Below are 92843 nucleotides of genomic sequence, written 5' to 3' on the forward strand. Positions count from 1 at the left end.
TTACCTGAACTCAAGGAGCAATTTTGAACCATTCGCACATCGCCCGTCTGATCGCGCCCATCTCCGTCTTCTCCCCGCGTTTGCTGTGTGCGGGCCTGGTCTTGCTGACGGCCGTCAGCTTGTCTGCTTGCGGCGGCAAGGAAAAAAAGCCTGGCCAGGCCCTGGCCAGTGTGAACGGTGAGGAAATTACCGTGTTGCAGTTAAATGAAGAATTGCAGCGCGCCAATGTTCAAGCTGCCCAGCAGGAAGTGGCCAGCAAGCAGTTGCTGGAATCGCTGATCGACCGTCAGTTGCTGCTGAATGAAGCCGTCAAGGAAAAAGTGGACCGCGATCCGAAAGTGGTGCAGGCCGTCGAGCGCGCGAAGGCGCTGATCATTGCGCAGGCGTACATGCAAAAACGTATCGGCACCATCACGCGGCCGACGAAAGCGGAGGTGGAAGACTATTACAACAAGAATCCGCAATTCTTCAGCCAGCGCAAGCAGTTCGACATGCGCGAACTGGTGATCGCCAGCGCCGACATGAATGACCAGCTGAAGGCTGCGATGGACGCCGCCAAGTCGCTGGACGATGTGGCCGCCTGGCTCGACAACAACAAGGTCAAGTATGCGCGTACGCAATTGTCGCGTACCAGCGCCGACCTGGCGCCGGAACTGAGCGCGAAATTGCTGGCGATGCCCAAGGGGCAGCTGTTCATCATTCGCGAAGGCGACCGCACCTTGCTGATTTCGCTGGCGGACATTCGTGACAACCCGGCCAGCCTGGCCCAGGCGGCGCCGCAGATCGAGCAGTTCCTGTTCAATAAGAAAACCAAGGATAGTGCTGATGCCGAGCTGAAGCGGCTGCGTGCCACCGCCAAGATCGACTACCTGAACAAGGACGCCGGCGGCAAAGCTGCCGCCAGCGCGCCGGCAGCGGCAGCAGCAGCAGTGGCCAGCGTAGCGGCGCCGGTGAATACGCCGGCACCTGCCGCGGCTGCGCCGGCAGCGTCCGGCTCTTCGGAAGCCAATGATCGTGGTGTTGCGGGCTTGAAGTAAGCCGCAGCTTTTACTGAGTACTCTTTTGAAAATGAACCAATCATGAAACGACTGTCAATGTGGTGCATGGCTCTCCTGCTGACACTGAGCGCCGGCTTTGCCGGTGCTGCCGATGTGCTGCTGGGCGCTGGCGACGTGCTGAAAATTTCCGTGTATGGCAGTCCCGACCTGGCGCTGGAAACGCGCGTCAGCGAAGCGGGAGAGATCACTTTCCCGCTGGTGGGCAATGTGGCACTGGGTGGCTTGTCTGTCTCCGCGGCAGAAAAGAAACTGGGCGGCTTGCTGGAGGGCGGCGGCTTTCTGCGCAAGGCGCAGGTCAACATCATCGTGACCTCGCTGCAGAGCCAGCAGGTGTCGGTGCTGGGCCAGGTGAACCGGCCCGGGCGCTACCCGCTGGAAGGCAAGCGTAGCGTGATGGATATCCTGGCCATGGCAGGCGGCATCGCCGGCGACGGCAGCGAGACTGTCAGCCTGATCCGCAAGCGCAACGGCCAGTCCACCAAGGAAGAGATCGACATCGTTGCCATGGTGCGCGATGCAAACCTGAACCGCGATTTCGATTTGGCTGGCAACGACGTGATTTATGTCGAGCGCGCGCCGCGTTTCTATATTTATGGCGAAGTGCAGCGTCCTGGCGCCTTCCGCCTCGAGCGTTCGATGACGGTATTGCAGGCCCTGTCCGTGGGCGGCGGCCTGACGGCGCGCGGCACGGAGCGCGCCATGCGCATCAAGCGCCGCGACGCCGATGGCAAGATCCAGGTAATTACCGCGAAGCATGATGATTTGCTGCAAGTGGATGACGTTGTATATGTTCAGGAAAGCTTGTTTTAAGCAGCGCCTGTTTGCCAGCGTTGCCGTCAGCTTGTAAGGCTATTTAATAAAATGAGAGTTTAAAGATGAATTTTTCACAATTTCTGCTTGTCCTGAGAGCGCGCCAGCGGATCGTCTTTATTACGCTCTTGCTGACGGTGGCCACCACGTTGATCGTCAGCCTGATCTTGCCGAAGACGTATAAAGCCACCAGTTCGCTGGTGTTGAACTACAAGGGTGTCGATCCGCTGACCGGGCTGACCATGCCGGGTCAGCTGTTGCCTGGCTATATGGCGACGCAGATCGACATCATCAGCAGCAAGAATGTGGCGCTGCGCGTGGTCGACCAGCTGCACCTGGCCGACAGCCCGGCCGTGATGGCGCAGTTTCGCGAAGCGGCCGACGGCCGTGGCACGATCCGCGACTGGCTGGCCGACCTGCTGCTGAAGAAGCTGGAAATCGTGCCATCGCGCGAGAGCAGCGTCGTCGACATCAGCTTCAAGGGCGCCGACCCGCAATTCGTGGCGGCCGTCGCGAATGCCTTTGCCGATGAGTACCAAAAGATCAATGTACAATTGAAAGTCGAGCCCATGAAGAAGGCTGCGGCCTACTTCAGCGAGCAGACCAAGTTGCTGCGCGATAACGTCGAGACGGCGCAGAGCCGCCTGTCGAAGTACCAGCAGGACAATGGCATCGTCAGCCTCGACAACCGCCTGGACGTGGAGTCCAACCGCCTCAACGACCTGTCGGCGCAATTGGTGGCGGCGCAGGGGCAGTTGATGGAAGCGTCATCGCGCCAGCGCATGGCGCAGAGCATCAACGGCGCGGAGTCGCCGGACGTGGCGTCCAATCCCCTGATTCAAAACCTGAAAATCGGCCTGGGCGCGGCGGAATCGAAATTTGCCGAAGTCTCGCAGCGCCTGAGCCCGAATCACCCGCAATACCAGAGTGCGAAAGCGGAAGTGGACAAGCTGCGCGCTGACCTGCGCGACCAGCTGCAAGTGGCGTCGCGCAGCGTGGGCGGCAATGCGCAGATCTTTGCCCAGCGCGAAGCGTCGATCAAGTCGGCCCTGGCGGCCCAGAAAGCCAAAGTGCTGGAACTGAACCGGACCCGCGACGAGATGAATGTGCTCAACAAGGACGTGGAAAGCGCGCAGCGCGCCTTCGATGTCGCCTCGCAACGCTTCTCGCAGACGAAGATCGAAGGGCAGTCGGACCAGTCTGATATTGCCGTGCTGAATCCGGCCGTGCCGCCGATCGAGCCGGCTGGCCCGAAAGTCCTGCTCAACACGGTCCTGTCCGTCTTCCTGGGCATGCTGCTGGGTCTTGGCCTTGCCATGCTGGCGGAAATGCTGGATCGCCGCGTGCGCTCCGAAAGCGATTTGTCCGATTCGGTGCAGATTCCCGTCCTGGGCTCGATCGCCTGGAATGCGACGAAACGTCCGCGGTCACGTTCGCGCCTGTTGCGTGCCATTCTTCCCCGCCGCCTGCGGTTGAACTAATCTTTATTATGGATCTGACGATGAATCATCCCGCACTCCCCATCCCGCCGGCCGGCTTGCCGAAGCGTGGCGATTCGAGCATCGGTGGCCTGCTGCTTGAGTCAGGCAAGATCACGGCAGAAAATGCCGAGCGCGTGCTGCGCATGCAAAAGGAGCTCGGTATCCGCTTTGGCGAGGCGGCCCTGCGCCTGGGGCTGATTACCGAAGCCGATATCCAGCAGGTGCTGGCGCAACAGTTCGAGTATCCCTACCTGCAGCCGGGCGAGTCCGGTTTTTCGCCGCGCCTGGTGGCCGCCTTCGATCCGTTCAGCCCGCAAGTGGAAACGCTGCGCGCCGTGCGTAGCCAATTGATGCTGCGCTGGTTCGCGCGCGGTCGCAAGTCCCTGGCCGTCGTTGCGGTCGATTCCGGCGATGGCGCCAGCCTGTTCGCGGCCAATCTGGCCGTGGTGTTTTCGCAGCTTGGCGAACAGACCTTGCTGGTCGACGCCAATTTGCGCCAGCCGCACCAGCAGGATATTTTCGACTTGAAAAGCCGCCAGGGCCTGTCCGATGTGCTGGCAGGCCGTGCCGACCTGTCCGCGACGACCAAGATCGACTCGTTTGTCGACCTGTCCGTGTTGTCGTCCGGCACCTTGCCGCCGAATCCGCAAGAGTTGCTCAGCCGCAGCTCGTTTGGCAACCTGAATGCGCAGCTCGAATCGCGCTACGACGTGGTGCTGTACGACACGGCGGCGTTCGCCACGGCGGCCGATGCGCTGGCCATCGCCGGCCGGGTGGGCGGCGTCCTGCTGGTGGTGCGCAAGAACAAGACCCATCTGGACGATATCATGACCATGTGTGACCAGGTCACCCACGCGGGTGCCGAAGTAGTGGGTTCCGTGCTTGTCGACTTTTGATGGACAGCACCATGAATTCGGCGACGCTGCAAAAAATCCCCGCTTTGCAAAAAGTGGAGGAATGGTGGCCGATCGCGCTGGGCATGGCGATCCTGTTCCTGCCGACATTCTATGACCTGATGCATGGTATCTGGGCAACGGAAGAGCAGGCGCACGGCCCGATCATCCTGGCGTTGTCGTTGTGGCTGCTGTATCGCCAGTGGCCGCGCATGACGCAGGACCCTGTCCGCGTGAAGAGCGCCTCGGGCTGGGTCTTCGTCGCCATCGGCCTGCTGTTGTACATCCTGGGCCGCTCACAGCAGGTGCTGGCGTTCGAGATTTCCTCCTTCATCGTCCTGCTGGCGGCCATCGTGCTGCTCAATTTTGGCTGGCGCGGCTTTGCCAAGGTGTGGTTTCCGTTTTTCTTCATGCTGTTCATGGTGCCATTGCCAGGCCAGGTAGTGAGCTTGCTGACGATGCCGATGAAGATGGCCGTGTCGTACGTGACCGAGCACATCCTGTTCTGGGTCGGTTATCCGATCGCGCGCACCGGCGTCATCCTGCAAGTGGGGCAATACCAGCTGCTGGTGGCCGATGCCTGCGCAGGGCTGCAGACCTTGCTGACGCTTGAGGCGCTGGGCCTGTTTTATCTGAACGTCGTGCGCCATACGGCCGTGCTGCGCAATGTCGTGCTGGCACTGCTGATCATCCCGATTTCGTTTACGGCCAATGTCATCCGCGTGATTGTGCTGACGCTCATCACCTATCACTTTGGCGATGCTGCCGGACAAGGGTTCCTGCACGGCTTCGCCGGCATGGTGCTGTTCCTGACGGCCCTGTCGCTGATCCTGGCGACCGATAGCCTGTTGCAGTGGATCGTCCGCCGCCGCGCACGCCGCGCCGCCCCATCAAGCGAGGGTACACCATGAAAAAGCCATTGCTGACGAGTTTGATACTGGGTGTCCTGATGGCCAGTTCGGCTATCCTGACCAAGGCCGTCACGCCCACTGTCAAGATTGCCGACCTGCAAGCAAAATTCAATCTCGAGACGATGATTCCCGAGCGCTTCGGCGACTGGCAGGTCGACCGTTCCATCGCGCCGCTGCAGATCGATCCCGAGGTGCAGGCCAAACTGGACAAGATCTACAACCAGACCTTGTCGCGCACGTATATCGACAGCCAGGGACGGCGCGTGATGCTGTCGATGGCCTATGGCGGCGACCAGGGCGATAACATGGGTGTGCACAAGCCCGAGATCTGCTACGGTGCGCAGGGCTTTGAAATCACGAAGGAAAGCAACGAGCGCCTGCAGACCGCGTATGGCAGCTTGCCGATCAAGCGCCTGATGGCTGTCAATGGCAGCCGCAACGAGCCGATCACGTACTGGATCACGATCGGCGACAAGGCCACCAAGCCCGGCATGGAGCAGCGCCTGCAGCAATTGCGCTATGGCTTGAGCGGTACCGTGCCCGACGGCATGCTGGTGCGTGTGTCCAGCATCGATACGGACCGCAGCGCTGCCTATCAAATGCAGGATTTATTCGTCAAGGAAATGTTGAGTAGCTTATCACCGGCATCCCGCACCAAACTGGTTGGCGTATTCAGCGGCTAGTGGCTGCGTAAAAGAGAGTAATGATGAAGATGCCATTTTTCGCTGGCCGCGCCCGGGCAGGCGCCGCGCCTGCGCCTTTGACCCGGCGCAAGGCAAACAATACGCGCCTGTCGCTGCTGTTGCTGTTCCCCTTGCTGTTCCTGGCCTTGCTGGTGGGCGCCGTTGCCGGCCTCGACTCGCCGGTACTGCTGGTGATCGTCAGCGGCGCCATCTTTGCCATGCTGGCGTTTTTCCTGGTCAATGCCAATATCCTGCTGCACCTGCTGTTTGTGGTTACCTTTGTGATACAGGGTTCCGCGCTGTATTTCTTCGGCTTGCGCTCGGCCACCTGGATCGCCGTGGGGATGGCGGGCCTGTTCGGCATGCGCACCTTCATGGACCTGGTCGTCAAGAGCCGCCAGCAGCGACGGGGCGGGGCGCCCGAGGGGCGGCCGGTAACGCTGATCATGCTGCCGTTCTTTGCCTACCTGCTGTGCTACATGGTGTCGATCGTCCTGAACCGTCCGTCGGCCGGCCAGCTGATGTCGGCCTTGAAGTCGAACTTGCCGGTGTTTGGCGTGCTGCTGTCCTTCTACTGGTTTGCCTGGCGCCCGGCGACGCTGGAGCGGCTGTGGCAGTCGTTGATCTGGATCGGCGTGCTGCAGTTGCCCGTCGTGCTGTATCAGCATTTTTTCGTCTCCACCAAGCGCGACAACGGTTTCGACTCGGTCGTGGGAACATTCGGCGGGACGCCCCTCGGTGGCGGACTCAGCTCGATGCTGGTGCTGTTCGTCGTTGCTGTCAGCGTGTACGCGCTGGCGCGCTGGAACAGGGGACTCATGTCGCGCCCGCTGGCATTGCTGGTATTTGCGATCGGCCTGGCCGTGATCCTGCTGGGAGAGGTAAAGGCGGCGTTCATCTGGCTGCCGCTGGGCGTGTTCATTGTCTTGCGCCAGCGGATCATGAAAAACCTGTTTTCCGTGATTGCCTACGGCATCCTGGCCGTCGCCATGCTCGGCAGTATTTATTTTGTGTATAACGCGCTGTATTGGGGCCAGACCCTGAACCACAGCAAGGGGCTGGAAGGCAAGCTCGATGCGGGCGGCGGCTACTTTTTCGATACCCACAACGTCAATTATCTGACGGGGGAAATCAGCCGCGGCGCTTCGCTGGCGCTGTGGGCCAAGGATGCCACGGCAAGCATACCCAAGCGCCTGCTGGGCTACGGCCCGGGGGCGAGCAAGTCCAGCAGCTCCATCGGCGGCAGCGGCGTCATTGCCCGCCGCTTCGCGCCGCTGAACGTGGATGCCACCGCCCTGGCGGTGCTGCTATGGGATGTGGGCGTGCTGGGGGCGGCCGCGTATAGCCTGATGGCCGTGGGCGGCGTCATCCTGGGCTGGCGCTACATGCGGCGCGGGCAGGGCAGCGCGGCGCAAATGGCGATCGTCGAGGCCAGCGTGGCGGTGCTGCTGATTTATGTCTCGCTGCTGATCTACAACCGCACCATGCTGGACGAGCCGACCGTGCAACTGCTGTACCTGTTCTGCCTGGGCAGCGTGGTCCAGGTTTGCCGCTACGGCCAGGTGGCGGCGACGGCCGGGCCAGCGGAAGCGGAGGTGCCCGTGCGCCCGCGCTGGCGCGCGGCTACCCCGGCCGGGGCAATGCGCTGGAGCACGCATGGGGAATAATCCATACGTTGCCTCCCGTATGGTTTCGCAAGCAAAATGGTTCGCCTTGGCAAAGGTTGGGGTGGCCATTGCCTCGCTGCTGACCCAGTTCGTGCTGGTGCGTAACCTGGGCGTGGACGATTACGCGGCATATACGATTTTTGTCGCCGGCACGGCCGTGCTGGTGTTCGTCACCATGTTCGGCATGGACCGCGTGGTGTACCGCTTCATGCCGCCCCTGCGTGAAGCCGTCAAATGGCGCGAATTGCTGCTGCTGATGCTGGGCCTGATATCGGCGCGCCTGGCGCTCATGCTGTTATTGCTGCTGGGCCTGTATTTCTTCTCATCGCTGCTATTGCCGAAGCAGATCATCGAACAGTCATCCTCGATTCCCCTGCAATATATTGCCTATGGGCTCAGCTCGGCCTGTAACGATAGCTTGTTGATCTTTTGTAACAGCCTGGGCTTGCAGAAGCGCCAGGCCATGCTGTTCATGCTGGCCGGCTGCGTGCGCCTGGCCGGCTTGTCCAGCCTGGTATTCATCCACGATCTCGGCGTGGTCGATGTGGCCAATGTCTTTGCCGTCACCGAATGCGTGCTGTCGCTGGCCTTGCTGCTGGTACTGGCCCGCGAATTTGCGCATTTGCGGCACAACGCGCCGCCGCCCCTGCCGCTCAGTTTTGGTTTTTCGTTCCGCGCCCTGTGGCGCGACAGCCTGGGAACGCAGGCGGCATACATGCTGGGGCTGCCGTTCCGTGGCGCGCTGCTCAAGCTGATCGTCGGTGCGGTGGCCACGCCCCTGGTCACGGCGTCGTTCGGCTTCTTCCAGACCTTGTCGGACCGCGCCTACCAGTTCATGCCCATCTTCCTGGCCAAGGGCATAGTCGAGCCGTCGCTGGCCAGCGATTACAGCAAGTACCACGATATCGAGCGCATCCGCTCCGCCGTGTCGCTGCTGCTGCGTTTCAATTACGTGATCATCGGACTCGGCATTGCCAGCCTGATCGGTTGCGGCGAGCCCCTGATCAACTGGGTGACCCACGGCCGCTATGGCAGCGAGATGCTGCTGGCAGTATTGATCGTGCTGCAGTTGGCAGGGATGAGCCTGGGCGAATCGCTGTTTCTCAGTTTGAACCCGATTGGCCGCATCTCGCACCATAACCGCCTGTGGCTGTGGTTTTCCTTGCCCTTCCTGGGCTTGCTCGGCTTGTGCGCCTATCTGCGCAGTCCGCTGCTGCTGGTGCTGGTGAGTACGATGCCGTACTACATCATCTATGGCTGGCTGCGTTGGGTGAACAAGGAGCCTAGCCTGCAACAGGGACTGGGTATCGGTTTGCCAGTCTTGTTGCGCCTTGTCGCGGCCGTCGCTGGAGCGGCACTGGTCGCCCGCCTGGTGCTGTTCATCCCTGGTGGTAATTTTGTCATCGTCGCCGCGCTGCTGGTCTGCGTGGCGGCCTACCTGCTGGCCCTGCGTTTTGTCGGTTTGTTCAAGCGCACGGAACTCCCCGCTCTGGCGCGCATCTCGCCCCGTTTTGCACGCCTGCTGGAACCAATTTCATCATAATAACATTATCCTAAGTTCATGTAATTTCTTCGATAATATTGTCAACTTCTTCAAAAGTGGTGGCTAATGTCGTTACGCAACAAATCGCAAGAGTTTTGGTTTTTTGCTTTTGATGATCATTCCCTTTCCTGTATAGTTACTTCAACGCAGGGAGATTTGTGCTGCATCGTCCGCGCAGGGCATGCTGGACAACCTTTTCCCGCTTTCCATCTTTGACTGATTTGCGCGGCAATAGTTCAAGTATGGTGGGGCGCGCCGCCTGGTGCGCTGTTGGTTTTCCTTATTTGGAGCTACTTTCATGAAGTTTCCCACAACGACGCTCGTTCGCTTGCTCATCCTCGCCAGCTTGTGTGTCAGCGTTGGCAGCCGCGCAGATTGGGTGATTGCGCCTGATATCGAAGCGGTCAAGCCCTTGCCCAGCGATAATCAGCGACAGGCACAGAATCCTCCTGCCTTCTCGTGGTCCCAGCATAAAACCCAGCCACCGGCATATGTGCTGGAAGTGAGTCTGAATGGTGCCGTCGCCTATACATACACGACGGCGCGCAACTGGTTCTTGCCGACCGCGGCGTATGCTCCCGGCAACTACTCCTGGCGCGTGCGGCCATCCACCACGACGGAATGGTCGAACCCGCGTTACTTCACGATCGATAGTGCCTCCGCCGTGTTTGTCGTGCCCGATACCAGCGTCGTGAGCGCCAACGTCAAGAAGCATGCGCGTCCGCGCATGCTGCCGCCGGGTTTCCTCACCTCGTCCCAATGGACGACGGCCATGCGCGCCGAGCGCGCCGCGCCGTTGGCCAACATGGTAAGCGAGGTGACATACAAGATGGCGTACATGCCGGCGGTGAAAGATAGCGACTGGCCGCTGGTGAATACCGGCGTGGCGACGGCAGCCTTGAGCGCGCAGAACGCCGACATCCGCACGCGCATCAATACCACCGGACGCCAGCTCGAATCGGCGGCCTTGTTGTATCGATTGACGGGAGAGGCGCGCTACCTGAACGAGGCATTCGTGCGCGGCGATCAGTTTGCCCAGCTCAGCCCGACCGGTCCCACCAGCTATGCCAATCAGGACCAGGGAACGCGCGTGATTGCCCTGTCGATGATCAAGGCGATCGATTTCCTGTCCGCCGAAATCGATGCCCCGCGACGTGCTGCCTGGCTGAATGTGATCGCCCTGCGCACCACGGATATTTACAAGGATTTAAGCGGGAATAACAATCGGCTCGACCAGTATCCCTACGATTCGCACGGCGGGACCAACCTCGGTTTCCTGGCGCTGATATCGACGCTGGCCGTCGGTGAAATACCGCAGGCGGATGCCTGGTTCGATTTTGCCTTCCGTTCCTATGTCAATACGGTATATGCATGGAGCGGCCCTGAAGGCGGTTTTGCCAATGGCACGGCGTACGGACAATATACGGCGGATTATGCATTGCAAATCTGGCAGCCATTGTCCGAGGCGACGGGCGTGAATATCTTTGCCAAGCCTTGGTCGAATGGCTTCCTGAACTTTTTTGCCCATTTCGTGCCGCCTGGCGCCGGTTCCCATGCATTTGGCGATGAAAGCGAGCTGAAACCGGATTTCCGCTACATGAAGGCGTATGCCTCGCGCTTCTCGACGCCGGCCGCCGCCTGGTATGCGCGCAACATCGTGGGCGATGAAGATTTCCTCACTTTGCTGCAGGCTCCTTATCCATTGCCTTACACCAAGGCCACCGCCCTTGTTGCGCCGCCCAACGCCGCCCTGTATCCGAGCATCGGCTGGGTTGCCATGCATAGTGATCTGACCGATCGCGCCCGGACATCGGTATATTTCAAGTCCAGCCCGTTTGGCTCGTACAATCATAGCCACGGCGATCAGAACAGCCTGATCCTGAGCAGCGGCGGGCGTCCCTTGTTGATCGAGGCCGGCTATATGGACTGGTATGGTTCGCCGCTGTTCAATTCCTGGTACCGTCAAACCCGCTCGCATAATGCGATTACGTATGATGCCGGCATTGGGCAGTTGGTTGATGGCAATACGGTCAATCTGGGCCGGAATGGCAAGATTCTCAGTTTCGCCACGACGCCGGCCCTCGACTATACGGCCGGTGACGCGATCAATGCCTATGGCAGCGTGCTGAGCAAAGCGGTGCGCAAGGTCTGGTATTTCCGGCCGAAGAATGTGGTGGTGGTGCAAGATCTGCTGGCCGCGCCGGTGCCGCACAAGTTCGAATGGAATCTGCACGCGGCCGCGCCTATCGTGCCACAGGCCGATGGTTCCGTTTCCATCCTCAACGTGGACCGCAAGCTGTGCGCCCGCTCGATTTCAACCGAGCCAGCCAGCTATGAAACGCGCAGCGGTCCGCCGCCGCAAGCGGGCAAGTTCGAAGCGCATGGCGCCTTCGTCAAGCCGGCCGCGACGAGCGGCGAGTTCCTCGTATTGCTCGACGTTGGCTGCCAGAATCTGCCCTACACGCTCAGTGCGCCGAGCGCTACCGGACGGACGCTGACGATTGACGGACAGTCAATTGTGATTCCAAATAACTAATTTTTATTAACAGAAAACGGAGCCGCGGTTATCATATGCGTGCTCCTCGCGAGCGATGGCTGATTTTCAGCCATCGCTTTTTCTTTTGCGCGCCCGCTTTTTACGGGCCAGTCACGGTGTCTTACTTTGAAACCACACAGCGTATTTCGTTTATTGCAATTGGTGCCAGAACCTTTGCCGACCTTCCGTGCCGACGTCGTTACTCTGTTTGGAAAGTATCTGCCCCGTCACGGCGTGGTGTGCGATATCGTCGGCAAGGCCGGCAAGGGTGAACTCGTTGACGGTGCCTATGCGAGCCAGTGGCGGCCAGCCGTGCAGTCCAGCCGCGTACGCCAGGAGTGGGCCTTCTTCAAGCTTTGCATGCGTCGGATTTTTGCTGCCAAGAAAGAGCAGTGCGACTTGATACAGGTGCGCGACATGGTGTCGACCGGCTTGTTCGCCATGCTGCTCGCGCGCTGGAAAGGCATTCCGTTTGCCTATTGGGTCTCGTTCCTGATGAGCGAGGGCCGCATCGCGCGCGCGCGCGCGGAAATCGCGGCGGGAGGCGGCCGCCGCTACCATGTGGTCTTGCTCAAAGGATTGATCGAGCGCTTCCTGCTGTATAAAGTCGTGCTCAAGGGGGCAGACCATGTCTTTGTGCAGAGCGAGGCGATGAAGGCGTTGATGGTGGAGCGCGGGGTCCCGGCGGACAGGCTGACGGCCGTGCCGATGGGCGTCGATATGGAAATCCTGCACGGGGAAGCGTTGGCGCCGCGCCGCCTGCCCGGCTGGGAAGACGTCCCCGTGCTCGCTTATCTGGGGACGCTCGATAGCTCGCGCGAACTGACGATGCTGCTCGAAGCGCTGTTGCTCTTGCGCCGCCACCAGCCCTCGGCACGCTTGCTGTTCATCGGCGATTCGCCGACGGCATCCGATGTGCCTGCCTTGATGGCGTATGCGGCGCGCCTGGGTGTTGCCGATGCGATTCATGTGACGGGCTGGCTGCCATCGCTGCAGGCGCTGGCTTTGCTATGCGGCGCCGATGTGGCGCTTTCCTATGTGCCGCGCGGTGCGCTGTTCGATTACAGCTCGCCGACCAAGCTGCTCGAGTACCTGGCGCTGGGCATGCCTTGCGTGGGCAATGACAGCCCGGACCAGGAAAACGTGTTGCGCGCCAGCGGTGCGGGTCGCTTGACTGCCAGCAATCCCGAGGCGATGGCCGAACAGATCGGCGCCATTCTTGCCGATCTGCCTGCCGCCCGTTTGCTTGCCGCCACCGGGCCGGCCTTTATTGACGAACAGCGCAGCTACCGCGTGCTGGCCAGCCGGCTCGCCGCCGTTTATCGGGAAGGCTTTGCTCAAAAGCCATAATTTTGTAACAATTCTGTGCACTGCAGCAAAACGGTGGACGATGTCGCTATGCTATGTGATAATGTTTTTTTGAAAATGTTTTCTGATGATTCAAATAATCCTTTCTCAAGCTGGCGGCTACCAGGACGTCGTCGCCTACCTGCAACAGCAGGGAGCCCAGGTCAGTAACATGGGACCGGAGCGTGGCCGTGGCTCGTCGTTTCGCGGAAAACTGTCGATCCTGGCAGCCATGGTGTCGCCCAAGCTGTGGGGCGTGCGCAAGCTGTGGGGCAGCGACGATACCGTGCTGCTGATCGGCTGGCAGGCGCTCCCCATCCTGGCGATGATACGCTGCGGCCTGGTGAAGCGCCCGCGCAAGCTGCTGGTGATGGCGTGTTTCGTCCATTCGGTGCGGGCGCGCCGCTGTCTCAATCTGCTCTGGCGCGCCCTGCGCTTCCCCGGCATGGGCTTCATCGCCTTCTCGAAAAGGGAGGGCGAGAATCTGATCCAGTCCGTCGGCATGGCGCCGCAGGACGTGCATTTCCACCTGTGGCGGCAGGAACTCTATGGTTTTGGCGGCGCCGCGGCGGCGGTCGAGGGCGACTATGTGTTCGCCGGCGGCTATTCCAACCGCGACTATGATTTGCTGTTGCAGGCCATGGCGGGCGTCAGCGCTCCGCTGGTGATAGTGGCGGCGGAGCGCAATCACGTCGTGGTGCCGGCGCAATCGCGCGTCAGCCTGCACCTGGATTTGCCGGAGGCGCAGTTCGAGAGTCTGCTTGCCGCCAGTCGCGTCGTTGCCATGCCCTTGAAAAGCCAGGGCGAGGCATGCGGGCAAAGCGTGCTGTTGCGGGTATTACGCAACCGCAAACCGCTGGTGGCGACCCGCCATGAGGCGATCGAGGCCTATCTGGGCAGCGATTATCCGGGCTTCGTGCCGCATGATGATGCCGAGACCATGCGCGCGGCCCTCGAGCGTGCCGTCGAAGATGCTACATTTCGGAACGCATTGAGCGATGCGATCGCGCAGGCGGAGTCCCGCCTGGCCAAGGTCGGCAGTCCAGGCGAAGAAATCCATCGTTTCCTGCTGCTCTGATGCCTTCCATCCCACTCCTATCGGAAGTCCCGTTGCGGGAGCCACTGTGATTATGTCTTCAATCAAGAACGAACTGCGTTTCGGCATGCGAGCCATGCTGCGCGATAATTTTTTGTTGCGGCGTGCCATGGATCGCCTCGCTGCACATGAACGCATGAGTGTCGATGAACTGGCGCACTATTCCCGGTTGCGCTTGCATGCGAGCATGCAGCACGCCATCCGTACGCTGCCCCATTACGCGGCCATGCCGCGCGGTTTTACGCCAGCCCAGGCGGCACAGGTATTGCGCGAGCATTTTCCCGTGATCGATAAGGCGGCCCTGCTGGCGCACCGTGCCGCGCTGTATCCGCATCAGGGCCGCAAACGGCCGTGGCAGGCAGCGGGGCAGACCAGTGGCACGACAGGCACGCCGTTGACGATTTTTCGCAGCATGCAGTCGGTATTGATGGAAAACGCCTTCATCCAGCGCCACTGGAGCTGGTCCGGCTATACGCCCCAGGTGACGCGCGCCACCCTGCGTGGCGACATGGTGGCCGGGATCAACCAGACCAGACCGCCATTCTGGTTCTGGAACCGCTATAACCGCCAGTTGCTGCTGTCGTCACGGCACCTGACCGAGGCGCATGCCGATGCGATCATCGACCGCCTGGAGCAGGCGGCGCCGGCCATGTTGCAAGCTTATCCGTCGACAGCCTACACGCTGGCCGGTTTCTTGCAGCGGCGCGGACGCCGGCTCTCCATTCCGTATGTGTTTACGGCATCGGAACCGCTGTATCCGCATCAGCGCGCGTTGATCGTCGAGCGCCTGGGTGCCACCATCATGGACATGTATGGAATGGCTGAGCGCGTGGCGTTCGCTACCGAGTGCGAACATGGTCACATGCATGTGAACACCGATTATTCCCATGTGGAAATCCTGGACGAGCATGGCGAGGCGACCGACGGGGAGGGTTTCGTGGTGGGAACGACCTTTCATAATCTGGCCATGCCGCTGCTGCGTTACCGGCTCAGCGACCGCACGCGCTGGAAGCCTGGCCGCTGCGATTGCGGCAGGCCCTTTCCCATGATCGAGCCCGTTACCGGCAAATTTGAGGACAGCATCACCGGCAGCGGCGGTGCGGTGATCAGCCCATCGGTCCTGACGTTCGCCTTCAAGGGCGTCGATAACATCCTCAAGTCGCAAGTGGCGCAAGTGGGGGCTGCGCGCTGGGAAGTGCGCCTGCTGCCTGGCCCCGCTTTTTCCGATAGCGACAAGCTCAAGCTGCTCGACAACATTCACACCATGGTCGATTCCGGCGTCAGCGTGGACGTTGTGCTGAAGACGGCCTTGCCCAACACGGCGGCGGGCAAGTTCCGCTGGGTGGTCAATGAGACGGTTACCCGCGCAAACGGCTAAGGCCGCGTGGCAGGGCCATGAGCGGCAGTACCCCGCCTGCTGGCGGGAAATGACAAATTACCTGATTCGACATGAAAAAAATTCTGATGGTCGGCACCAGCCTGAGCACCATGGGCGGCATTGCTTCCGTGGCGCGCGTGTATGAGGGCACGGGCTTGTTTGAGCGTTATCGCGTGCATTACCTGGCCACGCATTGTGATGGCGGGCCCCTGGCCAAGCTGCGCATCATGCTGTGCGCCTATGCGCGCTTCGTGGCCATGCTGCTGACTGGGCAGGTGGGCCTGATTCACGTGCATGTCGCCTCCCACGCGAGCTTCTGGCGCAAGTCGGGATTTTTCCTGCTGGCATTCCTGTGCCGCGTTCCCAGCATCCTGCACCTGCACGGCGGCGGCTTTGCCGTTTTTTATGAGCAGCAATGCGGTCCGCTGCGGCGTGCGTATATCCGCTACATTTTCAATCATGCATCGCGCGTGCTGGTGCTGTCGAGCGGCTGGCAGGCCTGGGTACGCGGCATGAGCCGCAATCCGCATGTCGAGACCATGTTCAATCCGGTGGCGTTGCCGCCCACGGTCGCGCCATGGCCTGCACGGCAAGCGGGAAGTGTGTTGTTTCTGGGTAAGTTAGGCAAGGCCAAGGGCGTCGATGACCTGCTGCAGGCATGTGCCGAGCTGACGCAGCGTTGCCCATCGCTGCACCTTGCGCTGGGCGGGGACGGCGACCGTAGCGCCGTGCAGCAGCAAGCCGATGCGTTGGGAGTGGCCCGGCACGTCGAGCTGCTGGGCTGGGTGCAGGGCGAGCAAAAGACGCGCCTGCTCAATAGTTGCCGTATCTACGTCCTGCCTTCATATTTTGAAGGATTGCCGATGAGCATACTGGAGGCGATGGCTAGCGGCGTGCCAGTGATTGCCACGGCGATCGGCGGCATTCCCGAGGCCATACAAGATGGGGTGGAGGGCTACCTGCTCGCACCCGGCGACGTCCAGGGACTGGCTGACCGGATCGCGCGCCTGCTGGCCGACGATGCGCTGGCGCAAAGAATGGGCGCCGCGGGACGCAGCAAGGTGGAGCGTCACTTTTCCACGGCGGCGGTCATGCCGCGCCTGGAACAAATTTATACCGACTTGGGGCTGAGTGCCGTATGACATCGCTAGCATGGAAAATCAACCGCTTGAAATTGATGGGTGCGCCCGAGATCGCCTGGCGCGTGCAACAGCTGCTGCAAAAGAAGGCCAGCAGGTTTGGCATCGGCTTGCTGCGCAAGGTGCCGCTGCCTGACCTGTCTCGCACGGGACGGCCTTTTCTGGCTGGCAGCGGGCACGATACCGATATCGCCGCCCTGCGCGGGGCCGCCGATACCGTGCTGGCGGGCCGCTGGAATGTCTTCGCCCTGCGTGGCGCGGAACTGGGTTTCCCCCCGGAATGGAACCGCGATCCGAAGACGGGTACCGTGGCGCCGCTGACCTTGGGCAAGCAGATCGATTATCGCAGCGAAAAAGTGGTCGGCGATATCAAGTATCTGTGGGAACCGAACCGGCACCTGGAACTGGTGGCGCTGGCGCAGGCATGGAAAGTGACGGGCGAGCAGCGCTACGCCGATGGCGCGCGTCGCTTGCTGCAGTCGTGGTTCGAGCAATGCCCGTATCCCATGGGCGTGCACTGGACCAGCTCGCTTGAACTGGCGCTGCGCCTGCTGAACTGGGCCTGCGCCTGGGAATTGCTGGGCGGTATGGCGTCACCGCTGTTCCAGGGCGAAGCGGGACAGCGCTTCCTGCAACAGTGGCTTGCCGCCATCTACCAGCACGCCCACTTCATCGCCGGCTATTTTTCGCGCCATTCCTCGGCGAACAACCATCTGTTCGGTGAATACATGGGCTTGTTCGTGGCCAGTAGCGTGTGGCCTTGCTGGCCGGAAAGCGCGAAATGGCAGGCGCTGGCGCGCCAGGGGCTGGAAGAGGAGGCGCTCAAGCAAAATACGCCAGATGGCGTGAACCGCGAGCAAGCCGTCTATTACCAGCATGAAGTGATGGACATGATGCTGCTGTGCCAGAGGATAGGGCAGGCCAACGGCGCGGGCTTTTCCGCGGCGTACTTGCAGCGCCTGGAGCGCCTGGCCGACTTTATCGCCTCTCTCATGGACGTGGCGGGCAACGTGCCGATGACGGGCGATGCCGATGATGCGCAGATGGTGCGCCTGGCGCACGAGGACGGCTGGCATCGCTACCGTTCGCTGCTGGCCAGCTGCGCCGTGCTGTTTGAGCGTGCCGACTTCAAGCGCAAGGCCGGCCATTTTGACGACAAGAACCGCTGGCTGTTTGGTGTGGCGGGCTTGCAACAGTGGCAGGCGCTTGGTGGCGGCTTGCCGGAGGCGCCTGTGATGGCATTTCCGGAAGGCGGTTACTTCTTGCTCGGCAGCCATTTCGGCACCGCCGATGAAGTGCGCCTGGTGGCCGACTGCGCACCGTTGGGCTACCTGTCCATTGCCGCGCATGGACATGCCGATGCGCTGGCCTTTACCCTCGCCGTCGGGGGGGAGGAATTGCTCACTGATCCCGGCACCTACGCCTATCACACGCAAAAAAAATGGCGCGACTACTTCCGCAGTACGCCCGCGCATAACACCGTATCTGTCGACGGGCAGGACCAGTCTGAAATCGGCGGCAATTTCATGTGGCTGAAAAAAGCCAATGCGCGCATGATTGCTCATGAAACGAATTCCGAGGTGCAAGTTTTTGAGGGTGAGCACGATGGCTACAGCCGCCTTGCCGATCCCGTGCTGCACCGGCGTCGTATCGAGTTCAACTTTAATAATAAATGCATTGTTGTAAAAGACATATTACAATGTACAAATGTACATGATATTTCCGTGCATTGGCAGTTCGGCGAGCATTGCCTGGTCACCGTCAACGACGGGCAATTGCAGGCACAGGGCTTGCGGTCCGGCTTGCGCATGCGCTGTTCGCATGGAACGCTGGAGGTATTGCGTGGCAGCGAGACACCGCCTGGCGGCTGGATCTCGCGCCGCTTCGACGAGAAAGCACCGATTGCCAGCGCCGCCTGGCGCATGCGGGTGCAGGGAACAACTGAAATCGTGACGCACATCGAGCTGATGCCGCAGACGTCGCCGGCTAATTCGCCGGCTCATCATTAAGGGAGCATATTTTGAAAATCAGTATTTTTGGCCTCGGCTACGTGGGTGCGGTCTCTGCCGGTTGCCTGGCAACGGATGGGCATGAAGTGATAGGCGTCGATCCGAACAAGACCAAGGTCGACCTGATCAACCAGGGCACCACGCCCATCATCGAGAAGGATATTGGCGAGATGATCGCCGCCACCGTGAAAAGCGGCCATTTGCGCGCCACGGCGGACGTGCGCGACGCCGTCTTCGGCTCCGACATGTCGCTCATCTGCGTGGGCACGCCATCGCAGCTCAATGGCAACCTGGACCTGAGCCACGTGCGCAAGGTATGCCAGGAAATCGGCGCGGCGATTGCCGAAAAGGATACCTTCCACGTCGTCGTGGCGCGCTCGACCATGCTGCCCGGCTCCATGCGCGCGCTGGTGATCCCGACCCTGGAAGCGGCCTCGGGCAAGGTGGCCGGCGTCGATTTCGGCGTGTGCAACAACCCGGAATTCCTGCGCGAAGGCACGGCCGTCTACGATTACTACCATCCGCCGAAGACGGTCATCGGCGAATCCGATGAAAAGGCGGGCGCGCTGCTGGTGCAGCTGTATGAAAAGATGGACGCGCCGCTGGTGCGCACGGACGTCGAGACGGCCGAGATGGTCAAGTACACGGACAACACCTGGCACGCCGTGAAAGTGGCGTTCGCCAATGAAATCGGCAATATCTGCAAGGCCGTCGGCATCGATGGCCACAAGGTGATGGAAATCTTCTGCCAGGATACCAAGCTGAACCTGTCGCCGTACTACATGAAGCCAGGCTTTGCCTTCGGCGGCTCGTGCCTGCCGAAAGACGTGCGCGCGCTGACCTACAAGGCGCGCAGCCTGGACCTCGATTTGCCCTTGCTTAACTCCATCCTGCCGTCGAATCAGCGGCAAGTGGAAAAGGGCATCAAGATGATCGTCGACAAAGGTGCGCGCAAGGTGGGCATCCTGGGTTTCTCGTTCAAGGCCGGCACGGACGACTTGCGCGAATCGCCGCTGGTCGATGTGATCGAGTATCTGCTGGGCAAGGGCTACGAACTGAAACTGTACGACAAGAACGTCAACCTGGCCGCCCTGACGGGCGCCAACCAGGATTACATCCTCAACCACATCCCGCATATTTCCAAGCTGATGGTGACGAACATGCAGGACGTGCTCGATTTTGCCGACACCATCGTCATCGGCAATGGCGCGGCCGAATTCAAGACCGTGCCCGCCAGCCTGCAGCCGCACCAGCACATCGTCGACCTAGTGCGCATCAGCAAGGATCAAAGTGGAGAGCAATATGACGGCATCTGCTGGTAACAAGGTGGCAGGTGCGCCACGCCGCGTGCTGATCCTGGTGGAAAACCTGCCGTCGCCGTTCGACCGGCGCGTCTGGCAGGAAGCGACCACCCTGCATGCGAATGGCTACGAAGTGTCGATCATCTGTCCCACGGGCAAAGGTTACGAATCGCGCTACGAAGCCATCGACGGCATCCATATCTACCGCTACCACCTGCCGCTGGAAGCGGAAGGGGCCAAGGGCTATCTGGTCGAGTATTCGCTGGCGCTGTTCCACACGTTCCGCCTGGCATGGAAAGTTCATTTTGCGCGCGGCTTCGACGTCATTCACGCCTGCAATCCGCCCGATTTGCTGTTTCTGATCGGCGGCTTCTTCAAGTTGACGATGGGCAAGCGTTTCCTGTTCGACCACCACGATATCAATCCGGAACTGTACGAAGCCAAGTTCGGCCGCCGCGACTTCTTCTACAAGCTGATGGTGCTGTTCGAGCGCTGGTCGTTCCAGAGCGCGGACGTGTCGATCGCCACCAACGAGTCGTACAAGAAGATCGCCATCGAGCGGGGCGGCATGAAGCCCGAAGATGTCTACGTGGTGCGCAGCGGACCCAAGCTGGACCGCCTGCGCGTGCTGCCGCCCGTGCCGGAACTCAAGAAGGGCCGCGCCTACCTGGTTGGCTACGTGGGCGTGATGGGCGCGCAGGAAGGCATCGACCTGCTGCTGCAGGCGGCGCAATACATCGTGCAAACCCTGAAACGCGAGGACGTGCAGTTCGGGCTGGTCGGTGGCGGCACCTCGCTCGAGCAGATGAAGCAGATGGCGCAGGACCTGGGCATCGCCGACTATGTGACGTTTACGGGGCGCGTGCCGGACCAGCAATTGCTGGAAATGCTCAATACGTCCGATGTGTGCGTCAATCCCGACGTGGCCAACGACATGAACGACAAGTCGACCATGAACAAGATCATGGAATACATGGCGCTGGGCAAGCCGATCGTGCAGTTCGATCTGGTCGAGGGTAAGGTTTCCGCACAGCAGGCATCCTTGTATGCATTGAAGAATGATCCTGTCGACATGGCGCGCAAGATCGTCGAGTTGCTCGACGACCCTGCCCGCCGCGAGCAGATGGGGGCGTTCGGCCGCCATCGCGTGATCAATGAACTGGAATGGGAATATGAAGCGCCGAAGCTGCTGGCCGCGTATGCGCGCCTGTTTCCCGCTGCCGCGCCCGCCGCTTCGGTGACCTTGAGCAAGGACGGCCGCTGACATGCGCTGCCTGGCGAACCATCCCCACCCCTGAGGGAGCAAGTCCGACGATGAAAGCGATGATACTGGCAGCGGGCAAGGGCACGCGCGTGCAGCCCCTGACCTACGATTTGCCCAAGCCGATGATCCCCATCCTGGGTAAACCCGTGATGGCGTACCTGGTGGAGCATCTGGCGCAGCATGGCGTGACCGACATCATGGTCAACGTCAGCTACCTGCATGAAAAGATCGAGGAGTATTTCGGCGAAGGCCACCAGTTCGGCGTGCAGATCGGCTACTCCTTCGAAGGCTATACGAACGATGCGGGCGAGGTCGTGCCGCAACCGCTGGGTTCGGCCGGCGGCATGAAGAAGATCCAGGAGTTTGGCGGTTTCTTCGATGAGACGACGATCGTCCTGTGCGGCGATGCCTTGATCGACCTCGACCTGGAAGCGGCCCTGCTTGAGCACCGCCGCACGGGGGCGCTGGCCTCCGTCATCACCTTGGAAGTGCCGTGGGACAAGGTATCGAGCTACGGCGTGGTGGTCAGCGACGCCGACGGGCGCATCCGCGCCTTCCAGGAGAAGCCGGCCCAGGGCGAGGCACTGTCCAATTGCGTCAGCACCGGCATCTATCTGTTCGAGCCGGAAGTGCTGGACCTGATTCCCAACGACTGCTCGTTCGACATCGGTTCGGAACTGTTTCCCCTGCTGGTGGAAAAGGGCTTGCCGTTCTATGCGCAAAAGCGCCAGTACAACTGGATCGACATCGGCAGCGTCAAGGATTACTGGGAAGTGCTGCAAAGCGTGCTGATGGGGGAGGTTGCCCAATTGCACGTTCCAGGCCGGCAGATTGCCGATGGCGTATGGGTCGGCTTGAATACCAGTATCGACTGGAGCGATGGCACGCGCATCGAAGGGCCCGTGTATATCGGCTCGGGCTGCCGCATCGATGCGGGCGCCGTCATCGTCGGGCCCACGTGGATCGGCCATGGCAGCCATGTGTGCGCCGGCGCCGAAGTGGTGCGCAGCGTGCTGTTCGAATACACGCGCGTGCTGGCCAACGTATTGCTCGACGAAATGATCGTTTTCAAGGAGTTCAGTGTCGACCGGGCCGGCCAGATGCGCCACGCCTCCGAGTACGCGCTTGGCGCCTGGGGCAATGCGCGCGACCGGCGCAGTTTGCGCCGCGCGGAAATGTCGCCGGCCCTGCTCGTTGCCCAATAAACTGTTTTTGAAATGAAACCATGAAAATTTACCCAGTCATCCTGTCCGGCGGTTCGGGCACCCGTTTATGGCCGCTGTCGCGCGCCGTGCTGCCCAAGCAACTGTTGCCGCTGGTAACGGACAAGACCATGTTGCAGGAAACGGCGCTGCGCGTGACCAGCCTGCCCAACCGCCGCGCAGGCGACAGCGGCCTGGCCGAGTTCGAGGTCATGCCACCGCTGGTGGTGTGCGGCAATGAGCACCGCTTCATGGTGGCCGAGCAGCTGCGCGAGATCGGCTTGCCGCCGCTCGGCATCCTGCTTGAACCGGTGGGCCGCAATACGGCGCCAGCCGTGGCGGTGGCGGCGCAATACCTGCTGGCCATCGACCCGCAGGCGCTGATGCTGGTCTTGCCGGCCGACCACGTCATCACCGACGTGGTCGCGTTTCACCAGTCTATCGCCGAGGCGGCGCTGCTGGCGGCCGATGGCGCCCTGGCCACCTTCGGCATCGTGCCGACGGCGCCGGAAACGGGCTATGGCTACATCCGCAGCGGCGCGCCCGTGAGCCCTGGCGCCGCAGCTTGCAAGGTCGAGCGTTTCGTGGAAAAGCCGGACCTGGCCACGGCGCAGTCCTTCCTTGCCGCTGGTAATTATTTCTGGAACAGCGGCATGTTCATGTTCCGTGCCGAGCGCTATCTGAGCGAACTGGCGGCATTCCAGCCAGCCATGCTGGCCGCCTGCGAAGCGGCCGTGCGGGACGGCTACCGCGACCTCGATTTCTGCCGCCTGGAAGAGAAGGCTTTCGCCGCCAGCCCGTCCGATTCGATCGACTATGCCGTCATGGAGCATACGGCGCATGCGGTGGTGCTGCCGGCCGCCATCGGCTGGAGCGATGTCGGTTCCTGGTCGGCCTTGTGGGAAGTGCAGCAGAAGCAGGGGGATGTCAGCGCCGACGGCAACGTCGTGCGCGGCGACGTGTATCTCGATGGCGTGAGCAATTGCCTGGTGCGCGCCGAGTGCCGCCTGGTGGCCGTGCTGGGCGTGCAGGACCTGGTCGTGGTGGAAACGGACGACGCCGTGCTGGTGGCGCACAAGGACCAGGTGCAGCGCGTGAAACAGGTGGTCGACCACCTGAAGCAGGCGGGACGCAGCGAACACGTGCAGCACCGCAAGGTCTACCGCCCGTGGGGCGCCTACGAAGGCATCGATGTGGGCGAACGCTTCCAGGTCAAGCGCATCACCGTCAATCCGGGCGGCAAGCTGTCGCTGCAGATGCACCATCACCGGGCCGAGCACTGGGTGGTCGTCAGCGGCACGGCGCAGGTCACGTGCGGCGACAAGGTGACCTTGCTGACGGAAAACGAATCAACGTACATCCCCATCGGCATGACGCACCGGCTGGAAAACCCGGGCAAGCTGCCCTTGCACCTGATCGAAGTGCAGTCGGGCAGTTATCTGGGGGAAGACGACATCGTGCGGCTGGAGGATGTCTACCAGCGCGTCTGATGTGCGCTTTTTACGATATCCGCACGGTGAAACTATTGGCTTAAAGAATGATGCTATAAAGTAACTTTTCATTAAACAATAGTTAACATAAAAAATTGCTTTATGCTATGATTCTGCCTGGTTTGATCAGATAACTCATGCGGACGCGCTGGCGCGTCCGCATTCACGTTGAGTGGAATCGCATGAAGAAAAATACGTATTCGGTGCTGGCCGCGCTGGCCTTTGCCGGTTCAGCTTTATTCGCGCAGGCAGCCTGTGCCGCGCCCGTCGACATCAGTTCCACGCCTGGCGCCGTCAATCTGGCCGCAGGCGGTTCGCTGACCTTTGGCGATAAGTTTAAAAATAATCAAAAAAGCAATTTTTTCAATGACCTGTTCGCGTTTAACGTGAGCAAGACCAGCGACCTGAGCGTGGTACTGAACTCGCGCAGCAGCAGCGCGACGAATGGCTTGAACCTGACGGGTTTCGGCTTGTACAGCAGTGTCGGCAATACCTTGCTGCTGGGCGGCGATCAGTTGCTGACCGGCATCGATGACAAATGGAGCCTGTCGTATGCCAACCTGGCTGCCGGTTCCTACTATCTGAAAGTGAGCGGCAACGTGGTGTCGAACACGGGCGCGGCCTTCAGCGCGAATGGCAGCCTGATATCGGCCGTGCCGGAACCTGGTACGTATGCGATGTTGCTGGCGGGCCTGGGCCTGCTGGGCTTCATGGCACGCCGCCGCCAGAAGGCGGCTTGAGCCTGTCCTGGCTGATTGGCATCCTCGTTTGCGTTTCCATCCCGCAACTGGCATGAGCCGGTTGCAGTCATCTTGGTGAAAAGTATGAAAAAATTCCTGAAATCCCTGTTCGTGGCCGCCATGTTTGCCGGCAGCAGCCTGGCAGCCCATGCGGCGCCGGTTGACATCAGCCACGCGACAGTGGATCTGACGCAAGATTTGCTCGATTATTCCAGCAGCGAGCTGCTGGGCTCGTTTTCGCTGGCGCCAGGCCAGTTGGCCGGTGCGGGCAATAACTTTTTCAGCGACAAATTCACGTTCAGCGTGACGGGTTTTAACGACCTGAGCGCACTAGCGACCTCGCTCAAGCCGAGTGTCAACTCCGGCCTGACACTGACCGGTTTCAGCCTGGGCAACGCCAGCGGCATTCTGTTCCATGGCGCGCTTGACCTGATCAATTTTACGGCGCAAGACCAGGCATGGTCGCTGCAGTCCGGCTCCACGCCTTTGGCTGCTGGCAATTATTTCCTGCAAATCGACGGTTATGTTGCCTCGCCAACGGGCGGCAGCTACAGCGGCATCCTGGCCGTCACGCCGGTACCGGAACCGGAAACCTACGGCATGCTGCTGGCGGGCCTGGGTCTGATCGGCTTCATGGCACGTCGCCGCAAGCTGCAAGCCTGAAAATAAAATTGTTTGCATGAAACGGAGGCTGCGGCCTCCGTTTTTTTTGCCGCATACCGACATGGGACTATAATCGACCGGCACAGTGGGTGGCTGCGGCACGGCTGCCTGGATATTTCCCAACGACGATACCGACCATTGCATACATCTCTCTGCTTTTCGCTGGCGCTGGCCGCCGGCATTGCGCACGCCGATGCGCCATCCGTGACGCCAGGGTTGAATGCCGCGCAATTGGCCATCGTCATCAACGATGCGGAACCGAACAGTGTGGAAGCGGGGGAATATTACCGCCAGGCGCATGGCGTCCCCGCCGCCAATGTCGTGCACGTGACGATACCGAACCGGCCCAAAAAGCTCAGCGCGGACCAGTTCGCGCAGCTGAAGTCGCGCATCGACGCCCAGCTCAAGCCGGAAATCCAGGCGGTACTGATGGTGTGGAGCGCGCCGTACGCGGTCGAGTGCAATTCCATCACGGCCGCATATACCCTGGGCTACGATGCGGCGCAGTGCGCCAAGACCTGCAATGCAGGCAAACAGAGTCCTTACTTCAACAGCACTGTCAACCAGCCATTCACGCAGATGGGCATGCGCCTGTCGATGTTGCTTCCGGTAGATTTTGTGGAGGAGGCCAAGGCCGTCGTGGACCGCGGCACGGTCAGCGGCTTTTCCGTGCCGCCCGCCAGCGCCTATTTCCTGACCACCAGTGAAGGCGCGCGCAATAGCCGTGCGCCCTTTTTTCCGCCTGCCGGCGTGGTGCGCCAGCGCAAGCTCACCATCAAGAACATCAAGGCCGATTCGCTTGAGGGAGCACAGGACATCATGATTTACCAGACGGGCATGGCCAAGGTTGGCAAGCTCGATACCCTGCGTTTCCTGCCGGGGGCGCTGGCGGATCACCTGACCTCGTTTGGCGGCGATTTGCAGGGCACGGCGCAGATGAGCAGCCAGCGCTGGCTCGAGGCGGGCGCCACGGCCAGTTATGGCACCGTCAGCGAACCGTGTAATTTCTGGCAGAAATTTCCCAATTCGACAGTCTTGCTGCGCCGCTATCTGGGCGGGATGACGGCGCTGGAAGCGTATTGGGGCAGTGTCGCGTGGCCGGCGCAAGGCTTGTTTATCGGCGATCCCCTGGCGGCGCCGTATCTGGCATACCGGCGCTGAGGCGGCTTAGCTGGACGAAAAAAAAGGCTCTTGCGAGCCTTTTTTCTTATGCCTGGCGCCCGGCCTTGCGGCGCAGGGCCAAGGCCAGCAAGCCGAGGCCGGCCATCAGCATGGCCCAGGTCCCGGGTTCCGGCACGGCGGGCGTGATGGGCGGCACGATGGCCCCGCCACCGCTGCCATTGCTGCCGCTGTCGATGCCGCCGCCTGCGCCGCCGCCGCCCACACCGGCTTTTCCTGCGGGGGCGCCCGTGTCAAAGCCGGACGATGTCAGCAGTGGTGCATAGACGCTATCGGCGCCGGCGTAGGCGCGGCCGGCGCCGCGATAAGCAGCGGCATCGTCGATCACTGGCTGGTCTTGCACGGCGATAAAGTCACGCGTGCCAAAGCGGTATTCGCCGCCGGCATTGCCGGTGCGTGCGCCTGCGCTGCCGCCGCCATCGCCTTGCTGGCCCAGCAGATTGGCCAGGCGGTGACCCTGGTTGCCGGATTGCGGATGGCGCAATACCTGGCTCGATTCGCCTTCGCCGAATTCCGGCGTCTGGCTCGTGCCGTCATTGGTGCGTGCGCCGAAGCCGATGAAACCATCGACGAGGCTGCAAGCGCTGTAGGTGCTGTCGAGGTCGGCGTCCTTGGCCTTGCCGCCTGCGTTGCTGGCGGCTCCCGTGGCCTGGCAGCGTCTCTCGTCGCCGCTGGCGCGCTGGGCGCCATTTTGTGCTTGCGCCGTGCCAGCCGCCAGCAATAACAGACTGCAGGCGAACAACGAAGCGAACTTGAATGGGGTGGCTGGTGTTGACATTTACTTACCTCTTGGAAATGCATTCTGAGCGCGGCGCATATCGCCGGGCGCTGAGGATGTAATTGGTGCTTACGCTACCTGTGCGACATGGTTTGTGCACGGCAGGATGGCAGATGAAGAGCCGGGCATGGATGGGGCCCGCTCGATCCATTTGTATTGCAAGGTTCTCAAAGTTGCTAATGACTTATCAAGAATAAAACTTATTTGCCTGAAATATATCATATTTTCCTGGCAGCTCCTATTTTATCGTGCCGCCGTGAAGCTATTGTTGCTTATCGAATACGAAGAAAGGCGTCTTCCCGCATGCCACAGTCGAGGCTTTTACTCCGTTCGGCTTAATCAAATGTCATCAAGTCGTCATCCCTGGCCTTTAATATGCAAATAACAAGTCTGAAATACTTTTGTTAATTGTGGCGCGCCGGCCCATCCTGCGGGACCGGCACCATCTCTTTACCGACCGGGATCCTCATGCACACCTCGTTTTCCTCCTTGCGCACGCCGCTGCGCCTGACCGTCATGGCTACCCTGCTGGCCAGCCTGTCCGTGCCGGCCCTGGCTGCTTCCGATATCGTCATCAGCCAGGTGTATGGCGGTGGCGGCAACACGGGGGCGCTGTACCGCAACGATTTCATCGAACTGTTCAACCGCGGCGCCAGCCCCGTGAACCTGAGCAACTGGAGCGTGCAATACGCGTCGGCCGCCGGTTCGAGCTGGGCCGTGACGGCCTTGCCGGCTATCGATTTGCAACCGGGCCAGTATTTGCTGGTCCAGCAAGCCAAGGGGACGGGCGGCACGCAGGACTTGCCCGCGCCGGATGCCTCGGGCAGCCTGGCCATGTCCGGTACGGCAGGCAAGGTGTTGCTGAGCAATAACAAGACGGCGCAGACGGGCACCAGCCCCACGGGCGCGGCCGTCGTCGACCTGGTCGGTTTCGGCACGGCCAACGGTTTTGAGGGCGCCGTCGCGCCCGCGCCATCGAATACCCTGTCCATCGCGCGCGCGAATGGCGGCTGCGGCGACACGGACGATAACAGCGTGGACTTCGCCGCCGGCAGCGTGACGCCGCGCAACACCGCCTCGCCGCTGAATGTCTGCGGCGGCCCCGTCGTGCACCAGATCATCACCAACTGCCCGGCCAGCCTGGCGCTGGCGCTGGGCAGTGGCGGCAGCGCCGTGCTGCGAGCGTCCGACGTGGATGGCGTCGTGAATGCGGCCAGCCTGGCGTCGCCGGCCGTGGCCGGCATCAGCCTGGCCAATTTCAGCGCGGCCGGCGTGGCGGGCGAGAGCGCCAGCGTGAGTCTGCTGGTGGCCGCTGGCGTGCCGGTGGGCAATTATCCCGTCGTCGTCCAGTTCGGCAACGACCAGCAGCAAAGCGCCAGCTGCAAGATCGACGTCGCCGTGCAAGGCCTGGCCGCCAACAGCCACACGATCCCGCAAATCCAGGGCAGCGGTGCAAGCAGCCCCTACGCCAATTCCGTGCAGACGACCGAGGGCGTCGTCACCCTGAAAGTAGGCACGGGCTTCTTCATGCAGGACGCGGCCGGCGATGGCGACCCGTCTACGTCGGACGGCATCTTCGTGTACACGGGCGCGGCCGTCACCACCGTGCAGCCGGGCGAACTGGTGCGCGTGACGGGCACGGTGGTCGAATACACGCCGTCGGGCGCGAAAAATTCCTACACGGAATTGAAGGACGTGACGGCCATCCTCACGCAAAGCGCGGGCCACGGCATCGTGCCGGCGAATGTGACCTTGCCGAACGACAACCTGGCTGCCGTGGAAGGCATGCTGGTGCGTTTCACGCAGCCGTTGACCGTCTCGCAAAACGCCTACCTGGGCGCGCGCGGCGAACTGACCCTGTCGGCGGGACGGCGCGAAGTGCCGACCAACCGCTATCCGGCAGGCTCCGCCGAAGCGCAAGCCTTGATCGCCGCCAATGCGAACAACCTGATCGTGCTCGATGATGGCATTTTCGTGGCACCGCCGACGATACCGTATATCGGCCAGGACAACACCGTGCGCAGCGGCGACACGGTGGCCGACCTGACGGGCGTGGTGGATTTCGGTGCCATCGGCGGTGGCGGCGCCGCCTACAAATTGCAGCCGACGCAGACGCCGCAATTCTCGCGCGACAACCCGCGCACGGGCAGCCCGGAGCTGCCGTCAGGCAACGTCAAGGTGGCCAGCGCCAACGTGCTGAATTTCTTTACGACCTTTACCAATGGCAATAACGTGTTTGGCCAGACGGGGCAGGGCTGCACCGTGGGTTCGTCGACCACCAAATCGAACTGCCGCGGCGCCGACAACCTGGCCGAGTTCGTGCGCCAGCGCGACAAGATCGTGGCCGAACTGAAAGCCATCGATGCGGACGTGGTGGGCTTGATGGAAATCCAGAACAATGGCGAAACGGCCGTCACGTACCTGGTCGAGCAGCTCAACGCCGCCATCGGCGGCGTCACCTACGCCGTGGTGCCGAAGCCGGCTGCCACGGGCACGGACGCCATCCGCGTGGCCATGATCTACAAGCCAGCCAAGCTGGGCCTGGTGGGCGGCGCCCTGTCGGACGCCAACGCCATCAACAACCGTCCGCCGATGGCGCAGACCTTCCGCGCCGCCAATGGCGAGAAATTCTCGCTGGTCGTCAACCACCTGAAATCGAAGGGCAGCTGCCCTACTAGCGGGCTGGACGCGGACCAGAACGATAGCCAGAGCTGCTGGAACGCCACCCGCGTGCAGCAGGCCCAGCGCCTGGTGGGCAGCTTCGTGCCGCAGGTGGCGGCCGCTGCCGGCGACGCGGACGTGCTGGTCATCGGCGACTTGAATTCGTACGGCGCGGAAGACCCGATCCAGGTCATCACGGGCGCCGGCTTCGTCAATGAACTCGAGCGTTTCGTGCGCCCGTCCGGCATGCCGTACTCGTATGTATTCGGCGGCCAGAGCGGCTACCTCGACCATGCGCTGGCCAGCGCTTCGCTGAGCCCGCAAGTGGCCGGCGTGGCCGAGTGGCATGTGAATGCGGACGAGCCGGAAGTGATCGACTACAACATCGATGCGGCCAAGCCGCAAGACCTGTACAACGCCTTGCCTTACCGCGCCTCGGACCACGACCCCGTCGTCATCAGCCTGGACTTGCAGCCCGCCTACCGCGACATCACGGCCGGCGTGGCGCAAGCCAGTTCCGGCCTGACGTTCAACCGCGCGACGCAAAAGTACACGGGCACGTTCGCCTTCACCAACACGGGCACGGCGGCCATCAGCGGTCCGTTCCAGGTGGTGTTCGGCGGCTTGCCGGCCGGCGTGACCCTGGCCAATGCCACGGGCAGCCATGCGGGCGCCGCCTATGTCACCGTCAACGCGGCCAGCCTGGCGCCCGGCGCGACGGCCTCGTTTGCCGTCAGTTTCACCAATCCGTCGAAAGTGACGATCAATTACTCCGCCAGCATTTTTGCCGGCAACTTCTAAGGATACGACCATGTTGACAACGAAATTCAACCTTACCCTGCGCCGCGCCGTGCTGGCCGCCGTGCTGGCCGCCAGTTCCAGCGTGGCACTGGCGGACCCGCTCAGCTACCGCGTGGAAATCGACACGCGCCAGTTTTCGGGCGCCGGTTTCCTCGACTTCGCCTTTATTGCCGGCAACAGCCCGGCACCGGGCGCCAGCGCCGTGCTCAGCAATTTCTCGGGCGCCTTTGGCGCGCTGGCATCGCAGGACGGCAATGTCAGCGGCAGCTTGCCCGGCACCTTGACCTTCGGCAATAGCGGTGCCTACAACGACTGGTTTCACAACGTGACCCTGGGCGGCAAATTCGGTTTCAACGTCGTTTTTGGCGGCGACTTCCTGAACACGGCCGGCAACGCGGGCACGACGTTTGGCGTGGGCTTGCTCGACGCCAGCGGCACGGCCTACCTGGGCAATGCGAACGGCAACCTCGTGCAATTCGAATTGACGCCGCTCAATGGCGGCATTCCCGCCAGCATCGCCGGCAGCACCTACGCCAGCATCGCGTCGATCTCGGCCGTGCCGGAAGCGTCGGAATGGATGATGCTGACGGGTGGCCTGGCGCTGATCGGCTTTGCCCTGCGCCGCCGCCAGCCTGTCACGCGCGCATAGTCTTGCCAAGCAGAACACAGCGTGCCTGCGGGCCGCTGTGCTGTGTCTATTTATTTGAAATAGCTATAAATCAGGAAACTAAATTGTATTGGTCACCGTTTTACGCTTGATGCATAGTAAAAAACTTGTCGGGTAGTCTAGTATTTTCATGACTGCTGCCAACTTTTTTCGGGAGGATGCATCGATGCCTGGCCATATCCTGGTGCTGGACCCTGCGCCCGCCATGCAGGCGCTGCTGGCGCATAACCTCGCGGGCGCCGGCTACCGGGTCAGCTGCGCCCTGGATGGGCGCGGCGCGCTGGCGCTGCTGGCGGCCGACCCGCCCGACGTGCTGCTGCTGGAATGGGAGTTGCCGGATGCGTCCGGCATTGCGCTGCTGCGCCAGGTGCGCCAGGATGGCCAGTTGTGCGACTTGCCCATCATCATGGTGAGCGCGCGCGACAGCGAACAGGACAAGGTGCTGGCGCTGGAAAGCGGTGCCGACGACTATCTGTGCAAGCCTTTCGGTCCCCGTGAAATGCTGGCCCGCGTGCACGCGCTGCTGCGCCGGCGCACGCCATCGGCCTTGCGCGCAGGCGCAAGCACGGCCGGCGCCACCGTCTTGCGTCTCGATCCGCATACCCTGCGCGTGACGGCCGGCAGCGTGCCCGTCAGCCTGGGCCGCGTGGAATTCAAATTGCTGCATTTCCTCATGGATCATCCCGGACGCGTGCATAGCCGCGCGCACCTGCTCGACCAGGTGTGGGGCCATGCGGCCTATCTCGACGAGCGCACGGTCGATGCCCACGTGGGACGGCTGCGCCACGCGCTGCAGCCGGGCGGTTGCGGCCACCGCATCGAAACCGTGCGCGGCAGCGGCTACCGCTATCTGGCGTTTGATGCCGCCGTGTGCGCATGATGCTGCTGACGGGGCGGGAACAGGAATACCTGCTGCACGCGATACTGGGCGCGCATGGCATTGCCGAGTCCGGCGATTTCTTTCTCTGGAGCCAAGGGCCGTTGCAAACGCTGTTGCCGCACGACTTATTAATGTGCGCGCAGCTGGGTGCCGACGGGGCCGTGCTGCGCAGCGAAGCGTGGCACAGCATCGCGCCCGATCACGCGCAGCTGCGCGAGCGCCAGGGCCAGCTGGCGCGCCTGGCGCTGGCCTGGCGCGCGGGCGGCCAAAGGGCGGGCGTCATCGATGGCGTGCTGGTGCACGGCAGCGTGGGCGAGGGGGGCGGCAGCTTTTTTGCCCTGTTCGCCATGGGAACCGTGGACGCGGCACGCCAGGCCTACGCGCTGGAATTGCTGCTGCCCTACCTGCACCTGCACTGGCTGGCGCTGCCGGCCAGCCGGCGTGCGCCCCCGGCCGGTCCGGGCGCCACGCGCGCAGCCAGTGCGCGCGAACTGGAAGTGCTGCACTGGGTGCGGGAGGGGAAGAGCAATGACGAGGTGGGGCAAATCCTCGGCATCAGCGGCACTACCGTCAAAAGCCATTTGCAGCGCATCTATAAATTATTGGGCGTGAGCAACCGCACGCAAGCCGTCTCGCGCGGCATCGCGCTGCGCCTGCTCAGCCATTAGCGCTGGTCCTGTATTTTATTCTTGTCATTGCCGCCGCCATCCTGCGTGTGTTCGACGCTGCCGGGCGACACCCGCGCCACGTCCGGGCTCGCTTGCAGGCGCGCCACTTCGTCCGCCGTCAGCATGGCGGCAAAGCCATTGAAGGCCGTCGTATAGTGATATTGCACGGGAGCATCGGGTACCAGCGCCAGCACGGCGCGCTGCTGCGCTTCGAGCTGGGCCGTGTAGCGCCGCGCGGCGTCGCTCTTCGTATCGAGCCCATGCACGCCATCCGCCTGCGAGGCCAGCGGCGGGGCGCGCAATTGCACCAGATACGACAGCCGCGCCGCAGCGGCCTGCGCCGCGACAGGCAGCGCATGGATGCTGGCCAGGCCGGCCAGGATGGCAATGCTGAGGCGAAATGCGGACATGCAAGCTCCCTTGGCGCATGGCGCCCATGCGCCGATTGTACGCGCGTCGCGCATAAAAAACGCGCCCCGCAGGGCGCGCCGTGTGACTGCCTGGAGCGAGACCGTTACAGCTTGGCGTCCACTCTCACGTTACGCTGGCTGGGGACGGCCAGCGGCAACGGGTTGTTGGTCTCCACCGACAACACGGTGGTGGACGCGGCCGCATTGTTGCCATCAAGGAAGACTACGCCGCCCAGGTAGCGCTTGCCCGTTTCCAGTCCCGACCAGCTGACGCCGGCCGTGGCGCTGCCGCCCACGTACACCTTGCTGGGCAGGGTGGCTTTCAGATTGCCGCCCTTGTCGGCTGTCGTGACGACGGCCGACGACAGGCCGAAGCCGGTCGACACGCCATTTGCCACTTCGTAGCCGATCGCGCACACCTTGTAGCTGCCTGCCGGCGGGGTGGTCACGGTGATGGACTCGTTCGAGCCGGCCGTGGCCGAGGTGGCGACGGTCGCGCCGGCGCTGTTGAGCAGCAGCAGGTCGAGGTCATTGCCGGCGCCCTCGGTCGTGTCGCGGTCGAAGATTTCAAAGCGCGCCACCACCGTGCTGGCGGGAATGCTGACATTGACCACGCGCACTCCGCTGCCGCCCGCCTTGCACGCGGCAGCCATCTGCGCCAGCGTGTCAACGCTGCCCGGCGCGGCCTGGCTGATGGTTTGCTCGCTGCGCGCCACTTCCTTCAGGCCACCCGTCGCCGCGCCCACCTTGCCGGCAAAGCCGGTGGACAGGGTCAGCGAACGCAGGCCGCTGACCTTGTCCGCCTGCAGCAGCGCCGGCGACTGCACCGCGCGGCCCGAGCGGGCCGTGACGGGGCTGCGTACCGTGTGCACGCCGTCGCTCCACACGAGGGCGCCATACTGCCAGGCATTGTCCGGCGCCGTGGTGCGCGTCAGGGTCACGGTGAAGGACTTGGTTTCGCCGGGCGCGAGCAACAGGGTGGCAGGCGACACCGCCACGCTGTAGCCGCTGACCGAAGCGCTGGCCGTGTACGTGGCGCTGCTGCTGCCCACGTTGGTGACGCGGCGCGTCACCGTTTGCGTGCCCAGCACGTTGCCGATGGTGATGGACGGCACGTTCAGGTTGTAGCCGGCAATGGTGCCGCCCGCGCATTCGGCCGTCATGCCGACGCCGCACATGTATTTCTTGTAGTCGGCCAGGCTGGCGTCATACACGAGGCCGGGATCGCTCGCCTTGTTCGGCGTCACGTGGCCGGCGCCCTGGCCCCATGGCAGGATGCCGCGCGCGTCGCCTGCCTGAACGTCGGGCAGGGTGGTGCTGCCGGTCGTCATCAGGGCCGATTTGATGGCGGCCGGGCTCCAGTCCGGATGCTGCTGGCGCAGCAGGGCGGCCAGGCCGGCCACGTGCGGGCTGGCCATCGAGGTGCCTTGCAGGAAGATGTAGGCTTGCGGCGGCACCAGGCTGCCATCCTGCACGGCGTCGCGCTGGGCGCGCGACAGGGCAGGCGTGCCGCCGGCCAGGATATCCACGCCAGGCGCCGTGACGTCCGGCTTGAGCAGGTTGGCGTCGTACAGGTTCGGGCCGCGCGAGGAGAAGTCGGCCACCACGGGGGCGGCGGGGCCGTTGCCGTTGGTAACGAAACGCGAGATGGCGGCCGTCGCCGCGCCCGTCTGTGCCTGGGCGTTGATCAGCGCGCCATCGGCGGCGCTCACGTGCACGGCCGGCAGCACGTGCGGGTCGGACACCAGGCCCACGCCCGTATCGACCAGCACCATGCCGGCGCCGCCCGCTTCGAGCACGGCGACGCCCTTGTCGGTACGCGCCGTGGTGCCGCGCAGGCAACTGACGACCTTGCCGGCCACCTTGGCCGGGTCCAGCAGGGCCACGCCGCCGTTGTCGCCGGCGCGGTAGCACAGCGCCAGTTTTTGCGCATCGGCGCCGGGCAAGCCCGCATCCTGGGCGCGGATCAGAGTGGTGGCCGGCAGCGGATTGTAGTTGAGCGAAGCGCCCGTGTACTTGGCGCCATTGCCCAAGGTCACGGTGGCCTGGTTGGCGCGGTTGTGCGTCGAGGCGGCCACCGTGGTGATCCACGGACTGACGTGGGCCACGGTATTGGCCGGTCCCGCATTGCCGGCGGACGCGGCAACGAAGACGCCCGCGTTCGACGCGTGCAGGAAGGCTTGCTCGACGGGATCGTTGACGGTGCCGCCGCCGCTGATCGAGTAATTGATCACGTGCACGCCGTCCCGCACGGCTTTTTCGATCGCCGCCACGCTGTCGCCGCCGTAGCAGCCGTTTTTCGCGCCGGTGGGCTGGGTGGCCAGGTTGTACGACCAGCACACCTTGTAGACGGACAGGCGGGCGCGCGGCGCCACGCCCGAAATGGCGCCCAGCGGCGTGCCGCTGACGGTGACGGGCACGCCCGCATTGCCGCCCGCGGTGGACGAGGTATGCGTGCCGTGGCCGCCTTCGCCATTCGGGTCGCCGATGGAATCGCGCGGCGAGGTGTATTCGCTCCAGTGCTGGATCTTGTCCGTCTCGGTCAGGCGCACGGCATTGAAATACTGCGCACCGATCAGCTTGTTGTTGCAGTGGTCTTGCGTAAAGCCTTCGCCCGTCTGGCAGCTGCCTTTCCAGGCGGCCGGCGCGGCGCCATACGCCAGGGTGGCATTCGGGTCGAAGGTCGGGGCGCCGTTGGCGTCGACCTTGTCCGCATACGACAGGTTTTCCGGCCACACGCCGCCATCGACGATGCCGATGATGATGTCTTCGCCCGCATGCTGCTTGCCGCCCAGCTGGCTCCACAGGCCGCCCGGCTGGTCCAGGCCCAGGAAGGTGGGCGTGTAGTTCGTCTGCAGGGCGCGCGGCTCGTCGGGGGCGATGCTGGCCACTTCGCCGCTCGCTTGCAGCTGGCGCACTTCGGCGTCCGTCAGCAGGGCGGAGAAACCGTTGAGGACGATCTTGTACTGGTATTGCACGGGCGCGGAGGCGACCAGGGCTTGTACCCGGGCCTGCTTCTGCTCGAGGTAGTCGCCGTACAGCTGCACTTCCGTGCTGGCCAGGTCGAGGCGGCCGCCGGCGGCCGGCTGGGTGGCGCCCAGGCCTTCCACCGAACCGGCGTAGGAAGCGATCGGTTTATCGGTCAGCTGCACGATGTAGGGACGGCGCAGGTCGTCGGCGTGGGCCTGGAAGCTCAGGCTGGCAAACAGGCTCAGCACGGCGAGCGAAATGGGGCGTAAAGCGGGACGGAATGTCATGTGGGTTTTCCTGGTAACGGTAGCGGGAATCGACGGGGCGGATCAGGCTTGACGGCGGCGGCGCGCCACGAAACCGATGCTTGCCAGGCCCAGCAGCAGCATCGCGTAGGTCGATGGTTCCGGTACCGAGGCGACGATGTTGTCGAGCGCAAACTGGCCCTTGTTGCTGCTGAAGGCGTTGCAACTGCCGGCCGTGTTGCAAGTGAAACCGAAGAAGGCCAGCGAGGCGAATTGCTGGCTGCCGAATCCGGCGCTGGTGTTGTAACGTTGGAACTGGAAGTTGCCACCGATGGGGCCGCCCAGCTGATAGGTTTCGTAGATGGACGAACCGTTGGCGTAGAAGCCTTGCACGCGCAGCAGGCCGGCGACGGCCGGATAGGTGACGCCCTGGGCGTAGCCGATGAAGCTGGCGTCGAAACCCTGCAGGCTGACACTGCCGCCCGTCTTCAGCGGGTCCAGGTAGACGATGCCGTCGTTGAGCGATGCATAGTAATTGCTCGTATTGTTGGTCGGGCACGCCATGCCGCAGGCGGCCGGGTCCGTGCCGTCGAACACGGCGCCGACCAGGTCGCCATAATTGGCGCCGGCGGCATTCGAGGCACCCGTCAGCAGAAATTTGCCGAATTCCAGCGAGTCGCCGTGGCCGACGAACTGGCTGTCGATGTTGTCAAAGTTGATCACGTCCGCGATGGCGGCGGGAGCCCAGGCAGCGGACAGGGCCAGGATGGCGGCGCCAGTCCACTGCTTGGCCGAGAAAGGACTTGCTGCGGCAGTTGCCTTCGAATGCACAATACGAGTCATGAATTTTCCCTTGGTGATTATGTCGGATGCAATATGTTTTGCGTCTTGGAGGCTCTTTCCCGCGCGGCCGGATAAGACCAATGCGCAGAAAATTGATTTTTACTATAGCAAAATAGGCAATTTCATTGTTTGATATTCTTTCAAATTTAATTTGAAAGTTACAAATAATGAATGAATAAAATTCACGCAATACTATGATTTGAATACTGATAGTTACAAGTTTCCTACGCGAAAATAGTTGATTCCTGACACGTGCGCGAAGAGTGCAAGCGCATACCGTTCCTTTATTGCGCCAGATCGTTTCCTCGGTGATTTGTTGTTCACAGTACAAAGAAAAGATTGTATTAACCATAACCGGCATGGTAGGCTGGTGAGCATCAGGCAAGCGCGTGTCGCCCGTGCGTGGCCATCCGTTGCGCGCGGCGACGCAATGTATTGAAGGTAGGCAATAAGGAGTGACCGGATGCATGCAGCACACAGGCAGAACCTTGCGGCAACGCGCCATGCGCGCGGCTTTACCTTGCTCGAACTGTTGGTCGTGATCGTGATCATCGGCTTGCTGGCGGCCTATGTGGGCCCCAAGTATTTCGCCCAGCTGGGCAAATCCGAAGTGACGGTGGCCAAGGCGCAGATCGAGGCGTTTGAAAAATCGCTCGATACCTACCGCCTCGACGTGGGCCGCTATCCCACCACGGAAGAAGGCCTGGCCGCGCTGCTGGCCGCGCCGCCCGCCGCCGGCACGCGCTGGAACGGCCCCTACCTGAAAAAAGCCGTGCCGCTCGATCCGTGGGGCCATGCCTATCAATACCGCGCGCCCGGCAGCAAGGGCGAGTACGACATCGTCTCGATGGGCAAGGATGGCCAGCCCGGCGGCAGCGGCGAAAACGCCGACATCAGCTCGCAATAGCGCCAGCGCCATTCTTTTCCTACGGACAATCCATCATGCAGTTTGAAGTACGCGCGCTTTCCACGGACCAGGCCGTTGCTGCCCTGACGACGTGCGTGATCGATGGCCGCGACGAGGCGGACGCGCGCCGCCAGGCCGAGGCCCGCGGCCTGTTCGTCAGCGCCATCCGTCCCTTGCGCGCCACGCCGTTCAGCGCCGCCGGGCGCCAGCGCGCGCGGGCCTTGCCCCTGCTGCTGTTCAGCCAGGAATTGCTGGCGCTGCTGCAGGCGGGCCTGGGCATCGTCGAAGCGCTGGAAGCCTTGCTGGAAAAGGAAGCGTCGCCGGCCACGCGCAGCGTGCTCACGCGCCTGCTGGAGGGCTTGCGCGAAGGCAAGCGCTTTTCCGCCGCCCTGGCGGAGCAGGCGGAACTGTTTCCCCCCTTGTATATCGGCATCGTCAAGGCGGCCGAAGGCACGAGCGACTTGCCGCGCGCGCTGTCGCGCTACATCGACTACCAGCAGCGCATCGATACGGTGCGCAGTAAAATCGTCAGCGCCGCCATCTATCCCGCCATTTTGCTGGCCGTGGGCGGCGGCGTCAGCGCTTTCCTGATCAGCTACGTGGTGCCCCGTTTCGCCGAGGTGTACCAGGGCGCCGGGCGCAATCTGCCGTGGATGTCGCAAGTGATGCTCAGCTGGGGCCAGTTCGTCACCGAGCATGGCCTGCTGCTGTTGCTCGGGCTGCTGATCACCGGCAGCGTCGTGTTCACTGCCGTGCGGCGCGTGCTTCGCCATGGCGGCGTGGCGCGCCTGCTGGCGAAGCTGCCCGGCATCGGCGAGCGCGTGCGCATCTATGAACTGTCGCGCCTGTACCTGACCCTGGGCATGCTGTCCGAAGGGGGCATTACCATCGTACAAGCCATTTCCACCGTGCAAGCGATGGTCTCGCCGGGCATGCAGGCATCCTTGCAGCAGGCGCGCGCGGCCATCGAGGCGGGCCAGCCCCTGTCTTCCGCCTTCGAGCAGCATCAACTGACGACGCCGATTTCGCTGCGCATGCTGCGCGTGGGCGAGCGCACGGGCGACATGGGCCCCATGCTGACGCAGTCGGCGGCCTTTTACGACGGTGAAATCAGCCGCTGGATCGACCGGTTTACGCGCACCTTCGAACCCTTGCTGATGGCCGCCATCGGCCTGGTCGTGGGCGCCATCGTGATCCTGCTGTACATGCCCATCTTTGACCTTGCCGGCGATATTTCATGATGCCCTCCCCAGCCGAATCCACCGTGGCGATCGACCCCGCGCTGCTGCAGCGCGCGCGCATCCTGAGCCGGCAATCGAAGCGCAGCCTGGTCGAGGAATTGCAGCAGCTGAGCGGCATCGAGGCGCGCGCCGTGGTGCGCGCACTGGCGCGCCCGTTCGGCCTGGACGTGCTGGAAACGGCCGACATGCTGGCCTATGCTCCCGCTTTCGATGTGCTGCCCCTGTCGCAGGCGCTGGCGCGCCACAGCGTGCTGCTGCGCGCCGCCGACGGCCAGCTGGTGGGCGTAATCGCCGACCCGTTCGACCTCGACCTGCAAACCTGGCTCGGCGCGCGCGCGGGGCAGGGCGTGTTGAACGTGCGCCTGGCGCTGCAGGCCGACATCGGCGCCTACCTGTCGAAGCAGGAAGAATCGGCGCGCGCCGTCGACAACCTGCTGCCCGGCGCGGCGAACGACGCGCGGCGCGACGGCAAGACGGCCGCCGTGCTGTCGTTCGCCAGCGTGTCGGAAGCGGCCAGCCCCGCCGTCAAGCTGGTCAACTCGACTTTATACGACGCGCTGAAGGCGGGCGCCTCGGACATCCACCTGGAAAGCACGGCCGGCGGCCTGGCCGTCAAGTACCGCGTCGACGGCGTGCTCGATCATGCCACGGCCGTCAACGGCATCGAGGTGGCCGAGCACATCATCTCGCGCCTGAAAGTGCTGGCCGAACTCGATATCGCCGAGCGCCGCGTGCCGCAGGACGGCAGCTTCCGCGTCGAATCGGGCGGTCGCGAAATCGATTTGCGCGTCTCCATCATGCCCAGCATCCATGGCGAGGACGCCGTCATCCGCATCCTCGACAAGCGCGCCATGATCGAGGCCTACGGCGCCCTGACCCTGGAAGCGCTGGGCTTTGACGCGCCGTCGCTGGAAGCCCTGCGCGCGCTGGCGCAGGAAGCCTACGGCATGCTGCTCGTCACCGGCCCCACGGGCTCGGGCAAGACGACGACCCTGTATGCGGCGCTGACGGAGATCCACAACGGGCGCGAAAAGATCATCACCATCGAAGACCCCGTCGAATACCAGCTGCCCGGCATCTTGCAGATACCGGTGAATGAAAAGAAGGGGCTGACCTTCGCCAAGGGCTTGCGCTCCATTCTGCGCCACGACCCCGATAAAATCATGGTGGGCGAGATCCGCGACCGCGAGACGGCGGAAATCGCCGTGCAGTCGGCCCTCACTGGCCATCTGGTGCTCACCACCGTGCATGCGAATAATGTGTTCGACGTGTTCGGCCGTTTTACCCACATGGGCATCGATCCGTATGCCTTCGTCTCGGCCCTGAACGGTATCTGGGCGCAGCGCCTGATCCGCACCAACTGCCCCCATTGCGCCACCGGCTACACGCCGGACGATGCTGAACTGGCCAGCGTGGGTCTGGCGCGCGCCGACGTGGCGGGCTATGAATTCAAGCAGGGCAAGGGCTGCGGCGACTGCCGCGGCACGGGCTACAAGGGGCGCCGCTCGATCGCCGAGATTCTCGTGCTGACCGATGAAATCCGCGAACTGATCGTCGATAAAAAACCGATCCGCCAGATCAAGGCGGCCGCGTATGCGAACGGCACGCGCAGCCTGCGCCTGGCGGCGCTGGAACTGGTCAAGCGGGGCGCCACCACCATCACGGAAATCAAGAGGGTCACCCTGCATGCGTAGCGGTTTTGCGAAGTTGAGATTGGGACAGGCATTGCGCCTGGGCGTGGCGGCAGGCAAGGTGAGCCTGTGGCGCAGCAGCCGCTGGCGCGCACCCGCCTGGACGCCGCTGGGCGAAGCCGCGTATGTGCCGGATGCCGCTCATGGCCTGCATGGCGACTTTGCCGCCCTGGGCCAGGCGCTGGCGCAGTTGCTGGAGCGGCTGCTGCCGGCCAGCCAATACGCGGGCTGGCCGCTGTCCGTGGTGCTCGACGATGCTCTGGTGCGCCTGTGGCAGGTGGATCTGCCGCAGGGCGCCGCTCGCCTGGCCGATATCGAGGCGGCCGCCGCGCTGCGCTTCCAGTCGCTGTATGGCGATCCTCCCGGCCTGTGGCACAGCAGCAGCACCTGGGATGCGCGCGCGCCGTTTTTCTGCGCCGTGCCCCGTGCGCTGCTGGCGCAGCTGACGCGCGTGGCGGCCGAACGCAAGCTGGCCCTGATTTTTATTACGCCGCAATTCGCGCGCCACTGGAACCGCTGGCACGGCGCCTTGAAACCGGGCGCCTGGTTCGGCCAGTTGCAGGAGAACGCCTTGACCCTCGGCGTGCGGCACGATGGCCGCCTGCTTGCCGTGCGCGCGCTGCCCGTGCCGCCTGGCGCCGGCCATGACTGGCTGGCGCAGACGCTGGCGCGCGAAGCGCTGCTGCAAGGCGTGCCCGCACCGGCGCTGCTGCAGCTGTGCGGCGCGCCGCCGCCCGCATGGCTGATACAGGCGAAAGAGTTTGGCTGCCAGGTTTTTTCCGCGCCGGACGGGGAAGGCGCCCTGTCGCCGGCCGGTCGGCTGGCGCGCAGCGGAGGCGTGGCATGACGCGCCTCGATATCGATTTCGCGCCGCCAACTTGGCGCCGCAGCCTGCACCGCGTGCCCGCCTGGGCATGGATCGCGGCGGTGCTGGGCGTGGCTTTGATCGCCACGGCAGTGTGGGCCGGCAGCGATGCGCTGCAGCGCCAGCAGGCAAGCGAGGCACGCTGGCTCCGTGCCCAGCAGCGCGTCGCGCAAGCCGCGCAAGGGCCGGCGCCGGTGGCGCAAGTGCCGATCGCGCCCGCGCAGGCGGCGGCCGTGAATGCGGCCATCCTGCAATTGAACCTGCCGTGGCGCGACCTGCAGGATGCGCTGGCCAGCGCCACGCCGCCCGCCATCGCGCTGCTGGCGCTGGAGCCGGACGCGCGCAAGCGCGTGCTGAAAATCACGGCCGAAACGACCGGCAGCGACGCCATGGTGGCTTATATCGCGCAATTGAAGCAGCAGGAACTGTTCGGCTCCCGCGTGCAGCTGCTGCGCCATGAAATCAACGCGCTCGATCCGAACAAACCCTTGCGCTTCCAGCTCGAAGCGCGCTGGGGTACGCCATGATGGCCATCGACATCAACACCGTGCGCCTGCGCGCGCAACTGCTGCTGCGCCGCATGGGGGCGCCCGCCTGCCTGGCCGTGGTTCTGCTCGCGCTGGGGACCGCCGCCTGGATGTGGGCCTGGCAGCAGCGCGCCGTGGCGGCGCGGCTGGAAGCGCGGCCCTTGCCGCAGCCATCGCTGGCCGTGGCGGCCTTGGCGCCGCCGGCGACGGCCAACGAGAACCTGGCGCGCTTTTATGCCGTCCTGGGGCAGCAGCGCCACGCGGAGCAGCAGGTCAAGCAGCTGTTCGACCTGGCCGCGAAAAACGGCTTGCTGCTGGCGCAGGGTGAATACAAGAGCGGCTACGACAAGGCCAGCAGGGTCGCCACCTGGCAGGTGACCTTGCCGCTGAAGGGCAGTTATGCGGCCGTATGGCAGTTCGCGCTGCAAGCGCTGCGCGCCGTCCCCTTCGCCTCGCTCGACGAACTGAGTTTTCGCCGCGAGCAGATCGCCGATACGCAACTCGAGGCGCGCCTGCGCCTGACCTTCTATCTGACCGATACGCCTGGCGATGCGGGAGAAACACCATGACGCCGCGCCATTGGCTCATGCTGGCCGGCTTGCTGGGCGCGGGCGCCTTGCTGCTGTTCGGCGAGCGCCAGCCCGTATCCAGCGTGGCGGAAGCCGTGGAGCGGGCCGTCGCGCCTGCGCCCGCGCGCCATGCGGCCGCCAGGCCGCCAGCCGCGCAACCGGCCATCCTGGCCCTGCTGCCGCGCAGCGAAGTGGCGGGCGAGGATGGCGACACCTTTGGCGGCGCCGGCGCTGTCTTCCAGAGCCAGAACTGGAATCCGCCGCCGCCCAAGGTGGTGGCCGTCGCCCCGCCGCCGCCCCCGCCGCCGATGGCGCCGCCGCTGCCCTTCGTCTACCTGGGCAAGGCGGCCGCCGACGGCGCCTGGGAAGTGTTTTTGTCGCGCGCCGACAAGACGTATATCGTGCGCGCCAATACCGTCATCGATGGCGCCTACAAGGTCGTGACGATCGCGCCGCCCGTCATGACGCTCACCTATCTGCCGTTGAACCAGGTTCAGCAGCTCAACATTGGAGTATTCGATTGATGTCTCGTTCCTTTTCATCGGCGCCGTTGCTGGCGCTGCTGGTGCTGCTGTCCGGCTGCGCCGGGCAGCAGGCGTACCGCGACGGGCGCGAGCTGATTGCGCAAGATCAGATCCCGGCCGGTCTGCAAAAGCTGCAGGAAGCGCTGCAGCAAGACCCCGGCAACGCGCAGTACCGCAGCGCGTATCTGCAGGCGCGCGAACGGGCGACCAGCAGCCGCTTGCAGCAAGCCGAGCGCCAGGCGCAGGCGGGGCAGGGCGACCTGGCGCGCGCCTCTTTCCTGAGCGTGCTGGAAATCGATGCGCAGAACGAGCGGGCCAGCAGCGGCTTGCGCGCGCTCGAACGCGAGCAGCGCCAGGGCAAGCTGCTGGCCGAAGCGCAGAAGGATATCGACGCCAAGCGCTACGACCCCGCGCGCCAGCGCCTGAACGCCATCCTCACCGAGCAGCCGAGTCACGCCGGCGCGCGCGCGCTGCTGCGCGAGGTCGATGAAAAAACGGCGCCGCCCATCGTCGAATCGGGCCTGGCCAAATCGTACAAGCAGCCGATCACCATCGAGTTTCGCGACGCGCCGTTAAAACAGGTGTTCGAGCTGATCGCGCGCCGCTCGGGACTCAATTTCGTCTTCGACAAGGACGTCAAGGCGGATGCGAAAACCTCGATCTTCCTGAAAAACAGCACGGTGGAATCGGCCGTGTACTTCCTGCTGGTGACGAACCAGCTGGAGCAGCAGGTGATGGATGCGAACACGATCCTGATCTACCCGAACGTGGCGGCGAAATTGAAGGAATACCAGGAGGTGCTGGTGAAAACCTTCTTCCTGGCGAATGCGGATGCCAAGCAGGTGGCCAACACGCTCAAGACCATCTTGAAGACGCGCGACGTGGTGGCCGATGAAAAGCTCAACCTCGTCATCGTGCGCGACACGCCCGAGGCGATCCGCCTGGCCGAGCGCCTGATCGCGCTGCAGGACGTGCCGGAGGCGGAAGTGGTGCTGGAGCTGGAAATCCTCGAAGTCAAGCGCAGCCGCCTGCTGGAACTGGGCGTGGCCTGGCCATCGAGCCTGACCCTGACGCCACTTTCCACCTCGGGCGGCGCGGGGCTGACCATCAACGACTTGAATAACCTGAACCAGCGCACCATCGGCGTGAGCGACCTGTCCGTGACGGCGAATGCCAAGAAGACGGATGGCGACGCGAATATCCTGGCCAATCCGCGCATCCGCGTGCGCAACCGGGAAAAGGCGAAGTTCGTCATCGGCGACAGGGTGCCCGTGGTGACCACCACGATTTCGCCGGGCACGGGCGGCTTCGCTTCCGAGTCGATCAGCTACCTGGACGTGGGCTTGACGGTGAATGCCGAGCCGACCATCTATTTGAACAATGAAGTGGGCATCCGCATTTCGCTGGAAGTGAGCAACCTGGGGGCGGCCACCACCACCCGGAGCGGCTCGACCCTGTACCAGATCGGCACGCGCCAGGCCTCGACCATGCTGCAATTGAAGGATGGCGAAAACCAGGTGCTGGCCGGGCTGATCAACAATGAGGAGCGCAGCTCGGGCAACAAGGTGCCGGGCCTGGGCGACATCCCCGTGCTGGGACGCCTGTTCGGCAGCAGCAAGGACGACAGCCAGAAGACGGAAATCGTGCTGTCGATCACGCCGCACCTGGTGCGCACCGTGCAGCGTCCGGAAGCGAAGGAGTCGGAATTCTCGGCCGGTACGGAAGGCAGCTTCCGCCGCCGTCCCGACATGGCGGCCAAGGCGCCCACGCAGATGCCGGGCACGGTCATCGTGCGTTCCGGCCCGTCCGCCGTCGGCATGCAGCCGGCGCCGCCGCAGCCGATGATGACGCCCGGACAGCTGCCGGCGCCGCTGCAGCCGCAGACGGTGCCCGCGCCGGAGGTGGCGCCGTCGCCCGAGCCGGCCGCGTCGCCCCTGCCGATATCGTCCGGCCAGCCCGTGCCGCTGCAGGCGGCGCCCTTGCCCCTGTCGTCGAGCCAGCCGGTGCCGGTGGTGCCGCCGCCCGTCAAATGAGCGTGGCGCGCGCGCAGGGGCGGCAGGGCGGCTTCACCCTGATCGAACTGCTGGTGACCCTGGCCATCCTGGGCGTGCTGGCTACCCTGGTGATCCCCGTCACGCAGGTGACGGTGCAGCGGCGCCAGGAGCAGGAATTGCGGCGTGCGCTGCGCGAGATCCGCCAGGGGCTCGACGCGTATAAGCGGGCTGGCGACGAAGGCCGCATCCTGCGTGCGACCGACGCCAGCGGCTACCCGAAAAGCCTGGAAGTGCTGGTCGAGGGCGTGCCGGACCAGCGCAACCCGAAGCGCAGCAAGATGTTCTTTTTGCGCCGCGTGCCGCGCGACCCGTTCAACGCGGAGGCTGCCCTGAGCGATGCGCAAACCTGGGGCAAGCGCAGCTACGCCAGCGAAGCGGCCGAGCCGCGCGAGGGCGACGATGTCTACGATGTGTATTCCACGTCCGGCAAGACCGGTTTGAACAACGTGCCTTACCGTCTATGGTGAACCATGCCCGCTGAAAACGCCCCGCGCCGCGCGCGCGGCTTTACCCTGATCGAACTGCTGGTGGTGCTCGGTATCGTGGCGCTGCTCCTGACCCTGGCCGTGCCGCGCTACTTTCCCAGCCTCGACAAGGCCAAGGAAACCGTATTGGCCGACAACTTGCGCAACCTGCGCACGACCATCGACCAATTTCACGGCGATACGGGGCGCTATCCCGATTCGCTGGAGCAACTGGTGGAAAAGAAATACCTGCGCGCCATGCCCATCGATCCCATCACGGACAGCGACAGCAGCTGGCTGATCGTGCCGCCGCCCGACGACACGCCGGGCCAGGTGTATGACGTGAAAAGCGGCGCGCCCGGCAAGGACCGCAGCGGCACGCCGTTCGCCGACTGGTAGCGGCCATGTACCGTTCTGCGCGCCGCCAGCGCGGTTTTACTTACCTGGGCCTGATCATCCTGGTGGCCATCCTGGGCCTGGCAGGGGCGGCTGGCCTGAAGATGGGTTCCTTGCTGCAGCGCCAGGCGGCCGAGCAGGAACTGCTCGACATCGGTGCGCAGTTTTCAGATGCGCTCTACAGCTATGCGGCCGCCACGCCGCCGGGCCAGCCGCAACAGCCGCCGACCTTGGCCGCCTTGCTGCGCGACCCCCGTACGCCCCAGTTGCGCCGGCATCTGCGCAAGCTGTTTGTCGATCCCATCACGGGGCGTGCCGAGTGGGGCTTGTTGTACCAGCCCGGCAGCAACGGCATCATTGGCGTGCACAGCCTGTCGAAGGCAGCGCCATTGAAAGTCGGCAATTTCGAGGCCCGTTTTGCCGGCTTCGACGGCAAGGCCCATTTTTCGGAGTGGCACTTTATGGTCGACGCCCGAGGGCAAGCCCCCCAGGCTGCTGCGGCCTCGGGCATGCCGGAAGGCGGCACGCCGGCCGTCGCCCCCGCTTTGCCGGCACCACCGTTGTTTTCTCGCCCTGTTACCCCACCGCAAGAACAAGCGCCGCCAGAGCCAGATGAGCAGCCTGAAGCGCAAAATGCCGCCGAAAACACTGCCGAGTAGGTGCTTTCCCTGTCAAACATGGGAAAAAATAGATGTATGCGCCGATAACTATTTTTCTCCAGAAATTCATAGATAGTGGCAAATAGTTCATTTCGAAAATACTTATCCTAGATGAAACTTCGATAAAATATTTATAAGTAATTTGATGCAATTATGCTACCATCCTGTTCAGTACTTCCGGTACTAAAACTATTGGTGGCCTGCGCATTGCAGCCATAAATTACTTTTTAAGGGATAAGCTATGAAATTGAAATTTATCGCTGCAGGCATTCTGGCAGCAGCATCGTTCAGCGCGTCGGCAGCAACCTACGACCTGGGCATCCTGGATCCAACCGGTTCCGATACCCTGTCGGCCATCACCACCAAGTTTGCCGCTAACTCAGCAGTTGACGATTTCTGGACCTTCAAGCTGGTCACCCCATCGTCGACGTCGTTTGGCGCACTGCAAACGTTCTCCGTGGTCGAAGGCGCGATCAAGGATTTCTCGGCAACCTTGCTCGGTTACGGCAACCTGACCAACACCAGCGCCGCTGGTATCCAGAGCCTGAGCTGGGATGGCCAGCTGGCCGCCGGTTCGTACACGGTGCACGTGACGGGCCTGACGGGCCTGAAAAATGCAGCGTACCTGGGTTCCGTCTCGGCACTGCCAGTGCCAGAGCCAGAAACCTACGGCATGCTGCTGGGCGGCCTGGCGCTGGTTGGCGCCGTGGCACGCCGCCGCGCCAAGAAAGTTGCTTAAGCTTGCGCTGCAATGAAAAAAACCCGCTTCGGCGGGTTTTTTTTCGTCTGCATCATTTGCACAAGGCAAGACGCCGGCAACAACGTCCTGCGTAATCCGGACAAGCTGCGCAGGACGAGGCGCCAAGTCGAAGACAGTACGCCAATACGGCGAGACGCCGGCAACAACGTCCTGCGCAATCCGGACAAGCTGCGCAGGACTAGGCGCCAAGTCGAAGACAGTACGCTAGTACGGCAAGACGCCGACAACAACGTCCTGCGCAATCTGGACAAGCTGCGCAGGACTAGGCGCCAAGTCGAAGACAGTACGCTAGTACGGCGAGACGCCGGCAACAACGTCCTGCGCAGCTTGTCAAGCGTGGCGCTTGAAGTCGCGGAAGCGGAAGCCAACGAGGAACAAGGTGGCAAAGTACGCCACGCCGCACAGGGCCACCACCAGGGCCAGCGCGCCGGCCCGTAGCAGCGGATGGGCTTGCATGGCGATCCAGTCGATGCGCATGGCGCCCACATATGCCACGCCGCCCATCACGACGAGTGCCGGCAGCAGGCGCGCGAAGAATTTGGCCCAGCCCGGTTTCGGCTGGTAGATGCCGCGCTTGCGCAAGCCCCAGTAGAGAAAAGTGGCGTTCAGGCAGGCGCCCAGGCCGATCGACAGGGCCAGGCCGGCCACGGCGATGTAGGGCACGAACAGCAGATTCATCAGCTGAGTGGCGATCAGCACGCCGATGGCGATTTTCACGGGCGTGCGGATGTCCTGGCGCGCATAGAAGGCGGGCGCCAGGGTTTTCACCAGGATGATGCCGATCAAGCCCAGGCTGTAGGCCACCAGCGGCTGCGTCGACATGGTCACGGATTCGGCCGTGAACTTGCCGTAGTGGAAGAGGGTGGCGATCAGCGGCGTGGACAGGGTCGCCATGCCGACGGCGGCGGGCAAGGCCAGCAGAAAAGTCAGGCGCAAGCCCCAGTCCAGCAGGGCCGAGTATTCCGTCTTGTCGCCGTCCACGTTCGCTTTCGACAGGCTGGGCAGCAAGATGGTGCCCAGGGCCACGCCCAGCATGGCGGTGGGGAATTCCATCAGGCGGTCCGCATACGACAGCCAGGAAATGCTGCCTTCTGCCAGGCGCGAGGCGATGCTGGTATTGATCATCAGGCTGATCTGCGCCGCCGAGACGGCGAACACGGCCGGGCCCATCTTCTTCAGCACGCGGCGCACGCCGCCGTCCGACAGGCCGATGGCGGGATTGATCGACAGCCGCGGCAGCATGCCGATCTTGATCAGCGCGGGAATCTGGATGGCCACCTGAAGCAGGCCGCCGGCGAACACGGCGATGGCCATGGCGTAGATCGGCTGTTTCAGGTATGGCGCGAGGAACAGCGAGGCGGCGATAAAGGACAAATTCAGCAGCACCGGCGTGAACGCGGGAATCTTGAATTCGCGCCAGGTATTCAAGATGCCGCCGGCCAGGGCCACGAACGACATGCAAGTAATATAAGGGAACATCAGCCGCGTCATCCACACGGCGGCGTCGAAGGCGCCCGGGTCCTTGGACAGGCCCGTGGCGATCACGTAGACGAACCACGGCGCACCGACGATGCCGATGGCCGAGACGAGCAGGGTGGCCCAGACGAGCGTGGTGGCCACATGGTCGGCCAATTGCTTGCTCGCTTCCTGGCCATGCTGGTTCTTGTATTCAGACAAGATCGGCACGAACGCTTGCGAGAACGCGCCCTCGGCAAACAATCGGCGCAACAGGTTGGGGATGCGGAAGGCAACAATGAAGGCGTCCGTGTAGGCGCCGGCGCCAAAGGCGCGCGCGAACAGGCTTTCGCGCAATAATCCGGTTACACGGGACAGCATGGTCATGCTGGAAATGGCGGCGAGGGTTTTAAGCAAGTTCATGGGGGCAGATTATAGCCGGGCGCGCTACCGTTAAACGCTTAAAATATGGTAACAATTGCTGCCGATTCGCCCTTGCCAGTCCCAATTTCAGGTGTTTTTGGCGTCACACCCGGTTTTTTGATTTGCCCCCGCTTGAAAATATCGCTATAATCGAAGGCTGTACAGAATTCTGTTACGCAGACACTAATGTTTGACAGGCACTGGTTTGGCACACATGGTTCGGCAGACGCACAGAACGCACCGGTTGGCAAACACTAATGTTTGCAAACGCACTTTGACCCTGTTTTAGGAAATTCCATGGCAAATACCGCACAAGCGCGCAAACGCGCTCGTCAAGCAGTTAAGCAAAACGCACACAATTCGTCCCAACGTTCGACCTTGCGCACGGCTATCAAAGCTGCTCGCAAAGCGATCCAGGGCGGCGACAAGGCAGCTGCTGCTGCAATCTTCCAAGCATCCGTGTCGACCATCGACCGTATCGCTGACAAGAAGATCATCCACAAAAACAAGGCAGCTCGCCATAAGAGCCGTCTGGCAGCTGCTTTGAAAGCACTGTCCGCTTAATATTCGCCAGCAGGCAAGCCACCACGGTGGCCTTGCCTGTGCCGGTACGCTGGCACTGGTTGAAAAGCAAAAACCCGCAGATTCGTTCTGGCGGGTTTTTTCGCGTGCGCGCGTGCTTTTCCGCGCAACTGCGGCGACGGTTTCCGGCAGCGCCTTGCTGCCGGCCGCCACGGTCTAGCGCAGCGCCGGCAAGTTGCCGATGCTCATGCCCGGCTTGATATTCTTTTGCTTGAACCAGCCCAGGTTCATTTCCAGCGCATAGCGCACGGGCACGGTCTTCGTGGAGCAATGGCTGTCGAGCGTGTGCGGCTGCATGTCTTCGATGTTGACGATCTTGCCGCTGGCATCGATAAAAGCCACCGACAGGGGCAGCGGCGTGTTCTTCATCCACATGCATTGCGTTGACGGGTTGCCAAAGACAAACAGCATGCCCGCATTCGCCGGCATCTTTTCACGGTACATCAAGCCCTGTTCGCGCTGCTCTTCCGTGGCGGCCACTTCCGCCTGGATCAAATGCATGCCGGCCGACAGTTGCACGCTCTTGCCTTGCGGTGTTTGCGCCTGGGTCATGCTGATGCAAGACAGCAGGGCGATGGACAGGCCGAGACGGCGTAGGGAGTTTTTCATGGGACGGGATGGTGGCTGCGAAGCGGCGATTAAGCCATGCTGGCAGCCGCCTGGTCAAGCATGCGGCCCGGCCGCATCGAAAGCGTGGGGTTACAGCAACATGGTTGCTGCCGTCACCCCGGGAACGGCGCTTACTTCACCGGCTTGCCTGCTTCAGCTGCCGGCTGCTTCGTCTTGCGCGCCTGGGGAATCACGCGCGGTGCATCGGTTGCGGCCGATGCCTTGGTCGATGCGCCGGAACGGGCCGCGTCCGTCGCCGCCGATGCGCTGACGGAGGCCGACGCCGGCGGCACGGGCTTGGCGGCGTCGGTCGCGGCGGAGGCGTGCACCTGAGCGCCCGACTGGGCCAGTGCGGCGCCGGCAAGCAGGGAAGCGGCCAGGGTGAATATTACTTTAGTCATCATCTTTCCTTTTCCGTCATGTGAAGGTCCGATGATTTTAATATATTATCTAAAAATAAATAATGCTTATTGGAAAAATGACGGTGCCGGCGCCGTTTTTTTTTGCCCTGTTCACGTTTTTCCAATGTTCTCGGCCGGCACTTCGCACCATTCGCCGGGCATCAGCGGATGGCTGGCCAGCGAGAACGGGCCGATGGCGCTGCGCACCAGGCGCAGGGTGGGCAGGCCGACGGCCGCCGTCATGCGCCGCACTTGCCGGTTTTTTCCTTCTTTCAAGGTGATCGCCAGCCATGAGGTCGGCTTGTCGGCGCGCGCGCGGATGGGCGGATTGCGGGGCCACAGCCAGTCCGGCTCGGCGATGCGCACGGCCTTGCACGGCTTGGTGATGAAGTCGCCCAGGTCCAGCGGCGCCTGCAGGCGCGCCAGGCTGGCTGCATCGGGCACGCCATCGACCTGCACCAGGTAGGTTTTCGCTTCCTTGCGGTCCGGGTGGCTGATCTCGTGCTGCAGGCGGCCGTCGTCCGTCAGCAGCAGCAAGCCTTCGCTGTCGGCGTCGAGTCGGCCGGCCGGATAGATGCCGGGAATCGTGATGTGGTCGGCCAGGGTGGCGCGGCCGTCCTGCGGCGAAAACTGGCACAGGACCTGGAATGGTTTATTGAAGAGAATGAGTGGCATGCTGGATAAATTGATGCAAACGAGGGTGGCTGCTGGTCGGCGCCGCAAAAGCGTGGCGCCCTGTAAGATACTGGTGCATAATGTGAAACGTTAGTCTTATGTCTTATAGAAGACTTTGGGCGGTATGGCAACGAGGTTCTTTGGCGCCGCGGATGGCCCGGCTGTTCTTTCCCTGCTAAAGTGCGTTATTGCCGCCCTGTTCGGACTTGTTTTTGTAAACTCTGCAACCGCAGAGCGCGTCGCCGGCCCGTGTTGCCCGCCAGCGGTGTGTCCCACTTCGGAGATCACGATGTATCAACATATCACTGTACCTGCTGACGGCCAAAAAATCACCGTCAACGCCGATTTTTCGCTGAATGTACCAGATAATCCCATCGTTCCCTTCATCGAAGGCGATGGCACGGGCATCGATATCAGCCCGGTCATGATCAAGGTGATCGACGCGGCCGTGGCCAAGGCCTACGGCGGCGCGCGCAAGATCAGCTGGATGGAAATCTACGCGGGCGAGAAATCGACGAATGTGTACGGCCCCGATGTGTGGCTGCCGGAAGAAACCTTGGAAGTGCTGAAAGATTACGTGGTCTCCATCAAGGGCCCGCTGACGACCCCCGTGGGCGGCGGCATCCGCTCGCTGAACGTGGCGCTGCGCCAGCAGCTCGATCTGTACGTCTGCCTGCGTCCCGTGCGCTATTTTACGGGCGTGCCATCGCCCGTGAAAGAGCCGGAAAAGACGGACATGGTGATTTTCCGCGAAAATTCGGAAGACATCTATGCCGGCATCGAATACCAGCAAGGCTCGCCGGAAGCCAAGAAATTGATGGATTTCCTCGTCAATGAAATGGGCGTGACGAAAATCCGCTTCCCGGCCACCTCGGGCCTGGGCATCAAGCCCGTCTCCATCGAAGGCACGGAGCGCCTCGTGCGCAAGGCCATCCAGTACGCGATCGACAATGACAAGCCTTCCGTGACGATCGTGCACAAAGGCAACATCATGAAATACACGGAAGGCGGCTTCCGCGACTGGGCGTATGCGCTGGCGCAAAAGGAATTCGGCGCCGAGTTGATCGATGGCGGTCCATGGTGCAAGTTCAAGAATCCGAAGACGGGCCGCGACATCATCGTCAAGGATTCCATCGCTGACGCGTTCCTGCAACAGATCTTGCTGCGTCCGGCCGAATACAGCGTCATCGCCACCTTGAATCTGAACGGCGATTACATTTCCGACGCGCTGGCGGCACAAGTGGGCGGCATCGGCATCGCGCCGGGCGCCAACCTGTCCGATTCCGTCGCCATGTTCGAGGCGACGCACGGCACGGCGCCGAAGTACGCGGGCAAGGATTATGTGAACCCCGGTTCCTTGATTTTGTCGGCGGAAATGATGCTGCGCCACATGGGCTGGCTGGAAGCGGCCGACCTGGTGATTTCTTCGATGCAAAAATCGATCGCGTCGAAGCGCGTCACCTACGATTTCGCCCGCCTGATGGAAGGCGCCACGCAAGTGTCTTGCTCCGGCTTTGGCGAAGTGATGATCGAGCACATGTAATAGCAGGGGCGGGGCAGGGTGCCGCGCACCCTGCGGACGAAAAAAAACCCCGCTTCAAGGAAACGGGGTTTTTCACATCTGAGGGCCGGCGATGCTTAGGCTGCTTGGATGTTGGAAGCTTGCTTGCCTTTAGGGCCTTGCGTGACTTCGAATTGAACTTTTTGACCTTCTTTGAGGGTCTTGAAACCGTTCATGTTGATTGCGGAGAAATGAGCAAACAAATCTTCGCCGCCATCATCTGGAGTGATGAAGCCAAAACCTTTGGAATCATTGAACCACTTAACTGTACCTGTTGCCATAAAAAGAACTTTCAAAATTAAAACAAATCACACGAGCCATAAAAGCAAGAAGCTTCTTGCCCCCTCCTCGACGTCTCACTTCTTATCAAGCTGTACATTACTGCAACAGTCGATACAGCATTGTTGGCGGAATAAATAATGAAGTCAAGCGCTTTTCCATCGATATTGACAAATTCTTCACGACAACCAAAAAAGCAACTCTTGATTTTGACAGCAAGGTCGCCATCTGCGCACTATTAAGAAAACGCGTAAGATTGAAAACAATTGGAAAGGCGTAGATATTGCGCATGACAACCACTGTGAAAGCATTAGAATAAGCGTATGGCAACCAAGCACGACACAGAAACCCTGCTGGAGCGGCAAGTGCTGAAGCCGCCACCGCTCTACCAGGTGGCCTTGCTCAATGACGACTACACCCCGATGGAATTTGTGGTGGCCATCATTCAGGAGTATTTCAACAAGGACCGTGAAACGGCGACGCAAATCATGCTCAGTGTTCATCGCTACGGCAAAGGAGTGTGCGGCGTGTTCTCTAAAGATATAGCGTGTACCAAAGTGGAGTTCGTTTTAACGCATGCGCGCAAGGCGGGGCATCCCCTGCAGTGCGTGATGGAGGAAGTATGATTGCGCAGGAATTAGAAGTAAGTTTGCACATGGCGTTTGTCGAAGCTCGGCAGGCACGGCACGAATTCATCACGGTTGAGCATTTACTGCTGGCACTGCTGGACAATCCCTCCGCTGCCGAGGTATTGCGTGCCTGCGCGGTCAATATAGAGGACCTGCGCAAGACCCTCACCAATTTCATCGGCGATAACACGCCGACCGTGCCTGGCACGGGCGAAGTCGACACCCAGCCGACGCTTGGTTTCCAGCGCGTGATCCAGCGCGCCATCATGCACGTCCAGTCCGCTTCGAACGGCAAGAAGGAAGTCACGGGCGCCAATGTGCTGGTGGCCATCTTCGGCGAAAAGGATTCGCATGCGGTCTACTACCTGCATCAGCAGGGCGTGACGCGCCTGGACGTGGTCAATTTTATTTCGCACGGCGTGCGCAAGGACCAGTCGACGGAAAGCGCAAAAGCCTCCGAAGGCGTGGAAGAAGCGCCTGTCGATGGTCAGCCGAAGGAAAGCCCGCTCGACCAGTTCACGCAAAATCTGAACAAGGCCGCTGCCGAAGGCAAGATCGACCCGCTGATCGGCCGCGAGGAAGAAGTCGACCGCGTGATCCAGATCCTGTGCCGCCGCCGCAAGAACAATCCGCTGCTCGTCGGCGAGGCGGGCGTGGGCAAGACGGCCATCGCCGAAGGCCTGGCCTACCGCATCACGCAAAGCGACGTGCCGGAAATCCTGCAGAATGCCGTCGTGTATTCGCTGGACATGGGCGCCTTGCTGGCCGGTACCAAGTACCGCGGCGACTTCGAACAGCGCCTGAAAGCCGTGCTCAAGCAATTGAAGGACAATCCGAACGGCATCCTGTTCATCGACGAAATCCACACCATCATCGGTGCGGGCTCGGCCTCGGGCGGTACCCTGGACGCGTCCAACCTGCTGAAACCGGCACTGGCCAACGGTCAATTGAAGTGCATCGGCGCGACCACGTACACGGAATTCCGCGGCGTGTTCGAGAAAGACCATGCGCTCTCCCGCCGTTTCCAGAAAGTGGACGTCAACGAGCCGACCGTCGAACAAACCGTGCAAATCTTGCGCGGCCTCAAATCGCGCTTCGAAGAGCACCATGGCGTGAAATACTCGGCCTCGGCCCTGTCGACGGCCGCCGAACTGGCGGCGCGCTTCATCAACGACCGCCATCTGCCCGACAAGGCGATCGACGTCATCGATGAAGCGGGCGCGGCACAGCGCATCCTGCCGAAGTCGAAGCAAAAGAAAACCATCGGCAAGGCCGAGATCGAGGACATCATCGCCAAGATCGCGCGCATTCCGCCGCAAACGGTCAACCAGGACGACCGCAGCAAGCTGCAGACGATCGACCGCGACTTGCGCAATGTCGTGTTCGGGCAAGATCCGGCCATCGACGCGCTGGCGTCGGCCATCAAGATGGCCCGTGCCGGCCTGGGCAAGACGGACAAGCCGATCGGCTCCTTCCTGTTCTCCGGTCCTACCGGCGTCGGCAAGACCGAGGTGGCGAAACAGCTGGCCTTCATCCTCGGTATCGAGCTGATCCGTTTCGACATGTCGGAATACATGGAACGTCACGCCGTCAGCCGCCTGATCGGCGCGCCGCCGGGCTATGTCGGTTTCGACCAGGGCGGCTTGCTGACGGAAGCGATCACCAAGAAGCCGCATGCGGTCTTGCTGCTCGATGAAATTGAAAAAGCCCATCCGGACATTTTCAATATCCTGCTGCAAGTCATGGACCATGGCACCTTGACGGACAACAATGGCCGCAAAGCCGATTTCCGCAACGTGATCATCATCATGACGACGAATGCGGGTGCGGAAAGCCTGCAAAAGACGTCGATCGGCTTCACCAATTCGAAGCAGGCCGGCGACGAGATGGCCGACATCAAGCGCATGTTTACGCCGGAGTTCCGCAACCGTATCGACGCGACCATCAGCTTCCGCGCGCTGGACCAGGACATCATCCTGCGCGTGGTCGACAAGTTCCTCATGCAGCTGGAAGAGCAGTTGCACGAGAAAAAGGTCGAGGCCGTATTTACCGAGAAGCTGCGTGCTTTCCTCGGCAAGAAGGGCTTCGATCCGCTGATGGGCGCGCGGCCGATGGCGCGTTTGATCCAGGACATGATCCGCAAGGCGCTGGCCGACGAACTGCTGTTCGGCCGCCTGGTCACGGGTGGACGGGTCACCGTCGACCTCGACGACAAGGAGCAGGTCTTGCTGGAATTTCCGGAACCGCCAGATGCGGCGCCGACGGCAGCACCGGAAACGGTGGAAGTGGAATAAGCTTCCTGCCGTCAACGAAAAACCCGCCCACGCAAGTGGCGCGGGTTTTTTTACGTTTTTGTGGGCAATAAAGAAGGTTTTCTTTGGTCGCGGTTATGCCAGAATTGCTGTCCGGTATCGACATGATGTCCATGCCACCTGACCGCTATCTGGATGCCCACATGAAAATTTCCCGAACTCTCGCCTTGCTGCTGTTGTCCTCCGGAATGCTGGCTAACGCTGCGGCCGCCGCTGCCGCGCCCGCCACCAGCTACTTCCGTTTTCCCGCCGTGCGCGGCGATACCGTCGTCTTTACGGCCGAAGGCGATTTGTGGAAAAGCAGTGTGCGCGGTGGTGCGGCGCAGCGGTTGACCACGCATCCCGGCTATGAAACGAACGCGGCGATCTCGCGCGACGGCCAGTGGCTGGCGTTTTCCGCCGCCTATGAAGGGGCGCAGGAAGCGTATGTGATGCCGCTGTCGGGCGGCTTGCCGCGCCGTATTTCCTTTGATAATGGCGGCGTGCTGGTGCTGGGCTGGACGGCGCAGGGCGAAGTGCTGGTCAGCACGCAGAATACGGACGGTCCCGCCTCGCGCCGCATCGTCGCCGCCATCGATCCCGTGAAACAGACGCGGCGCGTGTTTCCCGTGGCCGACGCCAACGATGCCGTGCTCGACGACGCTGGCAAGACGCTGTTCTTCACGCGTTTCGGTCTGGCCATGACGAACGACAATGTGCGCAACTACCGGGGCGGCGCGCATGCCACCCTGTGGCGCTATGACCTCGACGGCAAGGGCGAGGCCGTGCGCATGCACACGGATGCCGGCGTCTTGGCGGGCAACAACAAGCGTCCCATGTGGTGGCAGGGCCGTATCTATTACATCAGCGACGAGGGCGGCAGCGACAATCTGTGGAGCATGCTGCCCGACGGCTCCGACCGCCGCGCCTTGACCAGCCACACGCAGTGGGACGTGCGCAACGCACAGCTGGGCGACGGCAAGATTGTGTATCAATTGGGCGCAGACCTGCGGGTGCTGGATCTGGCCGCAGGGACGGATTCATCGCCATTGCCGATCAGCCTCGTATCCGACTTCGACCAGCAGCGCGCGCGCCAGATCCGCTCGCCGCTCGATACCTTGAGCAATGTGCAGCTGTCGGGCAAGGATGAGCGCATCATCCTCACCGCTCGCGGGCGCGTCAGCATCGCCGGCACGGGCAGTCAGCGCCGCGTCGACATCGCCATTCCCGAAGGGGCACGGGCGCGCGATGCCGTCTTTTCCAGCGACGAGAAATCCGTGTTCGCCATCGTCGACACGAGCGGCGAGAACGAAATCTGGAAGTACGCCGCCGATGGCTCGGGCAAGGGCGAGCAGCTGACGACGCAGGGAGATAATCACCGCTGGAAGCTGTACCCGTCGCCGGACGGACGCTGGCTGGCGCACACGGACAAGAAGGGCCGTTTCTGGCTGCTGGACCTGGCGACCAGGGGCAACCAGCTGATCGACGACGCGGGCAAGGCGGGCGTGGACAAGCACGACGAGGTGCAATGGTCGCCCGACAGCCGCAACCTGGCCATCGTGCGCGTGGCCAGCAACGAGCAGCGCGAGCAGATCGGCTTGTACAACCTCGCATCGAAACAGCTGCAGTTCGTCACCAGCGACCGCTATACCTCCGCTTCGCCCGTGTTTTCGCCGGACGGGCGCTGGCTATATTTCATGTCGGCGCGCAATTTCCAGCTGGCCAACGGTTCGCCGTGGGGCGACCGCAACATGGGTCCCGTGTTCGACAAGCGCATCGGCGTGTATGCGTTGGCGCTGCAGCCGGGCAACCGTTTCCCGTTCCAGCCCGACGATGAACTGAGCCGTCCGGGAGTGAAACCGGCCGAGACGGACGATGAAAAGGCGGCCGAATCGGCGGCGGAAAAGGCATTGGAAAAGGCCGGCGGCAAGTCGGCCGTGAAGAAAGCGCCGGCCGCCCTGCCGGACGTCGTCTTCAAGGGGCTGGCCGAGCGCCTGTATGAAGTGCCGCTGGCGGCGGGCAATTACAGTGCGCTGGCCATCGATGACAAGCGCCTGTATTTCCTCGATCGGGAAAGCGGCGAGAACAAGTCCAGCCTGAAGACGCTCGCCATCGGCAATGCGGGCTCCAAGCCGGAACTGCTGGTGGCCAATGTGCGCGAATTCGACCTGGCGCAGGATAAAAAGCATTTGTATTACCGCACGGCTGCGGCCACGGGCCCGGGCGAGATGCTGGTGATCGAGGCGGGCGCCAAGCTGCCGTCCGACCTGTCGAAGGCGAAAGTAAAAGTCGACGACTGGACGTTTGTGTCGAACCCGCGCCTGGAATGGAAGCAGATGTTCAACGATGCGTGGCGCTTGCACCGCGATTTCCTGTACGACGCGAAGATGCGCGGCGTGGACTGGAAGGCGGCGCGCGACAAGTATGCGCCGCTGGTCGAGCGGGTCACGGACCGCGCCGAGCTCAATGACGTGCTGGGCATGATGGTGGCCGAAGTGGGCGCCCTGCATTCGCAGATCCGTCCCGGCGAATTGCGCCGCACGGAGCAGGAAGGCGCGCCGGCGGGCCTGGGCGCCGTGCTGGCGCGGACAAACGAGGGCTACCGGGTCGAGCATGTCTACCGCAGCGAGGCGGAATTGCCCTCGGCGCGCGCACCGTTGTCGCGGCCCGAAGTGAATGTGAAGGAAGGCGACGTGATCACGGCCGTCAACGGCAAAGACGTTCTGGGCGCGCGCGATATCAGCGACCTGCTGCTGAACCAGGCCGACAAGCAGGTGCTGCTGCAGGTCAAACGGGGTCATGGCAAGGGCGTGCCGCGCGCCGTCATCGTCACGCCCGTGAACATGGCGAAACAGACGGCGCTGCGCTATGGCGACTGGGAATTGAGCCGCGCCGAGCAGGTGGCCGCCGCCTCGCAGGGGCGCGTCGGCTACCTGCATCTGCGCGCCATGGGCGCCAACGACATCGCCTCGTTCGCGCGCGATTTTTACGCCAACATCAACCGCGAAGGCCTGATCATCGACGTGCGGCGCAATAACGGCGGCAATATCGACAGCTGGATCATCGAAAAACTGCTGCGCAAGGCCTGGGCCTACTGGGCGCCGCCGGGCGTGCAGCCATCGTCGAACATGCAGAACACCTTCCGCGGCCATCTGGTCGTGCTGGTCGATGAACTCACGTATTCCGATGGCGAGACCTTCGCCGCCGGCATCAAGGCATTGAAACTGGCGCCGCTGGTGGGCAAGCGCACGGCCGGCGCCGGCGTCTGGCTCAGCGACAATACGCGCCTGGCCGACAATGGCATGGCGCGCGTGGCGGAAAACGGCCAGTTCGGCATCGATGGTCAGTGGCTGATCGAAGGCGTGGGCGTGGTGCCGGACGTTGAGGTGGAAAATCCGCCGCACGCCACCTTCAATGGCGCCGACCGCCAGCTGGAAGTGGCGCTCGACATGCTGGCGAAAAAGCTCAGGGAACAGCCGCGCCCCGCGTTCCAGGCGCAGCCGATCCCCGCGCTGAAGTAATCCGGCTACAGGCCGCAGGCGGCCTTGAACTGTTGCGCGCGGCGGCGCGACACCTCGACCACGCTGCCGTCCAGCAGGTGCAGGTCGAGGCCATCGGCCGCATTCGGCGCCACTTGCGCCACCTGCGCCAGGTTGACGATCTGGCGCCGGTTGGCGCGCAGGAACAGGGCCGGATCGAGCTTTTCTTCCAGCTGGTTCAGGGTGCGCAGCATCAGCGGACGCTGCGCGCCGAAATGCACGCGTGTGTAGTTGCCTTCCGATTCCAGCAGGCGGATATCGTCAAACGCCACGAACCAGCAGCGTTCCCCATCCTTGATGAAGACTTTGCGCGGCGCCGGCGGCGGCACGGCTTGCGCCCGCGCGCCGGCGCGTGCCAGCGCCGTGGCCAGGCGTGTCGCCTGCACGGGTTTTTGCAGGTAGTCGAGGGCGCTGACCTCGAACGCCTGCAGCGCGTACTGGTCGAAGGCCGTGCAAAAGATGACGTCAGGCGCATCATCGAGCGCGGCCAGCAGGTCGAAGCCGGAGCCGCCCGGCATCTGCACGTCGAGCAGCAGCAGGTCGGGCCGCAGCTTGCCGATCTGCGCGACGGCGTCGGCCGCGCTGGCCGCCTCGCCCACGATCTCCACGGCTCCGCGCTGCACATGCGGCGCCAGCAGCCGTCGCAGTTCGGCGCGCGCCAGGCGCTCGTCATCGACCAGCAGTACCTTGAGCGGCTGGCCGTTCATGCCTGCTCCGGCAGGTGGATGGTGGCATGTACCCAGCCCGCCTGTTCGCGCAATTCCAGGCTGGCGCGCTCGCCGCAGGCCAACTGCAGGCGCTGGCGCGCATTGCGCAGGCCGATGCAGGTGGAGTTGCCCGGTTCGCGCAAGGCGCCCGTGTTGGCCACGTCGATCTGCAGCATGGCCGCGCCGTCGGCCGGGCTGGTGCGGCGCGCCGCGATGCGGATGTCGGCGCCCTCGGCGCTCGCTTCGACGCCGTACTTGACGGCGTTTTCCACCAGCGTTTGCAGAGCCATGGGCGGCACGCGCACGTGTTCCACGTCGGGCGCGCCGATTTCGATCGCGAAGCTGACGCGCAGGCGTTCCTCGAAGCGTATCTGTTCGATGGCCAGGTAGGCGCGCACGGCGTCCAGTTCGGCCGCCAGCGGCACCGTGGCGTGCTGGCCCGATTGCAGCGCGTGGCGCATCAGGCCTGCCAGCTGGTCGATCATGTGCGCGGCCGCCTCGCGGTCTTCGAAGATCAGCGCGCGCACGCTATTGAGGCTGTTGAAGAAAAAATGCGGATTGACTTGCGCCTGCAGGGCGCGCAGTTCGGCCTCCCGTCCGTGCAGCTGCAGGCGCAGGGTTTCCGCTTCCAGGCGAGCGGCGCGGCGCAGCGACAGCGCGGTAAAGTAAAAGACCGTCCAGGTCAGGAAGACCCCGAACCAGAACAGCAGCGCGCCAGGCAGCCAGGCGATGCCGCGCAGGATGTCGGGCGGATACATGACGTGGAAGGCGGCCGTCACACTGGCCGTCTGGATGGCGGCCAGCAGGATCAGCGACGGCACGATGCGTTTCCAGCGCAAGCCATTTGCCGCCCAGCCGCGCCGGCGCAGCACGCCATGCCACAGGTGCGACAGCAGCAAGCCGCCCAGCGATCCCCAGCAGGCGATGGTCGCGACGATGCGCAGTTGCGAGGAGCCGCCGTACACGCTGTTGAACAGGGCCAGCGCGCCCCAGCCGGCCAGCTGGAAGGTCCAGTACCAGTCGATCCGGGCCAGCAGCGGGGGGCGGTGGGGTAGCGTCATGGCTCAACGCAGGAATTGCTCGATCTGGCCGAACATCCAGTCCGGCTGGTCGTACATGATGAAGTGGCGCGCCGTGTCGGCCAGCGCGATCTGCACGCCCGGCAGCTGCCGGTACTGCTGCTGGAACGTGGCTTCGATGGCGGCGCGCGGCGCGTAGTCCTTGTAGGCGATCCAGGTGCCCAGCACCAGGGTGGGCGACTGCACTTTCGCCACGTCCTGGCGCAGGTCGCTGGCCATCAGGGTGCCCATGGCGTTGATCACCGTTTCGCGGTCCGAGCGCTGGCCCCAGCCGACGATGCGTTCCACGTCGGCCGGCGCGCTGGCCATGGCCGCGACGGTGCGGCGCTGGCTGGCGCTGGCGGTCGCCGCATCCTGGGCCCGCATGGCCGCCTGCATCTGCTGCGACATGGCTTGCAGCTGCTCCGGCGTGATGGAGGGAAGCTGCGTCGCGCTCAGCGCCGGCAGCGAATCGACGATCACCAGCCTGCCCGTTTGCGCCGGATGGTCGATGGCCATTTTCAGGGCCAGGAAGCCGCCCAGGCTATGCCCGATGATGGCCGGCTGGCCCAGTTTGCGGGTGCCGATGTAGTCGGCCAGCTGCTGTTCCGCCTGCGCCAGCAGGTCGCCTTCGATGGGCGCCACGCCGGCAAAGCCGGCCAATGTCAGTACGTGGCATTGGCGCGCGGCTTGCGGTCCGCACAGGCGCGCCACCGTGGCTTGCCACACTTCGCCCGAGGATGCGAGGCCGGGAATCAGGATCAGGGGACTGCCTTGTCCGGTGACCTCGACCGTGAAGGCCTTGGGCGCGGCGGCCTGGCTGGCGCCCGCCAGCAGCGCGGTACTGAGCAAGATCAATGTTTGCAGTGTTCGTTTCATGGGGTACTCCTCCTTGACGACCATGCTAGCGTTGCCGGGAACGCGCGGCCAGCGTCGCGGGATGAGCGGCGCCAGGGCGGGATGAGCGGTTCAGATCCACCCATCGTGGTCCTGGCAGTGGTCCGGATGGTAGGTCAGGTACTGCACCATGCGCGGCGCCGGGCCGTGGTTGGGCGTGGCGCAATGGGGCAGTGCCTGGTGCCAGATGATGAAATCGCCGGCCATGCCTTCGACGGGCACGGGCCGCAGGTCGTCGACGGCCCATTCGCGCGGCTGGCGGTCCGGCGGCACTTGCCGCAGCCAGTCGGCCACGTGCCGCTGGAAGCCGGGCACGCAGTGAAAGGCGCCGTGCTGCGCCGGACAGTCGCTCAGGTACAGCATGCCTTGCAGCTTGAACGGAATCGGCTGTTGCAGGCTGACGTCCCAGTGCAGGGCGCTGCCAAGGAAGCGGTGCTGCGGCGTTTCCGGCGGATTGAAGCTCACCTTGTCGATGCTGGCGTAGATGCCTGTGCCGGCGCCGGTGCCGGCGTTATATAGCTGCTGGTAGGCGTGGCGTATGTGCGCGTTGTGGCGGTTTTTATCGAGGGCCGGATGGTCGGAAAACTGCAGCATCAGGCCCCGCTTGCCGGGGTGCGGCTGGTACCACGATGCCGGTTCGCCGGGACTGGCGCCCAGGTAATCCCAGATGGCCGATTGTGCGGCGAGGCACTGCGCGCGCGGCACGGCACCGCGCAGCACCAGATAGCCGTGCTCGTCGAAATGGCGCAGCTCGGCGGCGGACAGCACGTCCTGGTGGGGACTGTTGGCGTGCGCGGGACGGACGCGCGTGCGACCAGCCAGCCACGCCTGGAAGGCTTCCACGGTAGGGCGTTGCTGATACAGGAAGTGCAGCGTGTCTTCCATGGAAATGCCGCGCGCGTACAGGGCCTGGACGTCCCGCTGGTCGCGCGCCAGCCCTTGCTTGCCTGTCGCGCCGGCGTGTCCCGTGCAGCGCTGCCATAAATCGTGCAGGTGAGGCCAGTCGTCCATGATGTTGTTCGTCTGAGTGAAAAAATCAGCCGGCGCGCAGGCGGCGCCACAGCGTGGTGCGGCTGATGCCGAGGTAATGGGCGGCGGCGTCGCGGCGCCCGCCGAAGCGCGCCAGCACGGCGCTGGCGCTTTCGTCTTCCAGGCGCGGCGGCGCGGCGGCGGCCGGTGCCGGCAGGGGCGCCGGTGTGCCGCCTGCGTTGCCCAGTTCCGGCGCCACGCCCAGCACGAAGGCGGGAGTGAGCGCCTGCAGCGGTTCGGCTGCCAGGAACAGGGCCAGGCGCTCGGCCAGGTTGCGCAGTTCGCGCACGTTGCCGGGCCAGCCGTAGCGGCGCAGCAGCGGCGCGCACGCCTGGATTTCCGCGTGCAGGTTGGGGTGCGGGCGGGCGCCCAGCGCGGCCAGCGCGTTTTTCAGCGACCATTCGGCCAGGCCGGGAATGTCGCTGGCGCGTTCGCGCAAGGCGGGCAAATGCAGGCGCAGCACGGCCAGGCGGTAGAACAGGTCGGCGCGGAAGCGTCCTTCGCGGATGCGCTGCTCCAGGTCGCAGTGCGTGGCGCTGATGATGCGCACGTTGATGGCGATGGGCCGCGTGCCACCCACGCGCACCACTTCGCGCTCTTCCAGCACGCGCAGCAAGCGCGTTTGCAGGGCCAGCGGCATTTCGCCGATTTCGTCGAGGAACAGGGTGCCGTGGTTGGCCGCCTCGAACAGCCCCGCATGGCCGCCCCGGCGCGCGCCCGTAAACGCCCCGTCCTCGTGGCCGAACAGTTCCGATTCCAGCAGGGATTCGGCGATGGCGCCGCAATTGATGGCGATAAAGGGCCGGTTCGCGCCCAGGCTGCGCGGGCTTTCGCGGTGGATGGCCTGCGCCACCAGTTCCTTGCCGCTGCCCGTCTCGCCCTGGATCAGTACCGTCGCCGGCGAACGGGCGTACAGCACCACCGACTGGCGCAGCGCTTCCATCGCCTCCGATTCGCCGCGCAAGTCGTGCAGGCCGTGGCGTGCGCGCAGGGTGTCGGCCACCACCGCGCGCCGCCCCCGGTTCGATTCGATCTGGGTCAGGCGCGCCAGTTCCAGCGCGTCGTCAAAGGCGCGCCGGATGGTCGTGGCCGAATACACGAAGACGGCGGCCAGCCCCGCCTCTTCGGCCAGGTCGGTGACGAGGCCCGCGCCGACGACGGCTTTGACGCCCTCCGCCTTCAGTTCATTGATCTGCGCGCGCGCGTCTTCCTCGGTGGCGTAGGTGCGCTGGGCGATCCGGAAGCCGAAGGTGGCGGCAAATTCGCCCAGTTCCGGCATCGGGTCCTGGTAGGTGACGACGCCGATGTGCGGCGAGATGCGCCGCGCGCGCGCCAGCGCCTGCATCACGTCGTAGCCGCTGGCCTTGGCGATGATGACGGGTACCGACAGCCGGCCTTTCAGGTAGGCGCCGTTGGAACCGGCCGCGATGACGGCGTCGCAGCGCTCCGTGGCCATGCGTTCGCGGATATGGCGCACGGCGTCGTCGAAGCCCAGGTTGATCGGTTCGATCGTCGCCAGGTCGTCGTATTCGAGCGTGATGTCGCGGAACAGGTCGAACAGCCGCGAGACGGAGACGGTCCAGATGACGGGTTTGTCGCGGTGGTCGAGCGGAGGTTGGGGAGGGCGGCGCATGCTTTATTCTAAACGATTTGTTTCAATTTCTTGCCATGCAACGCCGTTGCAACGGGCGTGTTGCAAGTGGTCTGTGGCGTTTCAGATATTGCCAATAAGGAATATGAAAAAACGGCCGGAAACTGGTTTATGATCTAGCAGCACCATGATGCTTGGAAGAATGTGTTTCCCAGGCACATGTTCACTTTGCCTTTAACCATCCATGGTGTCCATGAAGCGCGTACCGACCAGTCCCGATTTCATTGCCGATGCCTTGCAGCTGATCGCCTTGCCCGCGTGCGCGTGCGATGCCTGCGGCATGGTGGTGGCCGCGAATGGCGCCTTGCAGTCCTTGCTGGGCAGGGATATATCGGGCCGGCTGCTGGCCGATTGTTTTACGGACGCCTACCGCGCGTCGAGCAGCAGCATGCTGCGCGGCGCGCTCGGTGCGGCCGGGCGCGAGCGGCAGTGGGACAGCAGCCTGCAAGGGGAGGCGGGCGCCATCGCCGTGCAGGTCTGGTCCAGGCCCCTGCTGGTGGACGATGGCTTGCCGGGCGCGACCCTCGTGTTTGCCGACATCCGCGTACAGCAGCGCGACCAGCAAGCCTTGCGCAAGACCTTGCTGGAACAGCAGGCCATCCTGGAAAGCGCGGCCGTCGGCATCGTGTTTTCCAAGGGCGGCTTCATTGAGGAATGCAATATCCGCGCCGCCGAGATGCTCGGCTATGCGCGCCACCAGCTGACGGGCATGCCGGGCGCGGTGCTGTACCGCTCCGCCGAGCATTGCCGCGCCCTGGGGCTGGAAGCGGCGCCGCTGCTGTCGAAGGGCAAGCCATACCGCACGGAGCTGGAATTGCGGCGCCAGGATGGCAGCTTGTTCTGGAGCCGCCTGCACGGACGCGCCGTCGATCCCCTCAATACGCATGACGGCACGGTGTGGATCATCGAGGATATCAGCGACCACCGGCGCGATGAAGACCAGCTGCGCCGCGCGATGCTGGAAATGCAGGCCGTGATGGACAACGCGCCGCTGGCCATCGGCTTTCAGCGCGACAAGGGCGTGCTGCGCTACAACCAGCGCTTCGCCGAATGCTTCGGCTTCGATGGCGACAGCGGCGTGGGTCTGGCCGTCGCCGACCTGTATCCGTCGCGCGCGGCCTACGAGAACGTCGTGCGGCAGGCCGCGCCCCTGCTGCGGCGCGGCTTGCCGTTCCAGGGCGAGATGGAGATGCGCCGCCGCGACGGTTCCACGTTCTGGGCGCTGGCGTATGGCTATGTGCTGAATCCCGAAAGCCAGTCCGACCGCGCGCTGCGCGACACGATCTGGCTGTTCGACGACCGCAGCGCGCAGAAGGCGGCCGAGGAGGCGACGCGCCAGCTGATGCTCGAGCAGCAGGCCATCCTCGACAACGCCTCCGTCGGCATCCTGTTTTCGCGTTCGCGCCTGATCCTGCGCTGCAATCCCCGCTTCGCCGAAATGTTCGGCTACGCGCAGGAGGAGATGAAGGGGCTGCCCGCCGCCGAACTGTTTCCCTCGCTGGCGGCCTACGAGGAGTTTGGCATGCAGGCGACGCCGCTGCTGGGACAGGGCTTGCCGTACGAGCAGGACGAATCGCTGTTCCGCCGCCGCGACGGCAGCCTGTTCTGGTGCCGCATCCGCGCCAAGGCCGTCGACCAGGCGCACAGCGAGCAGGGCGCCATCTGGATACTCGAAGACATCACGGCCAGCCGCCAGGCGCAGATGGAGGTGGCGGCCATCATGACGAATGCCTCGGTCAGCATCCTGTACACCAAGAACCGCCAGATCACGCGCTATAACCTGGGCTTTGCCGCGATGTTTGGCTACAGCGGCGACGAGGCGCTGGGCTTGCCCGGGCGTGCCCTGTACGTGTCGCAGCAGTCCTACGACCTGCTGGGCGCGGCGGCCTTTCCCTTCCTGTCCGTGGCCAAGCCCTTCCAGACGGAAGTGGAAATGATGCGCCGCGACGGCACGACCTTGTGGGCGCAGCTGATCGCCTATGTCGTCAATCCCGACGATCCCGCCGCCGGCACCATCTGGATCATCGAGGACCGCACGGAAGCCAAGCGCGCCGAAGAATCGCTGCGCAACGCGCTGCTGGAAAACCAGGCCATCCTCGACAGCGCCGTGCTGGGCATCTCGGTGGTGGAGGGCGGCCACAATTTGCGCGCCAACAGCAAGATGGAAGAGCTGTTCGGCTATGGGCCCGGCGAGATCAACGGCCTGTCGGTGCAGACCCTGTATCCGGACGTGGCCGCGTGGAAGGCGGCACGCGGCGAGACGGCGCGCGATTTCGAGGCGGGCAGGGTGCACATGTCCGAATACCAGCTGGTGCGCAAGGACGGTAGCCGCTTCTGGGCGCGCCTGTCCGGCCGGCCGTTCGACCTGGCGCATGCGCATGGCCGTTCCGTGTGGCTGGTCGACGACGTGACGGCGCGCCGCGAGGCGGCCGAGGCGGTGCGCCGCGCGCGCGACGAACTGGAATTGCGCGTGCAGGAACGCACGGCCGAACTGGCCGGCGCCAACCTGCTGCTGCAGGGCGAGATCGTCGAGCGGCGCCAGGCCGAGGCACGGGTGCACCACATGGCTTACCACGACAACCTGACGGGCTTGCCGAACCGCGCGCTGCTGTCGGACCGGCTGGAACGGGCCATGCTGGCCTCGCAGCGCTCGGAACGCAAGCTGGCCGTCATGTTCATCGACCTCGATCGTTTCAAGACCATCAACGATTCGCTGGGCCACATGACGGGCGATCTGCTGCTCAAGGAAGTGGCTGCCCGGCTGTGCGGCGCGGTGCGCGCCAGCGACACGGTGGCGCGCCTGGGCGGCGATGAATTCGTCGTGCTGGTGCCGGGCATCCGTGGCGGCGAGGAAGCGGCGCGCGTGGCCGAGAAGATCATCGAGGCGCTCACGCCCGCCTTTCCGCTCGACGGCCATGTGCTGCACGTGACGCCGTCGATCGGCATCTGCCTGTATCCGGACGATGGCGGCGATGTCGACGCCCTGATGCGCCATGCCGATGCGGCCATGTACCACGCCAAGGGCAACGGCCGCAACAACTACCAGTTCTTCACGCAGACGATGAACCAGGCGGCGGCCCTGCATTTTGATCTGGAAAGCAGCTTGCGCACGGCGCTGGCGCTGCAGCAGTTCGAACTGTTTTACCAGCCCGTCATCGATATCGCCACGCGCCGCCTGCACGGCATGGAAGTGCTGCTGCGCTGGCGCCGTCCGGGCCACGGCCTGGTGCTGCCGGACCGCTTCATCCCCATCATGGAGGAAAACGGCTTGATCGTGCCGGTGGGCGAGTGGGTCATGCGCCAGGCGTGCGAGCAAAGCATGGCCTGGCAGCGCCAGGGCTTGCAGCCCGTGCCGCTGGCCGTGAATCTGTCGCCGCGCCAGTTCATGCACAAGGGCCTGGTGGCGGCCATCGGCGCCGTCGTGCGGGAGACGGGCATCGATCCGGCGCTGCTGGAATTCGAGATCACCGAGACGGCGCTGATGCAGCACGGCGAGCATACCCTGGAGATCCTGCGCCAGATCAATGGCATGGGCTTGCGCCTGTCGATCGACGATTTCGGCACCGGCTATTCCAGCCTGGCCTATCTGAAGCGCTTCCCCGTGAAGAAGGTCAAGATCGACCGCGCCTTCATCAAGGACCTCGAGCATAGCGCGGAAGACCGCGCCATCGTGTCGGCCATCATCGCGCTGGCCGACAGTCTGCAATTGTCGGCCGTGGCCGAGGGCGTGGAAACGGAAGAGCAGTTCGCCCTGCTGCAGGCACACGGCTGCCGCTATGCGCAGGGCTATCTGTTTTCCGCGCCCGTGCCGGCGGTCAATGCGCAGGCCTTGCTGGAGCGGATAGCCCTTGGTTAATCGATCGTCGCCACGACCGGCGCATGGTCGGACGGCTGTTCCCACTTGCAGTGGTCCACCTTCGATGATGCCCGCATTGCCTAATCGATGGTTGCCACGACCGGCGCATGGTCGGAAGGTTGCTCCCACTTGCGGGGCACGCGGTCGATCACGCAGGCCGTGCAGCGGCCAGCGAGAGCGGGCGAGAGCAGAATGTGATCGATGCGCAGGCCCTTGTTCAGGCGGAAGCCCAGTTGGCGGTAATCCCACCAGCTGAACGATTTTTCCGCCTGTTCGAACAGGCGGAAGGCGTCCGTCAGGCCGATGTCGAGCAGGCGCTGCAGGGCGGCGCGTTCCTTGTCCGAGACCAGTACCTGGCCTTCCCAGGCGACGGGGTCGTGCACGTCGCGGTCGTCGGGTGCGATATTGTAGTCGCCGACGACGGCCAGTTGCGGGTGCTGCCGCGCTTCCTCGGCCAGCCAGTCGTGCAGGGCGGACAGCCAGCCCAGCTTGTATTCGTATTTGTCCGAGTCGACGCTCTGGCCGTTCGGTACATAGGCGCAGACGACGCGCACGCCGCCAATGGTGGCGGCCAGGATGCGCTGCTGCGCATCTTCATAGCGCGGGTTGTTCTTCACCACGTCGGTGATCGGCAGCTTCGACAGGATGGCCACGCCGTTGTAGGTCTTCTGGCCGCTGAAGACCACCTGGTAGCCGGCCGCCTCGATCTCGGCGACGGGAAACTTGTCGTCCGTGAGCTTGGTCTCTTGCAGGCACAGTATGTCGACCGGGTTGTCTGCCAGCCACTGCAGCACTTGCGGCAGGCGCACTTTGAGCGAGTTGACGTTCCAGGTGGCGAGTTTCATGGGAAAAATCCTTGCGTGAATAGGTGGCGATAGGCGCGAATCTTACCGCATGCGTGCCGATGGCGTCCTGCCCCGCCTGCCGGGCATGGGCTTGATGGACCGGCAGGGCCAAAGCGGTATCAATAAAGTATTTTCATTTAACCAATCGTGACGCATGAATATTATGTTTTTGTGTATCATTGATCAACCACTATGCTTGATTTGGCATAAGTGGCTGGCGCGGCAGGCTGCGTCTCGCTGTTTGACGCGACAAAGGTGTAAAGTTTCTGGCTAAAACGCGATAAAAACTACTAAAATGGCACAATGTAACAACTGTGTCATACGGCTTTGTTACAGCCAAGTTAAGAACCGAACAGGAAGCAGTTGTAATTAGTTGTAATTGCTATTCCGATTACATGACCACTGTGCCGGGGACGGAACGTTAATTCCGTCCTTGGCGCCGCCAAACTTGTTATATAAATTGCAGTACTATATCTATGAGACTGTTTTGCGACATCAATAGATGGTACTATTTTGAAATGTTGCAGTTTTAATAGTGAGACTTGCGCGTAGCATTTGCAAAGGAAGAAAATGCGAACTGCATTTGAAGCGTGGGCGCAGCGTGACGGCCACATTGTGCGGCGAAGAGAAGACAAACCGGATGAGTACCTGATTTTCGAGACCCAGCGCCGCTGGGTTATCTGGCAGGCAGCTCTGACGCATGGCAAGACGGCGCCCAAGCCGCGCGTGAGCGCGGCCGAAAAGGCGGCGAAAGCCCAGCGCGCGCTGGAAATGTCCTCCGATGAGGCGACCGTGCGCAACAAGGTGCTCAATGAGGTGCTCGATGCCTTCAGCGGCGCCGATGGCGCGGCCGGCATGGAAGGCATACTGAAAGTGATCCAGGGCCTGAAGATGAAGCAGAAGGCACTGGCCGACGACAAGAGCGAAGATTCAACGGCTTGAGGGGACGGCGATGCGTTATCGGCACTACAAGGGCGGCATTTATGAACTGGTGTGCGAAGCCACGCTGGAAGCGGATCTGACGCCAATGATCGTGTATCGCGCCGCGGACGGTTCCATCTGGACCCGCCCGAAAGACGTGTTCTTTCAACTGATCGAAGTCGAAGGCGTCATGGTCCAGCGTTTCGCTCCCATCAACTGATGGCCGCCTGCGTGCGTGCCCGGGATACTTTTCATGCGTAAATTGCTGCCTGCAGCCTTGGTGCTGGCCTTTGCCTGCGCCGCGGCGCATGCCGAAACCATCGGCTCGGTCGACACGGTCTTCAAGCTGATCGGCCCTGACCATAAAATCGTCGTCGAAGCCTATGACGATCCCCGTGTCGCCGGCGTCAGCTGCTATCTGTCGCGCGCCAAGACGGGCGGCATCAAGGGCGCCGTCGGCCTGGCCGAGGACAAGGCCGATGCGGCCGTGGCTTGCCGCCAGGTGGGGCCGTTGCAATTCAAGGGCAAGCTGCCGCGCCAGGAAGAAGTGTTTACCGAGCGTGCCTCGATCTTCTTCAAGCATGTGCGCGTCGTGCGCATGGTCGACAGCAAGCGCAATGCGCTGGTCTACCTCGTGTATTCCGACCGCCTGATCGAGGGCAGCCCGAAAAACAGCGTCACCGCCGTCGCCGTGCCTGGCGACCAGCCGATCCCCGTCCGTTAAGCGAGCTTCCCATGCGCGTACCATCGTCTGCCGCCCTTGCCGCCAGGACGCTGCTGCTGTTTGGCCTGGGCGGCTGCGCCACCCTGACGGGCAACACGGACCAGATGGTGCTGGTGCAAACCATCCAGGACAACCGCGAGCTGACGGGCGCCGGCTGCATCCTCAGCAACGACGTGGGCAAGTGGTTCGTCACCACGCCCGGACGCATCACCATCCGCAAGAGCCAGGAGCCGTTGAAGGTCGATTGCCGCAAGCACGGTTCGCCCGCCATCGCGACGGACGACCACATCGACCCCAAGCTCAATGGCAGCGTCTGGGGCAATGTCATCCTGACCCTGGGCGTTGGCTACTTCGTCGACCGCAACACGGGCGCCGGCTTCGACTACCCTTCGATCCTGACCATCGTCATGCAAGACCCGGCCCGTCTGGCGCCGCCGCCCGCGCCGATTTCCGCGCCAGCGCCAGCACCCGCCGTGCCGGAAGCGGTGGTGCAGCCCAAGGTGGCGCCGTCGCCTTTGCCCAATCCCGTCGTCTACTGATTAATATCCCACGCATGAAAAAACCGCCAGGGTCAGTGACCGTGGCGGCTGTCTTATTGCGTAACGACGCCTGACAAAACCGTAGCGAGCGGGAGCTAGTGGTGGTCGAGAAGCGCAGCTGTACTTTATGTACAGCGAGCATCGCCGGCCGCCAATAGCCCCGCGCAGTAGGTTTGGTCTGGCGTTACACCCGGTTGATCAGGAACGTGGTGAGCAGTGGGACTGGACGGCCGGTCGCGCCCTTCGAGCCGCCCGATTTCCATGCCGTACCGGCGATGTCCAGATGCGCCCAGGTGTACTTCTTGGTGAAGTTTTCCAGGAACGCCGCTGCCGTCACCGAGCCGCCGCCTGGCGTGCCGATGTTGGCCAGGTCGGCGAAGTTCGACTTCAGCTGCTCGTTGTACGCCTCTTCGATCGGCATGCGCCATGCCGTGTCGCTCGCTTGCTTGCCCGCTGCCAGCAGCTCATTGGCCAGCTGGTCATGCGCCGCATCGCTGCGGGTGAACAGGCCGCTGTTGTGGTGGCCCAGGGCGACGACGCAAGCGCCCGTCAGGGTGGCGATATCGACCACGGCTGCCGGCTTGAAGCGTTCGGCGTAGGTCAGCGCGTCGCACAGCACCAGACGGCCTTCGGCGTCCGTGTTCAGCACTTCGATGGTCAGGCCGTTCATGGAGGTGACGATGTCGCCCGGCTTGGTGGCGCGGCCCGACGGCATGTTTTCGCACGCGGCGATGACGCCGATGACGTTCAGCTTCAGGTTCATTTCGCCGATGGCGCGGAAGGTGCCCAGTACCGAGGCGGCGCCGCACATGTCGTACTTCATTTCATCCATGCCAGGACCGGCCTTGATCGAAATGCCGCCCGTGTCGAAGGTGATGCCCTTGCCGACCAGGACCACCGGCGCATCCTTGGCCTTGCCGCCCATGTGCTTCAGGACGATGAATTTCGGCGGCTGTTCGCTGCCGTTGGTGACGGACAGGAAGCTGCCCATTTTCAGCGCTTCGAGCTGTTTGCGGTCCAGGATTTCGACTTCGAACTTGTAATCCTTGGCCAGCTGCTTGGCCGTGCTGGCCAGGTAGCTCGGATTGGCGATGTTCGCCGGCAGGTCGCCCAGATTGCGCGTCAGGTCGGAACCGTTGGCGATGGCGATGGCTTGCGCCAGCGCGCCGCGCGTGGCTGCCGTTGCTGGCGCCGCCAGGACGATCTTGCGCACGCCTGCTGGCGCCGGATCTTTTTTGCTTTTTTGCGAGTCGCAGCGGTATTCGCTGTCGTGCGCTGCTTGCACCACGCAACGGATTGCCCAATTTACGTCGCGCTCTTTCACTTCAGCCAGCGGTAATGCGATAATGGCGTCCGCAGCGCCCAGCGAGCCGAAGGCCTTCAGCGCGGCTTGTACGCCGGTTGCGAAGCTTTTTTCGCTGACAGTGTCATCGCTGCCCATGCCTACCAGCAGAACACGTTCGGCGGCGACGCCATCGACTGCGCGCAGCAGCAACGTGCTGCCAGGCTTGCCGCTGATGTCGCCGGACTTCAGCGCAGCCGAAATCGCACCCTTGCTGTCCAGCGATTTTGCCGCTGGCGACAGTTTTTTGTTTTCGAATACCGCAACCGCGATGCATCCGCTTTTGGCCGTGCCGAGGGTGCTCTTGGTATCGAATGCTTTTATGCTAAAGTCCATTTGGTTCTCCGTTTTCATTTACTAGTAACGTGTTACTCAACTAACTGACCCGAATTATAAACTCCGAATGATCTTTCAACGCGCCCTTCGACGTGAATTGGCTAGTGCCGCCGGGGCCACCTTCACTGTTTTGTTCAGCATCCTGCTCACCTGGATGCTGATCGGTATTCTCGGCAAGGCGGCGGGCGGCAAGATCGCATCGTCCGACGTCATGTCCCTGATGGTCTTTTCCGCCCTGATGCAGCTGCCCACCATCATCATCCTCACCGGTTTCATTTCGGTGCTGATGGTCGTCACGCGCAGCTACAAGGAATCGGAGATGGTGGTGTGGTTCGCCTCGGGCCTGAGCCTGTCGCGCTGGATCTGGCCCGTGCTCAGCTTCGGCCTGCCGCTGGTGCTGGCCACGGGCATCCTGAGTTTGTACGCCACGCCGTGGGCGCAAAAGAAAAGCGATGAATATGTGGCGCGCTTTGAAAAGCGCGAAGACCTGCAGAAAGTCACGCCGGGCCAGTTCCGCGAATCGGCCGGCAGCAACCGGATCTTTTTCGTCGAGGGCGCCAGCGGCGAGAAGAACGTGGTGCAGAACGTCTTCGTCAATACCGTCGATGAGAAAGGCAGCGCCGTCGTTGTCGTCGCCAGGGAAGGCGTGATCAATACCGACGCCAAGGGCGATCGCTTCCTGGTGCTCAAGAGCGGCCGCCGCTACCAGGGCGTGCCGACGCAGGCGGACTTCCAGACCATGGAGTTCGAGCAGTACATCATGCGCATCGAGAGCAAGCAGCAGGAACTGGGCGCGGAACTGGGCGTGCGCGCCATGAGCACCATGGCGCTGGTCGCCGATCCGAATCCCTACACCATGGCCGAATTGCTGTGGCGCGTCAGCGCGCCGCTGATCGGCCTGATGCTGATCCTGCTGGCCATCCCGCTGGGCTTTGTCAATCCGCGTGCCGGCAGTTCGGCCAACCTGATCATCGCCCTGCTGATTTTCTTTACGTACAGCAATCTGATCAAGGTTTTCGAAGCGAGCGTGAAACAGGGCCGCCTGAGCTTCGGCCTGGCCTGGTGGCCGCTGCACCTGCTGGCGGCGCTGGCCGTGGTGGCGCTGTTTGCATGGCGCCTGAATGTGAACCACCGCTACCATCCGCTGGTCCTGCTGGCGGCTTTCAAGCGCGCGCGCCGCGCCGGCAAACCAAGTAAAGCGGCATCGACATGAAGATCTTACAGCGCTATTTTGCGGTCTCGATATTCCAGGCGGTGCTGTTCGTGCTGCTGGCCTTCCTGGCACTGCAAGCCTTCATCGACCTGACGGGCGAGCTGCCCAAGGTGGGCCGCAACGGCTACACCATCCAGTACGCCTTCCTGTACGTGCTGGTGCTGGTGCCGGGACACGTGTACGAGGTGATGCCGATCGCGGCGCTGATCGGCACCATCTACACGATGGCGCAGTTTGCGGCCAGTTCCGAATTCACCATCATGCGCGCATCGAGCATGTCGACGGCGATGGCCGCAGGTTTCCTGTTCCGCATCGGTATCGTCTTCGTCGTCATCACCTTCATCTTCGGCGAGTTGATCACGCCGCGCACGGAGCCGCTGGCCGAACGCCTCAAGCTGACTTCGCGCGGCGCGGCCGTGTCGAGCGAGTTTCGCTCGGGCCTGTGGACCAAGGACATGGTCAAGAGCGACGGTCTGACGGGCACCGTCACCGGTTCGCGCTTCTTCAACGTCGGCGAAGCGCGTCCCGACGGCCAGCTGAAGAACGTCAAGCTGTATGAATTCGACACCGATATGCGCTTGCGCACCCTGACCGTGGCCAAGGGGGCTACGTATCAGGGCAATAATATCTGGCGCCTGAGCGATGTGACGGAAACGTCGTTCTCGAACAGCGCGACGACTTCGCCCGGCTTCGAGCCGAAGCTGGCGAACTACTATGGGCAGGAAACGAGCCTGGTGCGCACGGTGCAGAGCGCCAGCAAGGACATGACGTCGGAAGTGACGCCGAAGATCCTCACGGTGTCGGCGTCCGATCCCGAGCGCATGTCGGCCAGCGAACTGGCCGTGTACACGCGCCACCTGGCCGAGAACAAACAGGAGACAGAGCGTTTCCGCATCGCGTTCTGGAAAAAGCTGATCGATCCGCTGGCCATTTTCGTGCTGATGGCGCTGGCGCTGCCGTTCGCCTACATGCATACGCGCAGCGGCGGCATCAGCCTGAAAATCTTCATCGGCATCATGATCGGCGTGAGCTTCATGCTGGTCAACACGCTGTTCTCGCATCTTGGCTTGCTCAGCACCTGGCCCGCCTTCCTGACGGCTGTGGCGCCGAGCGCCCTGTATCTGCTGCTGGCGCTGGGCGCCCTGTGGTGGGTGGAGCGGCACTGATGGAGACCAATGTGAAACAGGCTCTGATCTTGTTTGCCCATGGCGCGCGCGCCGCATCGTGGGCCGCCCCATTCGAGCGACTGCGCGACCTGACCCAGGCGCGCATGCCCGGCACCAGCGTGCATCTGGCCTTCCTGGAACTGATGACGCCACGCCTGCCCGAACTGGTGGCGACCCTGCTGGCCGAGCTGCCGGCCGGCGCCATCCTCGACGTCACGGTGGTGCCCGTGTTCCTGGGACAGGGCGGGCATGTGCTGCGCGACTTGCCGCTGCTGCTGGAAGAACTGCGCCAGCAGCATCCGGGACTGCGCCTGAAGGTGGTCGAGGCCGTGGGCGAGAACGCCAGCGTGCTCGCCGCCATCGCCGATTACTGCGTGGCGGCGCCAGGCTCCAGCCCTCTGCCTTGAGCGGCATCGACATCGTCTACCTGTGGGTAGACGGCGCCGATCCCGCGTGGCGCACGCGCCGGCGTCAGGCGTATGCCGCCTGGGCGCAGGCGCATCCCGGCCAGCTGGCCTTGCACGGCAACGTGGCGGGACGCTACCGCGACAACGGGGAATTGCGCTACAACCTGCGCGCGCTCGAGCGCTTCTTCCCCGGCCATGGACACATCTACCTGCTGACGGACCGACAAGTGCCATCCTGGCTGCGCGCTTCACCGCGCCTGACGGTGATCGACCACGCGAGCCTGATGCCCGGCGCCGCCTTGCCCGTGTTCGATTCCGGCCATATCGAATCGTACCTGCACCATATTCCGGGCCTGTCCGAACGCTTCCTGTATCTGAACGACGACGTATTCTTTGGCGCGCCGTTCGAGCCGGCATTCTGGTTTGGCGGGGAAGAGGACCGGCGCTTGAGCGTGTTCACGGAAAGCGCGCTGCAGCCCGATTTGCCGGGCTTGCGCGCCGACGTGGCGGCGCCCGTCAATTGCGCCACCCTGTCGCGGCAATGGCTGTCGGCGCAGTACCCTGCTTACCGGCATGAACCGCGCCTGTATGCGCATGCGCCACGGCCCATGCTGAAAAGCGCGCTGCATGCCTTGGAAGGGCTGGCGCCGGCCATGTTTGCCGGCGTGCGCGCGACGGTGTTCCGCTCCTGGCAGGTGCCGGCATTGCTGCCCGACCTGGTGCCGCGCTGGATGGTGCATCAGGGGATTGCGCGCTCGCGCATGCTCGACCCGCTGCATATCGCCAGCGGCGATGCGCAGGCGCCGCGGCAGCTTGAGGAGCTGGCGGCGCGTTTCGGCAGCTTGCCGTTTTTCTGCATCAACGATACCTGCGACGAGGCCGAGGACGACGACCCGCGCCTGTTGCGCGTGGCCGCCACCTTGCAGCGGCTGCTGCCGCTGCCGTCTTCCTTCGAGATTTGAAGACGGCTAAACCGCTGTCTTCCTTGGCGCCAGGCTGATGCGGGCGGCGGCCGTGCTGTCGGACAGCGCAGCGAGGAACAGCAGCAAATACGCGCCCAGTTCGAGCACTTCTTCGCCCAGCAGCGCGTAAGCGTCCGGCATGCCGTGAAAGACCTTCTTGTCGAAAGGCCAGCCGGCGACCATCAGCAAGCCGCCGATGGCCGTCAGGATGGTGATGCGCATGCTGAAAATCTGCGGCGCATGGGCAAACACTTTGCGCGCGCGCGGCGCGAAAAAGATCAGCACGCGTATCAGGATCAGCAATTCCACCACGCGCAGGGCTTTTTCCAGCTGCGCCCAAGCGGGCGCCGTGCCGAACTGGTCGATATCGAGTTCGCGCAGCAGGAAGCCGAACATCAGGGCCGACAAGCCCGCATGCATGAGGAAGCGCAGCGACTGGCGGTCAGGCTCCTGCCATGCGCGCACGCCGTGCACGGTGCAAGCCAGGGCCAGGAACAGCGCCTGCAGCCATTCCAATAAATGGTTTTCATCGTCGATATCCGGGAACACCGTCCACAGGGCGATGGAGGCGAGCATGCTGAACAGCACAGCGCTGGCGACGCCGACATTGCTGCGGCTGAGCGAAGTCAGGGCTTCGCGCATGGAGGTGAAATTCATGTGTGATCGTAAGGCTAAAGTTGCGCGGCGCGGTATTGCAGCCTGCGGGCGCAGCTTTTTTCGGGGAGGGTCAGCCGGGATACCGCACGGCAAGCGCTATGGCGGGGCGAAGCGTGAATTTATTACTATCACACAACAACTTCTCGAGAAAAGATGCGTGAGCATCGTATCATGTTTCCCCGGAAGACGTCGGTTACTGACTTTAAAGTCGGTAAAATACGGTGTGTTTATTCAAGCATGGCGCGCCGGCATGGCGGCTGTTTCTTCGATGGCCTGGTGCGTGCGTGCGGCCATGGCGTCGCCCAGCATCACCAGCACCGGGCCGTGGGTGTCGCCCAGGCCGTGCGCCAGGGCGCTCAGCGTCAGGCGCACGATGCGCTGGTCCGGGCGGCTGCAGTTTTCAATCACCACCACCGGCGTGTCGGCCCGGCGGCCCAGGGCCAGCAGGCGCTGCGCCGTGGCGATGGCTTCGCGTCCGCCCATGTATTGCACCAGGGTGTCGCAGTCGGGGATGCGCGTCTGCTCCGGTTCGCCCGGCGCCGTGCTGGACGTGAAAAAGGCCACGCTGCGCGACACGCCGCGCTTGGTCAGCGGCTGCTGTGTGGCGGCCGCCGCTGCCAGTGCCGTGGTAATGCCGGGCACCACTTCGACGGCGATGCCTGCCTCTTCCAGTGCCCGCAATTCCTCGTCGGCGCGGCCGAACAGCATGGGGTCGCCCCCTTTCAGGCGCACCACGACGGCGTGCTTGCGGGCGTTGTCGACCAGTTGCTTGTTAATAAAGGCTTGCGCCGTCGACAACTGGCCGCAGCGCTTGCCGACCAGGATTTTTTGCGCCTTGGGACACAGCTCCAGCATCTCGTCGGTGACCAGCGCGTCGTGCAGCACGACGTCGGCCTGCGCCAGCAGGCGGGCGCCGCGCAAGGTCATCAGGTCTTGCGCGCCGGGGCCGGCGCCGATCAGGTAGACCTTGCCGGGGAGAGATGGGGAGCTGTTCATATGGCTGCCTTTCCTGGACGATACGGGGTTAGAGCCGGACCATGCCGGCCGCAACGGTCTGGTGGGTGACTTCATCGATCAGGATAAACGCACCGGTGGCGCGGATATCGGCATACGCATCGGCCGCCAGCGCCTGCTGCACGTTCAGGCTGATGCGGGCGATGTCGTTCAGCTTCAAGCCTTCGGCGGGATGGCGCTGCTGCGTATTGATGTCGAGAATCGATTCGATCGCCGTCACCTTGGCCGCCGTCTGCCTGGTGCCGTGCTTGATCCAGTACTTGCGGCGCAGGTCCAGCGCGTCTTCCGACAGCCAGCACACGTCGGCCACTACCTGTTTCAGCAGCGTGGCAGGGCGCTCGCTGCTTGCCAGCAAGTCGCCGCGCGAAATGTCCAGATATTCATTCAGCAGCAGGGTCACGGACTGGCCCACCACGGCCGTCGGCAGCGAACCGTCGAGGGTGACGATATCTTTCACTGTCGCCGTCTGGCCCGACGGCTGCACCACCAGGGTGTCGCCGATGCTGACCTTGCCCGCCTCGATGCGGCCCATGTAGCCGCGGAAGTCGTTCGCTTCGTGGCCGTTGTGGCGCGCTACCAGCTGCACGGGGAAGCGGAATGGCGTGTCGTGCGATTCGTCGTAGACGGACAGCGATTCGAGCAGCTCGATCAAAGTCGGGCCCGTGTACCAGCCCAGCTTGTCGCCGCGCTCGACGACGTTGTCGCCCGTCAAGGCCGACAATGGAATCGGCGTGATGTCCTTCAGACCCAGCGACTGGGCGAACTCGCGGTAGGCGGCGACGATGCGCTTGTACACCGTTTCATCGTAGTCGACCAGGTCCATCTTGTTGACGGCCACGACCACGTGCTCGATCTGCAGCAAGTGGGCAATCGTCGAATGGCGCTTGGTCTGGATCAGCAATTCCACGCTGCCGTCGTCACCGAGTTTGACTTTCGATACATCGATCAAAATGATGACGGCGTCGGCGGTGGACGCCCCCGTGACCATGTTGCGCGTGTACTGTTCATGGCCCGGCGTGTCGGCGATGATGAATTTGCGTTTCGGCGTGGCAAAGTAACGGTAGGCCACGTCGATGGTGATGCCTTGCTCGCGTTCCGCTTCCAGGCCGTCCGTCAGCAGCGACAGGTCGACAGTGTCGCCCACCGTGCGCTTGTGCTTGGAGCGCGACATGGCGTCGAGCTGGTCGGCGAAGATGCCCTTGCTGTCGAACAGCAAACGGCCGATCAGGGTGCTCTTGCCGTCATCGACGGAACCGGCCGTAATAAAACGCAACATGCCGCGTTCAACGCTGTCGGTGAGAGTGGTGTTGGAGATTGCTGCGTTCATTAGAAATACCCTGCTTTCTTGCGTTTTTCCATCGAGGCTTCGGAAGTCTGGTCATCCATGCGGGTGGCGCCCCGTTCCGTGATTTGCGTGATTGCCGTCTCGGCGATGATGGCGTCCACCGTCGCCGCGTCGGACGAGACGGGGCAGGTGCACGAGATATCGCCCACCGTGCGGAAGCGCACGACTTGCGTTTCCACCGTTTCGCCGTCGCGCGGCGGCGTCAGATCCGTCAGTGGCACCAGCAGGCCGTTGCGCGGGATTACCTGGCGCTCGTGCGCGAAGTAGATCGGCGGCAATTCCAGTTTTTCACGGGCGATGTATTGCCACACGTCCAGCTCCGTCCAGTTAGAGATGGGGAAGACGCGCATGTTTTCGCCGGGATGCACGCGGGTGTTATACAGGTCCCACAGTTCCGGGCGTTGGGCTTTCGGGTCCCAGGCGCCGAATTCGTCGCGGAAGGAAAAGATGCGTTCCTTGGCGCGGGCTTTTTCTTCATCGCGGCGCGCGCCGCCGATGCAGGCGTCAAAGCCATGTTCGGCGATGGTTTCCAGCAAGGTCACCGCTTGCGCCGCATTGCGCGAATCCGTGGCAGGGTTGCGCAGGCGCACGGTGCCGCGCTTGATCGAGTCTTCCACGGAGCCGATGATCAGGCGCTCGCCCAGTTCCGCCACCTTTTTATCACGGAAAGTGATGACTTCCGGGAAGTTGTGGCCCGTGTCGATATGCACGAGGGGGAATGGAAACTTGCCCGGGCGGAAGGCCTTTTCGGCCAAACGCAGCAGGACGACGGAATCCTTGCCGCCGGAAAACAGCAGGGCGGGATTGGCCGATTCGGCCGCCACTTCGCGCATGATGTGGATGGCTTCCGATTCAAGGCTGTCGAGGTGACGCTGGTTCAAAATATTGCTCATATGGGTACTTTCTTGTTCTGCTGAGTCTGTTATGTCTGGTCAGGCTGCCACGGATTTGATGCGTATCAATTTGCCGTCCACCATGTGCAGGCCGCATTCCTTGGAATCCGGGTTTTCCCACCACCAGCGTCCGGCGCGCACATCTTCGCCCGGCTGCACGGCCCGCGTGCACGGTTCGCAGCCGATGGACGGGTAGCCCTGGTCGTGCAGCGCGTTGTACGGCACGTCGTTGGCACGGATATAGTCCCACACATCCTGCTCGGACCAGTCGGCCAGCGGATTGAATTTCGTCATCGCGTGCGCGGCGTCCTCTTCCTGCACATGCAATTCGGCGCGCGTGGTGGACTGCGCGCGGCGTTGTCCCGTGACCCAGGCCTTGTTGCCGGCCAGGGCGCGGCCCAGCGGCTCGACCTTGCGGATGCGGCAGCATTCGCGGCGCATCTCGACGCTGTTATAAAAGGCGTTGAGGCCGTTCTGTTCCACGTAGGCAGCGACAAGCTCCGGCTGCGGGCGGTACAGGGTGATGTCGTGGCCGTAGCGGGCCTTGACCTTGTCGAGCACGGCCAGGGTTTCCTGGTGCAGTCGGCCCGTTTCCAGGGAAAAGATGCCGATCGGCAGCTTTGCCTTGAGAATCATGTCTGTCAGCACCATGTCTTCGGCTGCCAGGCTGGACGCGAACACGGCCGGCGAAAAATCGGCGGCGATGCGTGTCAGCGTTTGCTCGGTGGCGTGAATCAAAGAAGTCAGATCGCTCATGATGGGTCCTCAGATGCCGGCCGCGTTGTCGAGGTCAGGATTCTGGCCTTCGCGGTGGTGGCGGCGGAATAGCGGCGATTTCTGGTCCCACGACGCCTGGTAGGTTTCCGAAAAGACCGACAAACCTTTCAGGGCATCGTGGATGCTGCGGTCGGGCCGGGTGGCATACGCGTCAAAGCCTACCCTGTGCATGGAAAACAGCTGGTCGCGCAGCACGTCGCCGATGGCGCGCAATTCACCTTGGAAACCCAGGCGGGCGCGCAGGTTGAAGGCGATGGAATAGCCGCGGCCATCCGTGAATTTCGGGAAATCCACGCCGATGACGGGCAGTTGCGCCACGTCGGCCGCCAGTTCTTCCGGCCGCTCGTCGCTGGCCAGCCAGACACCGATGTCGGGCAGGCGGGCCAGCAGGGTCTCGCGCTGGGCTTGCCACACGGGCAGGGGGACGATGACCTTGCCCGCAGGCACGACGACCGTTTCCGGCGTGTCGGTCTCATCGAGGCGCAGCAAGCCCCAGGTATTCGGCACCACGGCGGCGTTCTTGATGATTTCTTCGCGTACTTCAAACATATTCGTCTTCTCCCACCAGGTTGCCGACGGTGATCGGCGTTGCATATACGTGTTCCTTGAACGGTGCCAGGCCCAGACGCTGGGCCGTATCGACGAAGCGCTCGCCTTCGTGGCGGTCGCGCACGTAGACGTGCAGCAGGCGGCCGATGACTTCAGGCATCTGCAGGGAAGAGAACGATGGGCCGATGATCTTGCCGATGGCCGCGTTGTTGCCTTGCGCGCCGCCAATCGACACTTGATACCATTCGCTGCCATCCTTGTCGACGCCGAGGATGCCGATGCTGCCCACGTGATGGTGGCCGCAGGCATTGATGCAGCCGGAAATATTCAGTTCGATCTCGCCGATGTCGTGCTGGAAGTCGATGCTGTCGAAGCGTTCCGCGATGGCGGCCGCGATCGGCAGCGACTTGGCGTTGGCCAGCGAGCAGAAATCGCCGCCCGGGCAGCAGATCATGTCCGTCAGCAGACCGATGTTCGGCGTGGCCAGGCCGTGCGCCTTGGCTTCCTGCCACAGTGCGAACAGTTTCGATTGCTCCACGTCGGCCAGCACCAGGTTTTGTTCATGCGTCACGCGCAGTTCGCCAAAGCTGTAGCGGTCGGCCAGATCGGCCACGAAGTCGATCTGCTCGGCCGTCGCGTCGCCCGGCGGCACGCCCGTCTTCTTCAGCGACAGCACCACGGCCACGTAGCCGGGGCGCTGGTGCGGCTTGACGTTGCGCGCCAGCCAGTTGACATAGGCCTTGTTGTCCGCATGTTCGGCCTGGTAGTCGAGTTCCGGCAGGGCAAGGTAGGCGGGGGGATTGAAGAAGTCCGCCACGCGCTGCATTTCCTCGGCCGTCAGGGTTTCCGGACCGTCCTTCAAGTCGACCCACTCCGCTTCCACCTGGCGCGTGAATTCTTCCACGCCGATGGCTTTCAACAGGATCTTGATGCGCGCCTTGTATTTGTTGTCGCGACGGCCGTGCAAGTTATACACGCGCATGATCGCCTGGATGTACGTCAGCAAATGCTGCCAAGGCAGGAAGTCACGCACGACGCTGCCCAGGATCGGCGTGCGGCCCATGCCGCCGCCGGCCATCACCTTGAAGCCCACTTCGCCAGCGGCGTTGCGCACGGCCGTCAAGCCGATGTCGTGCACGGCGATGGCGGCGCGGTCTTCCTCGGCGCCATTGATGGCGACCTTGAATTTACGGGGCAGGGCGATGAACTCGGGGTGGAAGGTGCTCCACTGGCGCAGTACTTCTGCGTACGGGCGCGGATCGATGATTTCGTCGGCGGCGACGCCGGCGAACGGGTCCGATGTTGTATTACGGATACAGTTGCCGGAAGTCTGGATCGCGTGCATTTCCACGGAAGCGAGGTCCGTCAGGATATCGGGCGTCTGTTCCAGCTCGATCCAGTTGAACTGGATGTTCTGGCGCGTGGTGAAGTGGCCATAGCCGCGGTCGTACTTGCGCGCGATGTGCGCGAACATGCGCATCTGCTTGGACGACAGCAAGCCGTACGGCACGGCGATGCGCAGCATGTAGGCATGGCGTTGCATGTACAGGCCGTTTTGCAGGCGCAGCGGAATGAATTCCTCTTCCGTCAGTTCATTGGCGATACGGCGCGCAACCTGGTCTCGGTACTGGGCGATGCGTTCTTTGATGATGAGGTGGTCGTACTGATCGTAATGGTACATATCAATTCCTAAAAAAGCCGGGGTGCTGGAAGATTGCCTGGGATTATGTTCTTGATACTGCTCTTGCCACTTAATAGATTAGCTTTACTGCCACGCCGGTCAAGGTCATCGCCAGCAGCACGCGTAAAAACTTTTCCGGTACCGAACGGGCGACCCAGGAACCGAGCGTGATGCCGGGCAGGGAGCCGACCAGCAAGGAGGCCAGCAATTCCCAGTGGATGGAGCCGAGCCACCAGTGGCCCAGCGCGGCGATGGCCGTCAGGGGCACGGCGTAGGCGATGTCGGTGCCCGCCACTTCGGCTGAGCTCATGCGTGGATACAGCATCACGAGCAAGGTCGCGCCGATGGCGCCGGCGCCGATCGACGATACCGTCACCAGCACGCCCAGCACGGCGCCGGCGAGGATGGTCGCGGCGGAAAGCTTGTTGCCTTGCAATTGTTTCTCTGGATGGGCATTGATCCAGGCCAGCATGCGGCCCTTGAAGATCAGTGCCACGACGGTCAGCAGCACGGAACCGGCGATCGAGTAACGGATGATCTGGCCGATTTGCGGCGACAGGGTGCCGAACGATTTGAGCGCCAGGGTCGCGAGGACGGCGGCGGGCAGGGCGCCGATGCACAGGCGCTTGACGATATCCCAGCGGATGGTGCCGCGCAGGCGGTGCGTCAGGGTGCCGGCGCTCTTGGTGATCGAGGCGAACGCCAAGTCGGTGCCCACGGCCACGGAAGGCGGTACGCCAAACAGCAGGGTTAACAGCGGCGTCATCAGCGAGCCGCCGCCCACGCCGGTCATTCCTACGAGTAATCCTACGGCAAATCCTGAGACTATATAAGACAAAGTCATGCTTGCACCCCCAAAGTACCCGCAATAGTAATAAACTTAGTGTTTAATCCAAACTACTAAGTACGCATTTGCTTATATGCGATATGCGTATATGCATGAATGCAAAATCATGGGTGGGGCGGAAACTCGGCAAATCACGGCAATCTAGGGCAAACCAGCAATGAATCTCCATCAACTGCGCTTCGTGCGCGAAGCGGTCCGGCAGAACTACAACCTGACGGACGCCGCCAAGGCCTTGTTTACGTCGCAACCGGGCGTATCGAAAGCCATCATCGAGCTGGAGGAAGAGCTGGGCGTGGATATTTTTACGCGCCACGGCAAGCGCATCCGCGGCTTGACGGAGCCGGGCCGCCTGGTGCTGGAATCGGTCGAGCTGATCATGCAGGAAATCGACAGCATGAAGCGCATCGGCAAGGAATTCGCGGCGCAGGACAGCGGCAGCTTCACCATTGCCACCACGCATACGCAGGCGCGCTACACCTTGCCCAAGGTGGTGCAAGCCTTCATGCTGAAGTTCCCGAAGGTAAGATTGTCGTTACTGCAAGGCAATCCGCGCCAGATCGCCGAGATGGTGCAGCGCGACCAGGCCGACCTGGCCATCGCCACGGAATCGATCGCCGCCATCGATGGCCTGATCACCTTGCCATGCTATCAATGGGAACACGTGGTGGTGGTGCCGGTCGACCATCCGCTGCTCAAATCGAAGTCCGTGACCCTGGAAGAAATCGCCGCCTTCCCGCTGATTACCTATGACAGCGCGTTCGCCGGACGCAACAAGATCGACCACGCTTTCGTGCTGCGCGGCCTGAAGCCCGACATCTTGCTGGAAGCCATCGACGCGGACGTGATCAAGACTTATGTCGAGTTGGGCATGGGGATTGGTATCATAGCGGGTATGGCCTTCGATGCCGAGCGCGACAAAGGCTTGCGCGCCATTCCTGTCGGGCACCTGTTCGGCATGAATGTGTCGCGCGTGGCCGTCAAGCAGGGCGCGTATTTGCGCAGCTATATTTATACCTTTATCGAGTTGCTGACGCCGACCTTGAACCGCAAGCTCATCGAGCAGGCGATGAGCGGTGATAAAGAGCACTACGAACTATAACAATGCATGAAGTCGGCCGGGCGAGGTGCCTGGCCAAGATTATTTAAGAAGAGAAGAAACAATGATTACCGATCAGCTTGCCAAATATTACGCCACCATCGCGCAGCAGTACGAGCGCGTCTATGACAAGCCCGAACGCCAGGAAGACCTGGAAGTGTTGCGCGACAAGGTCGCCGACGTGCTGGAAGGCCACACCGTGCTGGAACTGGCTTGCGGCACCGGCTACTGGACGGAAGTGGTCGCCGAGTCGGCCGAGTCCGTGCTGGCCACCGATATCAACGATGAAATGCTGGCGCTGGCACAAAAGCGCGGCTTGCCCGACAACGTCACCTTCGCCAAGCTCGACGCGTTCAACTTGCCCGACGACATGCTGGGCAAGTTCACGGCTGTGTTCGCGGGCTTCTGGTGGTCGCACGTCAAGCGCGAAGACCAGGACAAATACCTGAAGCAATTGCGCAGCAAGCTGGGCAAGGATATCTTGCTGGTGCTGATCGACAATTCTTATGTCGATGGCAGCAGCACGGTGATCGCGCGCACCGACCTGGAGGGCAATACCCACCAGTTCCGCACGACGGATGGGGGCGAGCGCTATGAAGTGCTGAAGAATTTCCCGTCGGATAGCCACCTGCGCAAGAAGTTTGCCCACTCGGCCCGCGAAATCCGCATGAAGCGCCTGGAATACTACTGGCTGTTGAGCTGCCGTCTGAAGTAACGCTGGCCTTTTGATGTGGTGTGCCGACAATGTTGTCGGATTACGCTACGCTAATCCGACCTACGCCTGACAGCCACTGTTGTTGCAGCATGAACCGCCTTCGGGCGGTTTTTTTTCGCCTGTTGTTTTTATCTGACAAGATGTTGTTCTAAAAAACAACATCTTGTCGATGTCATATTGTTGAAGTATTTCGTGGGCATGATTCGGTTCAGCAGCTAAGCAGCTCAGCAGCAGCTCATCTTGTCCAACCTAATGTAGAGATTCTCAAGTGAAAAAAATTACTCTGGCAGCATTGATCGTCGGCACCTTCGCAGCAGCTACGGCGCAAGCACAATCGAACGTCACCGTGTATGGTCTGGTTGACCTCGGTATCGCCAAGACCACTGGCCAGCCAACGGTCGAGCGCGAAAACAATGCGTCGCGCCTCGGTTTCAAGGGCACGGAAGATCTGGGTGGCGGCCTGTCCGCAATTTTCAACCTGGAAAGTGAATTCCTGGCCGACACCGGCGCGCAAAAAGGCGTGTTGTTCGACCGTCAAGCGTACGTGGGCTTGAAAGGCGCTTTCGGTACCGCCATCCTGGGCCGCACCAAGAACCTGGTCGATGGCACCATCGCCCGCGTCGACCCATTCAACACCTACGGCGTGGTCGGCAAGAACAATGAAGCCCTGCTGCGTTCGGGCGTCGGCACGTCGCGCGTCAACAATGCCGTGACCTACAACAGCCCAAGCTTTGACGGTTTCGTGGGCAGCCTGCAATACGTGCTGAGCGAAGTCAACAGCGCTGATGCAGGCGTAATCGGCCTGGCAACCTACGACAATGGCCCGATCAGCCTGCACGCCGGCTACGAAAAAGCCGTGCAAGCAACGGCAACGGCAGCCAAGGCCGACCTGTGGTCCATCGGCGGCGGCTATAAATTCGGCCCAGCCAAGATCACGGCCGCCTACTCGAAAGGCGACACCAAGGTTGCCACCACGGGCGAATTCAAGTCCTACCTGATCGGTCTGAACTACACGGTGGGTGGCGGCGATGCCAAAGTGTCGTATGGCAAGCAAGAGCAAAGCAACAACAAGGTCAAGGATCAGGACACCATCAAGGAATTCGGCGTCGGCTACGACTACCACCTGTCGAAGCGCACCGATGTGTACGCCTACGCTGGCCGCGAGCGCGTCAAGTCGCTGACCTCGTACCAGATTGGTCTGGCACACAAATTCTAAGCATCATTCGATGTGACGAAGTAAAGGCGCCTGCGGGCGCCTTTTTTATTGCATCGCCGCGGTTGCCGCCTCCGCGTGCATGGGCAGCGAGATGTCGATGCGCGTGCCGCCCAATTCGCTATCGGCGCCGATATGGATGCTGCCGTTCAAGCCCCACACCCGTTCGCGCATGCCCAGCAAGCCCAGTGCCGTGTCTTTTTCCAGGTCGTGTTCGGCAATGCCGCGGCCGTCATCCTGGATGGTGATCGCCAGCGAGGAGTCGATGCGGTGCAGGGCGATGGTGATGCGGCTGGCTTCGGCATGGCGCGCGATATTCGTCAGCGCTTCTTGCACGATGCGGTAGATGGCCGTGCTGCGCGCGTCGTCGAGCACGAGGTCGGCCTCGTCGGCCAGCAAGTCGAAATGGATGGCGCGGCGCAACAGGAAGTCGTGGCGCAGTTTTTGCAGTGCAAAATACAATCCCCCTTCATCGAGCGCGCGCGGGCGCAGGTTGCTGGCGATGCGCCGCAGCGAGGTGATGGCCGTCACCAGCAAGCCGTCCATGCTGTGCAGCAGGGCTTGCAGGGGCGCGGTGGTGTCCGTGTGCTGGCGCACCAGGGTCAGGTCGACGCGCAAGGTGGCCAGCAATTGTCCCAGGTCATCATGCAGTTCACGCGCGATATGCTTGCGTTCTTCTTCGCGGATGGTTTGCAACGCGCTCGACAATTCACGCAATTGCGAAAAGGAGCGGGCCAGCTGCTCATGCATCTGCTGGCGCGCGGTAATGTCGCGCACGATGATGGTAAATACGCTATGGCCATCTTCCTGCATGGCCGAGAGCGATCCTTCGAGGGGAAACATGGCGCCATCGCTGCGCCGTCCCGTCAAGGTGTAATCGGTGGCGCGCCGTCCCGTCAGGCGCAGTTCCTGGCTGATATCGCCAAACGGCGGCTCGCCATCGTGCTTGCCCAGGCCGCCCAGGGTACGCAAGTCGCGCAGGATGTAGTGGCCCAGGCGCATGCCGCGCATGCCGGCCGGCGTGTCGTCGAACAATCTGGCTGCCGCCGCGTTCGCATGCAGGATGATTTGCCGGCTGTCGATGCTGATGATGGCGTCGCTGGCGCTGTCGATGATGGCCTGGCCGCGCGCCTGCTGTTGGCGGCGGGCTTTCAGTGGAGGAAACAAGCACAGCAAAAGCGCAGCCGCCATACCCAGCGGCAAGATGCGCAGCAGTGCGGGACTGCCTCGGTCGGGCATGGGGTTCTCCTTGCGAACGTGGACGAAGGCAGGCAAGACAGCGGTGGCGAGTTGGACTTTATCTAGCCTATGCCTGCTGGCGCGGCGCGGCTTGATGTGGCGCAGGAAGGGGAAAGGAAGAGATCAAGGCGCCGCACCGGCCTGGGCCGGGCGGCGGCGAGCGATTTACATTTGCTTGAACAGGTGCAAGAAGCTGCGGCTGACTTCGAGCTTGTCGGATTTGCCCTTGATGAGGACCAGGTGGCGGCCGCGGATGTCGCGCGTCACGCCTTCAATGGCATTCACGTTGACCAGGGTGGCGCGGTGGATTTGCCAGAACAGCGAAGGGTCGAGCTCTTCGGCCAGGTCGCGCACGGGCTTGCGGATCAGCGCTTCATACTTGGCCGTCTGCACGCACGTGTATTTTTCGTCAGAACGGAAGAACAAAATCTCTTCCACCGGAATCATGCGCAAGTCCTGGCCGATGCTGGCCTGTATCCATTGCAGGTAAGTGGGCTTGGCCGTGATTTTTTCCGCCAGTTGCGACAGCATGGCCGTGACGCTGCTGTTGACATCCAGGGCCGGTTTGTTCAAGTGCGTTTTCAGGCGCTCCACCGTCACCAGCAAGCGCTCATGTTCGGGCGGCTTGAGCACGTAGTCGACGGCGCCCCGCTCGAAGGCTTCGACGGCGTGACTGTCATAGGCCGTGACGAAGACGATATGCGTCTTGCTGCCTATCACTTGCGCCGCTTCCATGCCCGTCTTGCCCGGCATGCGGATGTCGAGGAAGGCAAAGTCCGGTTTGAGTTGTTCCACCAGTTCGATCGCTTCGTCGCCATTCTTGGCTTCGCCGATGATTTCCAGTTCAGGCCAGGCCTGGCCCAGGCGCAGGCGCAGCTGGTCGCGCATCAGTCTTTCGTCGTCGGCAATAATAGCGGTAGGCATAGGTCTCAAGTGTGAACAGGCGAAGATTGATTATTCAATGATTTAGCGTTTTTATCAACTGTCTTATTTGGACAATTGATATGGCACTTCGATCACCGCACACACGCCGGACGGTTGATTTGGCGTAATGGTCAGGCTGCCCTGGTCGCCATGCAGCAGTTTCAAACGCTCGCGGATGGTGGGCAAGCCCAGGCCCGTGCCATCGCTGGGCACCACGCCAAAGCCCAGGCCGTCATCGGTGACCGTCACGCGCAGCTTGCTGTGCGCCACTTCGGCCACGATGCGCAGGGTGCCGCCTTCCGGTTTGACTTCCAGGCCGTGCTTGATGGCATTTTCCACCATCGATTGCAGCATCATGGGCGGGAAGGCGGCGCTGCGCAGGCCGTCGGGAATCTGGAAATCGACGGTCAGGCGTTCTTCCATGCGCATTTTGAGCAGGTTCAGGTACGCTTGCACCATGTCCGCTTCGCGGCCCAGGTTGGTAATCAGGGCGTTGTCGCGCATTTGCGGCAGCACGGCGCGCAGATACTGGATCAGGCTGCGCTGCATCTTGGCCGCGCGCGGCGGGTCGACCTGGATCAGGTGTTCGACGGAGGCAAGCGTATTGAACAGGAAGTGCGGCTCGACTTGCGCCTGCATCATCTGCATCTTCGCTTCGCTGAGCTGGCGCTGCATGGATTCGCGCTCGGCCGCTTCGTTGGCCGTGACGGTTTCCGCTTCGGCGCGTTTCTTGCCGCCGACCAGGGCCTTCATGGCGAACAGGGCCAGTACCAGCAAGGACACAAAACTCTTGAACCAGGTCGAGGCTTGCTGGTGGTAGCGCGACACTTTTTGTTCCGCCGCATCATCGACGGCTTCTTCGATGGCATTCGACAACTCTTCGCCGATTTGCGGCGGTAATTCGATATGGACTTCTTCCCCCGAAGCATTGGTGGTCACCGGATAGTTGGGCTTGGCAGGGGCGGCCGGTGGTTGCGGCGGTTCCGGCGGCACGGCGCTGGCTTTTGCGTCCGCCTCGGCGGCATCGCTTGGATCGCTGGCCGCATCGGCCGTGCTGCTGCGCCGGTTCTTGCCGTTGCGGGGATTGAAATGGATGCCCGTATCGTCGATCAGGATATTGGTTTCCCCTGAACCCTTGCTGCTGCGTTTATGCGACTTGATGACCACTTCTTCGTCCGGGCTGGACGAGAACAGCTCATCTTGCAAAATGGAACCGGCGATCAGAGCCAGTGCCGCGAACAGGAAGAATTTCCACCACGACAACTGGGTAACCCAGGTCGTCGTCGCGTCGAATGCCCGTTGCAACCAAGCGAGGATGGTTTTCAACAATTGGGGCAGGCTGGAAATCGGAAGCATGGGGGGCACTTTCAAGTACAAGAGTTAATCGACGCAGCGGGCAAGTTTAACCCCTTGTTGAGTAGCGTCAGAGTCTGATGTTGCCACTGTGCCTAAAGACCACGAACTACGCCAGCCGATTGCGACAGGCTGCACAAAAAGGCGCTTGAAGTGAAGACTATGCTTGCTGGGCGGCGGGGGCGGGAAAATAGCGCTTGCGGGCCGCGCGGAGCAGGGCTATAATTCGCCCCCTCGCTGAACGACGCATGCAAATGCCGAGTGAGACGAGAAAAAGAAGGAGTTGACGGATGTAGTGAAATGCTTCATACTCTTCCTTCTTCGCAGCTGACAAACACAACGCTTTGTCGATAGCACGAAAGCAGTAACCGAATACAGTTCTTTAACAATTAACAGTCGATAAGTGTGGGCATTTGATGCAAGTGCAGCGTCAATTTTCGGATTGGCGTCTAACTTAAAATATCAAATGTTCA

At 62.7% G+C, this 92843-nt stretch carries 81 protein-coding genes; 54 read left to right on the forward strand and 27 right to left on the reverse strand.

All coding sequences use genetic code 11. From position 1 onward, the window contains the following. Positions 1–23: 23 nt before the first annotated feature. The 21 genes from ACQ4WQ_RS18530 to ACQ4WQ_RS18630 all read left to right on the forward strand — a co-directional run bounded on the left by ACQ4WQ_RS18530 (position 24) and on the right by ACQ4WQ_RS18630 (position 26372). The gene (locus tag ACQ4WQ_RS18530) at positions 24–1037 is read left to right on the forward strand and encodes an EpsD family peptidyl-prolyl cis-trans isomerase (RefSeq protein WP_436499059.1); all 1014 of its coding nucleotides are present in this window, start codon (positions 24–26) and stop codon (positions 1035–1037) included. A 42-nt stretch (positions 1038–1079) separates the two neighbouring features. Beyond that, positions 1080–1868 carry a polysaccharide export protein EpsE gene (epsE, locus tag ACQ4WQ_RS18535; protein ID WP_219117531.1) on the forward strand — a complete coding sequence of 263 codons (789 nt, stop codon included), beginning with the start codon at positions 1080–1082 and terminating at the stop codon, positions 1866–1868. 65 nt (positions 1869–1933) lie between these two features. Further along, positions 1934–3349, forward strand: a complete 1416-nt coding sequence (epsF, locus tag ACQ4WQ_RS18540) for a chain length determinant protein EpsF (protein ID WP_219117532.1) — start codon at positions 1934–1936, stop codon at positions 3347–3349. 20 nt (positions 3350–3369) lie between these two features. After that, complete coding sequence (gene epsG / locus ACQ4WQ_RS18545; RefSeq protein WP_219117533.1) at positions 3370–4245, forward strand: chain length determinant protein tyrosine kinase EpsG; 876 nt, start codon at positions 3370–3372, stop codon at positions 4243–4245. A gap of 11 nt (positions 4246–4256) precedes the next feature. Beyond that, the gene (gene xrtB, locus ACQ4WQ_RS18550; protein ID WP_436499062.1) at positions 4257–5153 is read left to right on the forward strand and encodes an exosortase B; all 897 of its coding nucleotides are present in this window, start codon (positions 4257–4259) and stop codon (positions 5151–5153) included. Then, complete coding sequence (gene epsI / locus ACQ4WQ_RS18555) at positions 5150–5836, forward strand: exosortase-associated protein EpsI, B-type (protein WP_219117535.1); 687 nt, start codon at positions 5150–5152, stop codon at positions 5834–5836. The genes xrtB and epsI overlap by 4 nt, the downstream gene beginning before the upstream one ends. A 20-nt stretch (positions 5837–5856) precedes the next feature. Next, positions 5857–7503 carry a hypothetical protein gene (locus tag ACQ4WQ_RS18560; RefSeq protein ID WP_436499064.1) on the forward strand — a complete coding sequence of 549 codons (1647 nt, stop codon included), beginning with the start codon at positions 5857–5859 and terminating at the stop codon, positions 7501–7503. 46 nt (positions 7504–7549) lie between these two features. Further along, entirely contained in the window at positions 7550–9046 is a 1497-nt protein-coding gene (locus ACQ4WQ_RS18565; protein WP_326457317.1) for a hypothetical protein, read from the forward strand. 262 nt (positions 9047–9308) lie between these two features. Next, positions 9309–11582, forward strand: a complete 2274-nt coding sequence (locus ACQ4WQ_RS18570) for a heparinase II/III domain-containing protein (protein ID WP_436499066.1) — start codon at positions 9309–9311, stop codon at positions 11580–11582. A gap of 162 nt (positions 11583–11744) precedes the next feature. After that, positions 11745–12932 (forward strand): glycosyltransferase, encoded by a 1188-nt coding sequence (locus ACQ4WQ_RS18575; RefSeq protein WP_326457315.1) that lies wholly within the window; start codon positions 11745–11747, stop codon positions 12930–12932. 85 nt (positions 12933–13017) lie between these two features. Then, positions 13018–14007, forward strand: coding sequence for a glycosyltransferase family protein (locus tag ACQ4WQ_RS18580; protein WP_436499068.1), 990 nt, complete (start codon positions 13018–13020; stop codon positions 14005–14007). 52 nt (positions 14008–14059) lie between these two features. Continuing rightward, entirely contained in the window at positions 14060–15403 is a 1344-nt protein-coding gene (locus ACQ4WQ_RS18585) for a phenylacetate--CoA ligase family protein (RefSeq protein WP_436499070.1), read from the forward strand. Positions 15404–15474: 71 nt separating this feature from the next. Next, positions 15475–16545, forward strand: a complete 1071-nt coding sequence (locus ACQ4WQ_RS18590; RefSeq protein WP_436499072.1) for a glycosyltransferase family 4 protein — start codon at positions 15475–15477, stop codon at positions 16543–16545. After that, positions 16542–18551, forward strand: coding sequence for a heparinase II/III family protein (locus ACQ4WQ_RS18595; protein ID WP_436499074.1), 2010 nt, complete (start codon positions 16542–16544; stop codon positions 18549–18551). Before ACQ4WQ_RS18590 ends, ACQ4WQ_RS18595 begins: the two co-directional genes overlap by 4 nt. Positions 18552–18562: 11 nt before the next feature. Beyond that, positions 18563–19873, forward strand: a complete 1311-nt coding sequence (locus ACQ4WQ_RS18600; protein WP_326457310.1) for a UDP-glucose/GDP-mannose dehydrogenase family protein — start codon at positions 18563–18565, stop codon at positions 19871–19873. Continuing rightward, positions 19854–21116 carry a glycosyltransferase family 4 protein gene (locus ACQ4WQ_RS18605; RefSeq protein WP_326457309.1) on the forward strand — a complete coding sequence of 421 codons (1263 nt, stop codon included), beginning with the start codon at positions 19854–19856 and terminating at the stop codon, positions 21114–21116. The genes ACQ4WQ_RS18600 and ACQ4WQ_RS18605 overlap by 20 nt, the downstream gene beginning before the upstream one ends. Positions 21117–21166: 50 nt before the next feature. Then, the gene (locus ACQ4WQ_RS18610; protein WP_436499076.1) at positions 21167–22321 is read left to right on the forward strand and encodes a nucleotidyltransferase family protein; all 1155 of its coding nucleotides are present in this window, start codon (positions 21167–21169) and stop codon (positions 22319–22321) included. Positions 22322–22341: 20 nt separating this feature from the next. Next, positions 22342–23808 (forward strand): mannose-1-phosphate guanylyltransferase/mannose-6-phosphate isomerase, encoded by a 1467-nt coding sequence (locus ACQ4WQ_RS18615; RefSeq protein WP_436499078.1) that lies wholly within the window; start codon positions 22342–22344, stop codon positions 23806–23808. A gap of 182 nt (positions 23809–23990) precedes the next feature. Then, positions 23991–24548 (forward strand): FxDxF family PEP-CTERM protein, encoded by a 558-nt coding sequence (locus tag ACQ4WQ_RS18620; RefSeq protein WP_326457306.1) that lies wholly within the window; start codon positions 23991–23993, stop codon positions 24546–24548. Positions 24549–24632: 84 nt separating this feature from the next. After that, positions 24633–25211 carry an FxDxF family PEP-CTERM protein gene (locus ACQ4WQ_RS18625; protein ID WP_436499080.1) on the forward strand — a complete coding sequence of 193 codons (579 nt, stop codon included), beginning with the start codon at positions 24633–24635 and terminating at the stop codon, positions 25209–25211. Positions 25212–25349: 138 nt separating this feature from the next. Further along, positions 25350–26372 carry a TIGR03790 family protein gene (locus ACQ4WQ_RS18630; RefSeq protein WP_326457304.1) on the forward strand — a complete coding sequence of 341 codons (1023 nt, stop codon included), beginning with the start codon at positions 25350–25352 and terminating at the stop codon, positions 26370–26372. A 46-nt stretch (positions 26373–26418) separates the two neighbouring features. Here ACQ4WQ_RS18630 and ACQ4WQ_RS18635 read toward each other — a convergent pair whose 3' ends face one another. Next, entirely contained in the window at positions 26419–27168 is a 750-nt protein-coding gene (locus ACQ4WQ_RS18635) for a PEPxxWA-CTERM sorting domain-containing protein (protein WP_326457303.1), read from the reverse strand. A 468-nt stretch (positions 27169–27636) separates the two neighbouring features. On the opposite strand from ACQ4WQ_RS18635, the gene ACQ4WQ_RS18640 reads away from it, so the two are divergent. From ACQ4WQ_RS18640 to ACQ4WQ_RS18655, 4 genes are all read left to right on the forward strand, one after another. Next, positions 27637–30630, forward strand: a complete 2994-nt coding sequence (locus ACQ4WQ_RS18640) for an ExeM/NucH family extracellular endonuclease (protein WP_436499082.1) — start codon at positions 27637–27639, stop codon at positions 30628–30630. Positions 30631–30640: 10 nt separating this feature from the next. After that, positions 30641–31279 (forward strand): NF038129 family PEP-CTERM protein, encoded by a 639-nt coding sequence (locus tag ACQ4WQ_RS18645; protein WP_436499084.1) that lies wholly within the window; start codon positions 30641–30643, stop codon positions 31277–31279. A 184-nt stretch (positions 31280–31463) separates the two neighbouring features. After that, the gene (locus tag ACQ4WQ_RS18650; protein WP_326457300.1) at positions 31464–32177 is read left to right on the forward strand and encodes a winged helix-turn-helix domain-containing protein; all 714 of its coding nucleotides are present in this window, start codon (positions 31464–31466) and stop codon (positions 32175–32177) included. Next, positions 32174–32845, forward strand: a complete 672-nt coding sequence (locus ACQ4WQ_RS18655; protein WP_326457299.1) for a LuxR C-terminal-related transcriptional regulator — start codon at positions 32174–32176, stop codon at positions 32843–32845. The genes ACQ4WQ_RS18650 and ACQ4WQ_RS18655 overlap by 4 nt, the downstream gene beginning before the upstream one ends. On the opposite strand, the gene ACQ4WQ_RS18660 is transcribed toward ACQ4WQ_RS18655, so the two are convergent. From ACQ4WQ_RS18660 to ACQ4WQ_RS18670, 3 genes are all read right to left on the reverse strand, one after another. After that, positions 32842–33255, reverse strand: coding sequence for a protease inhibitor I9 family protein (locus ACQ4WQ_RS18660; protein WP_436499087.1), 414 nt, complete (start codon positions 33253–33255; stop codon positions 32842–32844). The genes ACQ4WQ_RS18655 and ACQ4WQ_RS18660 overlap by 4 nt on opposite strands. Before the next feature lie 104 nt (positions 33256–33359). Continuing rightward, on the reverse strand, positions 33360–36512 hold the full coding sequence (locus tag ACQ4WQ_RS18665) for a S8 family peptidase (RefSeq protein ID WP_436499089.1): 3153 nt from the start codon (positions 36510–36512) through the stop codon (positions 33360–33362). Between the two features lie 42 nt (positions 36513–36554). Continuing rightward, positions 36555–37313 carry an NF038120 family PEP-CTERM protein gene (locus tag ACQ4WQ_RS18670; RefSeq protein ID WP_436499091.1) on the reverse strand — a complete coding sequence of 253 codons (759 nt, stop codon included), beginning with the start codon at positions 37311–37313 and terminating at the stop codon, positions 36555–36557. A gap of 463 nt (positions 37314–37776) precedes the next feature. Between ACQ4WQ_RS18670 and gspG the strand changes: the two genes are divergently transcribed. The 12 genes from gspG (at position 37777) to ACQ4WQ_RS18730 (ending at position 47949) form a co-directional block, all read left to right on the forward strand. Next, positions 37777–38220, forward strand: coding sequence for a type II secretion system major pseudopilin GspG (gspG, locus tag ACQ4WQ_RS18675; protein WP_034782166.1), 444 nt, complete (start codon positions 37777–37779; stop codon positions 38218–38220). A 35-nt stretch (positions 38221–38255) separates the two neighbouring features. After that, on the forward strand, positions 38256–39461 hold the full coding sequence (locus ACQ4WQ_RS18680) for a type II secretion system F family protein (RefSeq protein WP_436499093.1): 1206 nt from the start codon (positions 38256–38258) through the stop codon (positions 39459–39461). After that, positions 39461–41155 carry a GspE/PulE family protein gene (locus tag ACQ4WQ_RS18685; protein ID WP_436499174.1) on the forward strand — a complete coding sequence of 565 codons (1695 nt, stop codon included), beginning with the start codon at positions 39461–39463 and terminating at the stop codon, positions 41153–41155. Before ACQ4WQ_RS18680 ends, ACQ4WQ_RS18685 begins: the two co-directional genes overlap by 1 nt. Further along, entirely contained in the window at positions 41148–41999 is an 852-nt protein-coding gene (locus tag ACQ4WQ_RS18690; RefSeq protein WP_436499095.1) for a hypothetical protein, read from the forward strand. Before ACQ4WQ_RS18685 ends, ACQ4WQ_RS18690 begins: the two co-directional genes overlap by 8 nt. Next, positions 41996–42544, forward strand: a complete 549-nt coding sequence (locus ACQ4WQ_RS18695) for a ubiquitin family protein (protein WP_436499097.1) — start codon at positions 41996–41998, stop codon at positions 42542–42544. Before ACQ4WQ_RS18690 ends, ACQ4WQ_RS18695 begins: the two co-directional genes overlap by 4 nt. Further along, the gene (locus ACQ4WQ_RS18700) at positions 42541–43113 is read left to right on the forward strand and encodes a hypothetical protein (protein WP_436499099.1); all 573 of its coding nucleotides are present in this window, start codon (positions 42541–42543) and stop codon (positions 43111–43113) included. Before ACQ4WQ_RS18695 ends, ACQ4WQ_RS18700 begins: the two co-directional genes overlap by 4 nt. Beyond that, on the forward strand, positions 43110–43637 hold the full coding sequence (locus tag ACQ4WQ_RS18705; protein ID WP_436499101.1) for a hypothetical protein: 528 nt from the start codon (positions 43110–43112) through the stop codon (positions 43635–43637). Before ACQ4WQ_RS18700 ends, ACQ4WQ_RS18705 begins: the two co-directional genes overlap by 4 nt. Then, entirely contained in the window at positions 43637–45670 is a 2034-nt protein-coding gene (locus ACQ4WQ_RS18710; protein WP_436499176.1) for a secretin GspD/PilQ domain-containing protein, read from the forward strand. Before ACQ4WQ_RS18705 ends, ACQ4WQ_RS18710 begins: the two co-directional genes overlap by 1 nt. Continuing rightward, the gene (locus ACQ4WQ_RS18715; protein WP_436499103.1) at positions 45667–46158 is read left to right on the forward strand and encodes a type II secretion system protein; all 492 of its coding nucleotides are present in this window, start codon (positions 45667–45669) and stop codon (positions 46156–46158) included. The genes ACQ4WQ_RS18710 and ACQ4WQ_RS18715 overlap by 4 nt, the downstream gene beginning before the upstream one ends. A gap of 3 nt (positions 46159–46161) precedes the next feature. Beyond that, the gene (locus ACQ4WQ_RS18720) at positions 46162–46554 is read left to right on the forward strand and encodes a type II secretion system protein (protein WP_326457288.1); all 393 of its coding nucleotides are present in this window, start codon (positions 46162–46164) and stop codon (positions 46552–46554) included. A gap of 5 nt (positions 46555–46559) precedes the next feature. Continuing rightward, positions 46560–47210 (forward strand): type II secretion system protein, encoded by a 651-nt coding sequence (locus tag ACQ4WQ_RS18725; protein ID WP_436499105.1) that lies wholly within the window; start codon positions 46560–46562, stop codon positions 47208–47210. A gap of 241 nt (positions 47211–47451) precedes the next feature. Next, complete coding sequence (locus tag ACQ4WQ_RS18730) at positions 47452–47949, forward strand: FxDxF family PEP-CTERM protein (protein ID WP_326457286.1); 498 nt, start codon at positions 47452–47454, stop codon at positions 47947–47949. Between the two features lie 351 nt (positions 47950–48300). On the opposite strand, the gene murJ is transcribed toward ACQ4WQ_RS18730, so the two are convergent. Then, the gene (murJ, locus tag ACQ4WQ_RS18735) at positions 48301–49848 is read right to left on the reverse strand and encodes a murein biosynthesis integral membrane protein MurJ (RefSeq protein WP_436499107.1); all 1548 of its coding nucleotides are present in this window, start codon (positions 49846–49848) and stop codon (positions 48301–48303) included. Positions 49849–50145: 297 nt separating this feature from the next. Between murJ and rpsT the strand changes: the two genes are divergently transcribed. Continuing rightward, positions 50146–50412 (forward strand): 30S ribosomal protein S20, encoded by a 267-nt coding sequence (gene rpsT / locus ACQ4WQ_RS18740; protein WP_010395935.1) that lies wholly within the window; start codon positions 50146–50148, stop codon positions 50410–50412. A gap of 174 nt (positions 50413–50586) precedes the next feature. Here the strand turns inward: rpsT and ACQ4WQ_RS18745 are convergent, their stop codons facing one another. From ACQ4WQ_RS18745 to ACQ4WQ_RS18755, 3 genes are all read right to left on the reverse strand, one after another. Continuing rightward, a complete protein-coding gene (locus ACQ4WQ_RS18745; RefSeq protein ID WP_436499109.1) occupies positions 50587–51039 on the reverse strand; it encodes a DUF192 domain-containing protein in 453 nt (150 codons plus the stop codon). A gap of 131 nt (positions 51040–51170) precedes the next feature. Continuing rightward, positions 51171–51440: a hypothetical protein gene (locus tag ACQ4WQ_RS18750; RefSeq protein WP_326457621.1), complete on the reverse strand. Its 270-nt coding sequence runs from the start codon at positions 51438–51440 to the stop codon at positions 51171–51173. 111 nt (positions 51441–51551) lie between these two features. Further along, positions 51552–52115 carry a pseudouridine synthase gene (locus ACQ4WQ_RS18755; RefSeq protein ID WP_326457620.1) on the reverse strand — a complete coding sequence of 188 codons (564 nt, stop codon included), beginning with the start codon at positions 52113–52115 and terminating at the stop codon, positions 51552–51554. Positions 52116–52404: 289 nt separating this feature from the next. Here ACQ4WQ_RS18755 and icd point away from each other — a divergent pair, with 289 nt between their 5' ends. Continuing rightward, a complete protein-coding gene (gene icd / locus ACQ4WQ_RS18760; RefSeq protein ID WP_046682579.1) occupies positions 52405–53658 on the forward strand; it encodes an NADP-dependent isocitrate dehydrogenase in 1254 nt (417 codons plus the stop codon). Positions 53659–53753: 95 nt separating this feature from the next. Here icd and cspE read toward each other — a convergent pair whose 3' ends face one another. Beyond that, positions 53754–53957, reverse strand: coding sequence for a transcription antiterminator/RNA stability regulator CspE (cspE, locus tag ACQ4WQ_RS18765; protein ID WP_010395943.1), 204 nt, complete (start codon positions 53955–53957; stop codon positions 53754–53756). A gap of 321 nt (positions 53958–54278) precedes the next feature. Here cspE and clpS point away from each other — a divergent pair, with 321 nt between their 5' ends. The 3 genes from clpS to ACQ4WQ_RS18780 all read left to right on the forward strand — a co-directional run bounded on the left by clpS (position 54279) and on the right by ACQ4WQ_RS18780 (position 60396). After that, positions 54279–54581 carry an ATP-dependent Clp protease adapter ClpS gene (gene clpS / locus ACQ4WQ_RS18770; protein ID WP_034751577.1) on the forward strand — a complete coding sequence of 101 codons (303 nt, stop codon included), beginning with the start codon at positions 54279–54281 and terminating at the stop codon, positions 54579–54581. After that, the gene (gene clpA / locus ACQ4WQ_RS18775; RefSeq protein ID WP_070312116.1) at positions 54578–56878 is read left to right on the forward strand and encodes an ATP-dependent Clp protease ATP-binding subunit ClpA; all 2301 of its coding nucleotides are present in this window, start codon (positions 54578–54580) and stop codon (positions 56876–56878) included. Before clpS ends, clpA begins: the two co-directional genes overlap by 4 nt. A 161-nt stretch (positions 56879–57039) precedes the next feature. Next, positions 57040–60396, forward strand: a complete 3357-nt coding sequence (locus ACQ4WQ_RS18780) for a S41 family peptidase (RefSeq protein WP_436499112.1) — start codon at positions 57040–57042, stop codon at positions 60394–60396. Between the two features lie 5 nt (positions 60397–60401). On the opposite strand, the gene ACQ4WQ_RS18785 is transcribed toward ACQ4WQ_RS18780, so the two are convergent. The 5 genes from ACQ4WQ_RS18785 to prpR form a co-directional block, all read right to left on the reverse strand. Continuing rightward, positions 60402–61121 (reverse strand): LytR/AlgR family response regulator transcription factor, encoded by a 720-nt coding sequence (locus ACQ4WQ_RS18785; RefSeq protein ID WP_436499114.1) that lies wholly within the window; start codon positions 61119–61121, stop codon positions 60402–60404. Next, complete coding sequence (locus ACQ4WQ_RS18790) at positions 61118–62182, reverse strand: sensor histidine kinase (RefSeq protein WP_436499116.1); 1065 nt, start codon at positions 62180–62182, stop codon at positions 61118–61120. The genes ACQ4WQ_RS18785 and ACQ4WQ_RS18790 overlap by 4 nt, the downstream gene beginning before the upstream one ends. A 3-nt stretch (positions 62183–62185) precedes the next feature. Further along, positions 62186–63058, reverse strand: coding sequence for an alpha/beta fold hydrolase (locus ACQ4WQ_RS18795; RefSeq protein WP_436499118.1), 873 nt, complete (start codon positions 63056–63058; stop codon positions 62186–62188). 90 nt (positions 63059–63148) lie between these two features. Beyond that, on the reverse strand, positions 63149–64087 hold the full coding sequence (locus tag ACQ4WQ_RS18800; RefSeq protein ID WP_436499120.1) for a phytanoyl-CoA dioxygenase family protein: 939 nt from the start codon (positions 64085–64087) through the stop codon (positions 63149–63151). 25 nt (positions 64088–64112) lie between these two features. Continuing rightward, positions 64113–65738, reverse strand: coding sequence for a propionate catabolism operon regulatory protein PrpR (gene prpR / locus ACQ4WQ_RS18805; protein ID WP_436499122.1), 1626 nt, complete (start codon positions 65736–65738; stop codon positions 64113–64115). Positions 65739–65949: 211 nt separating this feature from the next. On the opposite strand from prpR, the gene ACQ4WQ_RS18810 reads away from it, so the two are divergent. Beyond that, positions 65950–69612, forward strand: a complete 3663-nt coding sequence (locus tag ACQ4WQ_RS18810; RefSeq protein WP_436499124.1) for a sensor domain-containing protein — start codon at positions 65950–65952, stop codon at positions 69610–69612. Between the two features lie 80 nt (positions 69613–69692). Here ACQ4WQ_RS18810 and xth read toward each other — a convergent pair whose 3' ends face one another. Continuing rightward, entirely contained in the window at positions 69693–70457 is a 765-nt protein-coding gene (xth, locus tag ACQ4WQ_RS18815) for an exodeoxyribonuclease III (protein ID WP_436499126.1), read from the reverse strand. 570 nt (positions 70458–71027) lie between these two features. On the opposite strand from xth, the gene ACQ4WQ_RS18820 reads away from it, so the two are divergent. From ACQ4WQ_RS18820 to ACQ4WQ_RS18835, 4 genes are read left to right on the forward strand one after another with little or no spacing between them, the layout of a single operon-like run. Then, positions 71028–71399, forward strand: coding sequence for a phiTE_015 family protein (locus ACQ4WQ_RS18820; protein WP_326459859.1), 372 nt, complete (start codon positions 71028–71030; stop codon positions 71397–71399). Between the two features lie 10 nt (positions 71400–71409). Continuing rightward, positions 71410–71598, forward strand: a complete 189-nt coding sequence (locus ACQ4WQ_RS18825; protein WP_034782199.1) for a DUF1653 domain-containing protein — start codon at positions 71410–71412, stop codon at positions 71596–71598. 33 nt (positions 71599–71631) lie between these two features. Then, positions 71632–72102, forward strand: a complete 471-nt coding sequence (locus ACQ4WQ_RS18830) for a CreA family protein (protein ID WP_230538379.1) — start codon at positions 71632–71634, stop codon at positions 72100–72102. 11 nt (positions 72103–72113) lie between these two features. Beyond that, the gene (locus ACQ4WQ_RS18835) at positions 72114–72641 is read left to right on the forward strand and encodes a hypothetical protein (protein WP_436499128.1); all 528 of its coding nucleotides are present in this window, start codon (positions 72114–72116) and stop codon (positions 72639–72641) included. A 184-nt stretch (positions 72642–72825) separates the two neighbouring features. On the opposite strand, the gene ACQ4WQ_RS18840 is transcribed toward ACQ4WQ_RS18835, so the two are convergent. Beyond that, positions 72826–74319 (reverse strand): leucyl aminopeptidase, encoded by a 1494-nt coding sequence (locus tag ACQ4WQ_RS18840; protein WP_436499130.1) that lies wholly within the window; start codon positions 74317–74319, stop codon positions 72826–72828. Between the two features lie 67 nt (positions 74320–74386). Here ACQ4WQ_RS18840 and lptF point away from each other — a divergent pair, with 67 nt between their 5' ends. Genes lptF through ACQ4WQ_RS18860 form a run of 4 tightly spaced genes read left to right on the forward strand, consistent with a single transcriptional unit; the run spans position 74387 to position 78067 of the window. Beyond that, positions 74387–75532: an LPS export ABC transporter permease LptF gene (gene lptF / locus ACQ4WQ_RS18845; protein ID WP_436499132.1), complete on the forward strand. Its 1146-nt coding sequence runs from the start codon at positions 74387–74389 to the stop codon at positions 75530–75532. Next, a complete protein-coding gene (gene lptG / locus ACQ4WQ_RS18850) occupies positions 75529–76698 on the forward strand; it encodes an LPS export ABC transporter permease LptG (protein WP_436499134.1) in 1170 nt (389 codons plus the stop codon). Before lptF ends, lptG begins: the two co-directional genes overlap by 4 nt. Continuing rightward, a complete protein-coding gene (locus ACQ4WQ_RS18855) occupies positions 76698–77105 on the forward strand; it encodes a sirohydrochlorin chelatase (RefSeq protein WP_436499136.1) in 408 nt (135 codons plus the stop codon). The genes lptG and ACQ4WQ_RS18855 overlap by 1 nt, the downstream gene beginning before the upstream one ends. Continuing rightward, entirely contained in the window at positions 77102–78067 is a 966-nt protein-coding gene (locus tag ACQ4WQ_RS18860; protein WP_436499138.1) for a Stealth CR1 domain-containing protein, read from the forward strand. The genes ACQ4WQ_RS18855 and ACQ4WQ_RS18860 overlap by 4 nt, the downstream gene beginning before the upstream one ends. A gap of 6 nt (positions 78068–78073) precedes the next feature. Here the strand turns inward: ACQ4WQ_RS18860 and ACQ4WQ_RS18865 are convergent, their stop codons facing one another. The 8 genes from ACQ4WQ_RS18865 to ACQ4WQ_RS18900 all read right to left on the reverse strand — a co-directional run bounded on the left by ACQ4WQ_RS18865 (position 78074) and on the right by ACQ4WQ_RS18900 (position 85827). Beyond that, entirely contained in the window at positions 78074–78724 is a 651-nt protein-coding gene (locus tag ACQ4WQ_RS18865) for a hypothetical protein (protein ID WP_436499140.1), read from the reverse strand. Positions 78725–78955: 231 nt separating this feature from the next. Further along, complete coding sequence (gene cobA / locus ACQ4WQ_RS18870) at positions 78956–79720, reverse strand: uroporphyrinogen-III C-methyltransferase (protein ID WP_436499142.1); 765 nt, start codon at positions 79718–79720, stop codon at positions 78956–78958. 28 nt (positions 79721–79748) lie between these two features. After that, positions 79749–81065 (reverse strand): sulfate adenylyltransferase subunit 1, encoded by a 1317-nt coding sequence (locus ACQ4WQ_RS18875; protein WP_436499144.1) that lies wholly within the window; start codon positions 81063–81065, stop codon positions 79749–79751. After that, positions 81065–82009: a sulfate adenylyltransferase subunit CysD gene (gene cysD, locus ACQ4WQ_RS18880; protein ID WP_436499178.1), complete on the reverse strand. Its 945-nt coding sequence runs from the start codon at positions 82007–82009 to the stop codon at positions 81065–81067. Before cysD ends, ACQ4WQ_RS18875 begins: the two co-directional genes overlap by 1 nt. Before the next feature lie 6 nt (positions 82010–82015). Next, positions 82016–82732, reverse strand: a complete 717-nt coding sequence (locus ACQ4WQ_RS18885; RefSeq protein WP_436499146.1) for a phosphoadenylyl-sulfate reductase — start codon at positions 82730–82732, stop codon at positions 82016–82018. Positions 82733–82741: 9 nt separating this feature from the next. Further along, entirely contained in the window at positions 82742–83302 is a 561-nt protein-coding gene (locus ACQ4WQ_RS18890; protein ID WP_070219467.1) for a DUF934 domain-containing protein, read from the reverse strand. Continuing rightward, the gene (locus ACQ4WQ_RS18895) at positions 83295–84983 is read right to left on the reverse strand and encodes a nitrite/sulfite reductase (protein ID WP_086138740.1); all 1689 of its coding nucleotides are present in this window, start codon (positions 84981–84983) and stop codon (positions 83295–83297) included. The genes ACQ4WQ_RS18890 and ACQ4WQ_RS18895 overlap by 8 nt, the downstream gene beginning before the upstream one ends. A gap of 70 nt (positions 84984–85053) precedes the next feature. After that, positions 85054–85827, reverse strand: a complete 774-nt coding sequence (locus ACQ4WQ_RS18900; RefSeq protein ID WP_326459847.1) for a sulfite exporter TauE/SafE family protein — start codon at positions 85825–85827, stop codon at positions 85054–85056. 160 nt (positions 85828–85987) lie between these two features. Here ACQ4WQ_RS18900 and ACQ4WQ_RS18905 point away from each other — a divergent pair, with 160 nt between their 5' ends. The 3 genes from ACQ4WQ_RS18905 (at position 85988) to ACQ4WQ_RS18915 (ending at position 88857) form a co-directional block, all read left to right on the forward strand. Beyond that, positions 85988–86929 carry a CysB family HTH-type transcriptional regulator gene (locus ACQ4WQ_RS18905; protein WP_034751505.1) on the forward strand — a complete coding sequence of 314 codons (942 nt, stop codon included), beginning with the start codon at positions 85988–85990 and terminating at the stop codon, positions 86927–86929. 61 nt (positions 86930–86990) lie between these two features. Further along, entirely contained in the window at positions 86991–87641 is a 651-nt protein-coding gene (locus ACQ4WQ_RS18910; RefSeq protein WP_436499149.1) for a class I SAM-dependent methyltransferase, read from the forward strand. A gap of 268 nt (positions 87642–87909) precedes the next feature. Beyond that, positions 87910–88857 (forward strand): porin, encoded by a 948-nt coding sequence (locus tag ACQ4WQ_RS18915; protein ID WP_436499151.1) that lies wholly within the window; start codon positions 87910–87912, stop codon positions 88855–88857. 45 nt (positions 88858–88902) lie between these two features. Here the strand turns inward: ACQ4WQ_RS18915 and ACQ4WQ_RS18920 are convergent, their stop codons facing one another. From ACQ4WQ_RS18920 to ACQ4WQ_RS18930, 3 genes are all read right to left on the reverse strand, one after another. Further along, positions 88903–90093 (reverse strand): PAS domain-containing sensor histidine kinase, encoded by a 1191-nt coding sequence (locus ACQ4WQ_RS18920; RefSeq protein ID WP_436499153.1) that lies wholly within the window; start codon positions 90091–90093, stop codon positions 88903–88905. Between the two features lie 165 nt (positions 90094–90258). After that, positions 90259–91017, reverse strand: a complete 759-nt coding sequence (locus ACQ4WQ_RS18925) for a LytR/AlgR family response regulator transcription factor (protein ID WP_034751497.1) — start codon at positions 91015–91017, stop codon at positions 90259–90261. A gap of 63 nt (positions 91018–91080) precedes the next feature. Then, positions 91081–92373, reverse strand: a complete 1293-nt coding sequence (locus ACQ4WQ_RS18930) for a sensor histidine kinase (protein ID WP_436499155.1) — start codon at positions 92371–92373, stop codon at positions 91081–91083. Positions 92374–92843 lie beyond the last annotated feature (470 nt).

Origin of the sequence: Janthinobacterium goodfellowi (assembly GCF_051380695.1) — a bacterium.
Lineage (GTDB): Bacteria > Pseudomonadota > Gammaproteobacteria > Burkholderiales > Burkholderiaceae_D > Janthinobacterium.

Bases quoted from the DNA above. Each gene is read 5' to 3' on its own strand.
- epsE (WP_219117531.1), top strand. From the start codon at position 1,080: ATGAAACGACTGTCAATGTGGTGCATGGCTCTCCTGCTGACACTGAGC.
- epsF (WP_219117532.1), top strand. From the start codon at position 1,934: ATGAATTTTTCACAATTTCTGCTTGTCCTGAGAGCGCGCCAGCGGATC.
- epsG (WP_219117533.1), top strand. From the start codon at position 3,370: ATGAATCATCCCGCACTCCCCATCCCGCCGGCCGGCTTGCCGAAGCGT.
- xrtB (WP_436499062.1), top strand. From the start codon at position 4,257: ATGAATTCGGCGACGCTGCAAAAAATCCCCGCTTTGCAAAAAGTGGAG.
- epsI (WP_219117535.1), top strand. From the start codon at position 5,150: ATGAAAAAGCCATTGCTGACGAGTTTGATACTGGGTGTCCTGATGGCC.
- ACQ4WQ_RS18560 (WP_436499064.1), top strand. From the start codon at position 5,857: ATGATGAAGATGCCATTTTTCGCTGGCCGCGCCCGGGCAGGCGCCGCG.
- ACQ4WQ_RS18580 (WP_436499068.1), top strand. From the start codon at position 13,018: ATGATTCAAATAATCCTTTCTCAAGCTGGCGGCTACCAGGACGTCGTC.
- ACQ4WQ_RS18585 (WP_436499070.1), top strand. From the start codon at position 14,060: ATGTCTTCAATCAAGAACGAACTGCGTTTCGGCATGCGAGCCATGCTG.
- ACQ4WQ_RS18590 (WP_436499072.1), top strand. From the start codon at position 15,475: ATGAAAAAAATTCTGATGGTCGGCACCAGCCTGAGCACCATGGGCGGC.
- ACQ4WQ_RS18595 (WP_436499074.1), top strand. From the start codon at position 16,542: ATGACATCGCTAGCATGGAAAATCAACCGCTTGAAATTGATGGGTGCG.
- ACQ4WQ_RS18605 (WP_326457309.1), top strand. From the start codon at position 19,854: ATGACGGCATCTGCTGGTAACAAGGTGGCAGGTGCGCCACGCCGCGTG.
- ACQ4WQ_RS18610 (WP_436499076.1), top strand. From the start codon at position 21,167: ATGAAAGCGATGATACTGGCAGCGGGCAAGGGCACGCGCGTGCAGCCC.
- ACQ4WQ_RS18615 (WP_436499078.1), top strand. From the start codon at position 22,342: ATGAAAATTTACCCAGTCATCCTGTCCGGCGGTTCGGGCACCCGTTTA.
- ACQ4WQ_RS18620 (WP_326457306.1), top strand. From the start codon at position 23,991: ATGAAGAAAAATACGTATTCGGTGCTGGCCGCGCTGGCCTTTGCCGGT.
- ACQ4WQ_RS18625 (WP_436499080.1), top strand. From the start codon at position 24,633: ATGAAAAAATTCCTGAAATCCCTGTTCGTGGCCGCCATGTTTGCCGGC.
- ACQ4WQ_RS18635 (WP_326457303.1), bottom strand. From the start codon at position 27,168: ATGTCAACACCAGCCACCCCATTCAAGTTCGCTTCGTTGTTCGCCTGC.
- ACQ4WQ_RS18640 (WP_436499082.1), top strand. From the start codon at position 27,637: ATGCACACCTCGTTTTCCTCCTTGCGCACGCCGCTGCGCCTGACCGTC.
- ACQ4WQ_RS18645 (WP_436499084.1), top strand. From the start codon at position 30,641: ATGTTGACAACGAAATTCAACCTTACCCTGCGCCGCGCCGTGCTGGCC.
- ACQ4WQ_RS18650 (WP_326457300.1), top strand. From the start codon at position 31,464: ATGCCTGGCCATATCCTGGTGCTGGACCCTGCGCCCGCCATGCAGGCG.
- ACQ4WQ_RS18655 (WP_326457299.1), top strand. From the start codon at position 32,174: ATGATGCTGCTGACGGGGCGGGAACAGGAATACCTGCTGCACGCGATA.
- ACQ4WQ_RS18660 (WP_436499087.1), bottom strand. From the start codon at position 33,255: ATGTCCGCATTTCGCCTCAGCATTGCCATCCTGGCCGGCCTGGCCAGC.
- ACQ4WQ_RS18665 (WP_436499089.1), bottom strand. From the start codon at position 36,512: ATGACATTCCGTCCCGCTTTACGCCCCATTTCGCTCGCCGTGCTGAGC.
- ACQ4WQ_RS18670 (WP_436499091.1), bottom strand. From the start codon at position 37,313: ATGACTCGTATTGTGCATTCGAAGGCAACTGCCGCAGCAAGTCCTTTC.
- gspG (WP_034782166.1), top strand. From the start codon at position 37,777: ATGCATGCAGCACACAGGCAGAACCTTGCGGCAACGCGCCATGCGCGC.
- ACQ4WQ_RS18680 (WP_436499093.1), top strand. From the start codon at position 38,256: ATGCAGTTTGAAGTACGCGCGCTTTCCACGGACCAGGCCGTTGCTGCC.
- ACQ4WQ_RS18685 (WP_436499174.1), top strand. From the start codon at position 39,461: ATGCCCTCCCCAGCCGAATCCACCGTGGCGATCGACCCCGCGCTGCTG.
- ACQ4WQ_RS18690 (WP_436499095.1), top strand. From the start codon at position 41,148: ATGCGTAGCGGTTTTGCGAAGTTGAGATTGGGACAGGCATTGCGCCTG.
- ACQ4WQ_RS18695 (WP_436499097.1), top strand. From the start codon at position 41,996: ATGACGCGCCTCGATATCGATTTCGCGCCGCCAACTTGGCGCCGCAGC.
- ACQ4WQ_RS18700 (WP_436499099.1), top strand. From the start codon at position 42,541: ATGATGGCCATCGACATCAACACCGTGCGCCTGCGCGCGCAACTGCTG.
- ACQ4WQ_RS18705 (WP_436499101.1), top strand. From the start codon at position 43,110: ATGACGCCGCGCCATTGGCTCATGCTGGCCGGCTTGCTGGGCGCGGGC.
- ACQ4WQ_RS18710 (WP_436499176.1), top strand. From the start codon at position 43,637: ATGTCTCGTTCCTTTTCATCGGCGCCGTTGCTGGCGCTGCTGGTGCTG.
- ACQ4WQ_RS18715 (WP_436499103.1), top strand. From the start codon at position 45,667: ATGAGCGTGGCGCGCGCGCAGGGGCGGCAGGGCGGCTTCACCCTGATC.
- ACQ4WQ_RS18720 (WP_326457288.1), top strand. From the start codon at position 46,162: ATGCCCGCTGAAAACGCCCCGCGCCGCGCGCGCGGCTTTACCCTGATC.
- ACQ4WQ_RS18725 (WP_436499105.1), top strand. From the start codon at position 46,560: ATGTACCGTTCTGCGCGCCGCCAGCGCGGTTTTACTTACCTGGGCCTG.
- ACQ4WQ_RS18730 (WP_326457286.1), top strand. From the start codon at position 47,452: ATGAAATTGAAATTTATCGCTGCAGGCATTCTGGCAGCAGCATCGTTC.
- murJ (WP_436499107.1), bottom strand. From the start codon at position 49,848: ATGAACTTGCTTAAAACCCTCGCCGCCATTTCCAGCATGACCATGCTG.
- rpsT (WP_010395935.1), top strand. From the start codon at position 50,146: ATGGCAAATACCGCACAAGCGCGCAAACGCGCTCGTCAAGCAGTTAAG.
- ACQ4WQ_RS18745 (WP_436499109.1), bottom strand. From the start codon at position 51,039: ATGAAAAACTCCCTACGCCGTCTCGGCCTGTCCATCGCCCTGCTGTCT.
- ACQ4WQ_RS18750 (WP_326457621.1), bottom strand. From the start codon at position 51,440: ATGACTAAAGTAATATTCACCCTGGCCGCTTCCCTGCTTGCCGGCGCC.
- ACQ4WQ_RS18755 (WP_326457620.1), bottom strand. From the start codon at position 52,115: ATGCCACTCATTCTCTTCAATAAACCATTCCAGGTCCTGTGCCAGTTT.
- icd (WP_046682579.1), top strand. From the start codon at position 52,405: ATGTATCAACATATCACTGTACCTGCTGACGGCCAAAAAATCACCGTC.
- cspE (WP_010395943.1), bottom strand. From the start codon at position 53,957: ATGGCAACAGGTACAGTTAAGTGGTTCAATGATTCCAAAGGTTTTGGC.
- clpS (WP_034751577.1), top strand. From the start codon at position 54,279: ATGGCAACCAAGCACGACACAGAAACCCTGCTGGAGCGGCAAGTGCTG.
- clpA (WP_070312116.1), top strand. From the start codon at position 54,578: ATGATTGCGCAGGAATTAGAAGTAAGTTTGCACATGGCGTTTGTCGAA.
- ACQ4WQ_RS18780 (WP_436499112.1), top strand. From the start codon at position 57,040: ATGAAAATTTCCCGAACTCTCGCCTTGCTGCTGTTGTCCTCCGGAATG.
- ACQ4WQ_RS18785 (WP_436499114.1), bottom strand. From the start codon at position 61,121: ATGAACGGCCAGCCGCTCAAGGTACTGCTGGTCGATGACGAGCGCCTG.
- ACQ4WQ_RS18790 (WP_436499116.1), bottom strand. From the start codon at position 62,182: ATGACGCTACCCCACCGCCCCCCGCTGCTGGCCCGGATCGACTGGTAC.
- ACQ4WQ_RS18795 (WP_436499118.1), bottom strand. From the start codon at position 63,058: ATGAAACGAACACTGCAAACATTGATCTTGCTCAGTACCGCGCTGCTG.
- ACQ4WQ_RS18800 (WP_436499120.1), bottom strand. From the start codon at position 64,087: ATGGACGACTGGCCTCACCTGCACGATTTATGGCAGCGCTGCACGGGA.
- prpR (WP_436499122.1), bottom strand. From the start codon at position 65,738: ATGCGCCGCCCTCCCCAACCTCCGCTCGACCACCGCGACAAACCCGTC.
- ACQ4WQ_RS18810 (WP_436499124.1), top strand. From the start codon at position 65,950: ATGAAGCGCGTACCGACCAGTCCCGATTTCATTGCCGATGCCTTGCAG.
- xth (WP_436499126.1), bottom strand. From the start codon at position 70,457: ATGAAACTCGCCACCTGGAACGTCAACTCGCTCAAAGTGCGCCTGCCG.
- ACQ4WQ_RS18820 (WP_326459859.1), top strand. From the start codon at position 71,028: ATGCGAACTGCATTTGAAGCGTGGGCGCAGCGTGACGGCCACATTGTG.
- ACQ4WQ_RS18825 (WP_034782199.1), top strand. From the start codon at position 71,410: ATGCGTTATCGGCACTACAAGGGCGGCATTTATGAACTGGTGTGCGAA.
- ACQ4WQ_RS18830 (WP_230538379.1), top strand. From the start codon at position 71,632: ATGCGTAAATTGCTGCCTGCAGCCTTGGTGCTGGCCTTTGCCTGCGCC.
- ACQ4WQ_RS18835 (WP_436499128.1), top strand. From the start codon at position 72,114: ATGCGCGTACCATCGTCTGCCGCCCTTGCCGCCAGGACGCTGCTGCTG.
- ACQ4WQ_RS18840 (WP_436499130.1), bottom strand. From the start codon at position 74,319: ATGGACTTTAGCATAAAAGCATTCGATACCAAGAGCACCCTCGGCACG.
- lptF (WP_436499132.1), top strand. From the start codon at position 74,387: ATGATCTTTCAACGCGCCCTTCGACGTGAATTGGCTAGTGCCGCCGGG.
- lptG (WP_436499134.1), top strand. From the start codon at position 75,529: ATGAAGATCTTACAGCGCTATTTTGCGGTCTCGATATTCCAGGCGGTG.
- ACQ4WQ_RS18855 (WP_436499136.1), top strand. From the start codon at position 76,698: ATGGAGACCAATGTGAAACAGGCTCTGATCTTGTTTGCCCATGGCGCG.
- ACQ4WQ_RS18865 (WP_436499140.1), bottom strand. From the start codon at position 78,724: ATGAATTTCACCTCCATGCGCGAAGCCCTGACTTCGCTCAGCCGCAGC.
- cobA (WP_436499142.1), bottom strand. From the start codon at position 79,720: ATGAACAGCTCCCCATCTCTCCCCGGCAAGGTCTACCTGATCGGCGCC.
- ACQ4WQ_RS18875 (WP_436499144.1), bottom strand. From the start codon at position 81,065: ATGAACGCAGCAATCTCCAACACCACTCTCACCGACAGCGTTGAACGC.
- ACQ4WQ_RS18885 (WP_436499146.1), bottom strand. From the start codon at position 82,732: ATGAGCGATCTGACTTCTTTGATTCACGCCACCGAGCAAACGCTGACA.
- ACQ4WQ_RS18890 (WP_070219467.1), bottom strand. From the start codon at position 83,302: ATGTTTGAAGTACGCGAAGAAATCATCAAGAACGCCGCCGTGGTGCCG.
- ACQ4WQ_RS18895 (WP_086138740.1), bottom strand. From the start codon at position 84,983: ATGTACCATTACGATCAGTACGACCACCTCATCATCAAAGAACGCATC.
- ACQ4WQ_RS18900 (WP_326459847.1), bottom strand. From the start codon at position 85,827: ATGACTTTGTCTTATATAGTCTCAGGATTTGCCGTAGGATTACTCGTA.
- ACQ4WQ_RS18905 (WP_034751505.1), top strand. From the start codon at position 85,988: ATGAATCTCCATCAACTGCGCTTCGTGCGCGAAGCGGTCCGGCAGAAC.
- ACQ4WQ_RS18910 (WP_436499149.1), top strand. From the start codon at position 86,991: ATGATTACCGATCAGCTTGCCAAATATTACGCCACCATCGCGCAGCAG.
- ACQ4WQ_RS18920 (WP_436499153.1), bottom strand. From the start codon at position 90,093: ATGCCCGACCGAGGCAGTCCCGCACTGCTGCGCATCTTGCCGCTGGGT.
- ACQ4WQ_RS18925 (WP_034751497.1), bottom strand. From the start codon at position 91,017: ATGCCTACCGCTATTATTGCCGACGACGAAAGACTGATGCGCGACCAG.
- ACQ4WQ_RS18930 (WP_436499155.1), bottom strand. From the start codon at position 92,373: ATGCTTCCGATTTCCAGCCTGCCCCAATTGTTGAAAACCATCCTCGCT.